We start from the raw sequence: 110,077 nt of genomic DNA on the forward strand, positions 1-110,077 counted from the left end.
GGCCGGCAGGGACCGCGACGGCGTCGTCCTCTCGGTCCCCGGCCGCACGACGGACTACCGCTACGACGACTTCTGTACGAGCGTCTGGAAGAGCGGGAACCTCCTGCGCCACTACGGCCTGCGGGCAGGCGCAGCGGCGACGGTCGCCGTGGGGCCGAAAGAGCCCGACACCGGCCCCGGGGAGACGCTGGGCCGGTTCGACAGCGCCGACCCCCTGCTGGGTGTTCTCGGGGCGGCACAGCTCGGCGCGACTGTCGACCTCGACCCCTCGCCCGGCGCGGCGGTCGAGGGGCGGGTGTTCGTCCTCCCCGCCGCGTGGGTCGACGGGTACGAGGCGGCACCGGGAACCTCGGTCGTGGCCTACGGCGGCCCGCCGGAGGAGTCGGGCGTGGTCCACTTCGAGCGCGAGCGCTGGAGCGAGAACCCGATGCAGCCACCGGACCCGCCCGCCGCGAGCGACGACCTGCTCGCGGGATACACCCACGGCGACCTCGTCGGCGCTGCCGGCCGGGTGGTAGAGGAGCACGGGCTCGGCGAAGGAGACCGGGTCGCGCTCGCGGCCCCGCTCGCGGGGTCGGGCGCGCCTGCCGCGGGTGCGCTCGCGGCCGGCGTGCTCGCGCCGATGCGCGCGGGCGCGGCCGCGGTCGCCACCGGTCCCGCCGTCGGGGTCGGCGCCGACGAAGTGGACGCGTCGCTGGTCGTCGGTGCGGGCGGGGATATCGACCCGAGTGCCGTCCTGTAGTTACCGCGCCGTCCGGAACTCGCCGTGTTTCATCCCCAGGAAGAAGGCCACGACCGAGAAGACGACCATCGACGGGAGGACCATCATCATGACGGTGGGCAGCTGCATCGGCGTCATCGCCGGGAGCGCGGCGGTGGCCACGGCGACAATGACGACGAGCGGGGCGACGGAACGGATGAAGTCGTACTCCATGGACAGTCACGCTTGGGGCCGCGCACCCAAATACGTTCAGTTGGTCACTCGGGCGTCGGCCGGACGAGGTCGGCCAGCGTGACGACGCCGCCCAGCAGCCATCCCAGCGGGACCGCGATGGCGAACCACAGCAGGACGTAGGCCACGCCCTCGAGGTCGAACTCGGCGACGAGATAGTCGGTGAGCCCGAACAGGTCCGGCCCCTCCTGGACGAACCAGACCGCCAGCGAGTCCGTCCCCGACAGCACGACATCGGCCAGCGCCGTCGAGTAGAGCGCAGCGACGACCGGCGGCAGGAAGATGGCGGTCATGGCGAAGGGGTAGGCCAGAAGCACCGTCGTGACCCGACCGCCGAGCCGCCAGAAGCCGTAGGAGAGGCCGGCGGCGACGACGGCGACGGCGCTCGCCGCCAGCACGGCGACGACGCCGCCGGAGACGAAACTCCCCGGCGCGACAAAGCGGACGAGCGTCGACAGCGCGCCCCACAGGAGGACGAACAGGAGGAGCACCCCGACGAGGCCGAGGCGCTCGGCGGTGACGTTCACGCGGCGGCTCTGGAACCGGATGAAGTAGCCCAGCAACACGAGCGGGTAGACCAGTCCTACCACCGGGACGCCGACCGCGCTCCACAGCCGGTAGAAGAAGGCCTCGGCACCCCCGTCGGGCGTCCACTTGCCCAACACCGTATTCTCCGCCCCGCGCTGGCGGGGGTAGATGAACTCCATCCAGGTTTCGTGGAGACGGACTAGGTCGATCTTTATCGCGCCGACGAGCCCCTCCTGGGTGGACATGTGCGAGCCTAAACGCGGGGGGGAGTATATGTCTTCGTGTCCGCTACGGCCCGCACCCGGGACGGGAGGTCCCCGGTGACGAGAGGGCAGTCGGCGTCATCCCCAGGCTTCGGGGGCGAAGTCGGGGTGGACCTGCCGGTCCCGGCTGTCGATGTCGTCGATACGCCCGATTTCGTCGTCGGACAGCGACAGCGAGAGGCTCTCGAGGTTGTCCCTGATGTGTTCGTCGCCCGTGGCCTTCGGGATGGTCGTGACCCCCTTCTCGCGGAGCCACGCGAGGCTGACCTGGGCGGCGCTGACGCCGTGCTCGTCGGCGACGGCGGTCAGCGTCGGGTCGTCGAACACCTCGCCCCGTTTCAGCGGGGAGTAGGCCACCAGTTCGAGGCCGGTCTCAGCAGCGTACTCCCGGAGTTCCGTCTGGGGGAGCAGCGGGTGCATCTCGACCTGGTTCGCGAAGACCGGCGCGTCGAGGTGCTCGCGGGCCGTCTCGACGTGCTCGGGCTCGAAGTTCGAGACGCCGACCCGCTCGATGGTTCCGCTGTCGTACAGCTCGTCGAACGCCTGCAGCGTCTCCCCGGGGTCGTAGTCGCCGGCCGGCCAGTGGACGTACAGCAGGTCGACGTAGTCGGTGCCCAGGCGGTCGAGGCTGTCCTCGACGCTCGCGTGGACGTCCTCGGCGGAGAGGTTCGAGGTCCACACCTTCGTGGCGAGGAAGACGTCCTCTCGGTCGACGTCGGCGGCGGCGATCCCCTCGCCGACGGCGTCCTCGTTGCGGTAGGCCTGTGCGGTGTCGACGTGGCGATAGCCCATCTCCAGGGCGGTACGGACACTCTCGACGCACTGGTCGTGGTCGTCGTTCTCCCAGGTGCCGAGGCCGAGCATCGGCATCCCGCCGGCCCGTGGCACGCTCTCCGGGGTGATCTCCTGACTCATGCGACGAGAGGTAGGGTCGCAGGCAGGAAAGCGGTTGCGAAGCAACAGCGAACCGTCGGGCGGTGTCAGCGACCCAGGAGAGCGCTGTAGAGTGCGGACGCGGCGGCCCGCGGGGACCCCGTGGGGAGGTGGTAGTCCAGGCGCTCGCGAGCGAAGTCGACGAGCATCGGGAGGTCGGAGAGGTGAAGCAGCTTCCGCATCGCCAGCGGGTTGCCGCCGTTGACCTCGGCGAGGGTGTCCTGGTCGGTGGCGTCGAGGTCGGCCATCAGCCGGTCGTAGCGTTCGTTGGGCGCGTAGTAGAGCAGTTCGGTCATCAGCAGCCGGGCCCGGGCTTTCGGGGCGACCTCGCTGTGCCAGAGGTCGGCGTAGGTGGACATCGCCTCCGCCGAGGTGTCCGGTTCGCGGGGCGTGAGCGCGGCGTCGGCGGTCACGGCTGCGGCGCGCGCGGACTTCATGCCCTTGCGGATCCCCTCACCCCACAGCGGGTCGACGGTCGGGACCGTGTCGCCGACCGCCATGAAGCTGTCAGTGTAGAGCGTTCCGGGGTGCTGGATGTGCGCGGAGCCGCGGTGCTGTTTGCCCTCGAGTTTCGTGGCGGTCTCGAAGCGCGGGTCGGTGTCGAGCCAGTACTCGAGGTAGTCGTCGACCGTCATCCCCTCGCGGGCGCGGTCGCTGTGGTACTCGTTCTGGATGTAACAGAGCCCGACCTTCGCGGTGTCCTCGCCGGTGTGGAAGATCCAGGAGTACCCCCCGGGTGCGAGGTCGTGGTCCAGCCGGAGCATCATCGCGTCGGTCAGGTCGGCGTAGCCTGGGTGGTCGACCGAGACGCCCTCGAACTCGTACTCGATCCCGATGGCCTGGCGCTCGCGCTCGAGGTCCGAGACTCCCAGCTCGCGAGCCAGCGGCGCCGACGGCCCGGTCGCGTCGACCACGATGTCCGCGAAGACCTGCTCGTCGCCGTTGAACTCGACGCCGACGACGTCCCCGCCCTCGGTGATGGGCGCGGAGACCCGGGCGTCGAAGCGGTAGTCGGCCCCGCGCTCGCGGCCGTCCCGAACCAGGAAGCGCTTGAAGTCGGCGAACTCCAGCACCGCACCCGCCTGCTCCTGAACGGTGTAGTCGTTGGGCGACTCCAGCACCACCGTGTCGGTGAAGTTCATGACGACCTCGTTGGGGACCGAGAACGAGGCCATCATCGACGGGAAGGTGCCGGCGGTGGACTTGTTGCTCTGCCGGGGGAACTCCTCCTCGGACTCTGTCTCGAGGACGAGCACGTCGTAGTCCCGGCCGGCGAGGTCGCGGGCACACTGCGCCCCCGCCGGTCCGGCCCCGGCGACCACAACGTCGTAACGGTCGTCCATGGGCGTGTGTGTCGTGTTCCGCTAATCAGTCTTGCTACTCGAACTGCCACACGTCCCGCGGTCTCGTGGCCGACAGTGCCGACGCCGACACCCTCGTGGACATCACCACGCTAAAGCCCCCGCCCGACGGAGGGCCGGTCGATGCTCCGAGCGAGTGCCGGCTGGGTGGCCGCCCGGGACGCGCTGCCGACCTCCGTGCAGGCGGTACTGGGCTACTACGCCGACTCCGGGGTCTTCGACTACGGGAGCCTGCGGCTCAAGAGCCGGGTCGACGACGTGACCGAGGGGCTGGTCGAGGACGCCTTCGCGGCCGTGGAGGACCGCGCCGAAGCCGAGTTCGGCGTCCCTGTCGACTTCGAGTACGACACCAAGCTCATCCTCCCGGCGAAGCTGACGCTGGGCTACCTCTACCGCCGGGACGATTGCGACGACGACCGCGCCGACCGCCTCACCCGCCTGGTGGTCGAGGCGCTCGTCGACGGCGATATGCGCGACGCGATCAACGACGAGGAGTACGACGACTTCGAGGTCGCCGTCGGCGGGGAGGCCGCGACAGACGAGCAACGCCGCCGGGTCGCCGAACTCGCCCAGGGGACCCTCGAGGAGCGCGTTGAGGAACTCTTCTCGGAGTTTCCCGGGGGCGTCAGAGGGGCCTACGAGCGGGCCGTCGAGGTCTCGGAGCGCCACCAGGAACAGGACCCCCACTTCCGGCGGCTGATGGCCCGCGCCGAGGACGGCGACAGCGACGCCCTCGAGGCGGTCCGGGTGGAGTACCGCGACACCGATTTCCCGGACCCGCCCGAGGCCTTCGGGGAGGCCGAGCGGGACCTCCCCTACATCAAGACCCAGTACGACCGCGTGGGCGTCATCTACGAGGGGATGGTGGAGATGTACCGGGCCGCAGACCTGCCCGTCTCGCCGGCCTTCGAGCGGTCGATCGTCCTGGCGATCATCGGCGCGCAGGTCTGGCTGGACGACGTCGACGACTACGCCGCCGACATGCGCGAGGGACAGCTGACGCCGGTGACCGCCGAGTACCTGCTCGCGGACGGCGACCGCGAGGCCTACGACCGCGTGATAGACGTCGCGAACGGTTATCTCGACCTGGCGAAGACCCACGCGACCACCGCCGACTCCGCGCTGACCGGCATCGCCACGGAGTACATCTACCGCGACGGGGAGCCGGAACTGCTGCCGGGCGGCCGGTGAATCCGGACGAGGACGGCCGGCCAGCCGGTGTTCCGTGTGATTAGGTAACACGCCGTCGGTAAGTGGCTACACTTTTGATAACGGCGGCGAGAAAAACGACCATGTCGCGTCTCGCGTCCCTGGTTCGACGGGTGAGCAGGTTCGGACGGCTCGTCTCGGTCGGCGGGCGGACGGTACTCTCGCTGGACACCAACCCCGTGCCCGCGGACTGGACCCACATCACGAAGGTCGACCCGGAGCGCGAGAAGAAGCTCCCGCTGGCCTACCCGCTCTATCTCTCTCACACCGGCGCGGTCTCCGTCGGCGGCTCCCAGGACGTCACCGACCACAACACCGAGGAGACCTTCGAGGTGGTCAACGCCGCCGAGGTGTCGGCCTTCCACGAGCCGAGCGCCGCCGACCACGTCACCGAACGGACCCGCGACGCCGCCGACTTCATGGCCGTCCCGGAGGTGCTCAACGGCGACAGCGAGGCGCTCGTCGGGAAACTCGGCCGGGGGATCGACCACGTCCGCGAGGAGCTGGCTCCGGCCTACATCGACGAGAAGCTCCCGCTCCCGCTGGGCGAGGGGCTCGGCGACCGGCTCTCGGCGTTTGCCGCCGCCTGGATGATGGAGGAGGCAGTCTTCGAGGCCTACATCATCATGAACCTCGACAGCGCGGCCGCCCGCGAGGCCAACGTCACCGAGGCGGACCTCCTGGAACCGGAGGCCGCGAAACACCGCGCCATGGCCGCCGAGACCCACCTCGACAGCGAGGTGGTCTACCTGGAGTACTCGGGCACCTTCGGCGGCGACGAGGCCGTCGACATCCTGGAGGCCGTCGACGAGGGCGTCTCCTGGTCGCGGGTCTGGTACGGCGGCGGCCTCGATAACCGCGAGGACGCCCGGGCAGTCCTCGACGCGGGCGCGGACGCCGTCGTCGTCGGTAACGTCTTCCACCAGATCGCCGAGGAGGAAGGCCGCCTGTACGAGGCCGCTCGCGAGGAGTTCGCGACCACACCCGACCGGGACGCCGTTCGCGACTTCGTCGAGCGCGAGGTCGACGTCGAGGAGACACACGCCGCGAGTTATCTCTCGACGATCACCGCCGTCCCGGATCCGGAGGGTCGGGCCGCCCGCTACCTGACCGCCGGCGTCCACACCGCGCTCCAGCTTCGCGATGTCGCCGACGGACTCGACGACCCCGACGCGGCGGCTATCCGGGACGCCATCACCGAGACGCCACCCGGGGCTTCGGTCCTCGCGGACGCCGTCGGCGACGCCGACGGGCTCGCGCGGCGGCTCGGGACGGCGCTGCTCGCCGAGCGCGCGGGCGTGGAAGACGCCGACGGGCTGCCTGCCAGTCACATCGGGCTCACTCTGTAGGGACGCCGCACTTAGGGCTCGCGTCCCCAGCCGGTGTATGGCGAACCCACACCGCGAGACGGCCATCTCGGCGCTGGTAGAGCGGGACTGGCGGGCGGCCGGCGACGCCTACACCCGGGCCGCACACCGCGACCTGGGAGACGGCCGGCGCGGCGACGGCACCGGCGGGGACGTGCTCGCACCGGGACCCCGGGACCGCCCGGCCGCCGGACTCTCCTTCCTGCTCACCGCCGGGCTGTGTTACCGCTTGGCCGGCGCCGAGGACCGCGCTCGCTACCGCGCGCTCACGGCCGCGCCGCTCGCGCTCGACGCCCGGGACCACGTCCGCGAGGGTGTCGCACGGGCCGTCTGTCAGGAGTTCGTCGCCGACGCCGCCGTCGTCCGGGGCGCCGAGGACGCCGCCGCGGAGGCTTACGACCGGGCCGAACGGCTCTACCGGGCCCACCACCCGGAGGACCCGCTCGACGCCGCCGCCGGGCCGCTGTTCGACGCCGCGAACAGCCTGCTGTTGCACGCCAGCCGGAACTACCGGGGCGTGGAGTGGGACGACCTCCACGGCCCGGACACCGGCGGCGAGGACTACCTGGCCCACCGGCCCCGGTACAAGTCACGGGTCCTCCCGGAGGCGATCGAGCGGGTTCTCGAGGCCGGCCAGCTCCACGTCCCCCGCGGGTCGACCGAGTACAACAACGACACCTACCGCTGTCCGGACTGTGGGGAACGGGACGTCAACTACGTCGGCGGCGAGACGGTCTGTCTGTACTGTTCGGTCCGGGTCGAGGAACAGTAACGGAACCCGGACGACCGGCTGCCGCCCGCCTCACCGCTTGCCGAGTGCCGCCTCGAAGACCCGCTGGGCGCGCTCGTAGGCCTCGTCGCGGTCGACGACCGGGTCCGGGTAGTCGGGGGCGAGCCGATGGCGTTTCGCCGCGGGCAGGGTCGGCCAGTCGACGGCCTTCCCGGCGGGGACGTCCCGGAGCTCCGGGACGTACTCCTTCACGTAGGTCGCGCCGTCGTCGTACTTCGACATCTGGGCGACCGGGTCGAAGACCCGCACGTCCACGGAGTCCGTCCCCGTCGAGGCCGTCCACTGCCAGTTGCCGTAGTTGTTGGCCGGGTCGTGGTCGACGAGCTGTTTGGCGAACTGGCGGGCGCCCTTCCGCCAGTCGACCAGCAGGTGTTTCGTCAGGAAGGAGGCGACGTTCTGTCGCGGCCGGTTGTGGATGTATCCCTCCTCGTTCAGCTGGCGCATCCCCGCGTCGACGAAGGGGTAGCCCGTCTCGCCGCGCTTCCAGGCCTCGAACATCTCGGGGTCGTTCTCCCAGGCTATCGGGTTGGGGAATTCCTTGTAGTTCTCTGTCAGCAGCGTCGGGTTGTAGTACAGCAGGTGGTAGTTCGCCTCGCGCCAGGAGAGCTCGTAGCGGAACTTGTCGACGTTGCGCTGTGCGCTCCCGCTCGCGGCGTCGTACCGTTCGGAGGCGTCGGCCCACACCTCCCGGATACCGAGCATGCCGGCCGCGAGATACGGCGAGAGCCGGGAGACGGCACCCACCGGGCGCTCGACGGCCAGGCGCATGTCGTCGCGGGTCTCGCTGTAGGTCTCGATCCCCGCGTCGAGAAACCGGTCGTAGCGGTCGCGGGCCGCCCGGTAGCCGGCCGCCGGCAGGTCGATATCGGCCTCGATGTCCGGCGCCCCGGTGTCGTCAGCGGCGTCGACGATCCGGTCGCCGTCGGGTCGCTCGACGGGAGAGAGCTTCCGCTCGTCCTGCCAGTCGTCGTAGAAGCGGCTGTGGTTCTCGTATCTCGACTCGAGGCGTCGGGGGTCGACCAGGACCAGGTCCTCGACGGCCTCGGTAGGGAGCCGCTCGTCGACGCGGCGCCCGCGGTTGCGGCGCGCCGGCCGGTAGTGACGGTTGTAGTAGACCCGGTCGGCGCCGTACTCCCCGTTGACTTCAGCGAGGGTCTCCGCAGGTGCGCCGGCCCGCACGAGCAGGTCCCCGCCGAGCGAGCGGTAGCGCCGTTTCAGCTCCCGGACGCCGTCCATGAAGAACGCGCGCTGGCGTTTGCCGACCTGTCCGAGGAGGTCGGCGTCGACGACGTAGACCGGGAGCACCTCGTCGTCTGTCGCGGCCAGCGCGAGCCCGCGGTTGTCCGGTATCCGGAGGTCCCGCCGGTGCCAGAAGAGGTTCATGGTGTGGGTTGGGCCGGAGTGAAAAGAGCGGTGCGGTGCGAGCCGCCCGTGTGGCCGCTCAGTTGTCGGCGAGCCGGTGCCCGAGATACCCTCCGAGCGCGCTCAGCCCGACGAGGTAGACCAGCGCGAACAGCGCCCCGAACGCGACGACCGCCGTGGCCGCCGGGACGAGGCCGGCCGGGAGACCGCTGGCCAGGCCGACGCCGACGAACAGCGCGACGACGAACGCGGGCAGCGCGGCGAAGACGCCGGCGATGGCGCCGACGCCCAGCCCGCTGGCGGACCGGTCGGGGTCGAGATAGCCAGCCACAGCGCCGCCCAGCGCCGGCGACAGCGGGACGAAGCCGAGGATCGTGCCGACGATCGCGCCGGCCACGCCGAGGACCCACCGCGGGGTGGGTCGACCCTCGCTGCGCGCCCGGCCGTGGGCGACGACCACGGCGACACCGACGGCCACGCTCAGGACGCCGACGGCGACGAGCCCGAGCCCGCCCCACTGGCCGAGTGCCCACAACAGGTCGACGGCCTCTGCCTCGGTCAGGACCTCCGACTGGAACTCCGAGGAGGCGATGACGTCGGCGACGGTGGCGCGGTCGACGACGTAGTACAGCGACCCGCCCACGAGCGCGCTCAGGAGGCCGACGAGGGTCAGGAGCGCACCGATCGCCCAGTCGAAGAGGCGGTCGAAGGCCACTGGAGGGTCGGAGGGACTGTTCGTCTGCTCTAGCGGGGGATTCGCTCCCATGCTCGGGGATACAGGAGACGCCCCCTTAACACGCCGGCCACGTTTTCCGACTCAGCAAATCCGCGTACCGCCGCCGGTTCACACGGACGGGATTCCAGGTCCGCGGGCCGGCCAGCACGCAGTACCGAACGCGAGGCCGGAGGCCGGGCGTTCGGCTTTTTTAGCGTAAATTTTTTGCGCGAGCGAGTTGCGGGCCGTCGGCCCGCAACTACATGCCGTGGCGGCTTCGCCGCCACGCGGGGCGCGAGCGAAGCGAGCCCACCCGAGCCGAAAAAAGGTACTCAGTAGAACTCCCGAACCAGGTCCATCGCGCCCTCGGGGGCGCCGTCGGGGATGTCGTACATCGGGTCCTCGAGGCCCTCGCGCTCCTCGAAGGGCACGGAGTTCTCGTCCTGGTAGATGACGCCGATGTGTTCGCGGTCGCCGGTCATGATCCGCTCTTGGGCCTGCTCGTAGTCGTGAGGGTCGTGGTCGGTCTCGGCGAGGTCGACGATGGAGTCGCGCCAGTAGTCGTAGGTGTCGACGTCGTTGAAGGTCACGCAGGGCGAGTAGACGTTGACGAAGCCGAAGCCGTCGTGCTCGATGGCCTTCTGCACGACCTCGGTGTGGCGCTGGGAGTCAGAGGAGAACGTCTGTGCGATGAACGTGGCTCCTGAGGCTAGCGCGAGCGCGAGGGGGTTGACCGGGGGCTGTTTGGGGCCTTCGGGCGTGGTGGCGGTCTCGAAGTCCTCCCGCGAGGTCGGCGAGGCCTGGCCCTTGGTCAGCCCGTAGATCCGGTTATCCATGACGACGTAACTCATGTCGACGTTCCGGCGGACCGCGTGGACGAAGTGGCCGGCGCCGATGGAGTAGCCGTCGCCGTCACCCCCCGCAACCATCACTTCCAGTTCGGGGTTGGCCATTTTCACGCCGATGCCGACCGGGAGGGCGCGGCCGTGAACGCCATGCAGCGCGTAGCTGTGCATGTAGGTGCCGATCTTCCCCGAACAGCCGATCCCCGCCACCACGAAGGTGTTGTCGGGGTCGTTGCCGGTCTCGGCCAGGGCCTTCATCATGCCGTTCATGGTACCGAAGTCGCCACACCCCGGACACCAGGTCGGTTGCTTGTCGGATTTGAAGTCGGTGAAGCGGACGTCTGAGCTCATTTGGTTGCCTCCTGGGGTTCGCGGACTGCCTGCCTGATCTCCTCTGCGAGTTCGTCGGCCTTGAATCGCACGCCTGTGTACTTGTTCACACGCTGCACACGCTCGAGCACGTCGTGTTCGATCACGTCGGCGAACTGGCCGGTCGCGTTACACTCGACGACGATGGTCGTCTCGGCCTCCTTCACCTCCTCGGTCAGGTCCGGCCGCGGGAAGATGTAGGGCACCGAGATGAAGCGCACGTCGATCCCGTCCTCGGCGAGAAACTCCATCCCCTCGCGCATGGCGCCCTCGTTCGAACCCCACGAGAGCACGAGCGTGTCCGCGTCGGGGTCGCCGAACTCCCGGTAGTCCCACGTCTCCTCCTCGCGGGCGGTCTCGACTTTCTGCTGGCGCTTGTCGACCTGCTCGACGCGGACCTCCTCCTCCTCGGTCCGGCGACCGAGCGCGTCGTGTTCCAGGCCGGTGGTCATGTGGGCACCGTCGGTCGTCCCGGGGAACGCGCGGGGGCTGACGCCGTCGGCGGACGGGAAGTGGGGCTGGAACCGACCCTGCTCGTCGAGCCAGGAGTCGACCTCCCCCTCGTCGACGACCTTCCCGCGCTCGACTTCGACCTCGTCCATGTCGAAGGCCTCCGGCGGGAACGTCTGTTCGGTGACCGCAAGCGCCAGGTCCGAGACGAGGAAGACCGGGATCTGGTACTTCTCGGCGAGGTTGAACGCCTCGACCGTCTTCCAGAAACACTCCGCGACCGTGGTGGGCGCGACGACGAACCGGGGGATCTCGCCGTGGCCGCCGTACAGCGTCATGTCGAGGTCGCCCTGCTCCTGTTTCGTCGGCATCCCGGTCGAGGGCCCCGAGCGCATCACGTCACAGATAACGAGCGGCGTCTCCGTCTGGGCCACGAGCCCGAAGGTTTCGGTCATCAGGTCGATCCCCGGACCGGAGGTGGCGGTCATCGCCCGCGCACCCGACCGCGCGGCGCCGAGCGCGAGGTTGATCGCGGCGAGTTCGTCCTCGGCCTGGACGACCTTGCCGCCGTACTGGTCGATCCGCCCGGTCAGATACTCCATCACGTCCGTCGCCGGGGTGATCGGGTAGCCCGCGTAGAAGCGACAGCCGGCGGCGATGGCGCCCATCCCGATGGCCTCGTCGCCGTTCAGGAGAACGTAGTCCGCGTCGGTCGTCTCCAGGTCGTAGTCGAAGTCGTGGTCGTACTCCTCGGCGACGTACTCCTGGCCCAGCCTGGCGGCCTGCTGGTTGTTCTCGACCAGCGCCTGGCCCTTGTCCTTGAACCGCTTTTCCAGGGATTCGTCGAGGTTCTCGATCGGGAAGCTCGCCACCTCGCAGGCCGCCCCCAGCGCGACGACGTTGCGCATGATGGCGCCGCCGGCGTCCTCGGCCAGGCTCTTCAGCGGGACGTCGAGACCGACCATCCCCTCGGGGATCTCGACGTCCTGCATCGTGGTCCGCTCGCCGTCGTAGATGATGACACTCCCCTCGTGGAGCTCGTCGAGGTTCTCGTCGATGGTCCGCTCGGTGAGCGCGATGAGGATGTCGAGACGGTCGACGACACTCTCGACGCGGTCGACAGAGGTGCGTACCTTGTACGCGGTGTACCCCCCTCGGATCCGGGACGCGAAGTCCTTGGAGGTGAAGACGTGTCGGCCTGCCCGTGAGAGTGCCTGAGCGAAGATCTTTCCTGTAGAGTCGATCCCATCGCCGGCTTCGCCGCCGATGGCCCAGTTCAGGTCGTCGGGCATACTAGCCACCCGTACCCAGGGCGGGAGGAAAAGCCTTCTGTAAACCGCATCCGTCGCCGCCAGCGCCCACGAGACGCGCTACGAGCCGGCGTGTGGACAGCCGGGGCGGTAGCCGGGACGGCGGAACGAAAACCCCTTGCCCGGCCTGGCCCGAAAGCGGGCATGGACGAGACTCCGCTCCCGGTCGCGGCCGTCGAGGAAGTCGGCCCCGACACCATCGCCGTCGAGTTCGAATCGCCGCCGGACTTCGAGGCCCGTCCCGGCCAGTTCGTGAAGCTCATCATGGGCGTCGACGGCGAGACCGAGCCCCGATTCTATACCATCTCTTCGCCCGACGTCGCCGGGACCTTCGAAGTAACCGTCGGGATCGACCCCGAGGGAGAGGTGAGCCCGCGCCTGCGTTCGCTCGCTCCCGGGGACGAGGTGACCGTCTCCGGCCCGTTCGGCAACGCCTACTACGAAGGGGAGAGCCGAGTGCTCGTTCTCGCCGGCGGCCCGGGCGTCGGCCCGGCGGTCGGTATCGCCGAACGAGCGCTCGCCGAGGGCAACGGGGCGGCCGTGGTCTACCGCGACGAGGCGCCGGTCCACGAGCAGCGGCTGGCCGCCCTGGCGAGTGAGGGCGCCGACGTCGCTATCCTCGGCCCCGCCGACTCGCTGACGGAGGCAGTCGCCGACGCCCTGACCGACGACACCCAGGTGTTCGTCTACGGCTTCGCGGACTTCCTCGACGACGCCACCTCGGCCATCGAGGCCGCCGGGGGCGACGCCGAGGCCGCGAAAGTCGAGAACTTCGGGTGACTACTTTTTTGCGCGTCGGGTGCGCTCCCTGCGGTCGCGCACCGCGTGGCGGCGAAGCCGCCACGGCATGCAGGTGCGGGCCGGCGGCCCGCAACTCGCTCGCGGAAAGAACCATAGTGAAAAAAGCCGGACGACTCGCTCCCTATGGTCGCTCGCGTCCGGTGTTCTCCTGAGCACCGCAGGCGAGAACTCGTCAGAGGTTCGCTCTGACGGTGAACCGCCTCGTGCCTCCGGCACTCGGCGGATGCTCGGTGCAGGCCTGCCCTTCCCCGTCCTCGCGAGCAAAGTGAGTGAGGGCTCGAAAGGGGAGCGTAGCGAGCCTTTCGGCGTCCTCGCGCGGGTCGCTCCCGCGACCACGCGCTCCCGGCCGGCGCGCATCATCCTCGGTGCTTGACACGAACATTGAACACCGGCGGTGGCGAACCCTGCTGCGATGCAGGCGCTCGTACACTTCACAGTCGGGGTATTCATGGCGATGGCGGTGTTCCTGTTCGTCGACCTGCCACCGCGACGGGAGTTTCTGCTGACCTTTCTCAGCGGTTTCTGGGGGATGGGGCCGGACGTCCACTGGGTGTTCCGGGAGTTCGGGGTCGACGCGCTGGCGGACCCCCTCCAGGCGTTTCACCGGACCGCGTTCGCGGACCTGTTCTGGTTCCACCGTCTCATCGACTCCCTGGAGACCGGCCGGGAGAATCTGGAAGCGGCCGTCGCGCTCGGCATCTTGCTCGTGCTCGTCGTCGTCTACTACCGCTACAACGACTGGACGGCCGCGTGAGAGCGGGAGCTTTTGCCCCTGGAGACCCTCGTGTCTGTATGTCAGACCAGAGATACGTGTACACCTCGCACGGGACGACAGCACAGAGCGGGACCGTCGGCGACCTGGAGTCGGTCGTCAACGAGTACGCCCGCGAGGGGTGGCGGCTCCACGAGACCCTCGAGGAGAACGGCACGACCATCGGGCTGTTGTTCGAGCGGGAGGTCTGAGCCCGGACGAGCCAGACAGGGCAGACCCGACCCGTCCACCCGGCGCCTCACTCGGCCTGGCCGGCTTCGCTGTCCCAGGGCGTCCCCTCGTTGCTGCCGCCGGTCTTGTAGGTGCCGTGGGCGGTGGCGACGTGTGTCCCCTCCTCGTCGTAGACCTCGACCCGCGAGAGCGCGATGCTCCCCCCGAAGCGAACGACGTCGGCCTCGGCGCGCAGGTCGGAAGTGACGGGGGCGAGGTAGTCGATGCGCATGTCGACGGTCGGCGTCGCCTGGTCGGTCATCGAGATGACCGCCGCGCCGCCGACCGTGTCCGCGAGCGAGTAGGTCGCCCCGCCGTGGGCGATCAGCGTCTCGGTGTTCGAGGAGTGGTCGGGCGTCATCGGCATCCGGCCGACCGCGTGGCCGTCCGCCGCCTCGACGAGTTCGATGTCGAGGAGGTTCGCGTAGGGCATCCGGTCTTGCAGGGAGTCCTCACTCATCGGAAGCGGTTGCACCGCGGCGCCCAAAAGCCCGCCGGGTCAGTGCTGGACGAACTCGACGAGGATCCCGCCGGTGTCCCCGGGGTGGAGGAAGGCGACGTCGTGGCCCCACGCGCCGGGTCTGGGCTCCTCGTCGATGAGCGCGACGTCGTGTGCGCGGGCCCGGTCGAGGGCCGCCTCGATGTCGTCGGTCTCCAAGGCGACGTGGTGGATCCCGGGGCCGTTGTCCTCGAGGTACGAGGCGATGGGGCCGTCCTCGAGGGGTTCCAGCAGTTCGAGATAGCCCCCACCCACGTCGAGGAAGACGACCTCCATCCCGTCGAAGCGCTCGTCGTGGACGCGGTCGCAGTCCAGCAGGTCGGTGTACAGGTCGGCCAGACCGTCGGCGTCCTCGGTCGCGACGCCGGCGTGGTCGAAGTCCATGCAAGGGGCTGCGGTCGCGGCGGACAAAAAGCCCCGGCGCGAGGGCGGCGCGCCCCCCGGCGGTCACATCCCGGGCTGGTGCTCGCCGAAGACGTCACGCATCGCGTCACAGACCTCTCCGGTCGTCGCGTACGCCTTGACGGCGTCGATGATGTAGGGCATGAGGTTCTCGTCGCCGCGGGCGGCCTCCCGGAGCGCGTCCAGGCGCTGCTCCACTTCGGCGTCGTCCCGTTCCTCCCGGACGGCGGCGACGTTTTCCTTCTGGCGCCGTTCCTCCTCCGCGGAGACCTCCTCGATGTCAACCTCCTGTTCCTCGTCGACCTGGTACTTGTTGACGCCGACGATGACCCGCTCCTCCTCCTCCTGCTCGCGCTGGCGCTCGAAGGCGACGTCCTGGATCTGCCGTTGCACCCACTGGTCTTCGATGGCCTTGCGCATCCCGCCGCGGTCGTCGACCTCGCGGATGATCTCGAAGGCCTCCTCCTCCAGCTCGTCGGTGAGACTCTCGACGTAGTAACTCCCGCCCAGCGGGTCGATGGTGTCGGCCGCGCCGGACTCGTGGGCGAGGATCTGCTGGGTGCGCAGGGCCGTCCGGACCGACTCCTCGGTCGGGATCGACAGCGCCTCGTCCTTGCCGTTCGTGTGGAGGCTCTGGGTCCCGCCCAGAACCGCCGCGAGCGCCTGGTAGGCGACCCGGACGATGTTGTTGTCGACCTGCTGGGCCGTGAGTGTCGAGCCCGCCGTCTGGGTGTGGAACTTCAGCTGCTTGGACTTGGGGTTCTCCGCGCCGAACCGCTCCTCCATGATCTGGGCCCACATCCGACGGGCCGCGCGGAACTTCGCGACCTCCTCGAGGACGTTGTTGTAGGAGGCGAAGAAAAAGGACAGCTGCGGGGCGAAGTCGTCGACGTCCAGCCCGGCGTCGATGGCAGCCTGGACGTATTCGATCCCGTTGCCCAGCGTGAAGGCGATCTCCTGGGCCGCGGTCGAGCCGGCCTCGCGGATGTGGTAGCCGGAGATGGAGATGGTGTTGAAGTTCGGCACCTCCTCCGCGCAGAATTCGAAGATGTCCGTGATGATCCGCATCGACGGACCGGGCGGGTAGATGTAGGTGTTGCGGGCGATGTACTCCTTGAGCACGTCGTTCTGGATCGTGCCCCGCAGCTCCGAACGGTCGACGCCCTGCTTGTCGCCGACGGCGATGTACATCGCGAGCAACACCGAGGCGGGGGCGTTGATGGTCATCGACGTCGACACCTCGTCGAGCGGGATGCCGTCGAAGACCGTCTCCATGTCATCAAGCGAGTCGATGGCGACGCCGGTCTTGCCGACCTCGCCCGCCGACATGGGGTCGTCGGAGTCGTGGCCCATCTGGGTCGGCAGGTCGAAGGCCGTCGAGAGGCCGGTCTGGCCCTCCTCGATCAGGTAGTTGAACCGCTCGTTGGTCTCGCTCGCGGTGCCCATGCCGGCGTACTGGCGCATCGTCCACAGCCGACCGCGGTACATCGTCGGGTAGACTCCGCGGGTGTACGGTTCCTCACCCGGGAAACCCAGGTCCTCCTCGTAGTCGAGGTCAGCGATGTCGGCCGGCGTGTAGAGCGGGTCGACTTCCTGTCCGCCGGTGTCGGTGTCAAAGGTCTCCTTGCGCTCGCCGAACCGGTCGAGCACCGGCGAGAGCGTCTCCTCCTCCCAGGCCTCCTTCCCGTCGCGGATGGCCTGGAGGTCGTCCTGGTCGAACATGACCCACCCTTCGGCCCCCGCCCCTTAAATCGTGTCGGGGTGGCCGGTCACGCCGGATGGAACGGTCGAACTCCAGAGGGCGGCAGGACTCTGCGGGTAGCCAGTCAGTCACCGGTGTCGTACTTGTAGGTCGCCTCGTCGGGGTCGATCCCGAAGTCCTCCGGGCCCTCCTGGGGCTCGGTGTCCTCCTCCTCGGGAGTCGCCCCCTTGAACGCCCGGCGCAGCCGCTGGGGCATCCGGAACCGGTCGACCTCCACCCGCAGCGGCACCGCCCCCGGCGTGACGGTGTCCTGCTTTTTGGTGAGACGCTCGCGGAGGTGCTCCGGGAGCTGGGCGACGTCGACCCGCTCGAAGCCGAACTGCCGGAGGTAGTCGGGTTCGTCGATGAAGGCGTAGACGACCTCGAACCCATCGTCGCTCGCCGTCTGGACCAGCCGCTCGACGACGTGGGCTCCCACGCCCTGGCCGCGCCACTCCTCCAGTACCCCGAGGCTGGTCAGCTCGCAGACCTCGCCGTTCTCGGTCTTGTCCACGCGGACGCGGCCGAACCCGGCCCGTTCGTTCGCCTCCTCGTCGACCGCGATGACGTAGTCCCGGGAGCGGAAGCCGACCTCGTCGAGCCCCATCTCCTCGATGTGGTCGAGCAACCACGCCTCGTCTCGGTTGCGGGCGTCCCGGACGTACATACTCCCGCCTTCGACGGCCGCGGTCAAAGGGTTTCCGGCGTCCCGCAGACCGGTGGCCGGGGCGTGCCCAACGCCGGCCGACCCGCGTGATTGCGGGGGCCGCTCTGCCGGCGGACCGCCGCGGGTGACGCTCACCTCACACAAATACTTTGAGCCGACTCGTCGTGTGTACACACATGTCCCAGTCAGACGAGCTCGAAGTGGCCTACGAACCGGACGAGGCGTTCGTCCGCTCGAGCAACATCTACCAGTTCATGCAGGCACACGGCATCGAAAGCTACGACGAACTCCACCGCCGGAGCGTCGAGGACGTCGAGGGCGTCGAGGATTCCGGACTGGACTGGTTCTGGGACGACGTCGTCGACCACCTCGGGCTGGAGTTCTACGAGGACTACGACCGGGTGCGCGACGCGAGCGGCGGGCCGCAGTTCACCGACTGGTACGTCGGCGGGGAGCTCAACATCGCCCACAACGTCGTCGACCGCCACGCCCGGGTCGACAGCGGCACGCGCAACCACGTCGCCACCATCTGGGAGGGCGAGGACGGCCAGGTCCGGGAGATGACCTACCACGAACTCCACCGCCAGGCCAACCAGGTCGCGAACTACCTGGAGAGTCGCGGGGTCGGGACGGGCGACACCGTCGGGCTCTACATGCCGATGGTCCCGGAAGTCGTCTCCATCATGTACGGCTGTTTCAAGGTCGGTGCCATCGCCGTCCCCATCTTCTCGGGCTTCGGCGTCGACGCCACCGCCACGCGGATCGCCGACTCCGAACCCTCAGTCCTCTTTACCGGCGACGGCTTCCTCCGGCGTGGCTCCGAGATCCACCTCAAACAGCAGGCCGACGAGGCCATCGGCGAGGCCGGCCACGTCGAGCACACGGTCGTCTACTCCCGGCTGGGCCACGAGGCGGGCTCCGAGGCCGTCCCCTGGGCCGACCGCGACGAGTGGTGGGAAGAAGCCATCGCGACACAGGACGACAGCTACGAGACGAAATCGCTGCCCTCGGACCAGGAGTGTATGCTGCTGTACTCGTCGGGGACCACCGGCAAGCCGAAGGGGATCGTCCACACCCACGCCGGCGGGCTGGTCCAGCCGGCCAAGGAGCTGTACTTCGCGTTCGACCACAAGCCCGGCGACCGCTTCTTCTGGGTGTCCGACATCGGCTGGATGATGGGGCCCTGGACGCTGATCGGGAATCACGTCTTCGGCGGCACGATCTTCATCTACGAGGGGGCGCCGGACTACCCCGAGCCCGACCGGTTCTGGGAGATGATCGACCGCCACAAGCTCTCGGCGTTCGGCGTCTCGCCGACCGCGATCCGCGCGCTCCGGAAACACGGCACCGAGTGGCTGGAGGGCCACGACCTCTCCTCGCTGCGCCTGCTTGGCTCGACGGGCGAGCCCTGGGACCCCGAGTCCTGGCAGTGGTTCCTCGACGAGGTCGGCGGCGGCGACACGCCGGTCATGAACATCTCCGGCGGCACGGAGATATTCGGCTGCTTCCTCCAGCCCTCCCCCGTGCACGCGCTCAAACCCGGCACGCTCGCCGCCCCCGCGCTCGGGATGGACGTCGACATCGTGAACAGACAGGGCGAGTCCGTCGCCGACGCGGGCGAGCGGGGCTACCTGGTCTGCAAGTCCTCGGCGCCCTCGATGACGAAGTCGCTGTGGAGCGGCGACGAACGGTACCTCGAGGAGTACTGGAGCACCTTCGAGGACATGTGGAACCACGGCGACTGGGCCCGGAAAGACGCCGACGGCTTCTGGTTCCTCGAGGGACGGGCCGACGACGTGCTCAACGTCGCCGGCCGGAAGGTCGGCCCCGCGGAGGTGGAAGGCGCGCTCATCGAGCACGAGGCCGTCAACGCCGCGGTCGCCGTCGGCGCGCCCGACGACACGACCGGGACCGCCGTCGTCACCTACGTCATCCTCAACGAGGGCTACGAACCCTCCGATGAGCTCCGCGAGCGGCTGCGCGACCAGGTCGGCGAGGAACTGGGCAAGCCGTTCCGGCCCCGCGAGGTACTCTTCGTCGACGAGTTCCCCGAGACCCAGAGCGGGAAGATCGTCCGCCGGATCATCCAGTCGGTGTACACCGGCGAGGAGGTCGGCGACCTCTCCAGCATCGACAACCCCGAGGCCATCGAGGAGATCGAGCGGGCGAGCTGACTCACTCGAGGGCGGCCCCGCAGGCCGGACAGAAGACCGCCCCCGGGTCGTGTGACTCGCCACACTCCGGGCAGACGTCGTCCGCGGTCGCGCCGGCCGCGTCACCGGCCCCGGCGGCGCCGCCGGCCGTCGCGTCTGTTCCGGCATCGGCCCGTTCGTCCCCCGAGTCGGCTCCGGGCGACAGCGGGTCTTCGTCGTCGTCGCCGTCGCCCGGGGGCGTGTAGACCCGGGTGTTGCTCACGTCGTCGGTCAGCTCCGGGTCCCCGGGACCGGTGTCGACGGTCGGCGAGTCCGATTCGTCCGAATCACGGACACCGTCCGTCTCAGTCGGGTCTGCCGTATCCGGGGACGTGTCCGGCGGGGAACTGGAGGATCCGGAGGAGGCTGACGGGGACGTCGACCCCGTTCCGGATCCCGACCCGGACGTAGACCCGGACCCCGTCGAGGGCCTCGACGGGGAGGAAGTAGAGGTGGAGCCGGAAGCCGGCCCACCGGCGCCAGTCCTGTCGGTGGTCGGGCGCGCGAAGTCCGGGTACCGCTGGCCGGTCCGGAGCTCCGACCGCGGGACGTCGGGCTCGCGGACCCGGTCGACCACGCCGGCGAGTGTCTGGACCAGCAGGTAGAGAACCGACAGTCCAACGGGGACAGTGACGGCGGCGGCGACCGCCGCGGGGAGCGTCGCGCCGGCGACGGTCACGCGCCCGTCGACGAGCCAGACCGCGCCGTCGACGCCGACGGCTCCGGCGACACCCTCGACGACGGACACGAGGTAGTCCCGGCGCCCGGCCAGAACCGCGCCCCCGGTGAGCAGGGCGACAGCGAGAGCCAGGAAGCTCAGTCCCGCGGCCGCCGCCAGCGCCCGCGGCGCGGACAGGGAGAAGACCCGGTAACCGTACGCGACGGTCCGCACGAGCACGAAGAGGGCAGCGAGGACGAGCACGGCGAAGACCGGCCACGGCGGCCCGGCGAGTGCGACGGTCGCCACGGCGGCCACCGCGAGGAGGACGACCGGCGGAGCCAGCAGCGCCGACGGGTGCCGGTAGCGGTACTGCTGTGCGATGTTGCCGCTCTCGTTCGTCAGCTGGCCGACCAGCAGCCGGGCCCCGACAGCCGCCGGGACCAGCACCCACGCCAGGAGCGCGACGGCGACCAGACCCGTCTTCGCGCCGGTCCAGGGCTCGGGCGACAGCGAGACGTTCAGCGCGTCCGCGCCGAAGGTGAGCGCGGCCCCCGAGAGGCCGACCCACAGCGCGTAGACGACGAGCGCGAGCAACCCGCCACCGAACAGTCGGGCCTCACCGGCGCCCGCGAGACGGAAGGAGGAGACGAGATCCTCGCGTCGTCCGGCCATATCAGGGGCGCCCGACGCGGAGCGTGACCACGCCGGAGAGGCCGAGTTCGTCGCCGGGGCCGATGGGCCGGCGGTCGCCTTTCTCCATGCGCTGGCCGTTCACGGCCGTCGGGTTGTCGCCGAGGTCGACGACGTAGAACTGGCCGTTCTCGCGGACGAAGCGGACGTGCTCGCGGTGGACGCGGACGGCCTCGTCCTCGTCGCCGTCGGTGTCGATGATGATCCGCCGGACCTGGCGGCCCACGGCGTCGCCGTCCGCGACGCGGACTTCGCGCCCGCGGGCGCTGAGCGTCAGCACCTCGGGTGCGGGCTCGGCGTCCCCGGCTCCCGACTCCCCGCCACTCTCCGCCGCGTCGTCGCCACCGGACCGGTGCGGCTCGAGGTGCTCGCCACAGGAGGCACAGTAGACGGCCCCCTCGTCGACTTCGGCGCCACACTCGGGGCACTCGGTCAGCGGCTCGGGTTCGGACCCGGTCTCGGTCAGGTCCGCGCCACAGGAGGCACAGAAGTTGTCGTCGGCCGCGACCTCCGCACCGCAGTCGGGACAGGCCTGCTGTTCCTCTTCGGCCTCGTCCTCCCGCGGAAGCTGGGAGACGTCGGCGCCACACTCGGGGCAGAAGCTGGCGTCGGCGGTCACCTCCGCGTCACACTCCGGACAGGCGAGCACCTCCGCGGAGTCGGTTTCTCCGGTATCGTCCTCGTCTTTTTCGGCGTCGGCCTCCGCAGCCTCGGCCGTCTCTGCCGTGTCGGCCTCTCCCGCGTCGGCCTCCGTTGCCTCCGCTGTGTCCGCCTCCGCAGTCCCCGCTACCCCTGACTCCGCGGGCTCCCCTTCCGGCCCAGGTGACCCCTCTGCTCCCTCCGCCTTCTCCGCTGTCCCGGCCGGGTCTGAGGCGGCCTCGCCCGCGACGCCGCTGTCGGCCTCCTCGCCCGCGACGCCGCTGTCGGCCTCCTCGCCCGCGACGCCGCTGTCGGCCTCCTCGCCCGCGACGCCGCTGTCGGCCTCCCCGTCCGCTCCCGTCGGCTCAGCGGGCTCTTCCGGCGACCCTTCCTCCTCCAGGGTAGGCGCCTCGTCCGAATCCGGTTCCTCTCTTAGGTCCGGTTCCTCGTCAGCGACCGCTTCCTCGTCCCCGGCGGGCTCGTCGTCCCCGCCCGGTTCGTCTTCCACAACTGGCTCGTCGTCGGCTGAGTCACCGCTTTCGTCGTCTTCGTCGGCGGCGTCTTCGGTGTCGGCCGCTTCGTCTGCGTCCGCGTCGGGGGCGTCCGGGTCCGCGCCGGCCAGCCCCTCATCGTCGCCGAGCAGCGGGCCGTCGGCTTCCGGTGAGTCATCGTCACCGAGGAGTCCGTCGTCGGACGAGCCTTCCTCCCCGAGTGGAGCGTCGTCGTCGAACGGGTCGTCGCCGAGGGGGCCACCCGCAGCCCCGTCGTCCGGCTCGTCCTGGCCCAGCGACCCGCTCTCGCCTGCCGGAGCCGCGTCCGCCCCGGCGAGAGGGGACTCCTCCTCGGACGGCCCGGATCCGCCCACGGGAGCGTCGCTCCCGTCGGCGTCGGGCGCGCCCTCGACATCGCCGCCGGCGTCGGCACTGTCTCCGTCGGCCCCGTCCTCGACAACCGGGTCGCCATCCTCGTCGCCCTCGTGTCGCCACTCCCCACAGTCGGGATTGGTGCACCAGCCGCCAGCGGCGGTTGGGTCGAACTGCTCTCCGCAAACCGGACACTCGACTGTCGAACCCGTGCCTTCGCTCATGCTGTGAGATGTTCGTAACCGACGCAAAAATCTGTCGCCCGTTTCAGATCTCGTCACCGGCGTGGAACAGCGTCAGCTCCTCGGCCTCGTAGATATTGATCAGCTCGTTGACAATCTCGTCGTAGGATTCGTCCTCTACCCGCAGCGAGTCGAGGCGCTGAACGGTGTCCTCGTCTATCTCGATCGTGGCCATACCCGGCGTTCGCCGGCGACGGATATAAGCCCAGCGGGGGCAGCGGGGGGATTCCCGGTGCCGGCGCGAGCGGCCGAACTCACACAGCCTACAGCCGGTCGAGAACCGCCGCCGTCACGTCCTCGGTGCCGGCGTCGCCGCCCAGGTCCGGGGTGTGTGGTCCCTCGGCGAGCGTCGCCTCCACGGCCTCACGCAGGCGAGCGGCCTCGTCGGGGTACTCGAGGTGCTCGAGCAGCATCGCCGCCGAGAACAGCATCGCTGCGGGATTGGCGACCCCCTGGCCGGCGATGTCGGGCGCGGAACCGTGGACCGGCTCGAACAGGGCGTTCTCGTGTCCGATGTTGGCGCTCGGCAGCAGGCCGAGCCCGCCGACCAGCCCGGCCGCCAGGTCCGAGAGCATGTCGCCAGCGAGGTTGGGACAGACCACAACGCCGTAGTCCTCGGGATGGATGATGAGGTGCATCGCCAGCGCGTCCATCAGGGCGGTGTCGTAGTCCGCATCCCGCTCTTCCGCGACCCGCTCTGCGGTCTCCAGAAAGAGCCCGTCGGTCTCGCGCATGACGTTTGCCTTGTGCGCGACCGTCACGTCGTCGTAGCCGTTGCGCTGCGCGTAGCGGAAGCCGTACTCCGCGATCTCCCGTGAGGCCTCCTCGGTGACGACGCGGGTCAGCGTCCGAACCCCCTCGGTGATCTCGGACTCGATCCCCGAGTAGACCCCCTCGGTGTTCTCCCGGATAAAGACCAGGTCGGTCTCGGGCTTCACGGCGTCCAGTCCCGGGTACGCCCGGGCCGGGCGGACGTTGGCGAACGAGCCGACGACCTCCCGCAGCGGGAGGATGACGTCGGCGGCCGTCTCGCCGACCGCGCCGAACAGCGTCGCGTCGGCCTCCTCGGCGACCGCCCGCGTCTCCGCGGGCAGGGCCTCGCCGGTCTCTTCCAGCGTGGCGTCGCCGGCCTCGGCGTGGACGAACTCCAGGTCGACGGGCAGCGCCTCCAGGACCTCGACGGCCGCCGGCGTCACTTCCCGCCCGATCCCGTCGCCCGGGATGACCGCGATCTCGTGAGTCATGCCCCGACCTGTGCCCGGCGGGCGCATGGGGGTTTCGGTCGCGCTGCCGGAGCGTTCTGCGGGCCGGGCGACCGGCACCCCGAAGGCGGACGACTGCCCGGGTCTGTGAGGATCGACCGTTAAGCATTAGCAGGGCACCTGCGAGAGTCAATCCATGGACGACATCTTCGTCGCGAGCCTGATGTCAAACGGCGTCGTCTCGGTGACCAGCGACACGCTCGTGGAGGACGCTGCCCAGCGACTCCGCGAGAAGGAGGTCGGGTCGCTGGTCGTCGTGGACGACGAGGGGCGGCTCGAGGGGATCCTGACGAGCACGGACTTCGTCGCGATCGTCGCCAAGAGCCGGCCGAAAGCCGACACGACTGTCGAGCGCTACATGACCGAGAAGGTTGTCACCGTCGGCCCCCAGGACCCGATCCGCGACGCCGCGGACGCGATGATAACCTACGGGATCAACCACCTCCCCGTCGTCGACGGCGACGACACCGTCATCGGGATGCTCTCCTCGACGGACCTCACCGCCTACCTCTCCGGCGTCCAGGAGCCCTCGCCCGCGTGAAGACGGTGCGCCGCGTTCCGGTCCCGCGGTCGGTCACCGGGGTCGGCCCCGGCGCGCGAACACCTCACACGGGGTCGGCGACGAACGTGACCGCCTCGACGGCGTCGGGCGGGACATCCTCGACGCCCGTGGTGTCGACTTCGACGACCACGTGTACGACCCCGCCGGGCTGGAGACCCTCGGCCGCGACGCTCGTGAGGTCGCGCTGGCGCGGGCCGCGGACCCCCGCGTCCACCCACGTCGGGAAGCCGAGCACGCCGGGCGCGGTGCCGTCGACGTCGACGGACAGGTCGACCGCCGTGTCGCCGTCGTTGACCACGAGGAAGGCCACGCGGTCGCCGGCACCCGGGTTCGGAAACCGCCCGTCGGCGGTCTCGCCGACGTAGGTCAGCGCGTTCATGTTGAGGTCCTCCAGGCGGAGCCCCCGGAGTGTGCCGCCGTCGTCGGCCAGGACGTGCTCGGAGTCGAGCACATCCGGGTCGTCGACCTCCAGGCGGATGCTCGTCTCGCCGCTCGGGGCCCCGCTCTCCTCCCGGTCGTCATCGCGGTCGCCGTCATCGCGGTCCTCGTCCCGGTCGTCGTCCGGGCTGTCTCCGTCGTCAGTCTCGTCGCGGTCCTCGTCTTCTCCGTCGTGATCGTCGCCGTCGTCCTCGCCGCCCGAACTCCCCTCGTCGTCCCCGGGGTCGTCGGGCTGCTGACCGTCGGAGTCGTCGCCCCCCTCGCCTTCCTGGTCCTGGAGGCCGACCGACGACTCGAAGCCCTCAGAAGAAGGCGTTCGGACGCCGACGGGAATCCAGTTCTCGGGGTTCCTCGCGTTCCCGACGCCGAATGCTCCGGAGCCGAGAAACGTCCCGCTACCCGTCAGGAGCGTGCCGGCACCGATGACGAAGTTCCGGCGGGACGTCATGAGGTCTCTTCACTCGCTGAAAAAGAGCGGTAAGGTCTTTGTTCTGACCTGCTTGAAGATGGTATGGCTGTGCTTGAAGCGACGAGAGGGCGAAATCCCGGTGCGCTCGCTGGCCTCAAGCAGGGCTTGAAAACCGGAAATATGCCGTGAAAACGCTTCAAGCAGGTCAATACAAAGTGGTTGGGGTTCTAAGGTACTCCTACCGCAACACAAGCGGAGATTACCACCAATGAAGCTCACAAGACGAAACGCGTTGATCGGACTTGGATCGCTGGTCGCAGGCAGCGGTGCGCTCGTGGGCACGGGCGCGTTCAGTAGTGTTGAGGCAGATCGGACTGTCTCTATCGGAACCACGGGCGATAACAGTGCTCTCCTCGGTTTCACTACTGGCCCGAACAGCTACAATGGAGTGAGTATCGACGGGGGTGGTAGTACCACTCCGACGATCAGTATTAACACGAATTCGCTCAACGACGAGGCGACTACCAGATTCAACGGCGTACTCACCGTCACCAACGACGGTTCCGACGCGGTCGATTTCAGCATCGACGGGACGCCGTCGGGAGTGACATTCTACGACGAGAACGACGACGACCTCACGGGAACATCCGTCACACTTGACGCAAGCGGGGACCCGGATCAGGATCTCGACCTCGAGATAAATACCAGGACCGCAACCGAGGGCGATACCAAAGTCACCTTCCTGGCAGAATGAGGGTCACTCGCAGGAACGCATTGATCGGGCTCGGCTCACTCGTCGCAGGCAGCGGTGCGCTCATGGGCACGGGCGCCTTCAGTAGTGTGGAGGCAGACCGGACTGTCTCTATCGGAGTCGAAAGCGACAGTAGCGCGTTACTGGGCCTCTCGGTGGACGGGAGCTACGCTGGCCTCGCAAACGGTAACAGCGGCGGTAACACCGTCCAATTGAACGTGACGCAGCTCAATGATAACGCCGTCACCAGATTCAACAACGGGTTCACGATAACGAACAACGGTAGCAATCCGGTAGACGTCAGTGTGAGTAACGTCCCGAACGCTCTCTCTTTCGAGTATTCAGACGGAAGCGGAGGGACGACTGCCCTGTCAAGCTCCTCTGTGAATCTGACCGCTTCCGGCGACTCTCAAGCCTTCGACGTTGTTGTTGACCTCAGGAACAATTCTGTCCCTTCCGATAAGGACATCACTATTTCCGCTAATTCCAGCTGAGGCGATAGCCGCCCGCTTACTCTGGCAAGCCTGAACTCGGGGAGGTTCCAAGCAACAAAGCCCAGCCTGTCCTCGCCCAGACTCCTACGTTGTATCCTCCACGGTTTCCGAATTGGTGTTACCGTCGGTGTCGAACGCCGTGACCTGGAGTTTGTAGGTCGTGTTCGCCTTGATCGTGTATCCCGACTCGGGTGGGACCTCTACGGCCGGGTTTCCTTTGGGGCTGTACCTGTCTCCCGGTGGATTCGTCACTTCGCGATAGCCAACGACTGTTCCACCCGTCCCACTCTCGACGACCTCGAATTCGATTCTGTCCAAGTCGTTGTCACCGTCATCGTCTCGGATGTCGACATTCTTGACTTCGAAGACGTTACTGTTGCCCTGGTTGTTCGCCGTGAACTCGTTGTCTTTGGCAGGCTTTTGGATCCGGATCGGTCCTTTGATCCGGCCGGACTGAACCTCAACCGAGCCGGAGGTATCGAGCGAAAACCCCGCGCCGGTCGCGCTCACAGTGTATGTAACTGTACCGTTTACCGAACTTTCGATATCCACGCTCTGTCTCTTCCCTGGGTCCAGCGTCAGCGTCACGAAACACCCGCTGCCGCCCTCGTTGTCATAGAGGGTTCCATCCCCGCAGTTGTCTAAGGCGACGGTGATGTTGACGGAGTTATTCAAATTGTTCGTGAATTCGACCATGGGCTTACGGTCATTCCTTTTAACAGGGCCTTGGCCGACTATCCCGAGCAACGCATTGGAGTCGCTGGCAACGTCTATGCTCACGCCACGGTCTGCTGCAACTTCCGAAAACGCACCACTCTGATAGAGCGCACCGCTCCCGATGGCGAGCGAACCGAGTCCGGCCAGGAAGCGTCTGCGGTCGACCATGTGTGTTCGTGATTCCGACGGAGCGGCCCCCGAGTGCCCGTCAGCTCTCCTTATGCTTACCTTACCGGTCAAGCAATAAAAACGGCTCCACTCGCTTCAGAGAGCGAAAAGCTCCACGAAACATATACGCGTCTGACCGAGTAGTGTGATACAGCGAATGGGGGCTGGAACGTACGCGCGGTACGCGCTCGGGGGAGTCGTGGTGGTCCTCCTGCTCGCACTCCTGCTCGGCCAGCTGCTGGGCCAGCCGCTGCTGCTGACGTACGTCCAGACCGACAGCATGTCCCCGACCATCGAGCCCGGGGACGGCTACATCGTCCTCCCGAGTTCGGTCACCGGCGGCGTGAGCGAGGGCGACATCGTGCTCTACGAGGCCCAGGAGTTCGACGGGGGTGGGCTGACGACCCACCGGGTGGTCGGGGAGACCGATGAGGGGTACATCACCAAGGGGGACAACAACCCCTTCACCGACCAGGACGGCGGCGAGCCCCCGGTCCAGGAGGGGCAGGTCGTCGGCGTCGCCCTCCAGGTCGGCGGCGGCCCCGTCACCATCCCCTGGCTCGGCGTGCTCGTCACGACAGTCCGCGGGCTGGTGACCGCCGTCGTGGGCGCACTGCTGGGTATCGTGGGCCTCGAAGCCGCCGGCGGGGGCGCGGTCGGCATCGTCGCCATCGTGGCGGGGCTCCTGATGCTGCTGGCGAGCGTGTTGCTGAGCGGGCAGCGCCCATCGCGGAGCTACAACCGGCGCCGGGGGTCGTTCGTCCTCCGTGGGGAGGTGCTCACGGTCCTGTTCGTGCTCGCGGTGCTCGTCCCCGCGAACGCGTCGATGGTGATCCCCGGCGGCACCGCGGAGTACACCGTCATCAGTTCGGAGAACCCCGCCGAAGACGACGCCGTCCGGCCCGGCGGGACGCTGGAGCTGCGCTACACCGTCCAGAACAGCGGGTTCGTCCCCCTGCACGCGGTCGTCGAGCCCGCGAGCAGCGGCGTGCGGGTCGACCAGCGGCAGCTCTCGGTCCCATTCCAGGGCAGCGCGTCGACGGGAGTCGAGCTACAGATCCCCGAGCAACCCGGCACCTACGCCCGCTACGTCCACGAACACCGGTATCTGGGGATCCTGCCGGGCCCGTGGATCGCGACGCTTCACCGGGTCCACCCGCTCGTGGCGCTCGGGGTGATCAACGTCGTCATCGCGGCGGTCGTCGCAGCGGTCACGCTCTACACCGTGGGGACCGGGCGGGTCCGGCTGCGCTCGCGGGCCCGCGAGGAGTCCGCCGGCAACAGGCTCCGGGACGCCCTGCGGCGGGAGTGAACCGGGCGGCGGCGAGGGGAACGGGTCGCGACGTGAGTGGGACAGACGGGGCGGGAGCGAGCCGCTGGCTGGCGTGTCTCACCGGGGTTCACTCCCGGCTGTCGTCCCCGGTGTCTTCCGTCCCGCCGGACCAGAGGTCGTCTCCCGCAGCCTCATCGTCCTCCTCGGGCCACTCGAAGGCGTCCGCGTCGTCGCCCCTGTCGGCACCCTCCGTGTCACCGAACCCATCGTCGTCGAAGAGGGACTCGACGTCGGGCGCTTCCGTGCCGCCTCCGAAGGCGTCCCCGCCGTTCCCGGCCGCCTCGACCTCGGGGAACGACCCGTCGTCCTCGAAGTCGAAGCCGCCGAACAGCCAGCTGTGGACCGCGGAGGTCGAGGGGGCGTAGACGTAGGCGACGTCCTCCCGGCCCCGGAGGACGTAGAAGGCGTTGTCGTCCTCGATGACGCGGTTGTTAGTGTCGATCGCGAGGTCGACCAGCCCGGAGAGACTGCTGACTTTGACGACAGTCTGGTACTGGTCGATACCGGGGATCTCCCCGCGGGTGATCCAGTCGTTGAACTGCTTGCGCTTCTCCGCCAGCAGACACCGTTCGCGCTCGGCCTCGCTCAGCTCGATCAGGTCCCGCCGGGAGGCGTAGGCGAGGCCGGCGAGGCCCAGGAGTCCGGCGAGGAGCCCGACCGGCGCGCCGACCCGCGTCAGCAGCGGGGGCTGGACGGCCTCCCGGACCGTGTCCGTCCGCAACGGCGTGCCCGCTGCTACCGTCTGTGCCCCGTCCACGCGGTAGGTGGGGGGCCGGACCACCAGCGGGAGGGAACTCTCGTGCTCGCGGGAGAGGTCCTGGCCCGCGACGGAGCCGTTCACCGACGTCCGCGCTCTGACGACCACCTGGACGTCGCCGACCTGCGCGCCGAGGTCGGACTCCACCCGGAAGATCCGCCGGGCGACGCGGGTGGTGTTGACCGAGAGCGACACCTCGTGTGCCTCCCCGGGCGCGAGCGACCCGGAGGTCTCGGAGGCCAGCGGCCGGACGTCACGCCAGAGGGTCTCGCCGTCCTCGTTCACCGCGCGGACGAGAAGCCGCGCCTCCGTCCGGGCGGTCACCTCGGGGTCCCGGTCCCCGTCCTCCCCGCTGAGGTCGTAGGCGTACGTGTAGTTCGCGTCGAGAACCGGCATCAGGCGCATGTAGTACAGCGGGCGCTCGCGCACGGTCTCGCCCTCCGACCAGACGGTGCTGTCGTTGCGCACCAGCGCACTGTGCTCGAACTCCGTCGACTCGTTCAGCGATGACACCACCACCTCCTCGGTCTCGTACTCGGTGCTGGCGTGGGCGCCGTAAGTGCCGACGCCCGCCAGGAGCGTCAGAACCACCAGCCCCACGACGACCGCGGGGAACCAGTCGCTGACCAGCCGGCGGAGCCGCAGCGTGAGGGGGATCTCGTCGTTCATATTCGGATGCGGTCATGTCCGGAATCGCGGCCCGGTCCGGGACTCCGGGTCACTCCAGCTCCGGTGGCCGTTCCGTCCGGCCGAGTTTCGTCTGTCGGTTCCGGTACACGTGGACGGCGGCGGAGACGGCGAAAGCGGCGACCACGAGCCCGGCCCAGACGATGTCGGGGGCCGAGACCGGCACGAGGTCGAACCACGCAAAGGCGAGCACGGCGCCGCCGATCCCCGAGAGCCAGAGGTAGTACACTCCCCACGGGACCGACTCCTCGGGCACGATGTCCATGTAGACGTTGAGGCGCTCGGCGGCCGGCGTCAGCTCGACCTGGTCGTCCCACTCGATGATCCCTGCCTCCTCCATCGCCGGGAGGTGGGTCTGCTGGAGGGAGGTGTAGGTTCGCTTGCGCTCGCTCGAAGTTACCTCGTCGACGGACTTGTCGTGCTCCCAGGCCGCGACCTGTTCGGCCAGGTCCGACAGCGTCACTGGCTCGTCCCGGTGCTTGCAGTAGTGGAGCGCGTAGCGGCGCCGGTGGTTGCTCAGCAGCTCGAAGGTCTCGTCGCGGTTCACCTGTCTCTCCCCCATCTAGTTCCGTTCAGTGAACCGTTGTAATCTTCTCCTAATCAACGTTTGGTTCGGATCGGCACCCGCTAGTCTGCGGCGTGACGAGCGCTGAACGGGGGTAAAAGCGTCCTACTCGGGGCTCCCGACGTAGGGGAGTCCGGCAGCGGTCTCCTCGATAGCGTTCTGATTCGACTTCATCAGCGCCGTCGTGTCCCAGATGCCGTCGACGAGTGCCTTGCGCTGGCCCTCGTTGACGGTGACGCCGACTTCCTGTCCGCCGTACGAGACAGTCTCCGCGTCGATGTCGATCTCGATCTCGCCGTCGGGGTTGTCCTCGACCCACTGCTGGAGGTCGTTTATCGTCTCGTGGTCGGCGGTGACCGTGGGGATGCCCAGCGCCAGACAGTTTCCCGCGAATATCTCGGCGAAGCCCTCACCCACGAGCGCGTCGATGCCCCAGCGCATCAGCGCCTGCGGGGCGTGCTCGCGAGAGGAACCACAGCCGAAGTTGTTGTTGACCACCATGATGGAGGCGTCCTGGAACCGGTCCTCGTTCATCGGGTGGTCCTTGGGGTTGTCCTCGTCATCGAACCGCTGGTCGAAGAAGGCGAACTCCCCGAGGCCGTCGAAGGTGACGACCTTCATGAACCGCGCCGGGATGACCTGGTCGGTGTCGATGTCGTTCCCGCGGATGGGGATGCCCGTCCCGGAGACGTCCGTCACTTCGGGGATCTCGACCTCGTCCTCGCCCGTCATACGTTCACCACCGCCTCCAGTTCTCGCACGTCAGTCACTTCCCCGGTGATCGCCGCGGCTGCGACCATCTGGGGGTTCATCAGGACGGTGCGGCCGTCCTTGCTCCCCTGCCGGCCGACAAAGTTCCGGTTGGAGGAGGAGGCACAGGCCTCGTCACCCTCCAGCTGGTCCTCGTTCATGCCGAGACACATCGAACAGCCGGCGTTGCGCCAGTCGAAGCCGGCTTTCTCGAAGACGTTCTTCAGGCCTTCCTCTTTGGCGGCCTGCTGGACGCGCTGGCTGCCGGGGACGACCATCGCGCGCACGTCGTCGTGGACCTCGCGGCCCTCGACAATACTGGCCGCGCGGCGCAGGTCCGGCAGGCGGGCGTTCGTACACGACCCGAGGAAGGCCACGTCTATCCCGTAGCCCTCCATCGTGTCGCCGGGTTCGACGCGCATGTGTTCCTGTGCGCGCCGGGCGGTGTCCTGCTTGTCCTCGGGCAGGTCCTCGGGTGCCGGGATCGGGTCCGTGATGCCGACCCCCTGTCCGGGTGTGGTTCCCCAGGTGACCACTGGTTCGAGGTCGCCGGCGTCGATGGTGACCACGTCGTCGTACTCGGCGTCCCCGTCGCTGCGGACCGACTCCCAGTAGGGCTTGAGGCGGTCGAACTCCCCGGGGTTCTCCTGGAAGTAGTCGGTCTCTTCGAGCCACTCGAAGGTGGTCTCGTCGGGGTTGACGTAGCCCGCTCGGGCGCCGCCCTCGATGGACATGTTGCAGATGCTCATCCGCCCCTCCATCCCGAGGTCCTCGATGGCCTCGCCGGCGTACTCGTAGACGTACCCGACGCCGCCCTCGGTGCCCAGGCGGCGGATGATCTCGAGGATGATGTCCTTTGCCTCGACGCCCTCCTGCAACCGGCCGTCGACCTGGATCTTCCGGACCTTCTGTTTGTCCATGGCGATGGTCTGTGTCGCCAGCACGTCTCGGATCTGTGAGGTCCCGATGCCGAACGCGAGCGCGCCGAAGGCGCCGTGGGTCGAGGTGTGGGAGTCGCCACAGACGATGGTCTTGCCGGGCTGGGTCAGGCCCTGCTCCGGGCCGACGACGTGGACGATCCCCTGGTCCCCGGTCGTCGGGTCCAGGAAGTCGATGCCCGCGTCGCGGACGTTCTCCTCCAGTTCGGCCATCATCTCTTCGGCCGCGTCGTCGCTGTAGGGCCGGGACTGGTCGGCGGTCGGGACGATGTGGTCGACGGTCGCCAGCGTCAGGTCCGGGCGCGCGACATCGATGTCACGCTCCCGCAACATTCCGAACGCCTGCGGGCTGGTCACCTCGTGGATGAGGTGCAGCCCGACGAACAGCTGGTCCTGGCCGTTTGGCAGCGTCGTTACCTTGTGCTTCTCCCAGACCTTGTCGTACAGCGTGTTCCGGCTCATACAGTACCGTCGCGCCCTTCGGTGCCGCGCTCGAAGGTGCGCGTCGTGGCCTCGTCTTCCTCGGTGTCGTGTGTCACGTCCGCCATCGTCTCGTCGTCCGGCTCGCCGCGCTGGTCTTCCCCACCGTCGGCCACGACCGCCCCCCGCTGGAAGCGGAAGCCGAAGGCCTCCTGGGTGTGGGGGTGCGTGTGGTCGACGTCCTGCATCTCAGTCATCGGCTGGCACCTCCTCCTCCGCCTGTTCGTCCCAGGCGAACAGCTCCCGCAGCCGGTCGCCCACCTGCTCGATCTGATGGGACTGCTCGGCGCCGCGGTACTGGCGGTAGGCGGGCCGGTGGGCCTGGTTTTCGTTGATCCACTCGCGGGCGAACTCACCGGACTGAACGCCCTCGAGGATCTCCTGCATCCCCTCGCGGTCGATGACCTCCTCGCCGCGGGTCAGACCACCGTACTCCGCGGTATCGGAGACGGAGTTCCACATCCCCATGTGCCCACCCTCGTACATCAGGTCGACGATGAGCTTGAGCTCGTTGAGACACTCGAAGTAGGCCATCTCCGGGGCGTAGCCGGCGTCGACCAGCGTCTCGAAGCCAGCCTTCACCATCTCGGTCACGCCGCCACAGAGCACCGCCTGCTCGCCGAACAGGTCGGTCTCGGTCTCCTCCTGGAAGGAGGTCTCGATGACGCCCGCCCGGGTGCAGCCGATGGCCTTCGCGTAGGCCAGCCCCTCGGCGTGGGCCTCGCCGGTGGCGTCCTGGTAGACCGCGAGCAGGCCGGGGACGCCCTCGCCCCGCTTGTAGGTCCGCCGGACCAGGTGACCCGGTGACTTGGGCGCGACCATCGTCACGTCGACATCCTCGGGGGGCTCGATCTGGCCGTAGTGGATGTTGAACCCGTGGGCGAACTGCAGCGTGTCGCCGGCGTCCATCCCCTCGCGGATGTCCTCGTAGACTGCAGGCTGGACGGTGTCGGGAACCAGCATCACGACGCGGTCGGCCGCCGCGGCGGCGTTGGCCGGCGTCGCCACCTCCAGGCCGTCGGTCTCGGCTTCCTGCCGGGAGGCCGAGGACTTCCGGAGGCCGACGACCACGTCCACGCCGGAGTCGTCGAGGTTCTGGGCGTGGGCGTGGCCCTGGCTGCCGTAGCCGAGCACGGCGACCGTCTCGTCCTGTACTGTCGATACGTCCGCGTCGTCGTCGTAGTAGACCTCGGTGTCGAATTCAGTCATCGTCTGCCTCCGTGGTTGCCACCTGCGATTCCGTGGGCGCCTTGTTGGGCTGTTTGACCTGGGCTGTCGGGGCCTCCCCGCGGGCCAGGGCGGCGTAGCCCGTCCGCACCAGCTCGCGGATGCCGAACTGCTCGTAGGCGTCGACCGCGTCGTCGATCTTCTGTTCGTCGCCGGTGATCTGGACCGTGATCGTGCGCGGCCCGGCGTCCAGCGTCGTCCCGTCGTACATGTCGGTGATGGCGTTGACCTCGTCGGGCCGGTCGCCGTTGACCTTCAGGATGACCAGTTCGCGCTGGACCGCCTCGTCGTCCAGCTCGCGGACCGAGACGACGGGAATCCGCTTCTCCAGCTGTTTTTTCGCCTGGTCGATCCCCGGCCGGGGCTCCTCGATGACGATCGTCATCCGCGCGAGGTCGTCGTCGATGGTCGCCCCCACGGTCAGCGACTCGATGTTGAACTGCCGGCGGCTGAACAGCCCGGAGATCTCGGCGAGCACGCCGGGTTCGTGTTTCACGAGCGCCGAGAGCACCGTCCGCTCGGGGGGGTGTTCGGCCTCGGCCTCGGGGTCGATGCGGATGCCGTCCTCGTTGCGCCGGCCCTCGGGCAGCTGTCGAGCGTCGGGCCCGGGGCCGGGGAGTTCGCCCTGTGTCATAGTTGCTCCAGGTGGTCCTCGTTCAGCGCGAAGCGCGCGTTGTTGCCCCCGCTGGGCACCATCGGGTAGACGTTCTCGGCCGGGTCGATGACCGCGTCGATCACCGAGGGGCCGTCGTACTCGCGGGCCTCCTGAATGGTCTCCTCGACCTCGTCGTAGGACTCGATGCGCAGCCCCTGGGCGCCGTAGGCCTCCGCGAGCTTGTCGAACTGCGGGACCCAGGGGTATTCGGAGGCCATCCGCCGCCCCTCGTAGAAGCCGTCCTGCCACTGGCGGACCATCCCGACCGCCTCGTTGTTCAGCACGACGATGGTGATGTTCAGGTTCTCCCGGACTGCGACGGTCAGCTCCTGGCCGGTCATCAGGAAGGAGCCGTCGCCGTCGAAGGCCACCACCTCCCGGTCGGGTGCGGCCAGCTTCGCGCCGATCGCCGCCGGCACCGCGTAGCCCATCGTCCCCAGCCCGTGGGAGGTGACCCACGTGCGGGGCTCGGTCCAGGTCCAGTACTGCCAGGCCCACATCTGGTGCTGGCCCACGCCCGCCGCGACGACCGTGTCCGCCGGCGTCAGTTCGTCGTATTTCTCGACGACGTACTGTGGTTTGAGGGGGTCGTCCTCCGGCGTCTCGTAGTCCATCGGGTACTCCTCCTTCCAGGTCTGGCACTGCTCGAGCCACTCGTCGGTGTCGGGCGAGGCGGGCATGGCCTCGGCCAGCTGGTCGAGCACCGCCGCCGCGTCGCCCAGAAGCGGGTAGTCCGCCTCGATGTTCTTGCTGATCTCCGCGGGGTCGATATCGACGTGGATGACGTCGGCGTCGGGCGCGAAGGTGCGCACGTCGCCGGTCAGGCGGTCGTCGAAGCGGGTGCCCACGGCGAGCAGGCAGTCCGTCAGCGAGACCGCCAGGTTGGCGTAGCCGGTGCCGTGCATCCCCGCGATCTCCAGCGAGAGGTCGTGGGTCTCCGGGAACGCCCCCGTCCCGGGCATCGTCGTGATCACCGGGACCTCGTGCTCGGTGGCGAACTCCCGGAGTTCCTCACTTGCCTCGGCTTTGATCACGCCGCCGCCGGCCAGGATCACCGGCCGGTCCGCGTCGGCAAGCACCTCCGCAGCCGTCGCCACGTTCTCGGGTTCGGCGCGCTCGGGGGGCTGGTAGGTATCGGGCGTCTCGGGCAGCCCGGGCTCGGCGTCGGTCTCGCCCTGGGTGACGTCCTTGGGCAGGTCCACCAGCGTCGGCCCCTGCCGGCCGTCGTTGGCAAGCGCCCACGCCGTGCCGACGTCGGTCCCGACCGCGTCGGAGTCGTCGGCGAAGGTGTTGTACTTCGTGATCGGCTGGGTGACGCCGATGGTGTCGGTCTCCTGGAAGGCGTCGTTGCCGACGAAGTCCGTCGGGACCTGGCCGGTCAGCGCGACCAGCGGGTCCGAGTCCATGCTGGCGTCGGCTAACCCCGTGACGAGGTTGGTCGCGCCCGGCCCCGAGGTGGCCATGCAGACGCCGGGGTCGCCGGTGACGATCCCGTAGGCGTCGGCGGCGTGAGCCGCGCCCTGCTCGTGGGCCATCGTGACGTGGGTCATCTCGTCGCTGCGGTACAGCGCGTCGTAGACGGGCATGATCGCCCCGCCCTGGACGCCGAAGAGGTACTCGACGCCCGCGTTCTCCAGCGCCCGGACGACCGCGTCCGCGCCGGTCGCTTCGGGCTCCTGCTCCCGTTCGCCGTCCGCTGGTGGCTCCGCGTCTGTCTCTGCTTCGGCCTCGGCTCCGGCGGCCTCGGCGTCCTGTTCGTCTTCCTTGGGGACGGACGCTCGCTCGCTCATCGGCGCCCCTCCGCTGTGTGTGTATACTGCATGGTGACTACGACCTGGTTGTCGGCGATACGGACCGGTGAAGAAGGGTGATGCGGGGCTACAGCGCCCCTACGATACCCGCGAGGCTGGCGGCGCGGCGGACCGCGGGTCCAGCCTCGAGTGTCATCAGTACGACCGTCAGTCAGGCCCGCGTAATAAGCGTTGCGCGATCCCCGGGCGGCTCCGGCCGCGCCGCGGAGCGCACAGCGCGGGCTGGTCGCCAGCGGCTGGTGGCCGGTCGCTGCGGGCTCGGAAACGGGCATCGGCCCTACGCCCGGACCTCCTCTTCGACCTGCTCGACGCCGACCTCGCGGGCGAACTTCTCCAGTTCGTCCATCGTGACCCGCTGGGCCTCCGCGCCGAAGTCCTTCACCCGGCGGGTGACCTCCCGGACCTCGTCGTCGGTCGGGTCGTAGCCGGCCTCCTGCAGGCGCTCGCGGACGGAGTGCTGGCCGGTGTGTTTTCCGAGTACGAGTTCCCGCTCGGCGCCGACCATCTCCGGCGTCATTACGCCGGGCTCGAAGGTGTCGGAGTTCTCGATGACCCCGGCGGCGTGGATCCCGCTTTCATGCGAGAAGGCGTTGTCGCCGACGACGGGCTTGTTGCCCGGCACCGGGACGTCGCTTTTCTCCTCGATGACCCGCGAGACCTCCGCGATCGCGGTCGTGTCGACCCCGGTGTCGACGTTGTACAGCGACTCCAGTGCCATCACGACCTCCTCGTAGGCCGCGTTACCGGCCCGCTCGCCGATCCCGTTGATCGACACCTGGGACTGGGCCGCGCCGGCCTCGTAGCCCGCCAGGGCGTTGGCCGCCGCCAGCCCGAAGTCGTCGTGGGTGTGGACGTCCACGCGGGCATCGACAGCCGCGTCGACGACCTTCTCGACCAGCTTCGCGAAGCGGGTCGGCGTCGCCACTCCCACCGTGTCGGGGATGTTGAGCCAGTCCGCGCCCGCCCGCGTGGTCGCCTCCACGATGTCGAGCAGGTACTCCTCGCTGGTCCGGGTCGCGTCCATGGGCGAGAACATGCACTCGACGCCGGCTTCCTTCACGCGCTCGACGGACTCGACGGCACGCTCGCGCACCTGCTCGCGGGTGGCGTGCATCGAGTCCTCGATCTGGACGTCGCTGGTGGACACGAAGACGTGTACCAGGTCGACGCCCGAGTCGAGCGCGGCCTCGATATCCTCGTCGACAACGCGGGCCAGCCCACAGACCGTGGTGTGGCTGGCAGCGGCGATGTCGCGTACTGCCTCGAACTCCGCGTCGCTGTTGACGGGGAACCCGGCCTCGATGACGTGGGTCCCCATCCCGTCCAGCAGCGCGGCTATCTCCCGTTTGTCCTCGTACGAGAATGACGTTCGCGGCGTCTGTTCACCGTCGCGCAGCGTGGTGTCGAAAACCCGTGCGTCCTGTATCTCGGACGTGCTATCCAGAGTGCCCTGGAAGAACTCGATCCGCCGGGGTTCCCGACGTGCCCTCTGTATTGGACATAAGCATCTGGTACGAGGGCGACCTTCCTATATAAATCTGTCTGGCTGATGGCGGGCGTGTCAACACCCCACAGGGAGCGGTGACGGGAACGGGACAGCGGCGGGTGACGCTCCGGACGGGGGTGGAGGTGCCGGGGAATGGGCGGTGACCGCCGGGGGGTTTTTGCCCCTCGCTGCCGAGGTGAGCGCATGAGCGATTTCGACGGGCTCGACCTCCAGTCGGTCGAGGACGAACTGGACACCGACGAGGACGGGGCGGGCGCCGGGCGGGTGGTGCTCGGCGCCCTCGATGGGACCACCCCGCCGGAGGAGTGGGTGGAGGCGGTCGGGTCGGGGTCGGTCCTCGTGCTCGATGTCGAGGGCGACCTGAACGAACTCGCGGCCGGGTTCGCCCGCCAGGTCAAGGAAGCCGGCGGGGAACTGATGCACTTCCGGGGCTTTCTGGTCGTCACGCCACCCGAGGTCGATATCGACGCCACCCGGCTGGACTGACCGGGCGACTCGACGGCCACCGGCGGAGCGGGTGCGGTCGGTGCCGGCGCGTTTGGTGCCCCATTTTTGCGCGGCCGGCCCGTAGGCGCATCTATGCCCATGAAAGGCTCCGGTCCGGCGACCGGCTGGCGGGAGATCGACCGCTTCGAGAACGGGGCGCGCGGCGCGGGCTGGATCGCCCACCCCGACGAGCGGATGCAGCGAGCCAGCCACGCACTCGCCACCGACGAGGGCGTCTACGTGGTCGACCCCGTAGACGCCGAGGGTATCGACGACCTCCTGACCGAGTTCGGCGAGGTCGCCGGCGTGGTGGTCCTGCTGGACCGCCACAAGCGCGACGCGGCGGCCGTCGCCCGCCGCCACGACGTCCCCGTCTACGTCCCGGACGTGATGGCCGGCATCACCGACGACCTGGACGCGGAGACGACCGTTGTCCGCCACGACCTCGGCGGGTCGGGCTTTGCCGTCCACGGGATCATCGACAACCCGCTCTGGAGCGAGGCGGCCCTCTACAACGAGGACGACGGGACGCTGGTCGTCCCGGAGGCGCTTGGCACGTGCAGCTACTTCCTGGCCGGCGACGAACGGCTCGGCGTCCACCCGGCGCTCCGGATGACACCGCCGAAGCGACTGCGGCGGTTCGGCGCCGAGCGCCTCCTCGTCGGCCACGGCGAGGGGGTTCTCGAAGATGCCGCGTCGGCTATCGAAGACGCCGTCTCGGGCGCTCGCAGCCGTGCACCGCGCCTGTACGCTCAGACGCTCCGGTCGTTTCTGCCGGTCTGAAAGGAGTCAGGCGGCGGAGCTGGCGGCAGAGGCGGTGCTCAGCCGTCGGTCGGGGCTTTCGGCTCCCGGTCCGGCTCGACCTCCTCGCGGAGCCGCCGCACCCACTTCAGCTGTGCGTCAAGCAAGTCGGCAGTGAGTTCGACCAGCTCCAGCCGGTAGCTCTCGTGGGGCGGCACCTCCTCGCGGTGCATCGTCGCGACGTCGAGCCACTCGTTGCGCGCCTCGTGGAACTGGTCCTCGAGGTGGGCGAGTTCCGCGGCTTGCTCGTCGGCGGGGAGGTGATGGAGGAAGCCGAGCTTGACCAGGAAATGCGGGCGGTGGGAGGGGTCGTCGACCGCCGCGACCGGCTTGCGCAGCAGCGTCTGCAGCCGGTCGCGGCCCCGCTCGGTGAGCGCGCACGTACCGGCCTCGGCAGTGTAGGCCTCGGTCACGTGGCCCCGGTCGCGCAGGCGGGCGAGCGTCGGGTCCAGCCTGCCCCGCCCGACGAACTGGTGGCGCCCGAAGTTGTGGTTGAACCGCTCCTGGAGGTCGGCGGCGGAGGCGTCACGCTCCGCGAGCAGACCGAGCACGCCGAGTTCGATGACGGAATCCCGTTGCATGGGGCTCTGTGAACTGTTCACACGGCAGTACCAAGAGACTGTCGCCGGCCGAGGTTGGGGACACAGTTCACCGCGGTGCCGGAACACACCCGGTCCGCCCGGAGGGGAGACCGGGTCGGCGATTGAAGTAGCTCCCACCCCAACCACGACCGTGTACTACCTGACCCAGGGGCTCCAGCGAACGCTGCTGCGACTGGCCAGGGAGGCCGAACCCGACTCGACGACGATCTCCCTGTCGGTCACGCGAGCCGGTGAGTTCGAGACGGACACCGGGCTGGACCCGGAGACGCCCGTGTTCACTCACTTCTACATGCCCGGAGCCGGCGGCTCGGTCAGCGCGGTCTTCGGTGTCGACCTCGGCACGCCCGTCGGCCAGACCGAGGGGCGGTTCGTCTCACACCCGGACGGCAGCATGGGCGTCTCGAAGCTCGACGACCTCCACGAGGTCGTGTTCGTGGCAGTTCCGCCGTGGGACGAGGACTCCTTCGGCGCCTTCGACCGGCGCGGGGCCCGGAAGGAAGTCACCGTCATCGACGCCGAGCCGCCGGCCGAGGAACCGGGGCTGTAGGCCCGCCGGCGCTGTCCGCGGACTGGCTACTCCAGGTATCCCAGGTCCCGCAGTTGCGTGGCGATCTCCTCGAACTCTGCCTCGCTGAGCTGTCCCTCCTGCTGGTGTTTGATGACGATACTCCGGAGGAGAAACCGGACGAGGTCGCTCGTGCTCTGGAAGCTGGTCCCCTCGATCGTCTCCTCGACGCGGTCGGCCAGGTCCCGGGGGATGGAGACCGTCGTGTACTCGGCCATACGCCGACCTTGCCGGCGGCGGGGATAGGCGTTGTGTCCCGGCCGGCAAACCGACCCGGGCTCAGAAGGCTGTGAGGTCGGTCTGTGTCCCGGATTCCGGCTCCGTGCCGTACTTGTCCGCGATCGCCCTCGCGCCGGCCACCCCCTGCGAGAGCGAGGCACGCTTGGCGACCTCCTCGTCGGCGAGTCGGGCCGCAGCGTCTGCCTTCACGTCCTCGTACCGGCGCCAGAACCGCTCTTTCGCCGCTTCGTATTCGACGACCGGGCGCGGATAGTCCGCGTCCGGGCCCTCGCCGATGCTGACGCCACACGCCGCTTGCACGTTCGGGGGTGTCTTCTCGGGCTGGGGCAGATGTTCTGGCGGAAGCCCCTCGAGTTCCGGCACCCACCGGCGGATCCACTCCCCCTCGGGGTCCTGGTCTCGCACCTGCTTTCGGGGGTTGTACAGCCGGAGAGTCGGCTTCCCGACCAGTCCGGCCTGAGACTGCCACTGCGTGTAGTTGATCGCCGCGTCCGAGTCGATGAGGTGGTGGTGGTACCAGTCGGCGCCGACCTCCCACGGCTGCTGGAGCAGGTGGAAGTAGGCGCTCGCGGCCATCGCCCGCATCCGGAAGTTGAGCCAGCCAGTCTCGCGGAGACACCGCATCGCCGCGTCGACCATCGGATATCCCGTCCGCCCCTCCTTCCAGGCCGCCACCAGGTCCGGGTCGTGGGTATCGCGGTTGAACCCCTCCAGTTCCGGATTCACCGCCGTGTCAAGCCACCCCGGCCAGTCCTCGAGTTTCTGGTTGTAGTGGCGGTTCCAGAACAGGCGCGACGTGAACATCTCCCGCCCGCGGCCCGGCTCGGCGTGTTCCTGCACGTACTGGTAGACCTGTCGGGTCGAGAGACAGCCAAAGCGGATGTACGGGGAGAGGCCGCTACAGCCCTCGCGAGCGTCGAGCGGTGACGAGATGTTCCCGGGGTAATCCTCCAACCGTCCGACGAACGTCTCCAGCTTCTCCCGGGCGACGGTCGTCCCCCCATCCGGGACCCGTGATTTCTCCGGGTCGGTGCCGTACCAGGTTTCGACGTCCTCGACAGTGACCCCCGTGTCGGTGCTTGTCAGGACGGTCCCTTCGAGCGACGGCTCGTACTGGTCGTCCTCGAACCACGCTTCGACGTGGTCGCTCCACCCGTCCCGCGTCCGTTCGACCCCCCGGCGGAGGCCGTCACCCGACACGAACCGGACGCCGAGGTCTGCCGCCGCCCGGTCGCGCTTGAGTCCGTAGCGCCCGGTCGGCGTCCGCGAGGCGAATACCGTCCAGCCGGCGTTACTGAACGCGTCCAGGACCGGGACCGGGTCACCGTGGGCGTAGGTGAGGCCGGCGTTGCCGGCACTGGCGGTGTCGTAGCGGTCGTCCAGGTCGAACAGGCACTCGTGAAGGAACCGAACCCGGGCGTCACAGGCCAGCCCGTCGTCACCGTAGAACCCGGGGTCGAACACGAACAGCGGGAGAACGACGTCGGCGTCGTTCGTCGCCGCGGTGACGGCCGGGTGGTCACGTATCCGGAGGGCTTCCCGGTGCCAGACCACGGCTCCCGACACCTCGCTTCCGGCCACAGACCCGGTGTTGTCGCGTTCCACGCACTCCCGTGGTGGGGGAACTGCCGTCGGGACCGGCGAGTCGGGCTGGCCGTCGGTCACGGGGTGGTCTAGGCCGTGTAACAGGAAAAGCCGTCGCATCCGGGCATCCGCGCGTGGACATCGAGTGCAGCGCTGCCCCCTTCTGTTCCGGTCTCGGTCGGTCGCGGCCTGTGTGGCTCCACTCAGGGGGAGTCGGTCTCGGGTTCGACCTGCCACCGGTCCGCGAACATCTGCGGGCAGGGATTGGTGTTTCCGGGTGAGAAGGTACGGGGAGCGTCCTGTGTGCCGAACCGTCTGCTCGTGGTTCGGGGCTGGGGGTCTGTCGTGGGGTGTGTTGTGCTCATGTGGTGGGTGTCGGAGTGTGGTCGGGGCGCGATACGGGTAGTTAGGGCGGGGATACCGGACGTACGTCGCCTACCACGAGCATCGTATGCTACCCGAATGTCCCATCCTTAATAAATGTTCATGATCTTGGGCGGTGGGGCGTGGAAAGCCGAGACTCCACCTGACAGGGACCGTCGGCGGCTACACGACGAGTCGTTCCTCGTAGTCGGTCAGGTTCTCGTGGCCGTCCTCGGTGACGACGACGATGTCCTCAATGCGGACGCCGCCGACGGCGGGGTCGTACAGCCCCGGCTCGACGGTCACGACGTGGCCCGGTCGGAGTTCGCCGCCGTCGGGCGCGAGCCGCGGGAGTTCGTGGACGTCCAGCCCGACGCCGTGACCCGTGCTGTGGATGAAGCCGGTCTCCGCGGTCTCGTCGCTGCGCAGCGTCGGCAGGCCGGCCCCTTCGTAGACGTCACAGACGGCGTCGTGGACCGCAGCCCCGGTCGCGCCCGGTTCGACCGCGTCCAGGGCTGCCTGCTTCGCCTCGGCGGTGAGTTCGTACCACTCCCGGACAGTCTCGTCCGGCGTCCCGGCACAGAAGGTGCGGGTCATATCGGCGTGGTACTTGGTGGCCTTGGACTGGGGGAAGATGTCGATAATGACCGGCTCGCCGGCCTCCAGTGGCCCGCTTCCTCGGTCGTGGGGGTCCGCGGCGTCGGCCCCGCAGGCGACGATCGTCTCGTCCAGCGCACAGCCGTGCCGCAACAGCTCCACCTCGATGGCTTCCTTGACGCGCTCGCTAGTGAGAACCTCCCCGTCCCGTACCAGCTGGCCGTCGCCGTCGACGTCGGCACCGGCGACCAGCTCCTCGGCCCGGCGCATCGCAGCCTCGTTCGCCCGCTGTGCCTCCCGGACGTGCTCGACCTCCCCGTCAGTTTTCGTCGCCCGGATCTCGGTGACGACCCCGCTCCCTTCGGCGGTCACGTCAACCCCCTGCTCGCGGAGGCCGTCGGCTGTCCGGAGCGGGAACCGCGGCGGCGTCACGACTGAGCCGACGCCGTGTGCGTCCAGAAACGCCGCGAGCACGCGGTCCCGTGCCTCCTCGGGCCCGTGGGCCTCGGCGAGGTCGCCGTAGCCGTAGTCGACGTCACGTTCGATGGACTCGGCGCGCGCCTCCCTCTTCGCCCGGCCGTACTCCAGGCTGCGGGCGAAGAGGAGATGCACCGAGCCGTCGTACAGCGTCACGAACGGGTCCGGGGCGTCGAACCCCGACAGGTAGTACTGGTCGGAGTCGGTCGAATCGGCGTCGATCAGGTAGCCGTCGACGCCGGCCTCCTCGAGAAAGGCGTCCAGCCGCGAGAGGTCGGGATCCATACCCGCCCCAACGGCCCAGGGGTACAAATGACGTGCTGTCGACCCGGCGGAAACGTCACCAGAACGTACATTATCCCACAGGCCGCTGTGACAGCCATGGCGGGACCACCCTCCGAACCCGACGGGGCCTCCCCGACACTGCCCGGTGGCTATGAGGGCGGCCACCCTGCGCGCAACGTCTTCAACCTCCTCGGGCGAGCACACGCGATGTCCGTGCTGTTCTACCTGGTCAAATCCGAACGGGAACGGTGGCGGTTCAACGAACTCGAGGAGGCGCTGGGGGCCTCCCCGAACACCCTCTCGAAACGCCTCGACGAACTCGAAGAGGCGGGGTTCCTCGAACGCATCTCGTACGACGAGATCCCCCCGCGCGTCGAGTACGAGGCGACGCGGAAGGCGCGTGAGCTCGACCCGGTGCTCAAGGAACTGCGCGCCTGGGCCGACGAGCACGGCCTGGAAACCGGACTGAAGACTCCGGCCGAGTAGAGTACGGCTGCCTTACCCCTCTCTCAGATGCCGTCGTCCGTTACTTCATCTTCCGGTAGCCACTACTATCAACGGGACTGAACATATAAACAGTAATAGAGCTTGGGTCAAGACACCCGATGACCGAGTACGCTATCGACGCCAGCGGGATCGAGCTGACCTACAGCGACGGGACGGAGGCAGTCCGTGGGGTCGACCTCCAGGTCCCCAGCGGGGAGTTTTACGGGTTCCTGGGGCCGAACGGTGCGGGGAAGACGACGACGATCAAGACACTGGCGACGCTGCTGGCGCCGACCGCCGGGGAGATCCGGGTCAACGGCTTCGACGTCGTCTCGGAGTCCCGGAAGGTGCGGGAGTCGATCGGCTACATGGCCCAGGAGACGAGTGTTGACGAGGAGCTGACCGCCCGCGAGAACATCCGCTTTGCCTGTGAGTCGTACGGCGTCCCGCGGGGCGACAGAGCCGGCCGGATAGACGACCTGCTCGACCTCGTGGACCTCCAGGACGTCGCGGACAAGCGGGCCGACGACTTCTCCGGCGGCATGAAAAAGCGGCTGGACGCGGCGACGGCCCTGGTCCACGAACCGCCGCTGGTCTTCCTCGACGAGCCGACCACGGGGCTGGACCCGAAGGCCCGCAACCGGCTGTGGGACTACTTCCGGGAGATCAACGACGACGGGACGACCATCTTCCTCACCACACAGTACCTGGAGGAGGCAGACCAGCTCTGTGAACGGATCGGCGTCGTCCTCGACGGACAGATCGTCGCCTCCGGGTCGCCGTCGGGGCTGAAACGCCGGGTCGGCGGGGAGATCCTCGACGTGAACATCGCGGACGGCGACAGCGAGCGGGCCGCGGAGATCGCCAGCCGTGCCGACCTCTTCGAGCCCGACGCGACCGTGGAGGTGACCGAGGACGGAGTCACGGTCACGTCACAGCACGCCCGCCAGGCCGGGACCGACCTGCTCGTCGCGCTCCGGGACGCCGGCATCGACGTCACGGGGTTCAACGTCCGTGCGCCGACACTCGACGACGTCTTCCTCGCGATAACCGGCGAACACGTCGAGCACGAGACGTCAACCGACGAGACCGAACTGGAGGTGTCCCCGTGAGCACCCCGACGACCGACGGGGCTGAGGCGTCCGAAGGCGGTGCGACCGCCGACCGCTCCCGGAACAGCTACCTCGGGGAGGTGTGGGTGAACTTCAAGCGCTGGAACCTCAAGGCCGTCAGGAACCCGTTCGTCCTGATCGTCTCCCTGGTCCAGCCAGTGATCTTCCTCGTCCTCTTCACGCAGGTGTTCGGCAACGTCGCCGGGGGTGCGATCGGCGGACCGGGCGGCGGCGGCCCGAGTTACGAGACCTATCTCGTGCCGGCGATCGCAGTCCAGGTCGCGATCGCGGCGGCCGCCACCTCGGGGGTCGGACTGGTCAACGACATCGAGAACGGGATGTTCGAGAAGGTGCTGGTCAGCCCGATGAGCCGGTCGGCGGTCTTTCTCGGCAAGACTGCTGCCGAACTGCTCCGGATCGCCACCCAGATCGGTATCATCCTGGGTCTCGGCGTCCTGCTGGGCGCGGAGGTCGGAACCGGTATCGTCGGTGCCGTCGGGATCGTCGCCGTCGGGGTCGTCTTCTCCCTGTGGTTCGTCGGCTTCTCCAACGCGCTTGCCGTACTCACCAAAGACCAGGAGTCGACGATCATCGGCGCGAACCTCCTGCAGTTTCCGCTCCTTTTCCTCTCGTCGGCGTTTCTCCCGCTGGAGGTGCTACCGGAGTGGATCCAAACCGTCGCGGCTGTCAATCCGGTGACCTACGGCGTCGACGCCGCACGGTCACTGATGTTGAACGCGGACGCGGCGAGCGTGTTCAGTGCGAGCGGGTTCGGCACCGTTGGTAACGCTGTCGTCCCGGCTATGGCTGTATTGCTCGTGCTGGCTCTGGTGTTCGGCGGTGTCGCCGTCGCGATGATCCGCCGGGCCTCAAGTTCGAAAGTGCAGTGACTGGCCCCGCGTCCGGTACCCTCTTTTGCGGTCCCGCCGACGTGCCGGTATGGACGTCACCATCGCGGAGTCGACGGTCGGCGGCCGCGCGCAGGCGCCGCCGTCGAAGAGCTACACCCACCGGGCGGTCCTCGCCGCGGGCTACGCCGACGGGGCGACGGTCCGTGGGCCGCTGGTCAGCGCCGACACCCGGGCGACGATGCGCGCCGTCGAGGCCTTCGGCGGGAGAGTCGACATCAGGGAGCGCGAGGACGGGGCCGCGGTGCTCGAGGTCGACGGATTCGGCGGCCGCCCCGAAGTGCCAGCGGACGTCATCGACTGCGCGAACAGCGGGACGACGATCCGCCTCACGACGGCCGCAGCGGCACTGGCCGACGGGCTGACCGTCCTCACCGGCGACGGCTCGCTCCGCTCCCGCCCGCAGGGACCGCTCCTGCGGGCCATCGAACAGGTCGGCGGCCGTGCGGAGAGCACGAGGGGTAACGGGCAGGCCCCGCTCGTGGTCGGCGGACCGATACACGGTGGGAGCGCCGCGGTCCCGGGTGACGTCTCCTCGCAGTTCATCACCGCCCTGCTGATGGCGGGTGCGGTCACCGAAGCGGGAGTGGATATCACGCTCCAGACCGAACTCAAGTCCGCCCCGTACGTGGACATCACTATCGAGGTGCTCGACGCGTTCGGGGTGCGAGCCCGCGAGACCGGCCGGGGATTTTCGGTCGGCGGGGGACAGACCTACGGCCCCGGCGACGGCTACGACGTGCCAGGCGACTTCTCCTCGGCCTCGTATCTCCTCGCCGCGGGCGCGGTGGCTGGCGTGGACGGCGTGACGGTCACCGCCGCCTACCCGAGTGCGCAGGGCGACCAGGCCATCGTCGAGGTGCTGGACCGGCTGGGGGCCGACATATCGTGGGACCGGGACGCTGGCGAACTCACCGTCACGGAGAGTGCGCTCGACGGTATCGAGGTCAGTGTCGCCGACACGCCGGACCTGCTCCCGACCATCGCAGTGCTGGGGGCAGTCGCCGGCGGGACGACCCGGATCGTCGACGCCGAGCACGTCCGCTACAAGGAGACCGACCGGGTGTCTGCGATGGCGGAGGCGCTGGAACGGATGGGAGCGAGCGTCGAGGAGGAGCAGGACTCGCTGGCCGTCCACGGCGCCGAGTCGACGCTTCGTGGGGCGACCGTCGACGGGCGCGGTGACCACCGGATCATCATGGCGCTGTCGGTCGCTGGACTGGTCGCCGAGGGGGAGACGACGGTCCGCGGTGCCGACGACGTGGACGTCTCCTTTCCGGACTTCTTCGACGTGCTGGCGGAGCTCGGTGCCGACCTGCAACGGGAGTGAGCAGCGCAGCGGAGGGGCGAGCAGGTGGCCCGGGGCGGACGCGAGACGGCGGGCCACGCAACCGCAGCCCGTCCCGCGGTGACTCGTCAGCGCACGCCCAGGCCTGCTCCCGGCCTCCGGTTTGAAGCTTCGGGTGCGGGTCGCGCAAGTTTAAGTTCCGACGGCCGCCACGTTGGGGGTATGCTAGACCTGTCCGAGGAACAGCGCTTGCTCGTCGACGAGACACAGCGGCTGGCCGAAAACGAGTTCGCCGACCGCGCGTTCACCTGGGAGGGTGAGGGCTACCCCGAGGAGAACATCGAACTGCTCGCCGACCGCGGCTTCCTGGGGATCAACCTCCCGACCGAGTACGGCGGCGGCGGGATGAGCGAGTTCGACGTCGCCCTCCAGATCGAGACCATCGGGCGGGTCTGTCCTGACACCGCAGCCGCGATCTACGGCCAGTCGATGGTCGCCCCGCGCGCTATCGACATGTTCGGCTCCGAGTGGGCCAAAGAGCACTACCTGCCGAAGGTGACGAGCGGAGAACTGTCGGTCGCGATCGGGATCTCCGAGCCCGAAGCCGGCAGCGATTCCCGGAACATGACCACGACCGTCGAGGAGGCCGACGACGGCGAACTCTACCTCAACGGCGAGAAGACGTGGGTCTCGAACGTCCCCGAATCCGATGCGGCAGTCATCTGGGCGAAGTTCCCCGAGGGGCTGGGGACCGTGATCATGGAGTTCGACCAGCCGGGCGTCGAGATCCACCAGCACCACACCAACATGCACGGCGAGACCCAGACCCAGTTCTACATGGAGGACGTCCACGTCCCCGAGGAGCGGGTGCTCGTCCGCGGGCCGGAGGCGCTGAAACAGCAGCTCAAGGCGCTGAACTGGGAGCGCTGTGGCAGTTCGATGCTCGCCAATTCCATCAGCCTGAACGCTTTCGACAAGGCCATCGAGTACGCACAGCAACGCGAGCAGTTCGACCAGCCCATCGGCGACTTTCAGGGGATCCGCTGGAAGGTCGCCGACATGGCAAAACAGATCGAGGGGGCGCGCACGCTCACCTACCGGGCGGCGCTCAGCGGCGGAGGCGAGGACGACGCTCCCGACCGGCTCGCGGCCTCGCTGGCGAAACTCTCCACCAGCGAGACCGTCGAACGCGTCGTCAGCGAGGCGCTGCAGATCCACGGCGCGAACGGCTACCAGCAGGGCCACCCCCTCGAGTACCTCTACCGGCTGGCCCGCGGTCGCCGGATCGCCGCGGGCACCGACGAGATCATGAAAAACAACATCGCCGACGTCGTCTTCGAAGAGGGGCTCCCGCGGACGCTGTAGGGACTCCCCGGACGGTGCTGGCAGCCCACAGTCGGGTTCCGGAGGTCGACCCCCGAAGGCAAAAGGACTATAACAGCCAGCAGGTAACCCCCAAACAGCGATGGTGACCACAGTACCGCTGCAGATCCCAGGTGTCCCAGGGGGCCCGGAGTTGCTGATCATTTTGCTGATCGCCGTGTTGCTGTTCGGGGCGAACAAGATCCCCAAACTCGCACGGTCCTCGGGTGAAGCGATAGGTGAATTCCAGAAGGGGCGGCAGGAAGTCGAGGAAGAGCTCCAGGATATGAAAGAGGGCGGGAGCGACTCGTCGGACGAGGAGAGCGAAGACACGCTCGACCTCGAGGAGGAGTCGACGTCCTCGAGCGGCTCCTGACGGCGTTCCGAACGCGACTCGCGAGGAGGCGGTGTTCTCGGACGGAGCCTTCTGTCTCTTGCAGTGTTGCTCTCGAGATGTCCGCCCTGCCCCGCTGAGTGTCGCCCCGGAGGTCGGCGTCTCAGTTCCGCACGCGCACGACGCCCGACTGAAAGACCTCCTGGTTCGGAATGATGTACTCCTCGCCGTCGGATTCGACCCGCGTGACGAAGACGTCGACCTCCTGGACGATCCCACGCCGGTCGTCGATCCGGACCTCGTCGCCGATGGCGTAGGGCTCGGTCAGGAGGAGATAAATGCCGGCGGCGGCGGCCGCGAGCAGGTGCCGGAAGGCGAGCCCACCCAGAAAGACGAGCCCGAAGGCGAAGGCACCGAGCAGGATCAGGAGGGCGTCGGTCGAGACGCCGACCTGTGCGAGCGCGACCAGCGCCGCCACGTAGAAGATGCTGTACTTGACGAGGTCGCCGAGGAAGGCCACCTCCGGAAGTTTCACCGAGCGGAGCCGCTCGCTGACGGCGAGCTCGGCCCGGTAACCGGCCGTGACCCCGACGATGACCGCGAGTGCGGCGATCAGCAGCCGGGGGAGATAGCTCGTGACCCGGGTCCAGAACAGCTGGATGTCGAGCAGCTGCACGACGTTGAGCGCGAGGACGATCGCGAGGACGTAGACGAACACCGCCACCAGCGAGGCGATCAGTCCGACCGTCGAGAAGCCGACCGCCCGGACGGTCCGTTCGAGCGGCGTTCCCTCGACGGCGTCCGCGAAGCTGCTGTCGGTCAGGGCCCCGCGAGTCCACCGCCAGGCGAGGTATGCGGCGACCAGTCCGACCACCAGGATGGCGATCGAGAAGGCGAAGGCGGCCTCCTCGGAGAAGAGACGGCGGACGAACCGCGGCAGGTCGACCTGCATCAGTACTCCTCCGGGTCGAGCTCGATGACCAACTCACCGCCCTTGAACGCCCGGACCATCCCGTCGGATTCGGAGAGCACGATCGCGATGGCGTTGGTGTCACGGGTGATGGCACCGGCGGCCATGTGGCGGGCACCGAGTCCTTTGGGGATGTCGACGCCCTCGGCGGAGGGCTCCAGGTAGCGGTACGCGGAGACGATCTTCCCGGAATCGGAGATGACGAAGGCGCCGTCCAGCCGGGAGAACTCCTTCAGCATCACGTTCACGATCGGGTCGCCGACGTGGACGTGGGACTTCTCGAAGGGGTTGTACGACAGCGGTCGCGACTTGTTCATCACCTTGCCGGCGTCCCCGACCACGAACAGCGCCCCGACCTGCTTGCCCTTCTGACCCTTCTTGCCGAGTTCGATACAGACCTCGAAGACGTCCCGGACGACGTCGGGTTCGGGCCGGGAGTTGACGAAGAGGTCGTAGACGCCGGTGGGGGAGTACTGGTCGGCCCGGACCCGAACGACCGTGTCCATCCCGTCGCCGAACATCGAGGTCGCGCACGCGACGGTGTCACCCTCGTCGAGCAGGCCCTGCTGTGCGGCCCCTTCCAGCCCGAACCGCAGGCGGCCGCCCACGTCGGTGAACTCCAGGGGGAGCTCGACGAACGTCTCGGCGTCCACCGCGTTTTCCTGTCCGACGACGATGACCGGCAGGTCGGCGTCGTCGGCCGCGAAGGCGTCGTATGTGCCGGCGCTCGGTGAGAAGAGGAGGACCGCGTCGATGTCGGCCACGACATCGTCGACCAGGTCGTCGAGGGCGCTCATTGTCGTTTCAACTCAGTAGACAGGAAAAAAGGTTGTGGCAGGGCCTCTCCCCGTCAGTCCTCCGTCAGACGCCGGAGGCTCGTGCGGACTCGACCAGCGCGTCGAAGACGCCGCTGTTGACATGCGTATGACAGTACGTGCCGAGCGTCCGTCCCGCCAGCAGGCCGTCGCCGTCCCCGGTGAGCCCGTCGCCGCGGCGGGTCTCGAAGGCCAGCCGGGCGTCCCGGTCGAGGGTCGCCGAGGAGTAGTGAAACTCGTGGCCGCGCACCCGCTCGCCCGCGTTCGCGACCGGGGAGTCGTGGGTGGCCTCGAGCTCCGCGTGGTCCAGCGCCTGGTACCGGTCGTGCATCCGCACCTCCGCCGGGAGGATGCCGGCCATCGGTGCCGTCTCGCCGTCCGCGGTCGTCAGCGAGCGACACAGCGCCATGAAGCCGCCGCACTCGCCGTAGACCGGCACCCCCTCGGCGGCCCGTTCGGCGACCGCCGCGAGGGTGGCGCTGTCGGCCAGCGCCTGGAGGTGGAGTTCCGGGTACCCGCCCGGGAGGTAGACAGCGTCGACGTCGCCGAGCGGGTCACCCGCAAGCGGCGAGACCGTCACCACGTTTCCCAGCTCGCGCAACCGCTCGACGACCGCGGGGTACAGGAAGGCGAAGGCCTCGTCGCGGGCGACCGCCACGGTGGGGGTGGTGGTCGCGGCATCCGAGGGATCGCCGCCGTGCCCGGCCGTCGGACACGCAGTGTCTTCGAGTCCCGGCGGCTCGCTCGCGAGCGCGAGGAGCCGGTCGGCCCGGATCCCCTCGGCGGCCGCCGTCAGCGCCTCCCGGTCGACCGGGGCCTGCTCGCCCATGTGGAGCCCGAGGTGCCGGTCGGGGATCTCGAGGCGGTCGTCCGGTGGAACCCGACCGAGGTACTCCAGGGAATCGGGCAGGGCCTCCCTGACCCCCTCGGCGTGGCGCCCGCCGCCCGCTCGCTGCGCGATGACGCCCGCCACCTCGACTTCCCGGCCGACCCGCCGGGCGTACTCCCGGAATCCGAGCGCCGTGGCGGCGACGCTCTCCATCCCCGCGGCGGCGTCGACCACCAGGACGACCGGCAACTCCAGTGCCTCGGCGACTGCCGCGGTGCTGGAGACGTCCCCGTCGTACAGCCCCATGACCCCCTCGACGATGCAGACATCGCCCTCCCCGCGGGCGTAGTTGCACCGGAGCCCCGCCTCGCCCTCCAGCCACAGGTCCAGCGTCCGCGAGGGCTTGTCGGCGACGACCCGGTGGTGGCTCGGGTCGATGAAGTCGGGGCCGGCCTTGGCCGGCTGGACCTCCCGGCCGGCCTCCCGGAGCGCCTCGATGACTGCCAGCGTGGCGACTGTCTTGCCAACCCCCGAGGCCGTTCCGCCGACCACGACGCCCTTCACGGGTCGCCCCCCATCACGGCTCCCCTTCCTCGACGAGGCGACCGTACACCTCGGTGAACGAGTCCCTGACCTCGGCCATCGGAACCCCCGCCCGCCGGGCGAGCGCGAGTGCACCGCCCATCCCGACACCCTCCTTCGCCTCGCCGGCAGCGAAGGGCGCCATCCCGGGATGGCCCTCGGTGTCGAATCCGGGGTCGGTGGCCGTGACGGTCACGTCGAGCGCGTCGGCCGTCGCCGCGAGGTCAGCGGTGTCGTCCCCGGCGACGTAGCTGGTGGTCGCCAGGCTCAGCCGGCGGTCGACCCCGTCGTGGCGCAACATCGCGGCGACGGCGAGCATCTGCGTCCCGCCGGCGAGCGTGACGGCTGTGTCGGTCTCGAGGCCGCCGCGGGCGAGACCGGCCGCGGTCGCCAGTACCGGGTCGCCCATCCGCCGGACTGCCCGCTTCGGCCGGCCGGCCGCCCCGCCGGGCTCGAGTCCCGACGCGTCGAGCCCTTCGGCGACGACCTCGCGTTTCTGCTGGATGGGGTTGTCGGGCAGCGAGGAGGAGACCGCGTCGGGCTCACCGAGCGCCCGCAACACGCCCATCGCGGTCGTCGTCCCGCCGGGGACAGATTCGGCGACGAACAGCTCGTCCTCGTGGAGTTTCCGGCCGAACTGCCGGGCTGCCTCGTAGGCCCCGGGCGCCGTCGGGACCGGGTCGGCCTCGCGGATATCGTCGCCCCGGCGCGCGCCGACGGTCACGGTGCCGGCGGCGGTCGGCTCCGCGAGGCCGCCGTCGACGACCGTGACGTCGAACCCGAGAGTCTCGCGGACCGCCCTGGTGACCGCCGCGGGGGTCGGGCAGCCGCTCGGGCTGACCGGGACGACTGGGGCACGCACCGGCTGACCGTAGGTGAGGATCTCGGCGTCGGCTGCCGGCGTGTGCGTCCGCAGGTCGGGGTCGGCACCGGCCGCGCTCAGGCCGGGGATGGCCGCGGTGTCGGTCGAGCCGGCGACCAGCAGGAATCGCATTGCGCCCCGTTCGGAGCGGACTTACCTCAATGCCGCGGTCGGCTGCGGGGTCGGGGTAGCCGGTCCGGCCGGTCCGCGGGCACCCCCGTCAGGCGACCACACCGATGACGACCGCCGTGAGCACGAGGTTGGCGAAGGCAGCCACGAGCAGGACCTTCCAGCCGACCCCGAGCACCTGGTCGATCCGGAGCCGGGGGAAGGAGGCCCGCGCCCACTGGGTGAACAGGAAAAAGGCCCAGATCTTGAGGACGAACCAGACGGGCCCCGGCAGCAGCGGGCCGGCGGGGCCGCCGAGAAAGAGGGTCGTCGCCAACGCCCCGGCGAGGAAGATGTGGACGAACTCCGCCGCGTAGACCAGCGCGAAGTAGACGCCGCCGTACTCGGTCTGGTAGCCGGCGACGATCTCCTGGGCGGCCTCGGGGGTGTCGAAGGGGTTGCGCCCGACCTCGGCGAGCGCGGCCGCGACGAAGAGCACGAACCCGAGGGGGTCGACGAAGGCGAACCACGAGGGAACGGTGAGGCCGGCGACAGTCACGAGTGGCTCGGCCTGCGCGGCGACGACCGCGCTCGGCCGGAGCGAGCCCGCAAGCAGCACCGCGGCCGCACCGGCCAGCACCAGCGGGATCTCGTAGGCGATAGTGCTCGCGATCGCCCGGAGCCCGCCGAGCATGGCGTACTTGTTGTTCGAGGCGTAGCCGGCCATCGCGATGGCGAGTGCGGATAGCGACGCGACCGCGAAGGCGAAGGCGATCCCGATGTCGGGGTCGGCGAGCTGGATCTCGACGCCGCCGAGCGAACCCATGGGGATGACCGCAAAGCCAAGCAGGGCGGAGGTCATCATCAGCAGGGGCGCGATGTCCCAGGCCGGGCGGTCGGCACCCTCCGGCACCACGAGCTCCTTGGAGAGCAGCCGGACGGCGTCGGCGACGATGATCAGTACGCCGCCGGGCCCGTGTCTGTTCGGGCCGACCTTCTCCCAGAAGGCGGCGAGGACCTTCCGTTTCGCCCAGACGACGACGGCGGCGTTCCCGACGACGAAGGTCCCGACGATGGTCGCCGCGAGGAGGGCCCCGGCGACCGCCGCACCCGGTCCCGAGCCGAACAGCCCCGCGAGCGCCTCCGGAAGCAGCGTCACCGGCGCCACCCCCCAGTCAGTTCTACCCGGTCGCGAACGTGGACTGTCATCGCCCGGATCTACTCGGGGGCGGGGACTGAGCCTGCTGCCGCGGATGCGCGGCGGGTTTATAAGGATCGTCCGCGCAACCTTCGGCCTCCTCGACGCGGGTCCTACAGGAACCCGAGCCCCATCAGCACGGCCAGACCGACGACGATGGTCGCGAGGATGTTCTCGGTGTACCAGGCGACGAGTGCCGCGGCACCCCCGGCGACGAGGCGTCCGTTCCCGGCCACGACGACGGTCCCGTCGGGAGCGAGGATGGCGGGCACCACCAGCGCCGAGAGGACCGCCGCGGGCACCATCCCCAGCGCCGTCTCGACCCGGGCCGGGACCGTCCCGAGATACTCGAACAGGAACAGAAACGAGGCCCGCAGCGCGTAGGTTCCGACGCCGGCGAGGGCGACCGCGGCCCAGACGGTCGCGTCGGGTGCGGTCACTCCGGCACCTCCGCCGGGGCGCCGACCCCGGCCCACACGGCCACGCCCGTCCCGACCGCGACGCCAGCCAGCGCGCCCGCGAGCAGGCCGAGATTGAAGGGGAGCGCGACCCCAGCGGTCGCCACCCCGCCCCCGACCACCGCCGCGGTGGCGGTGGCGCGGTTTTTCGCCGCCGCGGGCACGAGCAACGCGAGGAAGGTCAGCGGGACGGCGAAGCGAAGCGGCAGCCACGCCGGCACCCGCGCGCCGGCGACCGCGCCGACGACGGTACAGACCTGCCAGACCGCCCACAGCGGCGCCGCCGTCCCCAGGAAGTACCACCGCCTGCGGGTGACACCCTCCATCCCCTCGGCGTACCGGGTCACCGCCAGCGCGAAGGCCTGGTCGGTGAGGACGTAGGCCATCAGCCCGCGCCACCGCGAGTCCTCCTCCACGAAGTGAGGGGCCAGCGACGCCGAGTACATCACCAGCCGGGAGTTGATGATCAGCGCGGTCCCGACGACGACCAGCAACGCCCCGTCCCCGCCCAGCAACTCGATCATGGCCAGCTGGGAGGCGCCGGCGAAGACCACGACCGAGAGCGCAGCGGCCTGCAGGACCGACAGCCCGGCACCCACCGCTGCGGCCCCCGCCACCAGCCCGAAGGGGACCACGCCGACCATCACCGGCGTCGTCGCGGCGAGTCCGGCACGGAAGTCCTCCCGTCGACTCATCGGGCCGGCTTTGAGGGCGGGGGGGCACACCCTTTGCGGTTCGCGGGCGCGGCCTCCGGCACCCGCCGTGTGCAGGGTGGGACGCTCAGTCCCGCAGGTCCTCCCGGCGGACCTTGCCGGTCGCCGTCTTCGGCAGCTCGTCGACGAACTCGATCTCGCGGGGGTACTCGTAGGCCGCGAGCCGGTTGCGGACGTGCGACCGGAGTTCCTCGCGGAGGGCGTCGTCGGGCTCGCCCTGCACCACGACGAACGCCTTGGGCACCTCGCCGCGTTCCTCGTCGGGCACCCCCACGACGCCGGCGTCGGCGACGGCCTCGTGGTCTGCCAGGTGTTCCTCGATCTCCTCGGGGCCGATCCGGTACCCCGCCGAGATGATGACGTCGTCCTTGCGCGATTTGAACGAGAAGTAGCCGTCCTCGTCGACGGTGCCGAGGTCCTCGGTGAGCAGCCAGCCGTTCCGGACCTTTTCGGCGGTCTTCTCGGGCTTGCCGAGATACTCCTTGAAGCAGACCGGGTTGCCCTCGTAGCGGACGGCGAGCTCCCCGACCTCGCCCGGGTCGACGGTCGGCTCGGCGGTCTCGGGGTCGACGACCGCCACCTCGTGGCCCGGCCCCGCCAGTCCCATCTTCCCCTCGCGGAACTGCGCCAGCGCGGTACAGTGACCGACCAGCATGTTCGCCTCCGTCTGGCCGTACCCCTCGTGTACCGCCGCGCCCTCGAAGACCTCGCTCGCCCAGTTGACGATGTCCAGTCCCAGCGACTCGCCGCCGCTGGGGACCACCCGCACCGATGAGACGTCCCGGTCCGGCGGGTCGACCCGGGCCATCATCCGCAGCCCCGTCGGCGGCGCGAAGAAGTTGGTCACCTCGTACTCCTCCAGCAGGCGGTAGGCTTCGTGGGGGTCGAACTCACCGCCGGCGTACGCGAGCACCGGCTGGCCGTAGAAGAGGCCGGGCATCACCACGTCGAACAGCGAGGCGATCCACGCCCACTCCGCGGGCGTCCAGTAGACGTCGTCGTCGGTCATCTCGAGGTTACAGAAGGTGGTCAGAAAGAGCGGGAGATGGCCCAAAAGCACCCGGTGTGCGTGGCGGACGCCCTTCGGGTCGCCGGTCGTCCCGGAGGTGTAGATGAGCAGCCCGTCGTCCTCGGCGTCGGTCTCGGCGACCTCCCGGCCGGCGGCGGCGCCCTCGATGGCCTCCCAGAGGTCGGTCTCGCCCTCGTGGGGGTCCGCGACGTCGACGGTGAGGACCGTCTCCAGAGCATCGAGGTCACCGCGGACGTACCGGAGGGTGTCGGCGTTCGCGGCGTCGACGACGCAGGCGACGGCGTCCGCGTCGTCCAGCCGGTAGGAGAGGCCGTCGACTCCGAACAGGGTACTCAGGGGGATCGAGACCGCCCCCAGTTTCCAGCATGCGACGTGGGCCAGCACCGTCTCGGGCTTCTGGCCGACGTTGACGCCGACGCGGTCGCCCCGGCCCACGCCCTGTGCGGCCAGGTGGTTCGCCAGCCGGTCGGTGTACTCGCCGAGCTCGCCGAAGGTCAGCGTCCGCTCGCGGCCGCCGGCCTCCTCGGCGTACAGGGCAACCGCCTCGGGTGTCTCCTCGGCCCACCGCTCGCAGACGTAGTCGGCCATGTTGAACTGGTCGGGGACCTCCCACTCGAAGGCCTCCCGGAGTTCGCCGTAGCTGTCCCACTCCTGCTCGTGGAAGTGGTACGCGTCGAGTCGCTCGACCATGCCGGGCGTTCACAGGGGCCGACCAAAAAGGTAGAGGCGAGCCGGCGAGACGGCGGTCACTTACTTGTAGCTCGGGACCGGTTCTGGCGTATGAGCGAGCGGGGTGAGGCGATCCGGGTTCTCCACGTCGACGACGACCCGGGACTGGTAGACGTGGCCGCCACCTTCCTCGAACGCGAGGACGACCGGATCACGGTCCGGAGCGCGACCAGCGCCGCCGACGGGCTGGCGGTCCTGGAGGCCCACGAGGTCGATTGCGTCGTCTCCGACTACGAGATGCCGGGACAGGACGGGATCGACTTCCTCGAGGCCGTCCGCGAGACCGACCCCGACCTCCCCTTCATTCTCTACACCGGGAAGGGGAGCGAGGAGGTCGCGAGCGAGGCCGTCTCGGCAGGCGTGACCGACTACATGCAGAAGGAGACCGGGACCGACCAGTACGCCGTCCTGGCCAACCGGGTCGCCAACAGCGTCGAGCAGTACCGCGCCGAGCAGGAGGCCGAGCGGACCCGCAGGCGGCTGGAGGAACTCTCCGAGAGCACGACGGACTGCCTGTGGATGTTCGACCGGGACTGGGAGGAGCTGCTTTTCATCTCGGGCTACGAGGAGGTGTGGGAGCGGCCGGAGTCGGCCATCAGGGAAGACCCGAAGGACTTCCTGAACGGCGTCCACCCCGACGACCGCGAGTTTGTCAGTGCAGCTATGGATCGCCTCTCCGATGGGGAGTCGATCGACATCGAGTACCGGATCCTGCGCGGCGGCGGCGAGCAGGGGGCCGTCTGGGTGAAAGGCGAACCGGTGTTCGAGGACGGCGACGTCGTACGGGTCGTCGGGTTCACCCGGGACATCACCGAGCGGCGGGAGCAGTCACGGCGGCTGGAGACGCTGATCAGCAACCTCCCGGGGATCGCCTACCGGGCCCGCAACGAGCCCGGCTGGCCCATGGAGGTCGTCAGAGGCGAGTGCGAGGAGCTCACGGGGTACACCGCGGAGGCGGTCGAGAGCGGAGCGGTCAGCTGGGGAGGCGACGTGCTCCACCCGGACGACCGCGAGCGGATCTGGGACACTGTACAGGGCTTCCTCGAAGAGGACCGCCCCTTCGAGGTGACCTACCGGATCCGGACCGAAGAGGGGGAGACGAAGTGGATGTGGGAGCGGGGCCGGCTGGTCGACGCCGAACTGGAGGATGAACCGGTACTGGAGGGGTTCATCACGGACATCACCGAACGCAGGCGACGCGAGCAGGAGCTGCGCCGGTACGAAGCCTACCTCGAGGAGTCGACCGACATCATCACCGTGCTCGACGACGACGGCACGATCAAGTACCAGAGCCCCGCAGTCACCCGGTTGCTCGGATACGGACAGGAGGAACTGGTCGGCGAGAACGGCTTCGACTTCATCCACCCCGACGACGTGGAGGAACTCCTCGCGCACTTCGAGGACCTCCTCTCGGACCCGGGCGCGACGACCACCGTCGAGTGCCGGTTCCGGACGGCCGACGGCGACTGGGTCTGGCTCGAGGTCCACGGCAAAAACCAGCTCGGGAACGAGGCGATAGAGGGGGTCGTGACGAACAACCGCGTCATCACCGAGCGCAAGGAGCGCGAGCAGGACCTCGAGCGGACGAACGCGCTGCTCTCGACGCTTGTGGAGACGCTCCCGGTGGGCGTCCTCGCCGAAGACGGGTCCCGGAACGTGCTGGCGGTCAACGAGCGCCTGCTCGAGCTGTTCGGCATAGCGGGGTCGCCAGCGGAGACGGTCGGAGCGGACTGTGAGCGGCTGGCCCGGGAAGTCAGCGACGTGTTCGCGGACCCGGAGGAGTTCGTCGCGCGCATCGACCGGCTGGTCGACACCCGCGAGTCCGTCCGGGGCGAGGAGCTCCACCTCCGGGACGGCCGGACCTTCGCGCGCAGCCACGAGCCGATCGAACTCCCGGAGGGTGAGGGTCACCTGTGGGTCTACCGCGAGATCACCGAGCGGAGAGACCGGGAGCGGCGGCTCCGCGAGACGACCTCGCGGCTCGAGGCTCTGTTCGAGCAGTCCCCGGACATGATCAACGTCCACGACACGGAAGGGAACATCATCGACCCGAACCCGCGGCTCGTCGAGAAGACGGGCTACGACCGGGAGGAACTCGCCGGGATGAAAGTCTGGGAACTCGACCAGACACTCGACCGCGATGCGGCACGGGACTTCTGGGCGGGGATGGACCACGGCGACCGCGAACGCCTAGAGGGGGTCTACCGCCGGCGCGACGGCTCCACCTTCCCCGTCGAGGTCCACATCAGGCGGCTCGAACTGAACGGCGACGACCGCTTCATCGCGATCAGCCGTGAAACCACCGAACGCAAGGAGCGCGAACGGGAACTCAGCAGGCAAAACGAGCGTCTCGAGGAGTTCGCGAGCGTCGTCAGCCACGACCTCCGGAACCCGCTGAACGTGGCCCAGGGCCGCCTGGAACTGCTCGCCGAGGAGTGTGACAGCGAGCACGCCGAGCCGGCGAGAGAAGCCCTCGAGCGGATGGGCCGGATCATCGAGGACGTACTCTGGCTCGCCCGCGAGGGGAAAGACATCGGCACGACCGGGACTGTCGACCTCCGGGAGGCGGTCGGGTCGGCGTGGGAGATGGCGGCCGCCGACGGGGCCGAACTGGTCGTCGACCTGACCGGCTCGCCCGCGGTGGACGCTGACGGGGACCGGCTTGGACAGCTCCTCGAGAACCTCTTCCGTAACTCGGTCGAACACGCCGGCGAAGACGTGACCGTCACGGCCGGCGAGTCAGAGGGCGGGTTCTACGTCGAGGACGACGGCCCCGGGATCCCCGAAGCGGAGCGCGAGGACGTCTTCGACGCCGGCTACACGACGAGCCAGGAGGGGACCGGGTTCGGGCTCAGCATCGTCGAGCGGATCGCCGAGGCCCACGGCTGGGAGGTCGAGGTCACGGAGAGTCCGTCGGGGGGCGCCCGCTTCGAGGTCACCGGCGTCGAGTTCGTCGACGAGTAGCCGCCGCGGGGCTCGCCCCTCGCCGCGCCGGTGGTCGCCCCGGGTCCCCCGCCGTCGTGTCGGCGGCCACCCTCCACCACGGAGGCAAGGTGTTTGTCACCGGGCCACGAACGGGCCACCATGGATTTTGTCCGACCCGAAGAGGAGGCTGCGGCCGTCCGCGACGCGGTCAGCCGACCGAAGTTCCTGGACGCGACGACGCTCACGGTGGGCTTCCGGACGGACCCGGACGCAGTCGAGCGGGTGCTCCCGCCGGGACTCGAGCCGGCCGACCGGCCACTCGCCCGCGCCGAGGTGGTCAGCGTGGGCCGGTCGAACTGCGTCGGCCCGTTCGACGGCGGCGGGCTGTACGTCCGTGCCAGACACGGCGACCGCGAGGGTGCGTACTGCCTCTCGATGCCGATGTCGACCGACGCGGCCGTGCGCTGGGGACGGGAGACCCTCGGCGAGCCCAAAAAGCGGGCCGAGGTGACACTCGACCGGGCGGACGAGGGCGCCCGCGGCACGGTACGTCGGCGCGGCGAGCGGCTGGTCGACATCGACGCCAGGCTGACCGAGTCACAGGAGCCCCGGTCCGGCGAGACGACCGTCTTCCACTACAAGTACCTGCCGGCAGCCAGCGGCGAGGGGTTCCACGGCGACCCCGCGCTGGTGGCCGTGACCCTAGAGAGCGAGCAGACGAGCGCCGAGCGAGGGAGTGCCGACCTCTCGCTGGGGTCGACCGCCCACGACCCGCTCGGGTCGCTCCCGGTCGAGTCGGTCCGGGGCGCGACCTGCGCCGAGACCGACATCGCGCTCTCGGCCGAAGAGATTGCGACCGTCGACCCCGAGGCATTCGAGCCCTACGCCTTCGGTGTCGGGATGGACGACTGGCTCGCGCTCGCGAACGACTGACTCTCCGCGCGAGACCAGAGAGAATGTGCGCGGAAGCGACTCTCACGTCCGTTCGAGCCGGTATGCGCGGGGGGAGATTTGAACTCCCGGACTTCTACAAGACAGCGTCCTAAGCGCTGCGCCTTTGGCCTGGCTCGGCTACCCGCGCGCACTCCACTCTGCACGCCCCATCGAAAAAACCGCTACGCTTGGCACCGTCGGGGACACCGGGCTTATTATTCCTGACGGGCGTACGTGTGTCCGGGATGTACCGAGCGAGCGACGAGCGGGAAAACGCCGACTGGCTGGCCGACCTGGAGACGGCGGCCGACCGGCTGGAGCTGGGCTCTGACGCCCGCTCGCGGGCTGCCGACGTCTTCCTCTCCTCGGTCCCCGAGAGCGACCGCTCGAAGCCCGCGCGGCTGGCCGCGGCGCTGTATGTCGGCGCCCTCGCCGCCGGCGATCAGCGCTCCCAGTCCGCGGTCGCGGAGGCGGTGGGCGTCTCCCGGCTGTCGGTCCAGAACCACTGGAAGGGGATGCTGGAGGCTGCGGGGCTGGACGCACCGGACTGGTAGACGGGACGAACTGGGAGGATGGGAGCGGTCGCGGGTCGGACTGCGGTCAGTCGTCGTGGCCGGCCTCCACCTGGCGGCCGTCGCGCCCGGGGGTGACGTTGCCGTGTTCGTCGATCTCCCCGCGGACGATCCGCGTCGAGGAGATGATGTCGCCGTCCTCGGCCTCGACGTGGTCGACGACCTCGATGTCGAGGGGGTCGTCGCCGTTCTCCTGGCGGAGTTCGTTGATCCGCCGGCCGCCGGCCTCGGTCTCGGGGGAGACGATCAGGACGTCGAACTGCGGTTCGGTCGCGATCCCGGTGGGCTCGGTGAGCTTCCGGACCTCGTACTCGCGGCCGTATTCGGCGGCGAAGTCGGCCAGTTCTGTCTTCAAGACCTCCAGGCGGTCCTCGAAGGGGCGGACAGGACGGGCCTCGTCGCGGGTCTGTCCCGCGAGTTCGTCGCTGGTCAGCCCTACCGTCACGTCACCGAGTTCGAACGCGCGGTCGAACAGCTTCCGGTGACCGTCGTGTATCGGGTCGAACGTCCCACCCAGCGCGACCTTCATACCCCCAGCCACGACACCTCTCCTGTTAGTTGTGTCGACTTGTGTCGTGGGAGCGTCCCCCGGAAGCCCCGGGCGACCGGTCCCCCGCCGACGGTCAGTCGTCGCCGCGCTCGACGGTGATCGTCACCGGCGTATCCTCCTCTTCGTCGTTCTCGTCGAGATACTGGTCGAGATTGAAGACCGCGTTGAGCTGGTCCTGAACGTCCTCGACGACCTCGCTGACGAGCTCGCTCGGTGCGATCGCGGCGTACTCGTAGGGGTTGTTGCCCGCCCCGTCGCTCTCGCGTTTCCGGCGGTCGACCAGCCCGTCCTCGTGGAGCCCCGCGAGGGCCTCGCGGACGGTGCTCGGATACAGACCCGTCTCCTCGGCCACCTCCTCGCTGGTGCTGTCCGGATGTGTGCGCAGGGTGACGTAGATCCGGGCCCGCGTCTCCGTGTCGAGCACCCACGACAGCAGCTCGACGACCCCCTCGTCGAACTGCTCGGCCGCCCGGTCGGCCCCCCGCTCGATGCGGTCGCGGACGTCACCGCCGGTCGTGTCGACCCCCTCCCGTCGCTTCCCGTCGGACGTGTCGTCTTGAGACATGGGTCGGTACCCGGGAGAAAGCGACTGGCTGTGAAAAATCCTTGGCCGCCCCCCTTCGCCCGGGATTCCCCGGGGAATATCAGCCCCCGCGCTCCAGGCGGAGTGCTTCACACAGCGCGTCCTCTCCCTCCTGCTCGCGCAGCCGGCGCTGGCGGGCGGCTCCGCTCTCGGCCTCGTAGTACTCCAGCAGTGCCGGCACGTCGAGCCGGTCGGCCTCGCGGGCGACCAGGTCGCCGAGGTCGACGACCGTCGCCATGTCCTTGTCAAGCAGCGCGGTCTCCCGGCCGTGGCGGATGGCCCGCCACTTGTTCTCGTCGAGCAGTTCCCGGCGGTAGGTCCGGCCGGTCTCGCCGTCCTCGTAGCGCTCACAGAGGTCGAGGACCAGGGCGTGGGCGTACTCGACGAGTGCCATCACCCGCTCCGGGTCGGCCTGGCCGTCCGGCGCGCGCACCTCGACGGTCCCCAGCCCGGAGTGGGGACGCACGTCGTACCACAGCTCGCCGCGGTCCCGGACGGAGTCGGTCGAAAGCATCGTCCGCTCCAGCCGGTCGAACTCCTCGTAGGAGTCGAAGGCCGTCGGCATCCCCGTGTTGGGGAGGTTCTCGAAGACGGTCGCGCGGGCCGACTGCAGCCCCGTGTCGACCCCACACCAGTACGGCGAGTTGACCGACAGCGCGAGCATCACCGGGAGGTGCCAGCGGGCCTGGTTTGCCACCCAGACGGCCTTGTCGGCGTCGTCGACCCCGACGTGAACGTGCAGCCCGGCCGTCGTGTTGCGGTGCTGGGGGTACTGGATCCGGTCCAGTTGCGAGCGGTAGCGGGGCTTTTCGGCGTGTTCCAGCTCGCGCCACTTCGCGAGGGGGTGCAGCCCCGCTGCCGCGACCCCGTAGCCGTGCTCGCGGGCGTGGTCGACGAGTGCGTCCCGGACGGCGAGCAGTTGCTCGCGGGCCCCGCCCAGGTCGTCGATCGTCGGGGTCTGGGTCTCGATGACGCACTTGAACAGCTCGTGGTCGAGCCGGCCGTCGAGGATCTCCGGCGGGTCGGACTCGTAGACGAGCGTGTCCGTCCCCGAGGTGGGTCGGCCGTCGCCGTCGACGACGTAGAACTCCTCCTCGATGCCGAGCGTACCCAGTCGCGTGAAGTTGGCTGCGTCGCCGCGCTCCGAGGCCATCTCTCTCCCGCCTTGTTCTCCGGCCGGCTAAATAGTTCCCCTTCCCCCACTGTAACCCCGCGCCAGCGAGGCCGCCGGCCGATTCACTCCTCGCGGTAGACGCCGGGCTCGAGAAACCGGTCGGAGGCGCGCTCGCGGTTGCGCGCTGCCAGCCGACCCCACTCGGCCAGCCCCTCCCGGACGGTCGCCGCGTCGAGTCCGGCGGTTTCGGCCAGGGCAGCCAGGTCTCTGGGGCTCCGCAGGTCGAGGTGGCTGCGCGGGTCGACGCTGGCCACGAATGGCGTGTCGTACTGCTCGAGGATGTCGGCCAGCCGGCGGAGCCGCTCGATGGCCCGCACGCGGCTGCCGCCCCGCTCGGTCACCAGCGGGCGCAGGGACAGTTCCACGCGGACGCCGTTCTCGGCGGCCTTCCGGGCGAGCACGTGGTCGAACTCCCCCTCGCGGGTCGGGTGGGCCAGCACGTCGACCGCGGGCTGTTCGACCGCGAAGCGGTTGATCGCGGGGTCGCCGCCGTGGACGGCCACTACCGTGTGCCGGTCGCGGTGGTTGCCGACGAAGCCGCTGGCCCGCGAGGGGTCCGCCGCCCGGACCTCGACGCCGGGCACCACGTCCACGCCGTAGGTCTCCGCGACCGCGTCGGGGTCGTAGGATGCGGGACTGTCGCCGTGGTTCCTGACGACGACCCCCTCGTAGCCGTATTCGCTGGCGGTCATCGCCAGCCGGGCGACGGTCGCCTCGCCGTCGGGGTGGGCGTGGACCGCCTCGTACATCAGACCGCCTCCAGGTACTCCCGGGTGTTCTCGACCGCTGCCTCCCGGTTTGCCGGGTAAGCTTCGACCTTCGCCCGGAAGGTGATCCCGTCGCCGAAGCGCACCTCGCCGTTGAAGGCCGCCTGCTTGTCGAAGGTCAGGAAAAAGGCACAGTTCTCGTTGACCCGCTCGTCGAGTTCCGCCTCGAGCCGGCGGCGGTCCTCGTCGGGCAGGTCCTCGAGGTTCTCCAGAACCGTCCGCATCCCGTCGGCGTTCTCGACGCGGGCCGAGAGGACCAGGATGCGGTCGCCGTGGTGGCCCTCCGACTCCGCGCGGTCGAGTTCGACGTCCTCGGGCAGGAAGGTCTCCAGCGCCGACGCGACCCGTTTCTCGTCCTCCGTCACGTAGCAGAAGGCGCGGAGGTCGACGTAGTGAAACGGGACGCTGGCCATCCCCTACTCCTCGTCGTCCGGGTCGCCGTCAGCGGCCTCCAGGGCGTCCTCGGGCACGCCCTGTTCGGTGCCGTCCTCGAAGCTGACGTTGTACGTCTGGTCGCCGAACATGTTCTCGATGACGTCGGTGACGGTGCCGGCCTGGCCGTCGTGGTCGCTGTGCTCGTCGTGCAGGATGACCTCGTCGTCCTCCTCGAATGTCATACCCCGCGGTAGACGACCGGCCATCAAAAAGGGACTGATCCGCCCCGGGAGGGCGGTCGAGCCGTCTGTGGTCCGGGGCCCCGGACGGGTGCGGCAGGCCCACGGAACGCGGACCCGGTGGCCACGAGCGGGTCAGGGGTGTGACTCGCCCTCGCGCTCGTCGGCCCGCATCCGCCGCAGCGCCGCCCGCGCGTTGCTCGCGTCGTAGCCGTACAGCACCGCCTCGCCGTACTCCCCCGCCACTTCGGTCGCGTGGATCAGGTCGTCGACGTCGACGTTGACGGCGTAGAGTTCGATGCTGAACGGGGTCTCGAGCCGGTCGACGAACCCGCTGGCGATGGTCTCCAGCCAGTAGGTCGTCCCGTAGGCCGTGTCGTACAGCGGGACGACGAACTCGTCGACGTGAGCCGCGAGCGCGTCCGGGTCGATGCCGCTGCGCGACTCCAGGTGGCCCGGATAGGGGTCCGGGTACAGCGTGAGATAGAGGTCGCCGGGGACCAGCTCGCGCGCCTCGGCGACGAACTCCTCGATGACGGCCTCGCGCCAGACTTCCCGGTCGTCGTGGGGGCTGTCGGCGAACCGTTCCTCGCAGCGCTCACACCGGCAGTAGCCCTCCCGCGGGAACCCCACGTCATCCAGGCGGACATCTTCGTGGGCCTCGGCTGCGCTTGCAACCATCTCGAGAACTCCCTCACGGTAGGGCTCGTAGGTCGGGCAGATGTAGTCCCAGTCGAAGTAGGGTTGCTCCCGGGTCGCGGGCTCGCCCGCCTCGTTCCGGGCGACGATGCTGGGGTCGCCCTCGGCGGCGGCGTTGTCCCCGAAGGCGGATATCATGTTGACCGCGCCGTCGACCGGCTCGGTCGCCCGGCCGGTGACGTCTTTCATCTCGTAGAATCCGCGGTCGAACTCGGGCCAGGAGAGTTCCTGCTCGTTGCGGGTGACGACGCCGTACATACACGGTCGCGGGGACCGAGAAAGGTAAGCGGTTCGAGTGCGGTACGCCTGACTCCCCCTCTCCAGTCAGTCCTGAATGACCAGCTTGTAGACGAGGGCGAGCGCCACGAGGGCGACTGCAAGGACTGCCAATTTGCGTGACATCACGTAAACAGACGTGGGACCCCGTAATAGTAGTTCGGGTCGACTCGCTGGCTGCGAGAAACCGCCTCTCCGTCCCGGGATCCCCGCGAGCGCTCAGGCGATGTCCCGGCTGGTGTCGATCGCGACCTCCTCGACGAGGTCGAGTTTGATGACGTCTGCCGGCGCCCGGCCGCCCCGGAACTTCGGGACCGCCAGCCTGTTTTCGACCTCGTCGCTCGCGGTGCTCGTCTGCAGCCTGAACACCACGTCCGCGAAGTGCTCGGTCGTGTCCCGTGCCGGCGGAACCGACCGCCCCTCCAGACAGTGGAGGACTGCGAGGCTGTTGGTGTTGAAACAGTGGTTCTGGAGGTCGTTCATGAAGGAGCGAAACCGGGAGTGGGGCTCCTGTTTCTCCAGCACGTCGAGCGGGTCGATGATGAGATTCGAACTCTGGGGGAGTGCGCTCACGAGCTTGCCGGCGTTGTCCAGCGGGGCCTCCCCGGAGACGTACCGGACCGTCGGGTCGCCGGTTCTGGCGGGCGTGTTCTCGATGCTGTCCGAGACCGCCGAGGCCGTCCGGTTCAGCGACAGCCACAGGGTCCCGCGGGTGGCGGTGAGTTCGTAGAGGAACAGCTCGGCCTGGCTGGCGGGTTCGGCCGCCAGCGCGACCACGCTCCCGGCCGGCAGCCCCCCGCCGAGCTTCCGGTCGAGCACGTCGATACCCGTCCGCAGCCGGCTGGCCATACTGTCGGTCTCTAGTCCAGGCCGTCTGTTAAAGATTCCGCCTCTCACGGCCGCCGGCGGGCGATCTCGACACGAAACCGGCCGTCCGTCTCCCCCACGAGCGCGCCGGCGTCAGCCGCGCGGCAGCCGTCCGGCAGCCACACGGCTGACACGCTCCGGTCGGCCGGCCGGACCGACCCCGGCCTGGCAGCCGGCGCGCGCCGGAGCTATCGGGCTCGCGGGAACAGCGCGTCGGCGAGGCGCGCGTACGCCGCGCGGGTCCGCGGGTCCGCAAGCGGGGACGACGCCTCGGGGACCCTGGTCAGCACCGGCGGGAATTCCCCGCCAGAGACATCCGCGACGCCGTCGTCGCCGGCGAGTCGGACCGCCGCCCCCGACGGGGTCGCTCCCACCCCGCGGACGAGCCGGACCGTCTTCCGCGCGTCCTCGACGCTCTGTGGCCGGTCTGTCGTCACCACCAGCGCCCGGTCACACGCACGCAGCGGCGCGGCCGCGTACCCGCCGCAGCCTGGCGGGCAGTCGACCAGCACCGGTCCCGGCCAGCGCCGGGCACGGGCGAGTGCGGCCCCGGGCCGGTCAGGACGGCCCGCCGGGACGACGGCGACGCCGGGCAGGTCGGTCGGCCGGTGGACGACCCGGTCGAGGTCGCCTCCGCGGAGCGCGTCCGTCGACGGCTCCGGAGGGAGGCCGACCAGCCGCCGGAGGTCGGGAACTTCCGGGTCGGCCCCGACGACCAGCGGCGACACACCGCGGCCTGCGAGCGCCCGGGCGAGCCCGACGGCGGTCGTCGTCTTCCCACAGCCACCCTTGCCTCCGGCGACGGCGAGCATGGGGTCGGTGGCTGCCCCATCCCGGGTAAAACTCCGGGGGATTCAAGAGCGTCCGAACCGGGATTCAGGGCGATGGACCACAACCACCTCATCAGCGCGAAGGGGCTCTCCCGGGCGGACATCGAGGCCGTCCTCGACCGCGCGGGCGAGGTCGCCGCCGACCCGGGGGCGGCGGCCGACCGCCACGAGGGGGCGCTGCTCGGGCTGATGTTCTTCGAGCCCAGCACGCGCACGAAGATGAGTTTCGCCGCCGCGATGAAGCGGCTGGGCGGGGACATCGTGGACATGGGTCCGGTCGGCTCCTCGAGCGTCAAGAAAGGCGAGAGCCTCGCCGACACCGTCCGGGTCGTCGAGGGCTACGCCGACGCGCTCGTGATGCGCCACCCCAGCGAGGGGTCGGCCAAGATGGCAAGCGAGTTCGTCGACGTGCCCCTGATAAACGCCGGCGACGGGGCCGGCCAGCACCCCACCCAGACCCTGCTGGACCTGTACACCATCCGCGAGTCGGCGGGGCTGGACGACCTGACTATCGGGATCATGGGCGACCTGAAGTACGGCCGGACGGTCCACTCGCTGGCCTACGCCCTGACCAACTTCGACACCCGCCAGCACTTCATCAGTCCCGAGAGCCTCAAACTCCCCCGGAACGTCCGCTACGACCTCCACGAGGCCGGGTCGGGGGTGAAAGAGCACACCGACCTCGAGGGGATCCTGCCGAGCCTGGACGTCCTGTACGTCACCCGGATCCAGCGCGAGCGGTTCCCCGACGAGTCCGAGTACCGGCAGGTCGCCGGGGAGTACCAGATCGACACCGACACGCTCGCGGACGCCCGCGAGGACCTCCGGGTCATGCACCCGCTTCCGCGGGTCGACGAGATCGACCACGAGATCGACGAGACCGACCACGCCCGGTACTTCCAGCAGGCTCACAACGGCGTGCCGGTGCGGATGGCCCTGCTCGACCTGATGCTAGACTGACCATGGGAAACGACAAACAGCTCCGCGTCAGCAAGATCGAGAACGGCACCGTTATCGACCACATCGCCGGCGGCCAGGCGCTGAACGTACTCGCCATCCTGGGTATCGACGGCACTGCGGGGGAGGTGGTCTCGATCGGGATGAACGTCCCCTCCGAGCGGCTGGGCCGGAAGGACGTCGTCAAGGTCGAGGGTCGGGAACTCTCACAGAGCGAGCTCGACGTCCTCTCGCTTATCGCCCCCGACGCCACGATCAACATCATCCGCGACTACGACGTCGTCGAGAAACACGTCGTCCACCGCCCGGACAGCGTCACCGGCGTGCTCCAGTGTCCCAACCACAACTGCATCTCCACCGAGGACGAGCCCGTCGAGTCGAAGTTCGCCGTCACCGACGACGGCGTCCGCTGTGAGTACTGCGACACCATCATCCGCGAGGACCTGGCCGCTCACATTCTGGTCTGAGCCGACGGGAGCCGGACCGTGACCACGGTCCCGCCCTGCTCGGGGCTGTCGATGGTCAACTGCCCGTCGTTCCACTCGACACACCACTTCGCCACCCAGAGCCCGAGCCCGCTCGTGTGACGGAGGGCGCGCTCCTGGCCCGACAGCGCCTCCAGCTCCGCGTCCGGGATCCCGGGGCCGTCGTCGGCGATGCGGACCACCGTCTCTCGTCCATCCGGCTCGACGCTGACCGTCACTGTTCGGTCCTCGGGGTCGGTCGCCCCGTCGGCGTCGTCACCCCCTCCGTGTGCCACGGCGTTTTCGAGCAGGTTCTCGACGGCGAGGTCGACCATCTCGTCTGCCCGGGCCGGGCAGTTCCCCGGCGCGTCGAACTCTACCGTCGCGCCGGGGTAAGTCTCCCTGACCGCCTCGCACTGCTGGCGGACGAGGCCTGTCACGTTCCGGGTCGTCGCGTCCCCCTCGAGCTGTTCGAGACGCCGGTCGAGCGCCCGGGCGGTGTCCCCGAACTCGACGAGGCGGCGGCCTTTCTCGCGGACCACGTCCACCCTGGAGTCGTCGATCCCGTACTCCTCGACGAGCCCCTCCAGGCGCATGAGCACGACGTTGAGGTCGTTGCGGAGGTTGTGCCGGAGCACGCGGTTGAGCACGGAGAGGCGCTGCTCGCGCCGTTTCCGGTCGGTGATGTCGCGGATGACCCCGAGCGTGCCGGCGAACTCGCCGTCCTCGCCGGGGAGCAAGGCGAGATGGAGGTCACAGGGGATAGTGTCGCCGTAGGCAGTCCGGATCTCGACCTCGCAGCGCCGGCTCCCCTCCGGGTCGTTCGCGACGAGGTCCTCGATCAGCCCCAGGCTGGTCTCGATGTCCTCCTCGTCCAGCAGCATCGTGACGGGAGCGCCGACAAGCTCCTCGCGGCTGTACCCGATGTCGAACTTCCGGACCGCCACCTCGTTGACCCACGTGATCTGCCCGTCCGGGTCGAGCGTGTAGACCCCGTCGTGAATGTTCGTCAGGATCGTCTCGTACAGCTCCAGAGAGTCCCGGCGACGCTTGCGGTCGGTGATATCCCGAACCGTACAGACCAGTCTGTCCCCCTCGGTCCGGGTCAGCGAGAGCTCCTGGTGGAACGTCGACCCGTCCCGTCGGCGGCCCACGGCTTCCCCGCGCCAGCTTCCGGTCTCCCGGACCTGCGGGAGGACATCGGACTCGAGGCGCTCCCGTTCGGCGTCTTCGTACAGCCCATGCCAGCTTCGGCCGACCAGGTCCGCCGGGTCCTCGTAGCCGTACAGCTCCGCGTGGGGTCGGTTGACGTACTGGTAGATTCCTTCCTCGAGAACCGCCACGCCGTCCATCGTCGCCTCCAGCGCGCGGGCCAGCGCCGGGTCTTCCCCGGTCGCTTCCGGTCCACTCATCGCAGGGTATCGAGCTATACCCCACACGGGTTGAAAAAGGTACCCGCTGGTCGCCATCGCCCCGCTGCCGGGCCCGCAAACAGTAAATCCGAGCCGTGACGACCCCCCACGTGCGCTATCACGTCATCTCGAACGACGACCGCCGCCGCGAGACCGCGGTCGAAACACTCGAGGGTGCGGGATTCGAGGTCGTCGAGGAGTACGACCCCGAGTCGGTCGTCGTCACCCTCGGCGGGGACGGGACGATCCTCTACGCCGCGCGGACGTTCAGGGAGCCGACACTGTTGCCGGTGCGGACCGCCGGCTCGGCCGGGCTGCGGACCGAACTCGACGACGACCGGCTGGTCGAGGCCGTCGGGGCCATCGAGGCCGGCGCGTACACCACGACCGAGCACCGCAAGCTCGCAGCCTACCGCGACGGCGAGGAACTGCGTGGTTCCTTCGGCGCGCTCAACGAGGTGAGTCTCCACCACGGCTCCCCCCTGATGGCCGCCGTCTTCGCCGTCAGGGTCCGCGATGGAGGGCGGGAGGTGTTCGAGCGCGTCGTCGGCGACGGGGTACTCGTCGCGACCCCCTTCGGCTCGACCGGCTACTACCGGTCGGTCACCGGCGGGACCTTCACCGACGGGCTGGGGCTCGCGTTCAACAACGTCCACGCTCCCGCCGACGTGCCCGACCAGGTCGGCCTGTCCGCCGGGGCCGCCGTCGAGTTCGAGGTCGTCGAGTCTACCCACGCCTCCGACGCCGTCCTGACGCGGGACAACGCCCCGGAGACCGTCGACCTCGCCGTCGGCGAGCCCGTCACGGTTCGCTACTCGGACCGGCGGGTGTCGATGGTTTCCGTGGACGGACGGTGAGCGCGGCCGGAGGAGATAGCGGCCGCCGTTACAGTTCGTCGGCCAGCTCGTCGGCGTCGATGTCGGCCTCCTCGAGGGCTTCCTCGAGGTCGCCGCCACCGCCGCCCATGCCGCCCATGCCACCCATCATGCCGGGCATGCCCATGCCGCCGCCAAGCTCCTCCTGGACGATGATCCGGTCGACCTCGAGTAACTGGGTGAGCTGCTGGGCGATCTGTTGTTTGCCCATCATCCACTGCTGGTTCATCGTCAGCTGCGGGGTGGCCTCGATGTACAGCGTCTCCTTCTCGACCTCGACGGTCTCGTACTCGGGGCCGCCCTCGTCCTCGTCGCCGCCTTCGCCTTCCTCGTCCTCCGCGTCGGCCTCCTCCTCGTCGGGCTCGACGATCTGCTCTTCCTCGACGGTGTCGGTCTGGAACCAGACCTCGAGCTCCATGTCCAGCAGCATCTCGATGAGCCCCTGGGCCTTGGCCTCGCGGTCCTCGACTTCCCCGACGACCTCGTACTCGTACTCGATGTCCTCGCCGGCCAGCGGGTGGTTGAAGTCGACGCGCGCACGGCCGCCGATGATCGTCTCGACGAAGCCCTGCTGGCCGTCGACCTGGACCTGCGCGCCGGGGTAGCGGTCGTCCTCGGGGATCTTGTCCTTGCTGACCGTCCGGACCTCCTCGTCGTCGTACTCGCCGAAGGCCTCGCTGGCGGGGACGACGACCTCGCCGGCCTCGCCGACCTCCTTGCCGACGATGTCGGCCTCGACGGAGTCGAAGATGTGGCCCTCGCCGAGCACGATCGTCCGCGGGCCGAACTCCTGGTCGGCCTCGACCTCCGCCTCCTCGGCGACCTCGGCGTCGGTGGTGTCGACCAGCCGGCCGTCCTCGACGGTCCGGGCGGTGTAGTCGAGCCTGATGAAGTCGCCGTGCTGGAGCCCCTCGGGTTCGGCCTCCTCGGTGTCCTCGGCCTCGTCGCTCTCTACTTCCGCGTCGGCGTCCTCGGGTGTCTCGTCCGGTTCCTCGGCCGCCTCGGCCTCCTCGGACTCGGGGTCGTCGCTCATACTTCCCGGTCAGTCGTTGCACTCTTAAGGACACCGCTTCGGGCCGCGCCTCCCCTCGGCAAGCCGGGGTCGACCACCGGTGTTTAGCCGCTCCGCCCCCTCCGCCCGGTCATGTACGAGGTCGAACTGAAGGTCCGTGCCGACCACGGTGCCGTCCGCGACCGGCTCGACGCGCTCGGGGCGACCCGCGTCGGACGGGTCCGCCAGGTCGACACCTACTACGACGCCCCCCACCGCGATTTCGCAGAGACCGACGAGGCGCTGCGGGTCCGCGAGGAGACCGCTGTGGCCGGCGGGAGCGGCGAGCGGCGAGACCGGGACGACGGGACCGAGACGCGACTCACCTACAAGGGCCCGCTGGTCGAGCGCGAGTCCAAGACCCGCGAGGAGGCCGAGACCGCCGTCGCGGACGCGGACGCGATGCGAGCGGTCCTCGACGGGCTGGGGTTCGAGCCGGCCGCCACGGTCGAAAAGGAGCGCGAGCGCTACCGGGCCGAGGGCTACACCGTCACGCTCGACGCCGTCGACGGCCTCGGGGAGTTCGTCGAGGTCGAGACCGAGGTCCCCGGGGAGGCCGGGGTCGAGGCCGCCCGGGAGGGTGCGACGGCGCTGCTGGAGCGACTCGGGCTGGACCCGAAAGCGGGGATCCGGACCTCCTACCTGGGGTTGCTTCTCGGGGCAGGCGAGGAGCCCGGCGCGTGACCGGCCAGCCGCCCGGAAACGGCGTGCTCGGCGGTACGGACTCCGTAAGCTATAGACCGGGTGGTTTCGAACGGGGGAGACGATGACCGAGCGGAACATCCACGTCGAGCCCGCCGCGGGGCAGGCCGTCGCCGACCAGGAGATCGAGATCGTCGAGCGCAAGGGGGTGGGCCACCCCGACTCGGTCTGTGACGGGGTCGCCGAGAGCGTCTCGCGGGCGCTCGCGCGGACCTATCTCGACCGCTTCGGCACCGTCCTCCACTTCAACACCGACGAGACCCAGCTCGTCGCGGGCACCGCCGCGCCCGCCTTCGGCGGCGGCGAGGTACTCGAACCCATCTACCTGCTGGTCGTCGGCCGCGCGACGAAGCAGTACCGGGGCGAGCGGATCCCCGCCGAGTCCATCGCCCTGGAGACGGCCCGCGAGTACCTCGACGAGACGCTCCCCCACCTCGACGTCGGCTCGGACGTGGTCGTCGACGTGGACCTGGGGGAGGGCAGCGGCGACCTCCAGAACGTCTTCGGCGAGGACGACGCCGTTCCGATGGCCAACGACACCAGCTACGGCGTGGGCCACGCCCCGCTGACCGAGACCGAGCAGGTCGTCTACAACACCGAGCGCCGCCTGGTCACCGAGTACGCCGCCGACAACCCCGAGGTCGGTCAGGACGTGAAGGTGATGGGCAAACGCGAGGGCGACCACGTCGACGTCACCGTCGCCGTCGCGATGGTCGACGAGCACGTCGAGGACATGGCCGCCTACCGCCGTGCGGTCGACGGCGTCAACGAGTACGTCCGGGACCTCGCGGGCGAGTACACCGACCGCGACGTGACGATCCACGTCAACACCGCCGACGACTACGAGGAGGGGTCGGTCTACCTCACCACCACGGGGACCAGCGCCGAGCAGGGCGACGACGGCTCGGTCGGCCGGGGCAACCGCGCCAACGGCCTCATCACCCCCAACCGCCCGATGAGCATGGAGGCCACCAGCGGCAAGAACCCCGTCAACCACATCGGCAAGATCTACAACCTCCTCTCCACCGAGATCGCCCAGGCCGCCGTCGAGGAGGTCGAGGGGATCCGCCAGCTCCAGGTCCGGCTGCTCAGCCAGATCGGCGAGCCCATCGACCAGCCACACGTCGCCGACGCCGAACTCGTCACCGAGGAGGGCGTGGACGTGGCCGACGTCCGCCCCGACGTCGCGGCAGCCATCGACCGCGAACTCGCCGACGTGACGTCGGTCACCGAGCGGGTCATCGAGGGCGACCTCTCCACCTTCTGAACTACAGGCCCGCGAGCGTCCCCGCCATCCGCTCCCAGTGGCTCCCCTTCCAGAAGTGCTGGCCGCAGTCGACACACCGCCAGACGCGAAATCCCTCGGAGTCGGAACTGGCAGCTACCGGCGCGTACCCCGGGGTCGGCTCGCCGGCAGGCACCCGCTCCAGTACTCCGTTACAGGAGCCACAGCGGGTCGGTTCGTCGGGAACGGAGAGGTCGAGCCCCTGCCCGGCCAGTTCCGCGAGCTGGTCCTCGACGTCGCGTTCGGTCAGCAGGAAACTCCCGGAACCGCGGGCGGCAAGGCCGCGGTCCCGTGTGACGAGCCGCCTGTTCTCGCGGTCGGCCAGCCCGAGGACCGCGTCGTCGGCCTCGACCCCCTCCTCCAGCGCGTAGGCGGTGTCGTGGCCCGCAAAACGGAGATAGGTGGTGAGCGTGCCGAGCATCGCGTCCGTCAGCAGGCGCATGTCAGCCGAGGAAGTCCCGGACACCGTCGGCGTCCCGCGCGTTGAGCACCTGGTCGGCTTCAGCCCACCCCCGGCGAGCCGTGTGGACGCCGTAGCGCAGGTAGCCGTACTCGTCGGGGTGGTGGGCGTCCGTGTTGACGGCGACGGTCGCACCCGCGTCGACGGCCGCCCGAACCATGCTCCCGCCCAGGTCCAGCCGGTGGGGATTGGCGTTGACCTCGAGGGCTGTCCCGGTCTCCGCGGCGACTGCGGCCAGCCGGTCGACGTCGACGTCCATCCCGGCCCGCTCGTTGAGTCGGCGGCCCGTCGGGTGACCGACGACGTCGACCGCGGGGTGTTCGCAGGCCGCGACCAGCCGGTCGGTGCCGTCTCCCTCCAGCGCAGCGTGGGGCGAGGCGACCACCAGGTCCAGGTCCGCCAGCAGGTCGTCACCGACCGAGACCGTCCCGTCCGAACCGATGTTCGCCTCAACGCCCGCGAACACGTCGACGTCGGCGTCGTCACCGGCTTCCCGGACCGCGGGCAGTTGCTCGCGGAGGCGGTCGTCGTCCAGTCCGACGCCGCCGACCATCCCCGGCCCGGTGGCGTGGTCGGTGACCGCGACGTAGTCGTGGCCCGCGGCCCCGGCGCCCGCCACCATCTCCGCCAGGGTGGCGCGGCCGTCCGACCAGTCGGTGTGGACGTGCAGGTCCCCGCGCATCCCCTCGACGGTCACCAGGTCGGGCAGGTCTCCGGCAGCGGCGGCCTCGATCTCGCCGCGCCCCTCGCGGAGTTCGGGGGGGATCCACGGCAGGTCCACGGCGTCGTACATGCTCCGCTCGGTGTCGCCGGCGACCCGCTCGCCGGCCCGCTGGCCGTCTCCGCCGTGGTCGGCGTTCCCCTCCGCGACGTCCGAGACGTCGAAGACGCCGTACTCGTTGACTTTCAGCTCGCGGTCGATGGCGCGGTTCCGGAGCGCGACATTATGATCGCGGGAGCCCGTGAAATACTGGAGGGCGCTGCCGAACTCCTCGGGGACGACCGCCCTGAGGTCGACCTGGATGCCCTCGATGCGGGCGCTTGCCTTCTGGTCGCCGGCCTCGATGACGGTGTCGACCGCCTCGAGGGAGGTGAAGGCCTCGACGGCCGCGGCGGGCTCGTCGCTGGCAGCCAGCACGTCGACGTCCCCGACGGTGGGCTTCCAGCGCCGGAGCGAGCCGGCCAGGTCACAGTCGGTCACGGCCTCGTGGGTCTCCAGGGCTGCGAGCACGCGCTCGCCCTGCGGGCGCCCCTCGCCGAGCAGGTGGCGGCCGTGGGCCTGCCGGGCGAATGGGATCCCCTCGAGGATGTTCTGCTCCGTCTTCTCCCCGAACCCCGACACCTCGCGGATCTCGCCGGCCTCGGCGGCGGCCTCGAGGTCGTCCAGGTCCTCGACGCCGAGCGCCTCGTACAGCTGCCCGGCGGTCTTGGGGCCGACCCCCTCGACGCTCGTGAGCGCGTCGATGTCGACCGGGAGCTGCTCGCGCAACTCCTCCAGCTCGCCGATCTCGCCGGTCTCGATGTACTCGACGACCTTCGCGGAGATGGCGTCGCCGACGCCCTCGATCCCGGCGACCGCGTCCGGCCCCTCGCGGGCCAGGTCCTCGATGGCAGCCGGGTGGTCCCGGACGTTCTCGGCGGCGTTCCGGTAGGAGCGTGGCTTGTACTCGACGCCGGTCGCTTCGAGGCGGTCGGCGAACTCCTCGAGCCGCCGGGCGACCTCGTCGTTGCGGCTCATCTCACCGCCCCCCGAGACCGCCGCCTCCGCGGCCCCCGCTTCCGCGTCCGCCCCGGCCGACGCCGCCGGAGTCGTCGTCACGGCCCAGGGCCTGCCGGAGGAAGTTCATCCACCGCTTGCGGTCGGCGGCCTCCTTCGCCTCGACCTCGGCCTCCAGGTCCGTCGGCCCGAGCTGCTCTAAGGCGTTGAGCGCGCGGTCGATCCCGACCACCGACTCGACCAGCCGCTCGCCCTCCTCGTAGCTGATGTCGGCGTCCTCGATGCGCTGTTTGCGCTGGAGGCGCTCGCGCCGGAGGTTCTTCTTCGCGCGCTCGACGCGCTCGCGCTCGCCGGGCGGGACCGTCTCCCGCTTTCTCGTCTCGAAGACGAACTCCTGGAGCGCGACCGTCTCCCCCTGCACCTCGACCTCCTCGGGGATCGACGCCCCCACCGTCGCGCCCTCGCGCTCGATGCGCTCCAGCAGTTGCTTGCGCTCGAACTCTCTCACACCTCTCCGTACTCGCCTCGGGCACTTCGCTCTAACGCCGGGGAGTCTCGACGCCGCGGAACTCGAAGCGGGCGCCGCCGGCGTCGCTCTCGGTAACCGAGACCCTCCAGCCGTGTGCCGTCGCGATCTCGTGGACGATACTGAGGCCGAACCCGGTTCCGGTGTCGCTGGTGGTGTACCCGGCGTCGAAGACGTCCTCGCGCTCCGCTTCGGGGACCCCGGGGCCGTCGTCTTCCACGTAGAATCCCTCCTCGAGGCTGCCGACCGTGACGGTCACGTCCCGGCCGCGCTCGGCCGCGTCGTCGACCTCCGGCCGACTGCTCGTGGAGCCGTGCGCCACGGCGTCCCGACGAGCCTGCGAGTCGGGGTTCGTCGAACCGTGTTCGACGGCGTTGCGGAAGAGGTTCCCCAGCAGCTGGTGGAGCCGGCTCCGGTCGGCCCTGACCGCGAAGTCGTCGGCGACGGTCACCGTCGCGCCCTCCGTCTCGACGGTCGCCCAGCACTCCCTGACGAGCGCCCCGAGGTCGACGGTCTCCACCTCGTCGACGTCGTCCCCGCTGCGCGCGAGCGTCAGCAGGTCCTCGATGAGGCCGTCCATCCGTTCGACCCCCCGCTCCGCGCGGTCGAACTGTTCGGCGTCCCCGGTCTCGCGGGCCATCTCCAGGGACAGCCCGACCACGTTCAGCGGGTTCCGCAGGTCGTGGCTGACCACGCTCGCGAACTGCTCCAGGCGCTCGTTCTGTCGCTTGAGCCGGCGCTCGCTGCGCTCGCGGCTGTACTCCGTGCCCGCCCACTGTGCCACCAGCTCGACGAACGCCCGGTCGAACTTCGAGAACTCCACCGTCATCTCCTCCGGCCCGACGAAACACAGTGTCCCCTGTCGGTTGTCGCCGAGGTCGACCTCTGCGCCGATGTAACAGCCGAGCTGGAAGGTCTCGTAGGCGGGGTCGTCCGCCCAGCCCTCGGCGACCGCGTCCTCGACGGCGAGGGCGCCGTCGGTCCGGATCGTCTTGCGGCAGTAGGTCTCCGAGAGGTCGGATTCCTCCCCCGGCTGGAGGAGTTCGTGGTCGCCGTGGGCCTCGGCGATGGTCTGTGTGCCCTCCTCCTCGTCGATCCTGGTCAGGAAGGCGTAGGGCAGCCCCAGCTGTTCGCGGCCCAGCTCCAGCAGGTCACGGAGCGTCTCCTCGAAGGGGCGGTCGGCGGCGAGCAGTTCCGCCAGCCGCGCCAGCGTCCGCTCGCGCTCCTTCCGGTCGGTCACGTCCCGGAAGTAGACCGACAGCCCGCCGCTGTCGTCGGGGTAGATGTCGGCCTCGAACCAGGTGTCCAGCCCCTCGAAGTACTCCTCGATGGTCCGGGGCTCGCGGGAGGCCATCACGTCGCGGTAGACCTCGCCGAAGGGGCTCTCGGAGAGCGCCGGGAACACGTCCCAGACCCGCTCGCCGAGTATCTCCGGGCGCTCCACGCCCAGCAGCTCCAGCGCGCGGTCGTCGACAGTCTTGACCCGCCAGTCGGCGTCGATCTGGGCGACGGCGTCGGTCACTCTGGTGGCGACGTCCGTCGCGAGTTGCCGTGTGCGGTGTCGCCGGGCCGCGCGCTCGATGCTTTCGGCCAGCGACGCGGCGTGGCCGTCGACATCCGACCGGACGTAGTCTGTGACCCCCGCCGAGATGGCCGCGCTCGCGAACGCTTCGTCCCCCCGCCCGGTGTAGAGAACGAACGGGAGGTCCCCGTGGCGCTCCCGGACGGCCGCGAGGAAGTCGAGCGCGTCGCACTCCGGGAGGCCCCGCGCGCTGACCACGCAGTCGACCCCGCCGGACCCGAGTGCCTCGAGTGCCGCCTCGACGCTCCCCGCGGTCCGGACGGCGAACGCCCCCTCGTGCTCGTCGAGAGCGGCCACGACGCGGTCGTCGAACCCCGGGTCCTCGGCGACGTGGAGCACGACCACCGGCCGCCCGTCCCCACCGGAGCCCGGCGGGGCCTGGTCCGTCATGCTCCATGGTAATGCCCCCGGCAGCAAAAAACGGTTGGTGCGCGGCCCGCAGGCGTTCGAAAGCCCCGGCAGACAGCCACGCCCCGGACGCCTCAGACGTCGAAGACAACGTAGGCGTGCCACCCCTCGTCGGTCTCGGTCAGTTCCATCTCGGAGTAGGTGACGGCCTTGAGGTCGCGGGCGCCGAGCCCGGCGAGCGGGACGCCCCGGTAGGAGCCCTCCAGGGTCCAGGTCCCGCCGGCGTCGGGCCCCGAGTCGGCGTCCGGCCCCGGAGGCGTGACTCTCGCCTCGTTGTCGACCGGTAACACCGACCGGACGTCGCGCTCGTAGATGAGTTCGTCCAGATAGTCGAACAGGAGCGCCTCGCGGCCCTCGGCGCTCACCTCCAACGAGCGGCGGTCGCCGCCGTCGGGGACCTGGTCGGCCATCGCGGCGGCCATGCCGTCGGCGACGGCGGCCATCACCCCGCCGAGTGTATCGGCGGTGGCCTCGACGGCGACGTCAGCGGTATGCGAGCGGAGGCGGAAGCTCACAGCCGCCCCCCGGGTCCGGGTCGGCTCTCGGTGTCGGCGTCTCCCGCCGAACGCCGGTCCCGGCTGCGCTCGTCGACGCCGCGGTCTTCGGGTCCGTGCTGGCGCCCCCTGACGCCGTCGGCGTGTTCGTCGACCGCGACTCCCGAGGAGACGATAGCCTGGATCCCCTCCTCGACGGTCATGTCCACGTCGTAGACCCGGTCGGCGGCGACGTGGATGACGAAGCCGCCCATGAAGGGGTTGGGCGCCATGGGCAGAAACAGCGAGACCATCTCCTGGTGGCTGGTGGCGCTCCGGACCGCCTCGCCCGGCTCCGCGGTGAGGAAGGCGATGGTGTAGGACCCCTCGCTGGGGTACTCGACGAGCTTGACTTCCTTGAAGCTGTCAGTGTCCCGGCTCAGGAGGATCTTGCTCATCTCGTTGAGGGACTCGTAGACCGAGCCCAGCCCGGGGATGCTGCTGATGAACGCCTCGACGCGGGGCTCGATCCGGCCGCTGCCGTACTGGCTCTCGGCGACGACGCCGACGAGAAAGATGAGCCCGACGAGCGTGCCGACGGCGAAGACCTGCAGCGTGAGCCGCGAGAACGACTCGGTGAACCCGAAGACACCCTCGAGAGCGAGCACCAGCGGGTCGAGCGCGCCGGCCAGCAGGTCCAGGGCGAAAAACAGGACGAACAGCGTCACGAGAAGCGGGACCGTGAGCGCCAGCCCGGTCAGCAACACCTGACGGACGTACTCGCGGACGCCCCTGGCTCTCCGTGAGCCGGGCAGTTCCGTACTCATGTCCCGTCACACGGCCAGAGCGGGTGAAAGCGTTGTGGCTCTCCCGGTGGAATTAATACCCTGTCTCCCGTCACCCGGTGGTAGTGAGTGTCAACGTCCGACGGGAAGTCGTGAGCCCGGGCGACGACACCCGCGTCGACCAGGCCTGGGAGCTCAAAGAGCGGATCCGCGAGTCCGAGGGGGTACTCCGCCAGCGGGAGTCGTTTTTCACCAGCGCGTACCGGCGGTCGACGGTGTTCTGTTACGTCGACCGCGGCGGGGACGACCTCGTCGGCTTCGCCGCCGTCCGCCGGGACGGCTACATCCTCTTTCTGGCCGTCGACGAGGCCTACCGCGGGCAGGGCTTCGGCAAGCGGCTGGTCGCCAGCGTCTCCGAGGAGTACGACACCGTCACCTGCCACGCCCGGACGACCAACCGCGACGCCCTCCGCTTCTACCGCCATCTCGGCTTCGAGGTCACACGCCGGGTCGACTCCTACTACGAGGACGGCGGGGACGCCTACTACCTGAAGCTGGGCGAGAAACGGGGGATCCGCGAGCGGCTGGCCGACCTGCTGGCGCGGTAGCCGGCGGCGACCGGGCAACGACGAGCGGTGAGCCAAGCGAAATCCCTTTGCTGACCCCACCGGTAGCGGGGTGCGATGGAAGCGCGGACCAGGGCGTACCTGCGCGGCCGCTTCGGCGACCACTACCGCCGCGCGGAGGTGACGCCCCCGCCCGAGGCCAACGAGCGCGAGTGGGGTTACGTCCCCTGGACCGAGGGGCCCGGCGACACGTACGTCCGGCACAACTCGCTGCTCGACCTGGGCGACCTGGGGGAGTTTCTGACCCGCGAACGCCCCCGGCACGTCTACTTCTCTGCCGGCCGGTACGACGACCCCAGCGCCACCACGATGAGCGGGAAGGGGTGGCGCCGGTCGGACCTGGTCTTCGACCTCGACGCCGACCACCTCCCGAGCGCCGACCCGGACGACTCCTACGCCGAGATGCTCGCGAAGTGCAAGGACGCACTGTACCGGCTGCTGGACTTTCTGGAGACGGACTTCGGCTTCGAGGAGCTCACCGTCGTCTTCTCCGGGAGCCGGGGGTACCACGTCCACGTCCGGGACGAGCAGGTCCAGCAGCTCGGCAGCGACGCCCGCCGGGAGGTCGTCGACTACGTCCGCGGCATCGGGCTGGACCCCGAGGGGCTCGTGCGGACGGAAGTCCGCGGGCAGGGCGGCGCCACCGCCCGCGTCCTGCAGACCGGTGGCGGGTGGGGACGGCGCGTCCACCGCCGGCTGCTGGCGTTCGTCGAGGAGCTGGCAGCGATGGGAGAGGAGGAGGCCCTCGCACGCCTGCAGGAACTGGAGGGGATCGGCGAGGGGCGCGCCTCGACGGTCTACGGCGCCGTACAGGCCAACCCCGAGGCGATCCGCGAGGGGAACCTGGAGGCCGGCGGCCCGGGCATCCGGACGCTCGTGGAGTCGCTGGTCGGCGAGACGGTCGAGGCCGAGAACGCGCCCATCGACGAGCCAGTCTCGACGGATACCAACCGGCTGATCCGGCTTCCGGGCAGCCTCCACGGCGGGAGCGGACTCGCAGTCAGGCGGCTCGACAGGGACGCACTCGACGCCTTCGACCCGCTCACCGACGCCGTACCGGAGACCTTCCGCAGCCACGACATCGCGGTCGAGGTGACCGAGGGCGGAACGGTCGAACTCGACGGCGATAGTTTTACACTCCCGGAGCGAATCCATACCGTTCCGGAGTCGCTCGGCGTGTTCCTGATGTGTCGTGGACGCGCCGAGAAGGCACGGGAGTAGCATGGACCTGGACGAACTCCAATCGGTACGCGACCGCGAGCGCCAGACCGACAAGCTCCAGCAGCTGCGCGAGTCCTTTTATGCTGATGCCGGGGAGTTCATCCAGCAGCTCCGTCGCGAGCGCGAGCGGGCCGCCGAGCGCGCCGACGACCCGTTCGACTCGCCGGAGGTCAACCGTCTCACCGACGAGATCAACACCGCGGAGGGGACCGTCGAGGCCATCTTCGAGCGCCGGATCGGCAAGATCGTCAAGGCGGCGTCGCTCGCCGCGGCCGACCAGCCACTCGACGCAGAGGGGATGACTGCCGAGGAGACGGTCCTGTTCGACGACCTGGTCGACGACATCGTCGCGACCCGCCAGCGCGTGTTCGACACGCTCGACGGCGAACCGACCGGGGACCCGGACCCCGCGTCCGGTTCCGGCGAGCGCGCACCGGAACCGGGCGGCGATCCGGTGGAAGATACCGACCCGGCGCGGACCCCGGACGAGCCCGCCGGCGGGGCGGGAACCACCGACCGGGACGCCGACGGCGTCGCCGCCGCCGACCTGATGGGGGACGGGACGGGACCGGACTCCGGGCCCGGAACGGGTCCCGGGTCGGACCACGGGGGTGAGCCGGGGCCGGAATCCGAGTCCGAGCCGGGTCGGGGCTCCGGGGGCACTCCGGCCGTCGCCGGAACGACGGAGACGGGGCAGTCCGGGTCGCCCGGTTCGGGCGGCAAACCGGGCGACGGTGACGCGCCGGTCCGGAAGGACGGCGGGACCGTCGCCCGCGAGACCGTCCGGATCACCGACGACGTCGGCGAGATCTTCGGCGTCGACGAGCGCGAGTACGACCTCGTGACCGACGACGTGGTCCAGCTGCCGGCGGAGAACGCCCGCCCGCTCGTCGAGCGCGGCGCGGCCGAGCGGCTGGACTGACGAACATTCCGGTGGGGAACGAACAGCCGGACGAGCCCCCGGCTCGCGGTTGTCTACGGTTCGGGCCGCGACGCGAGCCGCAGCCGGACCTGCTCGGTGCGCTCGTCGCGGATCACGGTGACGGTCACCGTATCGCCGGGCGAGGTCTCGAGCGCGAGGAAGGTCCCGAGGTCCTGGCGGGTCTGGATGACCGTCCCGTCGATGTTGACGACAACGTCGCCGCCGGTGGGGATCTCCCGGCCGTCGACGACCGCCGAGCCGGTCGACCCCCGGAGGACGCCGTCGGCGGGCGTGCCGGTTCGGGTCTCGTCGATGTAGACACCCCACGTGACCGGGAGGTTGTTGGCCCGGGCGAGGTCCGGGCCGACGTCGACGGGGGCGACCCCCACGTAGGAGTGCTCGTACTCGCCGCGGGCGACGAGCGCGGGGACGACCCGCTCGGTCAGGGCGGCGGAGATGGCGAAGCCGACGTTGTCACCGCCCCGGACACCGGAGTTGATGACGCCCGCGACCTCCCCGTCGAGCGTCACGAGCGGGCCGCCGCTGTTGCCGGGGTTGGCGGCGGCGTCGGTCTGGACCGCGTCGGGGATGGAGAACCCGTTGGGCGCGTCGAGGCTGCGGTCGTTCCCGCTGACGATCCCGGCGGTCACAGACCCGGAGAGCCCGAAGGGGTTGCCGACGGCCACCACCTCCGTCCCGACGGGTGCCTCGGCGTCGACCAGCGCCAGCGGGACGGCGTCGTCCGGCGGGTTCGCGACCCGGACCACGCCGAGGTCGCTGTAGACGTCGCTGCCGACGATCGACGCCTCGCGCCAGCCGTCGTTTCGGAAGCGGACCGCGGCCGACCGGGCCTCGCCGACGATGTGCTCGTTGGTCACGAGGTGGCGGTCGTCGTACATCCACGCGGTGCCCGACCCCCCTCCGGAGGGCGTCTCGACGCGGATCGCGGTCACCGAGTCGATGACCTCCCGGTACACCCGCGTGTACGGCGAGTCGGAGGGTGGGGCCTCGGTCTCGCGCGGGGTCTCGATATCCAGGTCGGGGGGCGTTCGCTCCGGCAGGTCCGAGTCACCGGGGCCCGGGGCCGACGTGCCGGTCTCGCCGGTCCCGTCGGCTTCCTCGCGAGCGGGCGCCCCAAGCGAACACCCCGCGAGCCCTCCGGCGAGACCGGTCCCGAGGGCAGCGATGAGGCGGCGGCGGGAGACCTCGTCATCCATGGGGGTGATACGTGTTTCGGGCGGTTAAATTGCCTGCCGGGGTGCACGCCCGGCGGATTCCACCGTCACCCGACGGGACTCGTGGCCGTGTCGTCCTCCGTGACCGGCCGAGGGCCCGTCGGCGCCGGGCCGAAGACCGCCGTCCACCATCTCCCGTGTGAGTGGGTAACAAAAATCCGCCTTTGAGTGACCGGTGACTACTATGACCTCCAGTAAGCAGCACAACACATGCAACGCCGAGCGCTCTCAGCGTGCTGTCTCGTCGCCCTGGTGGTCGCCAGCACCGTCGCGATAGCGGTGCCGGCGACCGCGTCGGCGCCGGCACAGCCCTCCACGGCGTCGGCGACCGAGACGGCCGACAGCACGACCCAGGTGGATAGACGGTTCAACGGAACGGCCTTCCTCGCCGTCGACGAGGCGAGCGACGGCGACCTCGTCGCCGGAGGCTTCGGAATAGCCGCGAACGGCAGCGACAGCCAGCCGGTCCTGACCGACACCACCGCCACGCTCGTCCGCGTCGGCGAGAACGGGGCGGCCGAGTGGTCGACAAGCATCGAGGGCGAGAACGCCACGCGGGTCGTCGACGTGCTCGCTGCCGACGACGGCATCTACTTCCTCCTCGTCGAGGATTCGCCGGATTCAACCGGCCTGCAGTCGGTGGACCTGCGGCTCGGGAAGGCGACCAGCGACGGTGACGTCAGCTGGCAGCGGTCGCTGAACACGAGCCTCGGCCTCGGCTTCGGTCTCGGTGCCGGGGGGACGCTCGTCGACACTGACGGGGGCGTGGCGCTCGCCCGGCAGGTCCCGGACGGCGGGGTCCGCCTGGCCGAGTACAGCGGCGGGGACGTCGCCTGGGAGCGGACCTACGACGTCGACGCCGGCGTGCGTTCCGTCCGGGCGACCGGCGACGGCTTCCTGCTCGCCGGGTCGGTCGGCTTCGACGAGCCGTGGGTGCTCCGGACCACCGAGTCGGGCCGGCCGACGTTCAACGAGACCTATCCCGGCATCACGAGCAGCGGCGTGCTCGGCGCGGTGCCCACCGACGACGGCGGCGTGGTGCTCGCCGGCCAGCACCGGTCCGGACTCGAGGGTGGCCTCACCGCGTGGACCGCCGGCATCGACGGCGACGGGGAGGTGCGCTGGACCCGGGTCCACGGCGCCGGCTCGGACGTCCAGTTCAACCGCGTCTTCGACGCCGAGAACGGGCTCCTGCTCGCCGGCCAGAACCTGGTGGACCCTCCGGGCGAGAGCGGTGTCAGACTCGTCGGCGTCGGCGCTGACGGCGCCCGGCTGTTCGACGAGGAAGTCGAGGACGCGCCCCGTATCACCGCGATGACGAAGAGCGGTGACAGGCTGCGCGTCGCCGGGCTGGCGGACCTCGACCCCACGACTGGCGAACTCACCGGCGCACTCGCGGAGATCCCGGTCCCGGCCGTCGACGCCGAGGGTAACGCGACCCTCGAGGCTGACGCCGGTCTCGCCTCGAACGGGACCTTCTACCGTGGACAGGACCTCCGGGTGAGCACCCGCGGGCCGACGGACACCTACGACCTCGTCAGGCTCCCCGGCGAGCGCGAGTCCGGCCCGCAGGTCGTCCGGAGCGTCTCGCTCGGGGACGACGACACGGCGGTCATCGAGTCGGCGACGCTCCCCCGCGGCGAGTACGTCCTCCGGACGCCCTACGACCGGGCGGCCGCCCTCGAGGACGGTCGCGTCTCGGGCTTTGCCGACCGGCGTGAGGCGGCGTTCCGGCTCGAGAGCCAGGACCTCTTCCGCGTCGAGACCAACCGCACGTTCGTCGACGCCGCGGCCGGCCAGCACGGCGTGTCCTTCACCTTCGACTCGGAGCGCTCGAACTACGACGTCCACGTGCGCGCCGACCGGTTCCGCGGCGACGCCGCGGGCGCCGACGACCTCCACGCGGCCTTCGGCGGCGTCGACGGGTTCGAGGGTATCGACGTGGTCGAGGGACAGCCCGCCGCACGGATCGAGGTTGGCGACGACCCCCGGGTCAGGCTCAACGCGACGGTCAGTGCCTTCGACCCCGGCCTCTACGACGTGGTCGTGAGTGCCGTCGACACCCGCGACGGCGGCGCGGTCGCCGACGGGCGGGTCGTCGTCGGCCTCCCGGAGGAGCGGCCGGTCGGGCTCGAACTCGCGAACCGGTCGCTCGGCGTGGCCGCCGGCGAGGAGGTCGCGACCAACGTGACGCTGAGCAGCCTGACCGAGGGCGTCGGCGCGCTGGCGCTGAGCGCCAACCGGACAGGTGAGCCCGGCGTCAGACTCCGCCTGCGTGCCGAGGTGGACGCGAGCCGTCTCAGCAGCGGCGGCAGCATCTCCCAGCGGGAGTCGACCACCGAGATGATGGCCTTCGACGCGAACACCTCCACCGGCGCCGTCGAGGTGGCACGCTTCCGTGTCCGGGCGGAGAGCCTCGGTCGCGACCCCATCACGAACGGCACCAACACCGCCACCCTCCGGGTCGACTGGGTCGTCGACGACGATGGCGTTCCCTACACGCTTCCCGACCCAGTCACGGTCACCTACGAGGTGACCGACGCCGGGAACGCGACCGGCGACGGCGGCCCCGGCGAGGAACGCGGCACCGCCAGTGGCGAAGGAGGCGCCGCGGGCGCTGCCGAAGGGAGCGCTTCGGGGGCCGGCGGTTCGGCCTGATACGGTTGCTGTGAGTCAGTCCCGGGTCGACCGTACGACCGCGTGCGGTCGTATCGGTAGCCAGTCATGGCGAGCCGTATGGGGTCCGGCCACACGTCCGCCCGGTCTCGGGTAGCATTAAGTGGCCGTCGGGCGTACCCACACCCGTATGCAAGTCACCTGGCACGGCCACGCGACGTGGCACGTCGAAGTCGGATCGACGGAGCTGCTCATCGACCCCTTCTTCGGCAACCCCAAGACCGGCCTGGAGCCCGAGGACCTGGACACGCCGGACGCCGTGCTCGTCACACACGGCCACGACGACCACGTCGGGCACGTTGGCGCGTTCGCGGACACGACCGTCGCCGGCACCCCGGAGGTCGTCGGTCACCTCGCCGAGCAGCACGGCATCGCCGAGGACGACGCGCTGGGATTCAACCTCGGCGGCACCGTCGAGATCGGCGACGCCTACGTCACGATGCACCGCGCCGACCACACCAACGGGATGGGCGAGGGGTTCGTCGCCCCCAGCGGCGGCTCGCCCGCGGGCTACGTCATCTCCGACACCAAGCCGACCCAGGTCTCCGACGCCGACTCGACGACGTTCTACCACGCCGGCGACACCGGGCTGATGACGGAGATGCGTGACGTCATCGGGCCGTTCCTCGAGCCCGACGCCGCGGCCGTCCCCATCGGCGACCACTTCACGATGGGGCCGATGCAGGCCGCGGTCGCCGTCGACTGGCTCGACGTCGACTACGCCTTCCCGATGCACTACGACACCTTCCCGCCCATCGAGCAGGACCCCCAGGACTTCGCCAACGAGGTCGCCGGTACGGGGAGCGACGCCGAGGTCGTCGCACTCGACGGCGACGAGTCCTACGAGCTCTAAACGGGAGAGTCGCCACTCCCGCCGTTTTCGTCCCCCTCCGGGCCCGGCCGCCCCGTTATTTATTCTCGGAAACCAAACAGCGTGACATGGCGGACTGGACGGGCCAGTACACCCGTACCCTCCCTCACCCGCCCCGCAGTCTGGTCCGCGGGCTCTCGGCGGGAGCGAAGGCGTACTTCCTCGCTCTGTTCGGGACCGCGGTTGCCGTCGAGGTCGGGGCAGCCGCGGGTCTCCACGGAGCCTCGGTGCCGCTGCTGGCACCGTTCCTGCTCGTCTTCTGGGTGTACGGTCTCCACGCCAGCCTCGGCGGGTACGCCGCGGGCTCGCTCGGCTCGCCGACAGTGATCTTCGGCGCGGTTCTGGTGTGTACACTCGTCGTACTCGGGTACGTGACTGCCGGGAAGGGCGAGCCCGCGACGGTCGTGTCCGCGGTCGCACGGGGGATGAGCCTCGCAGTGGGGTACCTCCCGGTTCTCGTGCTCAGCCACGTCCTCGTCGCGGCCACCGTCCCCAGCGTGTCGCCGTTCGACGCCGTCGCCATCCGGCTGTTCGTCGACGTCGGCGCCCTCTACCCCGTCGTCTTTGGCGGGCTCGGGGGCTTTCTCTACGGCTGGTGGTCGCTGCCGGCCGGCAGCAAGGGGCTGTGATCAGGGGCCGACGAGCCGCCAGAGCCCCCAGACGCCGAGAACGAACGTCGCCGCGAGACCGACCGGCGGGAGCGAACGCACCGTCCGGAGCACCGGCGCGAGGAAGGCGGTGTCGGAGACCAGCGGGGGGACGGTGACGGCCCCGACGTTGACGGCGATCCCGGCGCCGACCGCTGCGAGCAGGCTCACGTACCCCAGCCCGACGGCCACCCGAGCCGCGTCCATGCCACTCCCTGGTTCCGGACGGCCCAAAGGTGTTGCCGTCCGAGCCGGCCGGCGGGGCACGCATCCGTCGTCCCCGTCGCGTGTGCCGCGGACCGGGCGGCGCAACCGTTTTCGCCCCGGCACTCGTCCGTGGCGGTATGCCAGACATCGAAGTCACGAGCCGGAGCGAGGAAGGCTACGCTGTCACCGGGGTCGCGGGCGAGTGGGAGCTGACGACCGACGCGACCGGCGAGACGGGGCCGACGCCGAACCAGGTGCTCGCGGCCGACTACGCGGCCTGTTTCATCCCGGCCTTTCGGGTGGCGGCGAACAAGCTGGGCCACGACGACATCGGCGTGGTCGAGGTCGACGTCGGGGTCGACCTGGACGAGGACGACGACCTCGAGAGCGTCAGCTTCGACATCCAGGTCGAGGCCGCACTCGGCAACGAGGTCGAGGCGATCGTCGACCGGGCCGAGGACATCTGTCACGTCCACAGCGCGCTCCGCGAGGAGCTGCACGCCGACGTCACGGTCCGCGACGAGCGGGACCTGTAGCGTCCGCGCGGAGGACCTGTAAGCCTATAGGCGCGAGCGTCCAAGGCCAGGTATGACCAGCGACTGGCAGGACCATCTCGCCGGCGCACGCATGCGGGTCGACCAGCAGTTCGAACAGCGCGTCCGGGACTCCCGCTTTTCGAGTCAGGAGTGGGGGCTCATCATGACCGCCGTGGAGTTCGAGGTCCGGTCGGCGGACGACCCCGACAGCGCACGCCTCGTCGCGGACACGGACAAGCTGGGGGCGGTCGTCCCCGAACTCGGGAAGATCCAGGAGGAGATGGGCGGCGCGGCCCGCCCCCCCAGCGGCTCCTCCGGCGGCGGTCTCTTCGGCCGGCTGCGGCAGTACCTCGGCGGGCTCACGAGCGACTCCGGTCCCGAGGGGTCGAGCGACGAGCAGCTGGAGGCGGCCCGCACCCTGGCCGACGACTACGCGGTCGAACTCCAGGCCTACCTCGAGGAGCAGGGCCGGTGGGCCGACGTCTGTGCGCTCGCCGCGGACGCTGAGAGTTGAGTCCGGGGCGTTCCGAACAGCCAGTCACTCCTCGACGACAGTCTCGCGGCGGTGGGCCGGGTGAGGGTCGCGGCCCCGCACCGGGAGCCGCGACGGCGTCTCGGGCAGTGTGGGGTCCTGTGCGAGCAGGACCGAGAGGTTGTCCTTGCCGCCGCGGTCGTTTCCCTCCGTGATCAGCCGGTCGGCGGCCGCCGACAGCGAGTCCGCGCCGAGCACCCACTCCCCGATGTCGGCGTCGGTGACGACCTGCTCGCGGACCCGGGCGGCGGCGTCCTCCCCCCGCCCGCTGCCCACGTACCGGTCGTACAGGGCGGGCGCGTCGCTCTGGGCGTCGGGGAGCCCGTCGCTGGTCAGCAACAGGACGTCCTCGGCGAACAGGTCGACCGAGGCCGTCTCGACGGTCACGTCGGCGGCGTCGCCGCGGCCGCCGACCGCCCGGGTGAGTTCGTTGCCCCGCGGGTGGACGTGGGCCTCGACGCCGTCGAGTTCCCCGTCGGCGTAGAGTTGCTCGACGACCGCGTGGTCCTCGGTCAGCCGGGCGATATGGTCGTGGGCGCCGTTGCAGACGTAGGCCCGCGAGTCGCCGACCCACCCGTAGTGAAACCGCCCGTCGACGACCAGCCCCGCGACCACGGTCGTGTAGGCAGCGGTGCCGGCCTCGGACGCGTACGCGAGCACGTCCTGGTGGGCCTGCTGGATGGCCGCCTCGATGGCGCCGTGGAACCGGTCCTGGCGTGGCCGGCTGGAGGACGCGGGGTCGCTCCCGACCCCGGTACCGTTCCCGCTCTCGCCCTCGGCCCGTGCCGTCGGGTCTCCCTCCTCGGCCGGCGGTGCTCCGCCGACCGAGACGGTGTCGGGGAGGTCGAGGCCGAAGGCGCCGGGGTCCTCTCCGGCCGCACGGACCGCGAGGGGCGCCAGCTCCTCGGCGACCCGCGTCGTGGCGATGTAGGAGGCGACGTCCCCGGCCTCGTGGCCGCCGGCGCCGTCCGCGAGCACCACCACCGCGGTGCTCCTGGTCGTTCCCGGGTCAGCGTCTCCGCGGGCGTTCGGGTCCCCGTTCGCGCGCGAACTCGGGTCGCGGTCCGGGCCCAGATACCCCTCCCGGTGCCCGTCCTCGAAGACCGAGACCGCGAGGCTGTCCTCGTTGATGCCGTCCGGACGCTTGCGCTCGCCGACGTCGTAGCGGGTTGCGTATCTCATGTGCGGAACTGGAAGGTGAGGCCGTAGCTGGGGTGGACCAGGGCGACGAGGTCGCCGTCGCTCAGCTCGTAGGACTCGGGCGGGACGAAGCCGTGGCGGTCGGTCGGGTCCTCGCCCTGGCGTTGCAGGCGCTCGCGGCCGGCCGCACACAGCACCCGCTGCCAGCCGTCGCCGGTCTGGACGTAGGTGCCGTTGAGACTGCTGTCCCGGAGCCGCCAGCCGCCGTCCTCGTACTCGAACTGGACCTGGACCGTCGAGACGTACTCCTCCTCGTCGCGGACGGCGATGGAGGGGGCCGGCCCGGCCGCGTCCCGCCGGCCCAGCGTGTCGCCGGGGTAGACCGAGTACTCCTCGTCGCCGTCCTGTCGGACCAGCGAGGCGCTGGGGGGCGGCGTGGAGTCGCGCTCCCGGAGGACCCGCTCCATCGCCGTGGCGTTGCGGTACCGCTCGTCGGGGTCGGACCGGGTGGCCTTCTCGACGGTCTCCGCGAGGTAGGGCTCGCAGTCGACGCCGAAATCGCGCGGGTCGACGCCGTCCTTGTGGGGGACCGCACCCCGGAGCAGGAAGAGGAGGATCTTCCCGATGGAGTAGACGTCGGACCACGGCCCCTGGCGGGCGTCGGTCTCGGTCGCTTCGGCCACCTCAGGGGGCTTGTAGGGCCCGAGGATGGTGGTCTCGCCGACACCGCCGGCCGCCGAGGTGGCGGTGTTGAAGTCGATGAGGATCGGAGTGACGAGCCCGTCGCGTTCGGTGAGCATGACGTTGTCCGGCTTGAGGTCGCGGTAGACGATCTCGTTGCCGTGGAGGAAGGCCATCGCGCCACAGAGCGCGACTCCCACCTGCCGGACCTCCTCCTCCGGGACGTCCGTCCTGTCGATAGCCTCGTCGAGCTCGTAGCCGTCGACGAACTCCACGACCAGGTAGGGGAGGCCGTCGACCTCGCCGCGGTCGAGCAGCGACATGATGTTGGGGTGGCCGCCCGCGGCCTCGACGGTCTCGAGCAGGTCGGCCTCCGTCTCGAAGTACTGCTCGACGACCGCCGTGCTGTTGCTGGAGTCGTAGTTGGGGTACTTGACGGCGACGGTCTCGCCGGTCTCGGTGTCGACGGCCTCGTAGGCGACGGCGAAGCCGCCGGCCCCGGCCTTCTCGCCCAGCCGGTACCGCCCCGCGAGCGTCTCGCCGGTCGCCGGGACTGCGGTCACGGCTCTCTCACTCTATCCGCTCCTCGTCGACGATCTCCGTCGCCCGGCTGCGTTCGGCCTTGCCGCCCTCCTTGACGACCTGGGTCTCGCGGGCGACGTCCTCGACGACCTCGGTCTCGCCGTGGATCCGGGTCATCTGCTCGACCTGCGTCTCCGCGGCCTCGACGTTTCCCTTGCCGAGTTCGGTGCGGACGACCGTCTCCTGGTGGTCGAGCTGGACCTCCTCGTTTGCCTCCGCGAGCTCCTCGCTCTCCTCGCTGTAGTCGACGGTGATCCGGTCGGTCGCCTCGTCGCCGCGGGCCCGCAGCCGCACCTGGACGAGCGGGACCCCCTCCGCGGGGTCGTGGGCCGGCGCCGCCACCTTCATCACGACACGCTGGCGCTCCCGTTCGGTGAGGTCCGGCAGCTTCACCGTGGCGGTGTTCGCCTCCCACTCGGGCTCGACGTCCTGGGCCTGGGGGAGCGCCCGGTAGATGTCGCTGACCTCCACGCCGTTTGCCGCGTCGAGTTCGAGTTCCGCGTCGGCGGCCACGACCTGGGAGGCGGACTCGACGGCCTCGCCGAAGAAGGCCTCGATGTCCCCGGCTTCCTCCAGGTGGGTCCACTTCCCCCGGGCGGTCGTTCCCAGGGTGCGGATCGTGTCCTGGTTGTAGTCCTCGCCGATCCCCGCGGCCTCGATCCGGACGCCCGAGCCGTCGATGTCGCGGGCCAGCCCCTCGAACTCCGCGACGGTGTGGTCCTTGTCCTTGCCGTCCGAGAGCAGGAGGAGCCGGCGAACCGCGTCACCGCTCGCTCCGGGGTCGTGGTCGAGCGACGCCAGCGACTCGCTGGCGGTCTCCAGCCCGGCGTACATGTCCGTGCCGCCGCCCGCCGAAAGTTCCTCGACCATCCCCATCGCCTCGTCCCGGCCGAGGTCGCCCCAGCGAACCGGTCCCAGCAGTACCTCAGCGGTCGAGTCGAAGGCCACGACGCTGACGTAGTCGGTCGGTTCCAGGAGGCCGAACACCCAGGACGCGCCGTCCCGGGCACGGCTGATCTTCGCACCGCTCATCGACCCGCTGGTGTCGATACAGAGCGCGATGTGACGCTCGACGCCGCCGGTCTGCTCGCCCGGCTCGACGTCGACCTCGGCCGTGATCCGCGCGCCCTCCGGCGGGACCGCCGGCCTGTTAACCTCGGTCTCGATGCTCGCCATACTCCCCCGTGGTCGCTCGGCCGGTATGTATCTTGCCCGCACCCCGCAACTGCTTTGCGATGCAAAGCGAATTCTTTGGCAAACTTTATTGCACTGGACAGTACACTGCAACACATGGCAACGGACACGCAGACACCCTCCAGAGCGAGTGCCGACCGGCGGCAGGTGTGGGCCGGCCAGGCCCGGGCCTTCGCCGAGCGGTACGCCCGCGAACTGTTCCGGAACAAGGTCGTCCTCTTCTGGTCGGTGGCCTTCCCGGTCGCCTTCTACCTGCTGACGATCACGGTGTTCATCGACACGGGGGCAGTCCCCGATACGGTCGTCCCCTACCAGAAGGCGGGTGTGGCGGTCAGCTACGGGATGTTCGGCGCCATCGTCGCCTCGCTGAACTCCTTCGGACAGCAGCTGGCGGCGGATTTCGAGGCCGACAGGTACATGCAGTACCGCTCGCTGCCGCTGGCGCCGAGTGCCGACCTGGCCGGCCGGGCGGTCGCGGGGCTGGCGCTGTCGGTCGTCGCCTTCGTCGCCGTCCTCGTCGTGGCGGTCCCGACCGGCGCGGCGTTTTCCCTGCGGGCGGCGGCGTCGGTCCCCGTCGTCGTGCTCGCGGTCCTCACCTTCGCCGTGCTGTGGATGATGCTCGCGGTCGTCGTGGCCACGCTCGTCCGGGACGCCCGGTACGCCTCCGTGGTCACGATCAGCATCGCGCTGGGCGCGTACTTCCTGACCGGGTACAACGGCACCGACCCCGGCGCCTTCGCCGGGCCGGACTGGCTGCTGAACTGGCTGCCCTTCACGCTCGCGACCCGGCTCGTCAGCCACAACATCGTGGTGTTCCCCGATACTGGAGTGCTCGGGTCGGGCTCGCTGCTCTCGGTCCCCTCGCTTTCCTTCGGCGTCGGGCTGCTGGCCGCGACGACTCTGGCCGCCGTCGCCGTCGGCCTGCTGGTCATGCGCCACGCCGTCTACGGGGAGGTGCGGCCATGACCGCCATCGAGAGCCGCGGCGTCGCGAAGGAGTTCGGCGCCGACGACGTCGTCCGCGGGGCCGACCTGGCCGTCGAGGAAGGGGAAGTCCTCCTGTTGATGGGACCGAACGGGGTCGGGAAGACGGTCCTGCTCTCCTGTCTCGCGGGCAGCCGGGAGCCCACGGAAGGGGCCGTCGAGGTGTTCGGGCGCCCGGTCGGGGAAGACGGCGGCGACAGCCTGACCTTCCTGCTGCAGGATTCGATGGCCGTCGAGACGCTGACCGGCCGGGAGAACGTCGACTTCTACTCGCGGCTCCACCACCGCTTCACCGACCGCTGGCGCGAGTACGTCGACCGGCTGGGGTTGACCGACGACCTGGACAAGCGCGTCGAGCACTACTCCGAGGGGATGAAACGGAAGCTCGAGCTCGCGCTGACGATGGGCGTCGACGTGCCGGTCTACCTGCTCGACGAACCCACCGCTGGCGTCGACCTGACCAACATTCAGCGTTTCCACGACATCATCCTCGAGGCACGCGACGCGGGCAAGACCGTCCTGGTCTCCAGCCACCGCCCCATCGACGCCAACATCGCCGACCGGGTGGCGTTCATGCCCGACGGCACGGTCTCGACGGTCGGCGAGCCCGACGGACTGATGGAGCAGGTGCCGACGGTGGTCCGCGTGACCGGCAGCGAGGCTATGCGGACCGCCGAGGAGTACGTCGACGGCCAGCTGTTCCCCGTCGGCGGGGAGGCGCGGGGCTTTCTCGCCGAAGACGTCGCGTTCGAGGACCTGGCGGGGGCCGTCGAGAGCGGGGGCGTCGAGCGCATCGACCCGACCTACACAGACCTGTTCAACTACTACATCCACGTCGAACCATGAGCGGGGAGATAGAGCCGGACGACCTACGGGAGGAACTGGAGACGATCAAGGAGGCGATGGGCCTCGAGGAACGGTACAGCGGGGCCACCTCGATGTGGCTGCTCTTCGGCCTGGCGGTCCCCGTCGCCAGCGGGGTCTCACAGTACGTCTTCACCGAGCGGCTGGCCCCGTGGCTCCACGCCGTCGTCTGGGCGGTCGTTCTCGGCGTCGGCTTCGCCATCTGGTACGCGACCGCCGGGAAGGAGGAGGGGGACATCGGCGTCGGAGCCGGCGCCAGGCCCAACCTCTTCGTGCAGTTCGGCCTCGTCTACTTCACCGTGATCCCGGTCCAGGCCGCGGTCGCTCCCTTCCTCCAGGACCTGGGCTACGTCGAGGAGGCGCTGTTCGTCCAGTCGCTGATCGTCGTGTTCATCGGGCTCGCCTACGGCATCCTCGGCTCCTCGCTCGCGGCCTACCGGGTCCGGTTCCGGGACCGCATGCTCTTCTACGTCGGCACCGTCTGGATGGTGGCGCTGGGGGTCGCCATCCCGCAGGTCGAGTTCCTCCGGACTCTCCCACACGCGACCTTCGGCGGGGTATACCTCGTCTACGCGCTGGGAGCGTACGCCGTGCTCACACGGACCTGACCATGGAGTTCGACAAGCTCGTCCACCAGCCGACGCGACTCCAGGTGTTCGCCTACCTCTACCGGCACGGCGAGACGGGCTTTTCGGACCTGGTCGAGGAACTCGACCTGACCGAGGGCAACCTCGCCAGCCACCTCCAGCGGATGGAGGAAGCGGAGGCCGTCGCGGTCCACAAGGAGTTCGTCGACCGCAAGCCCCGCACGACCTACGAACTCACCGAGGAGGGCCGGGAGCTGTTCGAGGAGCACATCGAGACCCTGGAGGCGCTGATCGGCGACCTCGACGGGTAGGGAGACCGGCGGTCGGGCCGCCGCGACACCTCCTGCGGTCAGGGCTCCGACAGTACGGTGACCACCGGACACTCGGCGTTGAGTATCACGGACTGGGTCACGCTGCCGAAGATGGCCTTCCCCGTCGGCGACCGCTTTCTCCCGCCGACCACGAGATACCGCGGGCCGACCGCGTCCGCCTCCGCGATGATCGTGCTCGCGGGGTCGCCGATCCGCCCGACCGGCTCCACGTTCCCCAGTTCCGTCTCCCCGAGCGCAGTCTCGGCCATCGTCCGCGCGACATCCCGGGCCCGGCTCTCCTCGGCGGTGAACGACACGTCGCTGAACTCGTCGATCGACCGGAGTTCCTCGAGGTGGCTGTCCGCCTCGTCTTCCGGGATGACGTGAAGCACCTGCAGGTCGTCGCCGTAGGCCGTGGCGAGGTCGGCGGCCTGCCCGATGACCCGCTCCTGGTCGCGTTTCTCCCCGACCGCGGCCAGTATCACCATGCCGAGACGTCAGCGGGAGTCCTCAAGTATCTTGCTCCGGGCTGGCTTCCGTGGAGCCCTCACTCCCGCCGAACGGACCCGAGCGACAGACCCGGGTACTCAGCGGCGGCCAGCGACGCCCACCGCTGTCGGGCCGTCCGGCGTTGCTCCCGGCGGTTTCCAGGTCCGACAGGCTAAAGCCGGGCGGTCCACGCATCACGGGCATGGAGTTTCACGAGGCGGCCAACTACCTCTTCGACCTGCGGCGCTTCGCGCCGCGCCCGGGCACGGACGCGACTGCGGACCTGCTCGCCCACCTCGGGAACCCCCACGAGGGGCTGACCTGCGTCCAGGTCGCCGGCTCGAACGGGAAGGGGTCGACCGCCCGGATGCTCGACTCCGTCCTCCAGGAGGCGGGGCTCTCGGTCGGCCTCTATACCTCCCCGCACCTGGACGACGTCCGCGAACGGGTCCGGGTCGACGGCCGCAAGCTCTCGGAGGGCGCGCTCGTCGAGTTCGTCGACGCCATCGAGAGCTACGTCACCGACCGGGCGACCGAGGGAGCGGCGCCCACATTCTTCGAGACTATCACCGCGCTGGCGCTCTGGGAATTCGACCGCCGGAACGTCGACGTCGCCGTTCTGGAGGTCGGTATCGGCGGCAAGTACGACGCCACGAGCGTCGTCGACCCGGCCGCGGCCTGCGTCACCAGCGTCGCCCTGGAGCACACGGACACGCTGGGCGACACGGTGGAGGAGATCGCCCACGACAAGGCCCACGTCGCACCCGCCCACCGCCCGCTCGTGACCGCGGCCGACGGCGCCGCCCTCGAGGCAGTCCGTGAGGTGGCCGGCGACGTGGTGACCGTGGGGTCAGACGGTGACGTCCGGGTGGCCGACGGCGGCCGCGACGGCCTGGAGTGGCGGGTGGCCATCGAGGGCGGCCCGGTGGACGGAGATGGAAACGAGGACTGGAGCGTCGACACCGCCCTCCCGCTGCTTGGCTCCCACCAGGTCGACAACGCCGGCGTGGCGGCGGCGCTGGCCCGCCAGGTCGCCGACGTCGACGCCGCTGACCTGGAGCAGGGGCTGCGCAACGCCCACTGGCCCGGGCGGTTCGAGGTGATGGGCCGGGAGCCGCTGGTGGTCCTCGACGGCGCCCACAACCCCCGGGGGTGTACCCGCGTCGCCGAGACGCTGGAGGCCTTCGAGTACGACGACCTCCACCTCGTCGCGGGGGCGCTCGCGGACAAGGACCACCGCGGGATCGCGGCAGCGTTCGACGCCGCCGACACCGTGGTCGCCTGCGAGCCCGACCGGGACCGCGCCGAGGACGAAGGGGTGCTCGCGGAGGCCTTCCGCGCCGAGACCGGCGCCGAGGTGCGGACGCGCTCGGACGTGCCGGGCGCGCTCGACATCGCGCTCGATACCGCGGAGTCGGGCGACGCCGTCCTCGTCACGGGCTCGCTGTACACGGTCGCGGAGGCCCGGACCCGCTGGGCACGGGTCGAGATCCCGAAGCGGGTCGACTCTATCGCCGCCTCGCGGGCGGCGATCAAGGGAACCCACGTCACGGACGCGGGCGCCTGGCGGATGCGCGGGAAGGGCGTCCACCGCGTGCTGAAGACCCGCGTCCGACCCCGGCAAGCCCAGTACCTCAAGGAGGAACTGCTCTCGCTGGGCGGGGAGTGTGCGGTCTCGGGGCTGAACGACCAGGACCAGGAGTCGCTCGGCGTGCTCATGATGGCGACGATGGCCCAGTTCAAACGGCTGGCCGACAAGCTGGACGGCCAGCCCTACGGGCTCGCGAGCTTCGGCGACGAGCTCCGGGAGACGCTGGGGATCGGCGTCGAGCCAGACGAGCGGGGCTACCCCTGGGAGGGCGGCACCGCCGTGATGGGCATTCTCAACGTCACCCCCGACAGCTTCCACGACGGCGGCGAGTACGAGGACGCCGGCGACGCGGTCGCGCGCGCAGAGGAGATGGTCGCGGCCGGCGCGGACATCGTCGACGTCGGCGGCGAGTCGACGCGGCCGGGCGCCGACCCGGTCCCCGCCGACGAGGAGCGCGAGCGCGTCGTCCCGGTAATCGAGGCGCTCGCCGACATGGACGTCCACGTCTCCATCGACACCCGGAAAGCCGAGGTGGCGCGGGCGGCACTCGCCGCCGGCGCGGACATCCTCAACGACGTCTCCGGGCTGGAGGACCCGGAAATGCGGCTCGTGGCCGCCGAGCACGACGTCCCCGTGGTCGTGATGCACTCCATCGACGCACCGGTAGTTCCGGGCAAGGACGTCCACTACGACGACGTGGTCGAGGACGTCGTCGACGAGCTGACCGAGCGGGTCCTGCTGGCAGAGAAGGCCGGGCTCGACCGCTCGCAGGTCATCGTCGACCCCGGCCTGGGCTTCGGGAAGTCCGGCGAGGAGAGCTTCGAGCTGCTGGGGCGGCTCGGCGAACTCCGGGGGCTGGGCTGTCCGGTTCTGGTCGGCCACTCACACAAGTCGATGTTCGCGGAGGTGGGCCGGGCGGCCGGCGAGCGCTTCGAGCCGACCGTCGCGGCGACGGCGGTGGCCGCCGAGCGCGGCGCCGACATCGTCCGCGTCCACGACGTCGCCGCGAACCGCGCGGCGGTCGACGTCGTCGAGGCCGCCGACCCCGATTCGGCGTAACCGGGCCGTTACTGGCGACGGTCGGGAGACGGCCCACTGCCGGAAGCGGTCGGTCCCCGAGCCGGACTCAGACCGCGTCCTCTTCCTCCTCCGGCCGGGCCAGCAGCTCCTCCTGGTACGCGGCCACCGCGCCGACCACGCGGTCGGCGTCCTCCTCGGGGACATCGAAGGCCGCGAGACTCTCGCGGAGCAACTCGACCGCTCGCTGAATGTCCGCCGGCGTGAACGGAACGTGGAGGTGGGCCTCCCGGACCGGCTCGGCGTCGTACGTCTCGGGGCCGCCGGCGGCCTGACAGAGGAAGTCCGTCTGGGTCCGGCGCAGCTTCGCCATGTCCGCGCCCTCGAAGAACGGGCCGAGGCCGTCGTCTGCGAGCAGCCGGTCGTAGAAGTCGTCGACGACCGCGCGGATCCCCTCGCGTCCACCCAGCCGGTCGTACAGCGTCGGCTCCGACATGTACCGTCGTTGGGCCCCGGAGAGCAAAAGAGCGCGGCGAGTTCCGGAATCTTGCCACAACGCAGGGAGTCACTACAGCAGCCCGTACTCGGCAGTCAGCCGCTCGTAGGCGTCGACGTACCGGCCGGCGACGGCGTCGTGGTCGTAGCCCGCCCAGGAGTCCTCGACGCTCAGTCGCTCGAACTCGCCGCAGTCGACGATGGCGTCGGCGAGCTGCTGGGGGTTGGTGACCCGGAAACTTCGCTCGTAGTTCTCGATGAGCTCGTGGGCGCTTGACTCGGCCTGGTACTCGACGATGCCGATGCAGCCACACGCCAGCGCCCACAGGAGCTCTGTCGCGAAGTACTCCCGGTAGGCGGTCTGGACGAAGGCGTGGGCGCCGCGGTAGATGGCAAGGCGGCGCTCGCGGTCGCAGGCGCCGACGAATTCCACGCGGTCGTCGATCCGCAGGTCCGCGGCCTGGCGCTCGTAGGCCTCCCGCTGTGGGCCGTCGCCGATGACCCGGGCCGACCAGTCCCGGTCCCGGAGTTCCGCCAGCCCGAGCAGGAGACTCTCGACGTTCGCGCTCCCGTCGAGCGGGTGCGCGTAGGCGACGTCCACCTCGCGGGCGGGTTCGACCTCGCGGACCCGGTCGAAGTCGATGCTCTCCGGGATGACTTCGACCCGCTCGCCGGGGACGCCGAACTCCCTGACCCGGGTCCGGACCAGTTCCGAGGGGGAGACCACGAGCTGTGGTCGCGAGACCGCAGCCCGGGTCAGCCGCCGGTCCGTGTCCAGCCCCTCGTCGCCGTACCACTCGATAGCCAGCGGGGCGCGCGCGAGCGTCCCGCCGACGCTCGCGGCGAGGACCTGCCCCGGCGGCGTCGGTCGGGTGTGGACGACATCGGGCCGGTAGCGGGCGAGCACGGCCGGCAGCGAGGCGTAGAACGAACTCGGAGCGTGGCCGATGGTCACCGGGCGGTAGCGGACGCCGTCGACGACCCGCTCGGACTCGGTGCCGCGCCAGAACTGGGTGCAGAAGACGGTGACCTCGTGGCCCCGCCCGGCCAGCCCGCGAGCCACCTGTTCCAGCCGGCGGTTCCCCGGAGTGTCCGACAGGTGGCTCGTCTCCATCGCGACCAGCGCCACGCGCATACCCGGCGGGTCGGCGCCGGCCGTCAAAAATCCCGTCCCTCCGTCTCACCGCGCGGGACCGGGTATCAGCCGACTGTCACGGTCGCGTCCGTCCCCGCGACGAAGGAGCCGTTGCCGAGCAACAGGACCGTCGACCGTTCCGAGGGCGCGAGGACACGCGCGCTCAGGCCGTCGTCGATCGCCCACTGTCCGGCCCGGCGCTCGCCGCGTGCGTCCAGATACGCGCGCAGCGCCCGCTCGAACTCCGCGGCCTCGCCGGCGTCGTCCCAGGCGAAGGTCCAGGCGTAGCTGGCGGTTCGCTGGCCGGGCGTCCGGTAGACGTACAGCCTGTCGTTGCCCCAGCCCGCCGCCGCCCGGTCGGCGCGCTCCTGGGTGACGCCGACCGCGAGCGTCGTCCGGACGAACGCCTCGCCGAGCCGGTCGGTCCCGACCTCGCGCCACCCTCCGGCGGGTTCGACGGCCGCGTCGAGCGCGACCGGCGGCTCCTCGTCGGCGGTGAGGTTGTGGATGACCTGCTCGCTGGTCGTCGGCGGCGATTCGTAGACGCGCGGGATGTCGGCGGGGTCGTCGACCCGACTGGCGACGTACTCGAACCCCTCGGCGTACTGGCTGTTGCCGTACCGGCCGACGTGACCGGGGGGAAGGGCCTCGGCGATGGCGCGGTAGACCGGCGAGTTTTGCGTCCCGTTGTCGGTGTACCGCTCGAGATAGGCGTCGGTCGTGTAGACGGCCGGCCCCTCGAGCAGGCTGCGGACCACGTAGCTCCCGTCGGTCGTGCTCGTATCGACCCGCTGGCGGAGCTGGGCCGACCGTCCCTGCTTGAACTGGACGTAGTGGACGAACTCGTGGGCCACAACCAGGCGGACGTCGTCGGTCGTCGCGTTCGGGCCGGCGTAGACGACCACCGTCCCCAGTGCCGAGGTCTGGCCGGCGAACTGCAACCCGACGTCGCTGGCGTTGGGCACGGGACCGGTCTTCAGCCCGACCGCCTCCTGGAAGGGCGGAAGCCCGCCGCCACCCAGCGAGGCGTTCCCGTAGTCGCTCTCGTTTCCGAACGCCCGGACCCGCTCGGGCGGGGTCACGTTCGTCCCGGCGACGGTCTGGACCCGTGCGAACACGAGCCCGGGGTCGACGGCGAGCGTCCCGTTCTGGACTGTAATGTTCGCTGGCTGGCGGTCGGCACCGGCGGGCCCGCCGTCCGGTGCCGGGCCGCCGCCAGCAGGGCCGGCGACGGGTGCCTGACACCCCGCAACCACGAGCACGGCCGCGAGCGCAACGAGGGCGAGCCCGCGGCGGGTCATGAGGCGAGCGCGGTCGTGGCGTTGACGGCAGTGCTCGCGCCTTCGGGCAGCGTCACCGACACCGGCTCGGCGGTGACCCGGGCGTCCGACGTCGACCGGACGTCGATCTGCTGGCCCTGCAGCGAGAGCGAGGCGTTCGTGGCGCTCACGACCCGGAGCGGCTGGCCCGTCTCGGCCGACGCGTAGACCGTGATGGCCGCGTCGGTCACGTTGACCGACCCGCCCAGCCCCGAGGACTGCAGCGAGCCCAGGGCGTAGGCCTCGATGGCCGACCCGTTCACCTCGGCCTCGAGGACGTACGCCTCGGTGCCGTCGACCCGGGTGGTGCCGTTCAGCGACAGCGCGGTGGCGTTCTCCAGGCCGACATCGACCTGCTGGAGCAGGTCGACGGTCCGGAACGTCCGGGAGACGTTCTCCGAGACGTCCTGTTTGATCCACTCCGAGGAGTAGGCCTGAACGAAGGCGTCGCTGCGCTGGTAGAAGACGCCGTCTTTCAGGTAGGCTTCGGCCTCGGTCGTCTGGCCGAGGACGCTCGTCGTCTGGTCGGCCACGAACTCCCGGTTCGCGCGGTCGACCCGGGTCTCGCTCTCGACGGTGATCCGCTGTTCCTGGTTGTTCGCCAGCACCGTCACGTTGGTCGTCCCGGTGGTGACGTAGCTGTTCGACCCGTCTATCGCCGAGATGACGTTCTCGCGGACGTCCTCGGCGGAGATGTCTCCGCCGGGAGCGGCGGTCGTCGTCCCGCCGCCGCCACAGCCGGCCAGCACCATCGCGGCCGCGAGCGCGACGGCCGCGAGCGCACGCCTCGAGATCCAGCGGGGCTGGGTGTCGGTCATCGTGCCCCCGGCTACGGCCCCGTACTACGTATAAACCCCTCAATCGTCGCCGGGCCGGCGAACGGGAGGTAGATTTTTATGCGGGAACGGGAGGCGCGGCTCAGTCGTGACGGAACGCCCGGCTGCCGGTGAACACCATCGCCATGTCGTGCTCGTCGGCAGCCTCGATCACCCTGTCGTCGTTCTGTGAGCCGCCGGGCTGGATGACCGCCTCGATCCCCGCCTCCGCGGCGTGCTCGATCCCGTCGGGGAACGGGAAGAAGGCGTCCGAAGCCATGACCGCTCCGTCGGCGCTTTTGCCCTCGGCGTGCTCCTCGGCTTTCATCGCCGCCAGCCGGACGGCGTCGACCCGCGAGACCTGTCCCATCCCGACGCCCACGGTTTCAGTACCCTTCGCGAAGAGAATGGCGTTCGATTTGACGTGCTTGATCGTCTGCCAGGCGAATATCATCGACTCCACCTGCTCGTCGGTCGGCTCGCGGTCGGTGACGACCTCCAGGCCCTCGGGCGTGACCTGCTGGGTGTCCCGCTCCTGGACGAGCCGCCCGCCGACCAGGGGCTTCTCGGTCATCGGCTCCGTGACCTCCATCTCCCCCTCGACCTCCAGCACGCGGAGGTTCTCTTTCTCGAAGAGGGTCGCGAGGGCGTCGTCGGTGTACCCCGGCGCGACGACAACCTCCTTGAACGAGTCGACCACCTGCTCGGCGGTGGCGGCGTCACACTCCCGGTTGAGGGCGACGATGCCGCCGAAGGCGCTCATCGGGTCCGTCGACAGCGCGTCCGCGTAGGCCTCCGCGAGCGTGTCCGCGGTCGCGCAGCCGGCGGGGTTGGTGTGTTTGATGACCGCCGCCGCGGGCTCGTCGAACTCCTTGACCAGGTTCAGGGCGGCGTCGGCGTCATTGTAATTGTTGTACGACAGGGCCTTCGCGCCCTCGTTGCGCTGGTCGGCGTGGACCACACTCGCCTCCTCCGTGGTGTAGTCGGCGTAGAGGGCGGCGTCCTGGTGGGGGTTCTCGCCGTACCGGAGGTCCGCGGCGCGGTCGTGGGACGCGAGCCGGCGCTCAGGGAGGTCACCGCCCGTGTCACCCTCGACTGTCACCGCCGTGGGCTCGCCGTCGGCGTCGGTCTCGACGGTCACCCGGTCCTGGGCGAACCACTTGACTGCGCGGGGGTAGGCCTGGAACTCCCCCTGGTAGAGCACCCGGTCTTTCAGCGCGTCGGCGTCGTCGTCCTCGTAGACGGGAACCGGCTCCTGGGTGACGACCGGGCCGCCGTCGACCTCGTCTTCGAGGACCTCGCCGTTCTCGTCGGTGGCGTCGGTGACGAGGTGGACCGTACACCCGGACACGGCCACGCCGGCGTCGAGCGCGTCCCCCCAGGCGTCCATCCCCGGGAAAGAGGGGAGCAGGGAGGGATGGACGTTCAGCGTCGTCGGCGCGGCGTCGAGGAAGGTGTCGGAGAGCACGCGCATGTAGCCGTCCAGGCAGACGAGGTCGAGGTCGTAGCCGTCGAGCGCGTCCAGCACGCGGCGCTCGTGGGCGCGGCGGTCGTCGCCCTCCCGCTCGACGACCTCCGTGGGAATGTCGCGCTTCTCGGCCTTTTCGAGGACCGGCGCGTCGGCGTCGTTCGTGAGGACGACGGCGAACTCGGCCCCGCCGGGCGCCCGGTCGGCGACGTTCATCAGGTTGCGGCCGCGGTTGCTGGCCATGCCCGCGAGTTTCATGTGTGAGTGGGCGCCCGGCGCGCGCAAAGGCGTTGCGAAAGTCCGCACGGCTGACCGGGTCGCGAGCGGGGGGTCTCGTCTCCGCCCCGACCGGCAGGCTTTTTCCCGGAGTCCGACAGGGAGAGATATGGACAGAGGCCCGCTGTCGGCCGTCTCGCCACTGGACGGCCGGTACGCCCGCTACACGGAGCCGCTCGTCCCCTACGCCAGCGAGCGCGGACTGATGCGCGCCCGCGTCGAGGTCGAGGTCGAGTATCTGGTCGCGCTCGCGGACCTCGACGCCGTCCCGCTGGCGCTCGACGACGGGGAGCGCGCCGCGCTCCGCGCGCTCTACGAGGAGTTCGACGCCGAGGACGCCGCCCTCGTCAAGCAACTCGAAACGGAGGGGTACGGCGACTACCCGGCCACCAACCACGACGTGAAGGCCGTCGAGTACTTCATCCGCGAGCGCTCGCCGGTCGACGTGGGCGAGTGGGTCCACTTCGCGCTCACCAGCGAGGACGTCAACAACCTCGCCCACCGGCTGCTGGTCGGCCCGGCGGTCCGGGAGGTGATCCTGTCCGAACTCCGCGAGGTGCGGGACGCGCTCGCCGGGATGGCCCGCGAGTACCGGGACCTCCCGATGCTCGCTCGCACCCACGGCCAGCCGGCCACGCCGACGACCTTCGGCAAGGAGATGGCGGTCTACGCCTCCCGGCTGGGGCGGGCGCTTGGCCGGGTGGAGGCGGCCGTGAACGAGCTCTCCGGCAAGCTCGCGGGCGCGAGCGGGAGCTACGCCGCCCACCACGCCGCCTACCCCGAGGTCGACTGGCGTGCCTTCTCCCGGGACTTTGTCGCCGGGCTCGGCCTCGACCACGAGCCGCTGACCACGCAGGTCAACCCCTGTGACGACCTCGCGGCGCTGTTCGACGCGCTCCGGGGCGCGAACAACGTCCTGCTCGACCTGGCTGTCGACTGCTGGCTCTACGTCTCCGACCGCTATCTCGGTCAGGAGGCCGTCGAGGGCGAGACCGGCTCCTCGACGATGCCCCACAAGGTCAACCCGATCGACTTCGAGAACGCGGAGGGGAACCTCTCGAAGGCCAACTCGGACCTGGTCTTTCTCGGCGACTACGTCACGAAGTCCCGGCTCCAGCGGGACCTCTCGGACTCGACGGTCAAGCGCAACGTCGGCGGCGCGCTCGCGCACTGTCTCGTCGCCTACGGCAAGCTCGGGACGGGGCTCGGCAAGGTCGTCCCCAACGAACAGGTGATGCGCGAGGACCTCGAGACCACCCCGGAGGTCATCGGCGAGGCCGTCCAGACCCTGCTGCGCCGGGAGGGCCACACCGACGCCTACGAGCGGGTGAAGGCGCTCACCCGCGGGGAAGCGGTCACCCTGGCCGACTTCCGGGACCTCTTTGCGGAGCTCGACGTCCCCGCGAGTGTTCGTGAAGAGCTCCGGGCCCTGACGCCTGCCGGGTACACGGGTGTGGCCGCGGACCTCGTGGACGAGCTGGACCAGGGATGAGGGCCGTCGGCGAGCGAGACCCGAGGTGAGTGGCGGCGGGCTGGACCGGGAGTGGAGGGCGGCGGGCTGAATCGGGAGCGAGGGGTCGTCCCCGCGTCGCGGGAATCCCCTTTCGCTTTTTATATTTCGGAGTCCGTACAATACAGCATGGAGATAACCGAACTCGCCAGCGAGGACGTGGTGACAGTCTACCTCGACGAGAGCATCCTCGAGGTCGCCGAGACGCTCCGTGAGGAACGGGTGGGGAGTGCGGTCGTTCTCGACTCGAACGACGACGTGCTCGGGGTCGTCACCGACCGGGACCTGGTCGTCTACGGCCAGCAGTTCGTCGACTCGCTCGCGACGACCACGGTCAACGACATCCTCTCGATGGGCGTGCTCTCGGTCGGCCCGGACGAGAGCGTCCTCGGGCTGACCGAACTGATGCGCGAGGAGGGCGTCCGCCGGGTCCCGGTCGTCGAGGACGGCGAGATCCTCGGGATCGTCACCCTCGACGACGTCATCGTCGGGCTCGCCGAAGACCTGGAGAGCCCGGAACTCGAGAATCTGGCGGCGGTCATCGAGGCCGAGTCGCCGCGCGGACGGAGCGGCCCCGACGACGACCGTTGAGGCTCCCCACTTTTCTGCGCGAGCCTCCAAGTCCCGGCAGCGAACCGACCCGACCTTTGATAACTGCCGGCCGGCAAACCGGTGACAGCCACCCCGGCGTCACACATGACTTCCCGCCACTCCCGCCGGCCGGTCCGGGAGAGCGACCGGGCCCAGGCCCGGCAGCTCCCGCTGCTGGCGCTGTGTGTCTTCGGTCTGGTGGTCGCGGCGCTGGCCCTCCCGCCCGCCGACGCGAACGGTGCCAGTTCCGACGGCGGCGCCCTGCCCGAGCTCCCGGAGTTCGACGGGAACGTCACCATCGACCCCGGAGACGTCCCCATCGACATCGAGCTCCCGGAGGGCCGGATGCCCGACAGCGGCTGTCTCGTGGTCCTCGGCGGCGAGCCGGTACCGGGCAGCGACCTGGCGGTCTACGTGGTCCGGGACCGCCAGCCGGTCCCCGACACCCGCGTGTGGTTCAACGGCCGCCGGGTCGGCCGGACCGACGACCGCGGACGGGTCGTCGGACGGGTTCCCTACGACCGCGAGCTGAACGTCCGGGTCGGCCTCGCCGCGGAGTGTGCCTTCGTCACCCCGGACGGCCGCCGGTACGACCAGTCCCTCGCCGGCGGAGCCGACGCGGCCGCCCTCACCGGCGGGCCGGAGTTCGGCGCGACCGGGGACCGGGTCCGCCAGACCGGCACGGCAGGGAACGACTCGGCGACAGTGCCGGTCGACGGCGAGGTACAGGTCGGCGTTCGCGGGGAGCCGTACCCCGGCGAGACGGTCACTGTGGCCGCCGCCGTCAGTGGTGTCCCGTTCCGGAACGCCGGTGTATTCGTCGACGGCGAGCGCGTCGGCCGGACCGACGACCGGGGTCGCTACCGGCTCCAGGTTCCCGACCGCGAGCGTGTCACCCTCCGGGTCGAACGCGGCGACTTCGCGGGTGCGCGCACCCTGCAGGTCTGGACGCTCTCGGTGAGCGTCCAGCCCCGCGGCCTGCTCGCGGTCCCCGGCGAATCCGGAACCCTGCAAGCCACACTCGGCCCCCGGCCGGCCGCGGACGCACCGGTGTTCGTCGACGGCGAGCGCGTCGGCCGGACCGACAGCGAGGGACAGCTCCGGCTCGACCTCCCCGACTCCGGCGCGACCGTCGAAGTCCGCGCCCGCGGCCAGGTCGAACAGCTCCCGATGTGGGCCGTCTACCTCCCCTCGGTGGCGCTCGTCGCCGGCCTGCTCGGGCTCGCGACCGGGTCGACCGCCGCCGCGGGCCGGCGGTACGGCAGGCGGGTGGGCCTCCTCGCCGCGGCGGGCTGGCTGACCACGGTCGCGCTGCTCGCCGGCTACGTCCTGGGGGGCTGGCCGGGGCTCGCAGCCGCCGCGGGGCTCGTCGCGGTCCCCTGGGCCGCTATCGCGGTCCGCTACCGGGGCGAGGACCTGGTCCCGGCGGGCGCCGACGGCGGCGGCCTGCTCGGCCGGCTCGCACGGCGTGGCAAGGCGGTCGCGCTGGCGCTCGCCGACGGCCTCTCGGGAGCCGCCGACCGGCTGCTCGCAGGGCTGCGTGGCGGCGTGGCCTGGTGTCGCGCCCTCCCGGCCCGGCTCCGGGCGGTGCTGGCCGCGCCGGCCCAGTGGCTCGCCGCCGCGCCCGGCCGTCTCGTCTCGGCCGCCGCAGCGTTCGCGGAGGCCGTCGGGGCCGTCCCGGGCCGCGCGCTCGGGAGGTACGGGCGCGTTCGCATCCTCGTCGCGGGCGCGCTCCTGGTGGCTGCCGTCTCTGCCGGGTACGTGCTCGCGGATGCCGGAGGTGCCGTCGCCGGGCTCGGCGTCTGGACGGTCGCCGTGGTCGCGCTGGCACTTCTCCGCCGGCGGCCGGACCCCGACCGGGCCGACGAGTCACCCGGCGAGACCACGGTGAGGGCAGGTCCGAACGCCGCATCCGCCCCGGAGAGCGAACCCGGCGAGGCG

General features: G+C 69.9%; 112 protein-coding genes and 1 tRNA gene (2 of these 113 only partly in view). 45 read left to right on the plus strand and 68 right to left on the minus strand.

Features of this window, described 5'->3' with window-relative positions; all coding sequences use genetic code 11:
* Positions 1-742 carry the 3' portion of a hypothetical protein gene (locus GN153_RS06275; protein WP_159900877.1) on the plus strand. It extends 26 nt beyond the left edge of the window, so the window shows 742 of its 768 coding nt (coding positions 27-768); the start codon falls outside the window, past its left edge; it ends in the stop codon at positions 740-742.
* Here GN153_RS06275 and GN153_RS06280 read toward each other — a convergent pair whose 3' ends face one another.
* The 4 genes from GN153_RS06280 to GN153_RS06295 form a co-directional block, all read right to left on the minus strand.
* Positions 743-934 (minus strand): DUF7333 family protein, encoded by a 192-nt coding sequence (locus GN153_RS06280; protein ID WP_159900879.1) that lies wholly within the window; start codon positions 932-934, stop codon positions 743-745. It lies immediately after the preceding gene.
* Positions 935-978: 44 nt separating this feature from the next.
* Complete coding sequence (locus GN153_RS06285; RefSeq protein WP_159900881.1) at positions 979-1,725, minus strand: hypothetical protein; 747 nt, start codon at positions 1,723-1,725, stop codon at positions 979-981.
* A gap of 96 nt (positions 1,726-1,821) precedes the next feature.
* Positions 1,822-2,613 carry an aldo/keto reductase gene (locus tag GN153_RS06290; RefSeq protein WP_159902206.1) on the minus strand — a complete coding sequence of 264 codons (792 nt, stop codon included), beginning with the start codon at positions 2,611-2,613 and terminating at the stop codon, positions 1,822-1,824.
* A 110-nt stretch (positions 2,614-2,723) separates the two neighbouring features.
* The gene (locus GN153_RS06295) at positions 2,724-4,019 is read right to left on the minus strand and encodes a digeranylgeranylglycerophospholipid reductase (RefSeq protein ID WP_159900883.1); all 1,296 of its coding nucleotides are present in this window, start codon (positions 4,017-4,019) and stop codon (positions 2,724-2,726) included.
* 141 nt (positions 4,020-4,160) lie between these two features.
* Here GN153_RS06295 and GN153_RS06300 point away from each other — a divergent pair, with 141 nt between their 5' ends.
* The 3 genes from GN153_RS06300 (at position 4,161) to GN153_RS06310 (ending at position 7,385) form a co-directional block, all read left to right on the plus strand.
* Complete coding sequence (locus tag GN153_RS06300; protein ID WP_159900885.1) at positions 4,161-5,228, plus strand: hypothetical protein; 1,068 nt, start codon at positions 4,161-4,163, stop codon at positions 5,226-5,228.
* 101 nt (positions 5,229-5,329) lie between these two features.
* On the plus strand, positions 5,330-6,595 hold the full coding sequence (locus tag GN153_RS06305; protein ID WP_159900887.1) for a heptaprenylglyceryl phosphate synthase: 1,266 nt from the start codon (positions 5,330-5,332) through the stop codon (positions 6,593-6,595).
* 37 nt (positions 6,596-6,632) lie between these two features.
* Positions 6,633-7,385: a hypothetical protein gene (locus GN153_RS06310; protein WP_159900889.1), complete on the plus strand. Its 753-nt coding sequence runs from the start codon at positions 6,633-6,635 to the stop codon at positions 7,383-7,385.
* A gap of 30 nt (positions 7,386-7,415) precedes the next feature.
* Here the strand turns inward: GN153_RS06310 and GN153_RS06315 are convergent, their stop codons facing one another.
* From GN153_RS06315 to GN153_RS06330, 4 genes are all read right to left on the minus strand, one after another.
* Positions 7,416-8,786: a cryptochrome/photolyase family protein gene (locus GN153_RS06315; protein WP_159900891.1), complete on the minus strand. Its 1,371-nt coding sequence runs from the start codon at positions 8,784-8,786 to the stop codon at positions 7,416-7,418.
* A gap of 58 nt (positions 8,787-8,844) precedes the next feature.
* Positions 8,845-9,531, minus strand: coding sequence for a DUF5518 domain-containing protein (locus GN153_RS06320; RefSeq protein ID WP_159900893.1), 687 nt, complete (start codon positions 9,529-9,531; stop codon positions 8,845-8,847).
* A 281-nt stretch (positions 9,532-9,812) separates the two neighbouring features.
* Positions 9,813-10,676, minus strand: a complete 864-nt coding sequence (locus GN153_RS06325; protein ID WP_159900895.1) for a 2-oxoacid:ferredoxin oxidoreductase subunit beta — start codon at positions 10,674-10,676, stop codon at positions 9,813-9,815.
* On the minus strand, positions 10,673-12,436 hold the full coding sequence (locus GN153_RS06330; protein ID WP_159900897.1) for a 2-oxoacid:acceptor oxidoreductase subunit alpha: 1,764 nt from the start codon (positions 12,434-12,436) through the stop codon (positions 10,673-10,675). Before GN153_RS06330 ends, GN153_RS06325 begins: the two co-directional genes overlap by 4 nt.
* Positions 12,437-12,598: 162 nt before the next feature.
* Here GN153_RS06330 and GN153_RS06335 point away from each other — a divergent pair, with 162 nt between their 5' ends.
* From GN153_RS06335 to GN153_RS06345, 3 genes are all read left to right on the plus strand, one after another.
* Positions 12,599-13,234: an FAD-dependent oxidoreductase gene (locus GN153_RS06335; RefSeq protein WP_159900899.1), complete on the plus strand. Its 636-nt coding sequence runs from the start codon at positions 12,599-12,601 to the stop codon at positions 13,232-13,234.
* Between the two features lie 433 nt (positions 13,235-13,667).
* A complete protein-coding gene (locus GN153_RS06340) occupies positions 13,668-14,009 on the plus strand; it encodes a hypothetical protein (protein ID WP_159900901.1) in 342 nt (113 codons plus the stop codon).
* Positions 14,010-14,047: 38 nt separating this feature from the next.
* Positions 14,048-14,218 carry a hypothetical protein gene (locus GN153_RS06345; RefSeq protein ID WP_159900903.1) on the plus strand — a complete coding sequence of 57 codons (171 nt, stop codon included), beginning with the start codon at positions 14,048-14,050 and terminating at the stop codon, positions 14,216-14,218.
* 47 nt (positions 14,219-14,265) lie between these two features.
* Here GN153_RS06345 and GN153_RS06350 read toward each other — a convergent pair whose 3' ends face one another.
* From GN153_RS06350 to GN153_RS06365, 4 genes are all read right to left on the minus strand, one after another.
* The gene (locus tag GN153_RS06350; protein ID WP_159900905.1) at positions 14,266-14,697 is read right to left on the minus strand and encodes a PaaI family thioesterase; all 432 of its coding nucleotides are present in this window, start codon (positions 14,695-14,697) and stop codon (positions 14,266-14,268) included.
* Between the two features lie 39 nt (positions 14,698-14,736).
* Positions 14,737-15,120 carry a methylmalonyl-CoA epimerase gene (gene mce / locus GN153_RS06355; protein ID WP_159900907.1) on the minus strand — a complete coding sequence of 128 codons (384 nt, stop codon included), beginning with the start codon at positions 15,118-15,120 and terminating at the stop codon, positions 14,737-14,739.
* Between the two features lie 63 nt (positions 15,121-15,183).
* Positions 15,184-16,860 carry an acyl-CoA mutase large subunit family protein gene (locus GN153_RS06360; RefSeq protein WP_159900909.1) on the minus strand — a complete coding sequence of 559 codons (1,677 nt, stop codon included), beginning with the start codon at positions 16,858-16,860 and terminating at the stop codon, positions 15,184-15,186.
* 104 nt (positions 16,861-16,964) lie between these two features.
* The gene (locus GN153_RS06365; RefSeq protein ID WP_159900911.1) at positions 16,965-17,546 is read right to left on the minus strand and encodes a GNAT family N-acetyltransferase; all 582 of its coding nucleotides are present in this window, start codon (positions 17,544-17,546) and stop codon (positions 16,965-16,967) included.
* 176 nt (positions 17,547-17,722) lie between these two features.
* Between GN153_RS06365 and GN153_RS06370 the strand changes: the two genes are divergently transcribed.
* Complete coding sequence (locus GN153_RS06370; RefSeq protein ID WP_159900913.1) at positions 17,723-19,720, plus strand: AMP-binding protein; 1,998 nt, start codon at positions 17,723-17,725, stop codon at positions 19,718-19,720.
* A gap of 1 nt (position 19,721) precedes the next feature.
* Here the strand turns inward: GN153_RS06370 and GN153_RS06375 are convergent, their stop codons facing one another.
* From GN153_RS06375 to GN153_RS06385, 4 genes are all read right to left on the minus strand, one after another.
* Entirely contained in the window at positions 19,722-21,071 is a 1,350-nt protein-coding gene (locus GN153_RS06375) for a zinc ribbon domain-containing protein (protein WP_159900915.1), read from the minus strand.
* A 1-nt stretch (position 21,072) separates the two neighbouring features.
* Positions 21,073-22,815 (minus strand): zinc ribbon domain-containing protein, encoded by a 1,743-nt coding sequence (locus tag GN153_RS06380; protein ID WP_159900917.1) that lies wholly within the window; start codon positions 22,813-22,815, stop codon positions 21,073-21,075.
* A gap of 43 nt (positions 22,816-22,858) precedes the next feature.
* Complete coding sequence (locus GN153_RS17460) at positions 22,859-23,008, minus strand: DUF7557 family protein (protein WP_201287815.1); 150 nt, start codon at positions 23,006-23,008, stop codon at positions 22,859-22,861.
* Between the two features lie 88 nt (positions 23,009-23,096).
* Positions 23,097-24,077: an isocitrate/isopropylmalate dehydrogenase family protein gene (locus GN153_RS06385; protein WP_159900919.1), complete on the minus strand. Its 981-nt coding sequence runs from the start codon at positions 24,075-24,077 to the stop codon at positions 23,097-23,099.
* Positions 24,078-24,231: 154 nt separating this feature from the next.
* Here GN153_RS06385 and GN153_RS06390 point away from each other — a divergent pair, with 154 nt between their 5' ends.
* Complete coding sequence (locus tag GN153_RS06390; protein ID WP_159900921.1) at positions 24,232-24,636, plus strand: CBS domain-containing protein; 405 nt, start codon at positions 24,232-24,234, stop codon at positions 24,634-24,636.
* Positions 24,637-24,700: 64 nt separating this feature from the next.
* On the opposite strand, the gene GN153_RS06395 is transcribed toward GN153_RS06390, so the two are convergent.
* Positions 24,701-25,543: a hypothetical protein gene (locus GN153_RS06395; RefSeq protein WP_159900923.1), complete on the minus strand. Its 843-nt coding sequence runs from the start codon at positions 25,541-25,543 to the stop codon at positions 24,701-24,703.
* Positions 25,544-25,772: 229 nt separating this feature from the next.
* On the opposite strand from GN153_RS06395, the gene GN153_RS06400 reads away from it, so the two are divergent.
* Complete coding sequence (locus GN153_RS06400) at positions 25,773-26,258, plus strand: hypothetical protein (RefSeq protein WP_159900925.1); 486 nt, start codon at positions 25,773-25,775, stop codon at positions 26,256-26,258.
* 86 nt (positions 26,259-26,344) lie between these two features.
* A complete protein-coding gene (locus GN153_RS06405) occupies positions 26,345-26,749 on the plus strand; it encodes a hypothetical protein (protein ID WP_159900927.1) in 405 nt (134 codons plus the stop codon).
* 84 nt (positions 26,750-26,833) lie between these two features.
* Here the strand turns inward: GN153_RS06405 and GN153_RS06410 are convergent, their stop codons facing one another.
* Positions 26,834-27,634 carry a hypothetical protein gene (locus tag GN153_RS06410; RefSeq protein WP_159900929.1) on the minus strand — a complete coding sequence of 267 codons (801 nt, stop codon included), beginning with the start codon at positions 27,632-27,634 and terminating at the stop codon, positions 26,834-26,836.
* Between the two features lie 157 nt (positions 27,635-27,791).
* Between GN153_RS06410 and GN153_RS06415 the strand changes: the two genes are divergently transcribed.
* Positions 27,792-28,946, plus strand: a complete 1,155-nt coding sequence (locus GN153_RS06415) for a signal peptidase I (protein ID WP_159900931.1) — start codon at positions 27,792-27,794, stop codon at positions 28,944-28,946.
* 88 nt (positions 28,947-29,034) lie between these two features.
* Here the strand turns inward: GN153_RS06415 and GN153_RS06420 are convergent, their stop codons facing one another.
* The 9 genes from GN153_RS06420 to GN153_RS06460 all read right to left on the minus strand — a co-directional run bounded on the left by GN153_RS06420 (position 29,035) and on the right by GN153_RS06460 (position 38,332).
* The gene (locus GN153_RS06420) at positions 29,035-30,393 is read right to left on the minus strand and encodes a DUF5305 family protein (RefSeq protein WP_159900933.1); all 1,359 of its coding nucleotides are present in this window, start codon (positions 30,391-30,393) and stop codon (positions 29,035-29,037) included.
* Between the two features lie 49 nt (positions 30,394-30,442).
* On the minus strand, positions 30,443-30,973 hold the full coding sequence (locus GN153_RS06425; RefSeq protein ID WP_159900935.1) for a DUF7344 domain-containing protein: 531 nt from the start codon (positions 30,971-30,973) through the stop codon (positions 30,443-30,445).
* 108 nt (positions 30,974-31,081) lie between these two features.
* The gene (gene leuD, locus GN153_RS06430) at positions 31,082-31,708 is read right to left on the minus strand and encodes a 3-isopropylmalate dehydratase small subunit (RefSeq protein ID WP_159900937.1); all 627 of its coding nucleotides are present in this window, start codon (positions 31,706-31,708) and stop codon (positions 31,082-31,084) included.
* On the minus strand, positions 31,705-33,126 hold the full coding sequence (gene leuC / locus GN153_RS06435) for a 3-isopropylmalate dehydratase large subunit (RefSeq protein WP_159900939.1): 1,422 nt from the start codon (positions 33,124-33,126) through the stop codon (positions 31,705-31,707). Before leuC ends, leuD begins: the two co-directional genes overlap by 4 nt.
* A complete protein-coding gene (locus GN153_RS06440; RefSeq protein WP_159900941.1) occupies positions 33,123-33,341 on the minus strand; it encodes a hypothetical protein in 219 nt (72 codons plus the stop codon). The genes leuC and GN153_RS06440 overlap by 4 nt, the downstream gene beginning before the upstream one ends.
* The gene (gene ilvC / locus GN153_RS06445; protein ID WP_159900943.1) at positions 33,334-34,353 is read right to left on the minus strand and encodes a ketol-acid reductoisomerase; all 1,020 of its coding nucleotides are present in this window, start codon (positions 34,351-34,353) and stop codon (positions 33,334-33,336) included. Before ilvC ends, GN153_RS06440 begins: the two co-directional genes overlap by 8 nt.
* Positions 34,346-35,005 (minus strand): acetolactate synthase small subunit, encoded by a 660-nt coding sequence (gene ilvN / locus GN153_RS06450; protein WP_159900945.1) that lies wholly within the window; start codon positions 35,003-35,005, stop codon positions 34,346-34,348. The genes ilvC and ilvN overlap by 8 nt, the downstream gene beginning before the upstream one ends.
* Complete coding sequence (gene ilvB / locus GN153_RS06455; protein ID WP_159900947.1) at positions 35,002-36,816, minus strand: biosynthetic-type acetolactate synthase large subunit; 1,815 nt, start codon at positions 36,814-36,816, stop codon at positions 35,002-35,004. The genes ilvN and ilvB overlap by 4 nt, the downstream gene beginning before the upstream one ends.
* 298 nt (positions 36,817-37,114) lie before the next feature.
* The gene (locus tag GN153_RS06460) at positions 37,115-38,332 is read right to left on the minus strand and encodes a LeuA family protein (protein WP_159902208.1); all 1,218 of its coding nucleotides are present in this window, start codon (positions 38,330-38,332) and stop codon (positions 37,115-37,117) included.
* A gap of 195 nt (positions 38,333-38,527) precedes the next feature.
* Between GN153_RS06460 and GN153_RS06465 the strand changes: the two genes are divergently transcribed.
* Positions 38,528-38,830: a DUF5779 family protein gene (locus GN153_RS06465; protein WP_159900949.1), complete on the plus strand. Its 303-nt coding sequence runs from the start codon at positions 38,528-38,530 to the stop codon at positions 38,828-38,830.
* 93 nt (positions 38,831-38,923) lie between these two features.
* A complete protein-coding gene (locus GN153_RS06470; RefSeq protein ID WP_159900951.1) occupies positions 38,924-39,613 on the plus strand; it encodes a hypothetical protein in 690 nt (229 codons plus the stop codon).
* Between the two features lie 38 nt (positions 39,614-39,651).
* On the opposite strand, the gene GN153_RS06475 is transcribed toward GN153_RS06470, so the two are convergent.
* On the minus strand, positions 39,652-40,212 hold the full coding sequence (locus GN153_RS06475) for a PadR family transcriptional regulator (protein ID WP_159900953.1): 561 nt from the start codon (positions 40,210-40,212) through the stop codon (positions 39,652-39,654).
* Between the two features lie 151 nt (positions 40,213-40,363).
* Here GN153_RS06475 and GN153_RS06480 point away from each other — a divergent pair, with 151 nt between their 5' ends.
* On the plus strand, positions 40,364-40,780 hold the full coding sequence (locus GN153_RS06480; RefSeq protein WP_159900955.1) for a hypothetical protein: 417 nt from the start codon (positions 40,364-40,366) through the stop codon (positions 40,778-40,780).
* A gap of 26 nt (positions 40,781-40,806) precedes the next feature.
* Here the strand turns inward: GN153_RS06480 and GN153_RS06485 are convergent, their stop codons facing one another.
* From GN153_RS06485 to GN153_RS06495, 3 genes are all read right to left on the minus strand, one after another.
* On the minus strand, positions 40,807-41,016 hold the full coding sequence (locus tag GN153_RS06485) for a ribbon-helix-helix domain-containing protein (RefSeq protein ID WP_159900957.1): 210 nt from the start codon (positions 41,014-41,016) through the stop codon (positions 40,807-40,809).
* Between the two features lie 61 nt (positions 41,017-41,077).
* Positions 41,078-42,643, minus strand: coding sequence for an FAD-binding domain-containing protein (locus tag GN153_RS06490; protein ID WP_368372788.1), 1,566 nt, complete (start codon positions 42,641-42,643; stop codon positions 41,078-41,080).
* 525 nt (positions 42,644-43,168) lie between these two features.
* Positions 43,169-44,344: a M24 family metallopeptidase gene (locus tag GN153_RS06495; protein ID WP_159900961.1), complete on the minus strand. Its 1,176-nt coding sequence runs from the start codon at positions 44,342-44,344 to the stop codon at positions 43,169-43,171.
* Between the two features lie 96 nt (positions 44,345-44,440).
* Between GN153_RS06495 and GN153_RS06500 the strand changes: the two genes are divergently transcribed.
* The 6 genes from GN153_RS06500 (at position 44,441) to tatA (ending at position 49,876) form a co-directional block, all read left to right on the plus strand.
* Positions 44,441-44,830, plus strand: coding sequence for a winged helix-turn-helix transcriptional regulator (locus GN153_RS06500; protein ID WP_159900963.1), 390 nt, complete (start codon positions 44,441-44,443; stop codon positions 44,828-44,830).
* A gap of 119 nt (positions 44,831-44,949) precedes the next feature.
* Positions 44,950-45,942, plus strand: a complete 993-nt coding sequence (locus GN153_RS06505) for an ATP-binding cassette domain-containing protein (protein WP_159900965.1) — start codon at positions 44,950-44,952, stop codon at positions 45,940-45,942.
* A complete protein-coding gene (locus GN153_RS06510) occupies positions 45,939-46,832 on the plus strand; it encodes an ABC transporter permease (protein WP_159900967.1) in 894 nt (297 codons plus the stop codon). Before GN153_RS06505 ends, GN153_RS06510 begins: the two co-directional genes overlap by 4 nt.
* Positions 46,833-46,881: 49 nt before the next feature.
* Positions 46,882-48,180, plus strand: a complete 1,299-nt coding sequence (aroA, locus tag GN153_RS06515) for a 3-phosphoshikimate 1-carboxyvinyltransferase (protein WP_159900969.1) — start codon at positions 46,882-46,884, stop codon at positions 48,178-48,180.
* 180 nt (positions 48,181-48,360) lie between these two features.
* Positions 48,361-49,503, plus strand: a complete 1,143-nt coding sequence (locus GN153_RS06520; protein WP_159900971.1) for an acyl-CoA dehydrogenase family protein — start codon at positions 48,361-48,363, stop codon at positions 49,501-49,503.
* Positions 49,504-49,603: 100 nt separating this feature from the next.
* On the plus strand, positions 49,604-49,876 hold the full coding sequence (tatA, locus tag GN153_RS06525; RefSeq protein WP_159900973.1) for a twin-arginine translocase TatA/TatE family subunit: 273 nt from the start codon (positions 49,604-49,606) through the stop codon (positions 49,874-49,876).
* 121 nt (positions 49,877-49,997) lie between these two features.
* Here tatA and GN153_RS06530 read toward each other — a convergent pair whose 3' ends face one another.
* From GN153_RS06530 to GN153_RS06565, 8 genes are all read right to left on the minus strand, one after another.
* Positions 49,998-50,786 carry a mechanosensitive ion channel domain-containing protein gene (locus GN153_RS06530; protein WP_159900975.1) on the minus strand — a complete coding sequence of 263 codons (789 nt, stop codon included), beginning with the start codon at positions 50,784-50,786 and terminating at the stop codon, positions 49,998-50,000.
* Entirely contained in the window at positions 50,786-51,601 is an 816-nt protein-coding gene (gene dacZ, locus GN153_RS06535; protein ID WP_159900977.1) for a diadenylate cyclase DacZ, read from the minus strand. The genes GN153_RS06530 and dacZ overlap by 1 nt, the downstream gene beginning before the upstream one ends.
* 64 nt (positions 51,602-51,665) lie before the next feature.
* Positions 51,666-53,012, minus strand: coding sequence for a cobyrinic acid a,c-diamide synthase (locus tag GN153_RS06540; protein WP_159900979.1), 1,347 nt, complete (start codon positions 53,010-53,012; stop codon positions 51,666-51,668).
* A gap of 13 nt (positions 53,013-53,025) precedes the next feature.
* Positions 53,026-54,024 (minus strand): nicotinate-nucleotide--dimethylbenzimidazole phosphoribosyltransferase, encoded by a 999-nt coding sequence (locus GN153_RS06545; protein ID WP_159900981.1) that lies wholly within the window; start codon positions 54,022-54,024, stop codon positions 53,026-53,028.
* A gap of 88 nt (positions 54,025-54,112) precedes the next feature.
* Positions 54,113-55,168, minus strand: coding sequence for a complex I subunit 1/NuoH family protein (locus GN153_RS06550; protein ID WP_159900983.1), 1,056 nt, complete (start codon positions 55,166-55,168; stop codon positions 54,113-54,115).
* A gap of 143 nt (positions 55,169-55,311) precedes the next feature.
* Complete coding sequence (locus GN153_RS06555; protein ID WP_159900985.1) at positions 55,312-55,638, minus strand: AzlD domain-containing protein; 327 nt, start codon at positions 55,636-55,638, stop codon at positions 55,312-55,314.
* Positions 55,635-56,351: an AzlC family ABC transporter permease gene (locus tag GN153_RS06560; protein WP_159900987.1), complete on the minus strand. Its 717-nt coding sequence runs from the start codon at positions 56,349-56,351 to the stop codon at positions 55,635-55,637. Before GN153_RS06560 ends, GN153_RS06555 begins: the two co-directional genes overlap by 4 nt.
* An 85-nt stretch (positions 56,352-56,436) precedes the next feature.
* The gene (locus GN153_RS06565) at positions 56,437-58,089 is read right to left on the minus strand and encodes an acyl-CoA synthetase (RefSeq protein ID WP_159900989.1); all 1,653 of its coding nucleotides are present in this window, start codon (positions 58,087-58,089) and stop codon (positions 56,437-56,439) included.
* A gap of 90 nt (positions 58,090-58,179) precedes the next feature.
* Between GN153_RS06565 and GN153_RS06570 the strand changes: the two genes are divergently transcribed.
* Complete coding sequence (locus GN153_RS06570; protein WP_159900991.1) at positions 58,180-61,092, plus strand: PAS domain S-box protein; 2,913 nt, start codon at positions 58,180-58,182, stop codon at positions 61,090-61,092.
* 120 nt (positions 61,093-61,212) lie between these two features.
* Positions 61,213-61,986 (plus strand): acetoacetate decarboxylase family protein, encoded by a 774-nt coding sequence (locus GN153_RS06575; protein ID WP_159900993.1) that lies wholly within the window; start codon positions 61,213-61,215, stop codon positions 61,984-61,986.
* A 63-nt stretch (positions 61,987-62,049) separates the two neighbouring features.
* Here GN153_RS06575 and GN153_RS06580 read toward each other — a convergent pair.
* A tRNA-Leu gene (locus GN153_RS06580) sits at positions 62,050-62,134 on the minus strand.
* 97 nt (positions 62,135-62,231) lie between these two features.
* Between GN153_RS06580 and GN153_RS06585 the strand changes: the two genes are divergently transcribed.
* The gene (locus GN153_RS06585) at positions 62,232-62,540 is read left to right on the plus strand and encodes a transcription initiation factor IIB family protein (protein WP_159900995.1); all 309 of its coding nucleotides are present in this window, start codon (positions 62,232-62,234) and stop codon (positions 62,538-62,540) included.
* A 46-nt stretch (positions 62,541-62,586) separates the two neighbouring features.
* Here GN153_RS06585 and GN153_RS06590 read toward each other — a convergent pair whose 3' ends face one another.
* The 9 genes from GN153_RS06590 to GN153_RS06630 all read right to left on the minus strand — a co-directional run bounded on the left by GN153_RS06590 (position 62,587) and on the right by GN153_RS06630 (position 68,900).
* A complete protein-coding gene (locus tag GN153_RS06590; RefSeq protein WP_159900997.1) occupies positions 62,587-63,087 on the minus strand; it encodes a phosphopantetheine adenylyltransferase in 501 nt (166 codons plus the stop codon).
* A gap of 94 nt (positions 63,088-63,181) precedes the next feature.
* Complete coding sequence (locus tag GN153_RS06595) at positions 63,182-63,673, minus strand: helix-turn-helix domain-containing protein (protein ID WP_159900999.1); 492 nt, start codon at positions 63,671-63,673, stop codon at positions 63,182-63,184.
* A 79-nt stretch (positions 63,674-63,752) separates the two neighbouring features.
* Complete coding sequence (locus GN153_RS06600; RefSeq protein ID WP_159901001.1) at positions 63,753-64,844, minus strand: glutamate--cysteine ligase; 1,092 nt, start codon at positions 64,842-64,844, stop codon at positions 63,753-63,755.
* An 83-nt stretch (positions 64,845-64,927) separates the two neighbouring features.
* Positions 64,928-65,614 (minus strand): RNase P subunit p30 family protein, encoded by a 687-nt coding sequence (locus GN153_RS06605; protein WP_159901003.1) that lies wholly within the window; start codon positions 65,612-65,614, stop codon positions 64,928-64,930.
* A complete protein-coding gene (locus GN153_RS06610; RefSeq protein ID WP_159901005.1) occupies positions 65,614-66,045 on the minus strand; it encodes an RNA-binding protein in 432 nt (143 codons plus the stop codon). Before GN153_RS06610 ends, GN153_RS06605 begins: the two co-directional genes overlap by 1 nt.
* A gap of 3 nt (positions 66,046-66,048) precedes the next feature.
* On the minus strand, positions 66,049-66,249 hold the full coding sequence (locus GN153_RS06615) for a DUF1918 domain-containing protein (protein WP_159901007.1): 201 nt from the start codon (positions 66,247-66,249) through the stop codon (positions 66,049-66,051).
* Positions 66,250-66,381: 132 nt separating this feature from the next.
* Entirely contained in the window at positions 66,382-67,203 is an 822-nt protein-coding gene (locus GN153_RS06620; protein WP_159901009.1) for a hypothetical protein, read from the minus strand.
* Positions 67,204-67,440: 237 nt separating this feature from the next.
* On the minus strand, positions 67,441-68,070 hold the full coding sequence (locus GN153_RS06625; protein ID WP_159901011.1) for an RAD55 family ATPase: 630 nt from the start codon (positions 68,068-68,070) through the stop codon (positions 67,441-67,443).
* A gap of 206 nt (positions 68,071-68,276) precedes the next feature.
* Entirely contained in the window at positions 68,277-68,900 is a 624-nt protein-coding gene (locus GN153_RS06630; protein ID WP_159901013.1) for a MinD/ParA family ATP-binding protein, read from the minus strand.
* A 72-nt stretch (positions 68,901-68,972) separates the two neighbouring features.
* Between GN153_RS06630 and pyrB the strand changes: the two genes are divergently transcribed.
* Together pyrB and pyrI are read left to right on the plus strand one after the other, a co-directional pair.
* Positions 68,973-69,878, plus strand: a complete 906-nt coding sequence (gene pyrB / locus GN153_RS06635; RefSeq protein ID WP_159901015.1) for an aspartate carbamoyltransferase — start codon at positions 68,973-68,975, stop codon at positions 69,876-69,878.
* Between the two features lie 2 nt (positions 69,879-69,880).
* On the plus strand, positions 69,881-70,342 hold the full coding sequence (gene pyrI / locus GN153_RS06640; RefSeq protein WP_159901017.1) for an aspartate carbamoyltransferase regulatory subunit: 462 nt from the start codon (positions 69,881-69,883) through the stop codon (positions 70,340-70,342).
* Here pyrI and GN153_RS06645 read toward each other — a convergent pair.
* Positions 70,327-71,751: a PAS domain-containing protein gene (locus tag GN153_RS06645; protein WP_159901019.1), complete on the minus strand. Its 1,425-nt coding sequence runs from the start codon at positions 71,749-71,751 to the stop codon at positions 70,327-70,329. The genes pyrI and GN153_RS06645 overlap by 16 nt on opposite strands.
* 95 nt (positions 71,752-71,846) lie before the next feature.
* Between GN153_RS06645 and GN153_RS06650 the strand changes: the two genes are divergently transcribed.
* Entirely contained in the window at positions 71,847-72,608 is a 762-nt protein-coding gene (locus GN153_RS06650; protein WP_201287817.1) for an NAD(+)/NADH kinase, read from the plus strand.
* 28 nt (positions 72,609-72,636) lie between these two features.
* On the opposite strand, the gene GN153_RS06655 is transcribed toward GN153_RS06650, so the two are convergent.
* Positions 72,637-73,659 (minus strand): FKBP-type peptidyl-prolyl cis-trans isomerase, encoded by a 1,023-nt coding sequence (locus tag GN153_RS06655; RefSeq protein WP_159901021.1) that lies wholly within the window; start codon positions 73,657-73,659, stop codon positions 72,637-72,639.
* A 111-nt stretch (positions 73,660-73,770) separates the two neighbouring features.
* Between GN153_RS06655 and cyaB the strand changes: the two genes are divergently transcribed.
* Entirely contained in the window at positions 73,771-74,361 is a 591-nt protein-coding gene (gene cyaB, locus GN153_RS06660; protein WP_159901023.1) for a class IV adenylate cyclase, read from the plus strand.
* Between the two features lie 82 nt (positions 74,362-74,443).
* A complete protein-coding gene (locus tag GN153_RS06665) occupies positions 74,444-75,646 on the plus strand; it encodes a methionine adenosyltransferase (RefSeq protein WP_159901025.1) in 1,203 nt (400 codons plus the stop codon).
* A 1-nt stretch (position 75,647) separates the two neighbouring features.
* Here the strand turns inward: GN153_RS06665 and GN153_RS06670 are convergent, their stop codons facing one another.
* The 6 genes from GN153_RS06670 to GN153_RS06695 all read right to left on the minus strand — a co-directional run bounded on the left by GN153_RS06670 (position 75,648) and on the right by GN153_RS06695 (position 81,657).
* Positions 75,648-76,106: a Mut7-C RNAse domain-containing protein gene (locus GN153_RS06670; protein WP_159901027.1), complete on the minus strand. Its 459-nt coding sequence runs from the start codon at positions 76,104-76,106 to the stop codon at positions 75,648-75,650.
* 1 nt (position 76,107) lies between these two features.
* A complete protein-coding gene (gene polX, locus GN153_RS06675) occupies positions 76,108-77,862 on the minus strand; it encodes a DNA polymerase/3'-5' exonuclease PolX (RefSeq protein ID WP_159901029.1) in 1,755 nt (584 codons plus the stop codon).
* Position 77,863: 1 nt separating this feature from the next.
* Complete coding sequence (locus tag GN153_RS06680) at positions 77,864-78,349, minus strand: DUF5788 family protein (protein ID WP_159901031.1); 486 nt, start codon at positions 78,347-78,349, stop codon at positions 77,864-77,866.
* Positions 78,350-78,380: 31 nt separating this feature from the next.
* Positions 78,381-80,339 carry a hybrid sensor histidine kinase/response regulator gene (locus GN153_RS06685; RefSeq protein ID WP_159901033.1) on the minus strand — a complete coding sequence of 653 codons (1,959 nt, stop codon included), beginning with the start codon at positions 80,337-80,339 and terminating at the stop codon, positions 78,381-78,383.
* Positions 80,340-80,431: 92 nt separating this feature from the next.
* Positions 80,432-80,872 (minus strand): archease, encoded by a 441-nt coding sequence (locus GN153_RS06690; RefSeq protein ID WP_159901035.1) that lies wholly within the window; start codon positions 80,870-80,872, stop codon positions 80,432-80,434.
* Entirely contained in the window at positions 80,869-81,657 is a 789-nt protein-coding gene (locus tag GN153_RS06695) for a DUF502 domain-containing protein (protein WP_159901037.1), read from the minus strand. Before GN153_RS06695 ends, GN153_RS06690 begins: the two co-directional genes overlap by 4 nt.
* Positions 81,658-81,740: 83 nt before the next feature.
* Here GN153_RS06695 and GN153_RS06700 point away from each other — a divergent pair, with 83 nt between their 5' ends.
* The 3 genes from GN153_RS06700 (at position 81,741) to GN153_RS06710 (ending at position 84,384) form a co-directional block, all read left to right on the plus strand.
* Entirely contained in the window at positions 81,741-82,223 is a 483-nt protein-coding gene (locus tag GN153_RS06700; RefSeq protein ID WP_159901039.1) for a GNAT family N-acetyltransferase, read from the plus strand.
* Between the two features lie 75 nt (positions 82,224-82,298).
* The gene (priS, locus tag GN153_RS06705) at positions 82,299-83,462 is read left to right on the plus strand and encodes a DNA primase small subunit PriS (protein WP_159901042.1); all 1,164 of its coding nucleotides are present in this window, start codon (positions 82,299-82,301) and stop codon (positions 83,460-83,462) included.
* A 1-nt stretch (position 83,463) separates the two neighbouring features.
* Entirely contained in the window at positions 83,464-84,384 is a 921-nt protein-coding gene (locus GN153_RS06710) for a hypothetical protein (protein ID WP_159901044.1), read from the plus strand.
* A 53-nt stretch (positions 84,385-84,437) separates the two neighbouring features.
* On the opposite strand, the gene GN153_RS06715 is transcribed toward GN153_RS06710, so the two are convergent.
* Positions 84,438-85,601 carry a S1C family serine protease gene (locus GN153_RS06715; RefSeq protein WP_159901046.1) on the minus strand — a complete coding sequence of 388 codons (1,164 nt, stop codon included), beginning with the start codon at positions 85,599-85,601 and terminating at the stop codon, positions 84,438-84,440.
* Positions 85,602-85,829: 228 nt separating this feature from the next.
* Here GN153_RS06715 and GN153_RS06720 point away from each other — a divergent pair, with 228 nt between their 5' ends.
* From GN153_RS06720 to GN153_RS06730, 3 genes are all read left to right on the plus strand, one after another.
* Positions 85,830-88,277 (plus strand): hypothetical protein, encoded by a 2,448-nt coding sequence (locus GN153_RS06720; protein WP_159901048.1) that lies wholly within the window; start codon positions 85,830-85,832, stop codon positions 88,275-88,277.
* A gap of 148 nt (positions 88,278-88,425) precedes the next feature.
* A complete protein-coding gene (locus GN153_RS06725; RefSeq protein ID WP_159901050.1) occupies positions 88,426-89,148 on the plus strand; it encodes a metal-dependent hydrolase in 723 nt (240 codons plus the stop codon).
* 86 nt (positions 89,149-89,234) lie between these two features.
* Positions 89,235-89,795, plus strand: a complete 561-nt coding sequence (locus GN153_RS06730) for a hypothetical protein (protein ID WP_159901052.1) — start codon at positions 89,235-89,237, stop codon at positions 89,793-89,795.
* Here the strand turns inward: GN153_RS06730 and GN153_RS06735 are convergent, their stop codons facing one another.
* Positions 89,796-90,020 carry a hypothetical protein gene (locus GN153_RS06735; protein ID WP_159901054.1) on the minus strand — a complete coding sequence of 75 codons (225 nt, stop codon included), beginning with the start codon at positions 90,018-90,020 and terminating at the stop codon, positions 89,796-89,798.
* Between the two features lie 137 nt (positions 90,021-90,157).
* On the opposite strand from GN153_RS06735, the gene GN153_RS06740 reads away from it, so the two are divergent.
* Complete coding sequence (locus tag GN153_RS06740) at positions 90,158-90,556, plus strand: OsmC family protein (RefSeq protein WP_159901056.1); 399 nt, start codon at positions 90,158-90,160, stop codon at positions 90,554-90,556.
* Positions 90,557-90,608: 52 nt separating this feature from the next.
* Entirely contained in the window at positions 90,609-91,070 is a 462-nt protein-coding gene (locus GN153_RS06745) for a DUF5799 family protein (protein WP_159901058.1), read from the plus strand.
* A 24-nt stretch (positions 91,071-91,094) separates the two neighbouring features.
* On the opposite strand, the gene GN153_RS06750 is transcribed toward GN153_RS06745, so the two are convergent.
* Genes GN153_RS06750 through GN153_RS06760 form a run of 3 tightly spaced genes read right to left on the minus strand, consistent with a single transcriptional unit; the run spans position 91,095 to position 94,667 of the window.
* A complete protein-coding gene (locus GN153_RS06750; RefSeq protein WP_159901060.1) occupies positions 91,095-92,270 on the minus strand; it encodes a PP2C family protein-serine/threonine phosphatase in 1,176 nt (391 codons plus the stop codon).
* Complete coding sequence (locus GN153_RS06755; protein WP_159901062.1) at positions 92,267-93,472, minus strand: serine/threonine protein kinase; 1,206 nt, start codon at positions 93,470-93,472, stop codon at positions 92,267-92,269. Before GN153_RS06755 ends, GN153_RS06750 begins: the two co-directional genes overlap by 4 nt.
* 7 nt (positions 93,473-93,479) lie before the next feature.
* On the minus strand, positions 93,480-94,667 hold the full coding sequence (locus tag GN153_RS06760; RefSeq protein WP_159901064.1) for a vWA domain-containing protein: 1,188 nt from the start codon (positions 94,665-94,667) through the stop codon (positions 93,480-93,482).
* 114 nt (positions 94,668-94,781) lie between these two features.
* Between GN153_RS06760 and GN153_RS06765 the strand changes: the two genes are divergently transcribed.
* The 4 genes from GN153_RS06765 to GN153_RS06780 are packed head-to-tail and all read left to right on the plus strand — an operon-like array spanning position 94,782 to position 97,430.
* Positions 94,782-95,651 (plus strand): ABC transporter permease, encoded by an 870-nt coding sequence (locus GN153_RS06765; protein ID WP_159901066.1) that lies wholly within the window; start codon positions 94,782-94,784, stop codon positions 95,649-95,651.
* On the plus strand, positions 95,648-96,514 hold the full coding sequence (locus GN153_RS06770) for an ABC transporter ATP-binding protein (protein ID WP_159901068.1): 867 nt from the start codon (positions 95,648-95,650) through the stop codon (positions 96,512-96,514). Before GN153_RS06765 ends, GN153_RS06770 begins: the two co-directional genes overlap by 4 nt.
* Entirely contained in the window at positions 96,511-97,140 is a 630-nt protein-coding gene (locus GN153_RS06775; protein ID WP_159901070.1) for a hypothetical protein, read from the plus strand. The genes GN153_RS06770 and GN153_RS06775 overlap by 4 nt, the downstream gene beginning before the upstream one ends.
* A 2-nt stretch (positions 97,141-97,142) precedes the next feature.
* Positions 97,143-97,430, plus strand: a complete 288-nt coding sequence (locus tag GN153_RS06780) for a winged helix-turn-helix domain-containing protein (protein WP_159901072.1) — start codon at positions 97,143-97,145, stop codon at positions 97,428-97,430.
* A 38-nt stretch (positions 97,431-97,468) separates the two neighbouring features.
* Here GN153_RS06780 and GN153_RS06785 read toward each other — a convergent pair whose 3' ends face one another.
* The gene (locus tag GN153_RS06785) at positions 97,469-97,918 is read right to left on the minus strand and encodes a universal stress protein (protein ID WP_159901074.1); all 450 of its coding nucleotides are present in this window, start codon (positions 97,916-97,918) and stop codon (positions 97,469-97,471) included.
* A gap of 203 nt (positions 97,919-98,121) precedes the next feature.
* On the opposite strand from GN153_RS06785, the gene folP reads away from it, so the two are divergent.
* Entirely contained in the window at positions 98,122-100,569 is a 2,448-nt protein-coding gene (gene folP / locus GN153_RS06790) for a dihydropteroate synthase (RefSeq protein ID WP_159901076.1), read from the plus strand.
* A 67-nt stretch (positions 100,570-100,636) separates the two neighbouring features.
* Here folP and GN153_RS06795 read toward each other — a convergent pair whose 3' ends face one another.
* The 5 genes from GN153_RS06795 to purH form a co-directional block, all read right to left on the minus strand.
* On the minus strand, positions 100,637-101,023 hold the full coding sequence (locus GN153_RS06795) for a truncated hemoglobin (protein ID WP_159901078.1): 387 nt from the start codon (positions 101,021-101,023) through the stop codon (positions 100,637-100,639).
* 72 nt (positions 101,024-101,095) lie between these two features.
* Positions 101,096-102,157: a glycosyltransferase gene (locus GN153_RS06800; protein WP_159901080.1), complete on the minus strand. Its 1,062-nt coding sequence runs from the start codon at positions 102,155-102,157 to the stop codon at positions 101,096-101,098.
* A gap of 65 nt (positions 102,158-102,222) precedes the next feature.
* Positions 102,223-103,458 carry a hypothetical protein gene (locus GN153_RS06805; protein ID WP_159901082.1) on the minus strand — a complete coding sequence of 412 codons (1,236 nt, stop codon included), beginning with the start codon at positions 103,456-103,458 and terminating at the stop codon, positions 102,223-102,225.
* Entirely contained in the window at positions 103,455-104,294 is an 840-nt protein-coding gene (locus GN153_RS06810; protein WP_159901084.1) for a hypothetical protein, read from the minus strand. Before GN153_RS06810 ends, GN153_RS06805 begins: the two co-directional genes overlap by 4 nt.
* A gap of 100 nt (positions 104,295-104,394) precedes the next feature.
* Positions 104,395-106,017: a bifunctional phosphoribosylaminoimidazolecarboxamide formyltransferase/IMP cyclohydrolase gene (purH, locus tag GN153_RS06815; protein WP_159901086.1), complete on the minus strand. Its 1,623-nt coding sequence runs from the start codon at positions 106,015-106,017 to the stop codon at positions 104,395-104,397.
* A gap of 127 nt (positions 106,018-106,144) precedes the next feature.
* On the opposite strand from purH, the gene purB reads away from it, so the two are divergent.
* The 3 genes from purB to GN153_RS06830 form a co-directional block, all read left to right on the plus strand.
* Positions 106,145-107,527, plus strand: a complete 1,383-nt coding sequence (gene purB, locus GN153_RS06820) for an adenylosuccinate lyase (protein WP_159901088.1) — start codon at positions 106,145-106,147, stop codon at positions 107,525-107,527.
* A 147-nt stretch (positions 107,528-107,674) separates the two neighbouring features.
* The gene (locus GN153_RS06825) at positions 107,675-108,136 is read left to right on the plus strand and encodes a CBS domain-containing protein (RefSeq protein WP_159901090.1); all 462 of its coding nucleotides are present in this window, start codon (positions 107,675-107,677) and stop codon (positions 108,134-108,136) included.
* Positions 108,137-108,241: 105 nt separating this feature from the next.
* On the plus strand, positions 108,242-110,077 hold the 5' portion of the coding sequence (locus GN153_RS06830; protein ID WP_159901092.1) for a DUF4129 domain-containing protein. It continues 279 nt past the right edge of the window; only the first 1,836 of its 2,115 coding nucleotides appear in the window; its start codon is at positions 108,242-108,244; its stop codon lies off the right edge, out of view.

The sequence above is a fragment of the Salinirussus salinus genome (assembly GCF_009831455.1).
GTDB lineage: Archaea > Halobacteriota > Halobacteria > Halobacteriales > Haloarculaceae > Salinirussus > Salinirussus salinus.

What these genes read in the sequence shown, in the direction of transcription:
- GN153_RS06410 (WP_159900929.1), bottom strand. Translation starts at nt 27,634, where the DNA reads ATGGTCGACCGCAGACGCTTCCTGGCCGGACTCGGTTCGCTCGCCATC.
- GN153_RS06825 (WP_159901090.1), top strand. Translation starts at nt 107,675, where the DNA reads ATGGAGATAACCGAACTCGCCAGCGAGGACGTGGTGACAGTCTACCTC.
- GN153_RS06345 (WP_159900903.1), top strand. Translation starts at nt 14,048, where the DNA reads ATGTCAGACCAGAGATACGTGTACACCTCGCACGGGACGACAGCACAG.
- GN153_RS06670 (WP_159901027.1), bottom strand. Translation starts at nt 76,106, where the DNA reads ATGCGCCTGCTGACGGACGCGATGCTCGGCACGCTCACCACCTATCTC.
- GN153_RS06385 (WP_159900919.1), bottom strand. Translation starts at nt 24,077, where the DNA reads ATGACTCACGAGATCGCGGTCATCCCGGGCGACGGGATCGGGCGGGAA.
- ilvB (WP_159900947.1), bottom strand. Translation starts at nt 36,816, where the DNA reads ATGAGCGAGCGAGCGTCCGTCCCCAAGGAAGACGAACAGGACGCCGAG.
- GN153_RS06810 (WP_159901084.1), bottom strand. Translation starts at nt 104,294, where the DNA reads ATGACCGACACCCAGCCCCGCTGGATCTCGAGGCGTGCGCTCGCGGCC.
- GN153_RS06395 (WP_159900923.1), bottom strand. Translation starts at nt 25,543, where the DNA reads ATGACGTCCCGCCGGAACTTCGTCATCGGTGCCGGCACGCTCCTGACG.
- mce (WP_159900907.1), bottom strand. Translation starts at nt 15,120, where the DNA reads ATGGACTTCGACCACGCCGGCGTCGCGACCGAGGACGCCGACGGTCTG.
- GN153_RS06360 (WP_159900909.1), bottom strand. Translation starts at nt 16,860, where the DNA reads ATGTTCGACCAGGACGACCTCCAGGCCATCCGCGACGGGAAGGAGGCC.
- GN153_RS06320 (WP_159900893.1), bottom strand. Translation starts at nt 9,531, where the DNA reads ATGGGAGCGAATCCCCCGCTAGAGCAGACGAACAGTCCCTCCGACCCT.
- pyrB (WP_159901015.1), top strand. Translation starts at nt 68,973, where the DNA reads ATGGACCACAACCACCTCATCAGCGCGAAGGGGCTCTCCCGGGCGGAC.
- GN153_RS06620 (WP_159901009.1), bottom strand. Translation starts at nt 67,203, where the DNA reads ATGTACGGCGTCGTCACCCGCAACGAGCAGGAACTCTCCTGGCCCGAG.
- GN153_RS06770 (WP_159901068.1), top strand. Translation starts at nt 95,648, where the DNA reads ATGACCGCCATCGAGAGCCGCGGCGTCGCGAAGGAGTTCGGCGCCGAC.
- GN153_RS06735 (WP_159901054.1), bottom strand. Translation starts at nt 90,020, where the DNA reads ATGGACGCGGCTCGGGTGGCCGTCGGGCTGGGGTACGTGAGCCTGCTC.
- GN153_RS06300 (WP_159900885.1), top strand. Translation starts at nt 4,161, where the DNA reads ATGCTCCGAGCGAGTGCCGGCTGGGTGGCCGCCCGGGACGCGCTGCCG.
- dacZ (WP_159900977.1), bottom strand. Translation starts at nt 51,601, where the DNA reads ATGAGCGCCCTCGACGACCTGGTCGACGATGTCGTGGCCGACATCGAC.
- GN153_RS06560 (WP_159900987.1), bottom strand. Translation starts at nt 56,351, where the DNA reads ATGAGTCGACGGGAGGACTTCCGTGCCGGACTCGCCGCGACGACGCCG.
- GN153_RS06745 (WP_159901058.1), top strand. Translation starts at nt 90,609, where the DNA reads ATGACCAGCGACTGGCAGGACCATCTCGCCGGCGCACGCATGCGGGTC.
- GN153_RS06505 (WP_159900965.1), top strand. Translation starts at nt 44,950, where the DNA reads ATGACCGAGTACGCTATCGACGCCAGCGGGATCGAGCTGACCTACAGC.
- GN153_RS06600 (WP_159901001.1), bottom strand. Translation starts at nt 64,844, where the DNA reads ATGGCCTCGGAGCGCGGCGACGCAGCCAACTTCACGCGACTGGGTACG.
- GN153_RS06285 (WP_159900881.1), bottom strand. Translation starts at nt 1,725, where the DNA reads ATGTCCACCCAGGAGGGGCTCGTCGGCGCGATAAAGATCGACCTAGTC.
- leuD (WP_159900937.1), bottom strand. Translation starts at nt 31,708, where the DNA reads ATGACGGGCGAGGACGAGGTCGAGATCCCCGAAGTGACGGACGTCTCC.
- GN153_RS06545 (WP_159900981.1), bottom strand. Translation starts at nt 54,024, where the DNA reads ATGCGATTCCTGCTGGTCGCCGGCTCGACCGACACCGCGGCCATCCCC.
- GN153_RS06470 (WP_159900951.1), top strand. Translation starts at nt 38,924, where the DNA reads ATGCCCATGAAAGGCTCCGGTCCGGCGACCGGCTGGCGGGAGATCGAC.
- GN153_RS06585 (WP_159900995.1), top strand. Translation starts at nt 62,232, where the DNA reads ATGTACCGAGCGAGCGACGAGCGGGAAAACGCCGACTGGCTGGCCGAC.
- GN153_RS06315 (WP_159900891.1), bottom strand. Translation starts at nt 8,786, where the DNA reads ATGAACCTCTTCTGGCACCGGCGGGACCTCCGGATACCGGACAACCGC.
- GN153_RS06765 (WP_159901066.1), top strand. Translation starts at nt 94,782, where the DNA reads ATGGCAACGGACACGCAGACACCCTCCAGAGCGAGTGCCGACCGGCGG.
- purB (WP_159901088.1), top strand. Translation starts at nt 106,145, where the DNA reads ATGGACAGAGGCCCGCTGTCGGCCGTCTCGCCACTGGACGGCCGGTAC.
- GN153_RS06415 (WP_159900931.1), top strand. Translation starts at nt 27,792, where the DNA reads ATGGGGGCTGGAACGTACGCGCGGTACGCGCTCGGGGGAGTCGTGGTG.
- aroA (WP_159900969.1), top strand. Translation starts at nt 46,882, where the DNA reads ATGGACGTCACCATCGCGGAGTCGACGGTCGGCGGCCGCGCGCAGGCG.
- GN153_RS06785 (WP_159901074.1), bottom strand. Translation starts at nt 97,918, where the DNA reads ATGGTGATACTGGCCGCGGTCGGGGAGAAACGCGACCAGGAGCGGGTC.
- GN153_RS06615 (WP_159901007.1), bottom strand. Translation starts at nt 66,249, where the DNA reads ATGACATTCGAGGAGGACGACGAGGTCATCCTGCACGACGAGCACAGC.
- GN153_RS06280 (WP_159900879.1), bottom strand. Translation starts at nt 934, where the DNA reads ATGGAGTACGACTTCATCCGTTCCGTCGCCCCGCTCGTCGTCATTGTC.
- GN153_RS06330 (WP_159900897.1), bottom strand. Translation starts at nt 12,436, where the DNA reads ATGCCCGACGACCTGAACTGGGCCATCGGCGGCGAAGCCGGCGATGGG.
- GN153_RS06740 (WP_159901056.1), top strand. Translation starts at nt 90,158, where the DNA reads ATGCCAGACATCGAAGTCACGAGCCGGAGCGAGGAAGGCTACGCTGTC.
- pyrI (WP_159901017.1), top strand. Translation starts at nt 69,881, where the DNA reads ATGGGAAACGACAAACAGCTCCGCGTCAGCAAGATCGAGAACGGCACC.
- GN153_RS06805 (WP_159901082.1), bottom strand. Translation starts at nt 103,458, where the DNA reads ATGACCCGCCGCGGGCTCGCCCTCGTTGCGCTCGCGGCCGTGCTCGTG.
- GN153_RS06520 (WP_159900971.1), top strand. Translation starts at nt 48,361, where the DNA reads ATGCTAGACCTGTCCGAGGAACAGCGCTTGCTCGTCGACGAGACACAG.
- GN153_RS06730 (WP_159901052.1), top strand. Translation starts at nt 89,235, where the DNA reads ATGGCGGACTGGACGGGCCAGTACACCCGTACCCTCCCTCACCCGCCC.
- GN153_RS17460 (WP_201287815.1), bottom strand. Translation starts at nt 23,008, where the DNA reads ATGGCCACGATCGAGATAGACGAGGACACCGTTCAGCGCCTCGACTCG.
- GN153_RS06420 (WP_159900933.1), bottom strand. Translation starts at nt 30,393, where the DNA reads ATGAACGACGAGATCCCCCTCACGCTGCGGCTCCGCCGGCTGGTCAGC.
- polX (WP_159901029.1), bottom strand. Translation starts at nt 77,862, where the DNA reads ATGAGCCGCAACGACGAGGTCGCCCGGCGGCTCGAGGAGTTCGCCGAC.
- GN153_RS06310 (WP_159900889.1), top strand. Translation starts at nt 6,633, where the DNA reads ATGGCGAACCCACACCGCGAGACGGCCATCTCGGCGCTGGTAGAGCGG.
- GN153_RS06305 (WP_159900887.1), top strand. Translation starts at nt 5,330, where the DNA reads ATGTCGCGTCTCGCGTCCCTGGTTCGACGGGTGAGCAGGTTCGGACGG.
- GN153_RS06645 (WP_159901019.1), bottom strand. Translation starts at nt 71,751, where the DNA reads ATGAGTGGACCGGAAGCGACCGGGGAAGACCCGGCGCTGGCCCGCGCG.
- GN153_RS06295 (WP_159900883.1), bottom strand. Translation starts at nt 4,019, where the DNA reads ATGGACGACCGTTACGACGTTGTGGTCGCCGGGGCCGGACCGGCGGGG.
- GN153_RS06475 (WP_159900953.1), bottom strand. Translation starts at nt 40,212, where the DNA reads ATGCAACGGGATTCCGTCATCGAACTCGGCGTGCTCGGTCTGCTCGCG.
- GN153_RS06400 (WP_159900925.1), top strand. Translation starts at nt 25,773, where the DNA reads ATGAAGCTCACAAGACGAAACGCGTTGATCGGACTTGGATCGCTGGTC.
- GN153_RS06595 (WP_159900999.1), bottom strand. Translation starts at nt 63,673, where the DNA reads ATGTCTCAAGACGACACGTCCGACGGGAAGCGACGGGAGGGGGTCGAC.
- GN153_RS06655 (WP_159901021.1), bottom strand. Translation starts at nt 73,659, where the DNA reads ATGAGCGACGACCCCGAGTCCGAGGAGGCCGAGGCGGCCGAGGAACCG.
- folP (WP_159901076.1), top strand. Translation starts at nt 98,122, where the DNA reads ATGGAGTTTCACGAGGCGGCCAACTACCTCTTCGACCTGCGGCGCTTC.
- leuC (WP_159900939.1), bottom strand. Translation starts at nt 33,126, where the DNA reads ATGAGCCGGAACACGCTGTACGACAAGGTCTGGGAGAAGCACAAGGTA.
- GN153_RS06570 (WP_159900991.1), top strand. Translation starts at nt 58,180, where the DNA reads ATGAGCGAGCGGGGTGAGGCGATCCGGGTTCTCCACGTCGACGACGAC.
- GN153_RS06380 (WP_159900917.1), bottom strand. Translation starts at nt 22,815, where the DNA reads ATGAGCGAAGGCACGGGTTCGACAGTCGAGTGTCCGGTTTGCGGAGAG.
- GN153_RS06780 (WP_159901072.1), top strand. Translation starts at nt 97,143, where the DNA reads ATGGAGTTCGACAAGCTCGTCCACCAGCCGACGCGACTCCAGGTGTTC.
- GN153_RS06575 (WP_159900993.1), top strand. Translation starts at nt 61,213, where the DNA reads ATGGATTTTGTCCGACCCGAAGAGGAGGCTGCGGCCGTCCGCGACGCG.
- GN153_RS06685 (WP_159901033.1), bottom strand. Translation starts at nt 80,339, where the DNA reads ATGACGGACCAGGCCCCGCCGGGCTCCGGTGGGGACGGGCGGCCGGTG.
- GN153_RS06340 (WP_159900901.1), top strand. Translation starts at nt 13,668, where the DNA reads ATGCAGGCGCTCGTACACTTCACAGTCGGGGTATTCATGGCGATGGCG.
- GN153_RS06695 (WP_159901037.1), bottom strand. Translation starts at nt 81,657, where the DNA reads ATGAGTACGGAACTGCCCGGCTCACGGAGAGCCAGGGGCGTCCGCGAG.
- GN153_RS06290 (WP_159902206.1), bottom strand. Translation starts at nt 2,613, where the DNA reads ATGCCGATGCTCGGCCTCGGCACCTGGGAGAACGACGACCACGACCAG.
- GN153_RS06325 (WP_159900895.1), bottom strand. Translation starts at nt 10,676, where the DNA reads ATGAGCTCAGACGTCCGCTTCACCGACTTCAAATCCGACAAGCAACCG.
- GN153_RS06390 (WP_159900921.1), top strand. Translation starts at nt 24,232, where the DNA reads ATGGACGACATCTTCGTCGCGAGCCTGATGTCAAACGGCGTCGTCTCG.
- GN153_RS06465 (WP_159900949.1), top strand. Translation starts at nt 38,528, where the DNA reads ATGAGCGATTTCGACGGGCTCGACCTCCAGTCGGTCGAGGACGAACTG.
- GN153_RS06610 (WP_159901005.1), bottom strand. Translation starts at nt 66,045, where the DNA reads ATGGCCAGCGTCCCGTTTCACTACGTCGACCTCCGCGCCTTCTGCTAC.
- GN153_RS06630 (WP_159901013.1), bottom strand. Translation starts at nt 68,900, where the DNA reads ATGCTCGCCGTCGCCGGAGGCAAGGGTGGCTGTGGGAAGACGACGACC.
- GN153_RS06720 (WP_159901048.1), top strand. Translation starts at nt 85,830, where the DNA reads ATGCAACGCCGAGCGCTCTCAGCGTGCTGTCTCGTCGCCCTGGTGGTC.
- GN153_RS06495 (WP_159900961.1), bottom strand. Translation starts at nt 44,344, where the DNA reads ATGGATCCCGACCTCTCGCGGCTGGACGCCTTTCTCGAGGAGGCCGGC.
- GN153_RS06350 (WP_159900905.1), bottom strand. Translation starts at nt 14,697, where the DNA reads ATGAGTGAGGACTCCCTGCAAGACCGGATGCCCTACGCGAACCTCCTC.
- purH (WP_159901086.1), bottom strand. Translation starts at nt 106,017, where the DNA reads ATGAAACTCGCGGGCATGGCCAGCAACCGCGGCCGCAACCTGATGAAC.
- ilvN (WP_159900945.1), bottom strand. Translation starts at nt 35,005, where the DNA reads ATGACACAGGGCGAACTCCCCGGCCCCGGGCCCGACGCTCGACAGCTG.
- GN153_RS06365 (WP_159900911.1), bottom strand. Translation starts at nt 17,546, where the DNA reads ATGTACGTCCGGGACGCCCGCAACCGAGACGAGGCGTGGTTGCTCGAC.
- GN153_RS06375 (WP_159900915.1), bottom strand. Translation starts at nt 21,071, where the DNA reads ATGGCCGGACGACGCGAGGATCTCGTCTCCTCCTTCCGTCTCGCGGGC.
- GN153_RS06750 (WP_159901060.1), bottom strand. Translation starts at nt 92,270, where the DNA reads ATGAGATACGCAACCCGCTACGACGTCGGCGAGCGCAAGCGTCCGGAC.
- GN153_RS06530 (WP_159900975.1), bottom strand. Translation starts at nt 50,786, where the DNA reads ATGCAGGTCGACCTGCCGCGGTTCGTCCGCCGTCTCTTCTCCGAGGAG.
- GN153_RS06440 (WP_159900941.1), bottom strand. Translation starts at nt 33,341, where the DNA reads ATGACTGAGATGCAGGACGTCGACCACACGCACCCCCACACCCAGGAG.
- GN153_RS06565 (WP_159900989.1), bottom strand. Translation starts at nt 58,089, where the DNA reads ATGGTCGAGCGACTCGACGCGTACCACTTCCACGAGCAGGAGTGGGAC.
- priS (WP_159901042.1), top strand. Translation starts at nt 82,299, where the DNA reads ATGGAAGCGCGGACCAGGGCGTACCTGCGCGGCCGCTTCGGCGACCAC.
- GN153_RS06800 (WP_159901080.1), bottom strand. Translation starts at nt 102,157, where the DNA reads ATGCGCGTGGCGCTGGTCGCGATGGAGACGAGCCACCTGTCGGACACT.
- ilvC (WP_159900943.1), bottom strand. Translation starts at nt 34,353, where the DNA reads ATGACTGAATTCGACACCGAGGTCTACTACGACGACGACGCGGACGTA.
- GN153_RS06605 (WP_159901003.1), bottom strand. Translation starts at nt 65,614, where the DNA reads ATGTACGAGGCGGTCCACGCCCACCCCGACGGCGAGGCGACCGTCGCC.
- tatA (WP_159900973.1), top strand. Translation starts at nt 49,604, where the DNA reads ATGGTGACCACAGTACCGCTGCAGATCCCAGGTGTCCCAGGGGGCCCG.
- GN153_RS06335 (WP_159900899.1), top strand. Translation starts at nt 12,599, where the DNA reads ATGGACGAGACTCCGCTCCCGGTCGCGGCCGTCGAGGAAGTCGGCCCC.
- GN153_RS06625 (WP_159901011.1), bottom strand. Translation starts at nt 68,070, where the DNA reads ATGGCCAGCCGGCTGCGGACGGGTATCGACGTGCTCGACCGGAAGCTC.
- GN153_RS06370 (WP_159900913.1), top strand. Translation starts at nt 17,723, where the DNA reads ATGTCCCAGTCAGACGAGCTCGAAGTGGCCTACGAACCGGACGAGGCG.
- GN153_RS06485 (WP_159900957.1), bottom strand. Translation starts at nt 41,016, where the DNA reads ATGGCCGAGTACACGACGGTCTCCATCCCCCGGGACCTGGCCGACCGC.
- GN153_RS06715 (WP_159901046.1), bottom strand. Translation starts at nt 85,601, where the DNA reads ATGGATGACGAGGTCTCCCGCCGCCGCCTCATCGCTGCCCTCGGGACC.
- GN153_RS06710 (WP_159901044.1), top strand. Translation starts at nt 83,464, where the DNA reads ATGGACCTGGACGAACTCCAATCGGTACGCGACCGCGAGCGCCAGACC.
- GN153_RS06500 (WP_159900963.1), top strand. Translation starts at nt 44,441, where the DNA reads ATGGCGGGACCACCCTCCGAACCCGACGGGGCCTCCCCGACACTGCCC.
- GN153_RS06775 (WP_159901070.1), top strand. Translation starts at nt 96,511, where the DNA reads ATGAGCGGGGAGATAGAGCCGGACGACCTACGGGAGGAACTGGAGACG.
- GN153_RS06425 (WP_159900935.1), bottom strand. Translation starts at nt 30,973, where the DNA reads ATGGGGGAGAGACAGGTGAACCGCGACGAGACCTTCGAGCTGCTGAGC.
- cyaB (WP_159901023.1), top strand. Translation starts at nt 73,771, where the DNA reads ATGTACGAGGTCGAACTGAAGGTCCGTGCCGACCACGGTGCCGTCCGC.
- GN153_RS06665 (WP_159901025.1), top strand. Translation starts at nt 74,444, where the DNA reads ATGACCGAGCGGAACATCCACGTCGAGCCCGCCGCGGGGCAGGCCGTC.
- GN153_RS06795 (WP_159901078.1), bottom strand. Translation starts at nt 101,023, where the DNA reads ATGTCGGAGCCGACGCTGTACGACCGGCTGGGTGGACGCGAGGGGATC.
- GN153_RS06725 (WP_159901050.1), top strand. Translation starts at nt 88,426, where the DNA reads ATGCAAGTCACCTGGCACGGCCACGCGACGTGGCACGTCGAAGTCGGA.
- GN153_RS06590 (WP_159900997.1), bottom strand. Translation starts at nt 63,087, where the DNA reads ATGAAGGTCGCGCTGGGTGGGACGTTCGACCCGATACACGACGGTCAC.
- GN153_RS06760 (WP_159901064.1), bottom strand. Translation starts at nt 94,667, where the DNA reads ATGGCGAGCATCGAGACCGAGGTTAACAGGCCGGCGGTCCCGCCGGAG.